The sequence below is a fragment of the Xanthomonas euroxanthea genome (assembly GCF_900476395.1).
Lineage (GTDB): Bacteria > Pseudomonadota > Gammaproteobacteria > Xanthomonadales > Xanthomonadaceae > Xanthomonas > Xanthomonas euroxanthea.
Window position 1 is genome coordinate 398,898 of sequence record NZ_UIHB01000002.1, and the last position, 114,230, is coordinate 513,127.

The 114,230-nt window shown below is 66.3% G+C and carries 102 protein-coding genes and 4 tRNA genes (2 of these 106 cut by a window edge); 73 read left to right on the forward strand and 33 right to left on the reverse strand.

All coding sequences use genetic code 11. The features are described from left to right. The 4 genes from CPBF1521_RS08875 to CPBF1521_RS08890 form a co-directional block, all read right to left on the reverse strand. On the reverse strand, positions 1–111 hold the 5' portion of the coding sequence (locus CPBF1521_RS08875) for a TorF family putative porin (RefSeq protein ID WP_104582957.1). It extends 612 nt beyond the left edge of the window; the window shows 111 of its 723 coding nt (coding positions 1–111); it begins with the start codon at positions 109–111; its stop codon lies beyond the left edge, outside the window. A gap of 451 nt (positions 112–562) precedes the next feature. Further along, positions 563–994, reverse strand: coding sequence for a c-type cytochrome (locus CPBF1521_RS08880; protein ID WP_115676756.1), 432 nt, complete (start codon positions 992–994; stop codon positions 563–565). Positions 995–1,027: 33 nt separating this feature from the next. Beyond that, positions 1,028–2,371, reverse strand: a complete 1,344-nt coding sequence (locus CPBF1521_RS08885) for a cytochrome C (RefSeq protein WP_115676757.1) — start codon at positions 2,369–2,371, stop codon at positions 1,028–1,030. Positions 2,372–2,454: 83 nt separating this feature from the next. Beyond that, positions 2,455–3,021 (reverse strand): cytochrome b, encoded by a 567-nt coding sequence (locus CPBF1521_RS08890; protein WP_181116179.1) that lies wholly within the window; start codon positions 3,019–3,021, stop codon positions 2,455–2,457. Between the two features lie 354 nt (positions 3,022–3,375). On the opposite strand from CPBF1521_RS08890, the gene CPBF1521_RS08895 reads away from it, so the two are divergent. The 15 genes from CPBF1521_RS08895 (at position 3,376) to CPBF1521_RS08965 (ending at position 17,233) form a co-directional block, all read left to right on the forward strand. Continuing rightward, positions 3,376–3,813 carry a sugar 3,4-ketoisomerase gene (locus tag CPBF1521_RS08895; RefSeq protein ID WP_104582862.1) on the forward strand — a complete coding sequence of 146 codons (438 nt, stop codon included), beginning with the start codon at positions 3,376–3,378 and terminating at the stop codon, positions 3,811–3,813. Continuing rightward, positions 3,810–4,481, forward strand: a complete 672-nt coding sequence (locus tag CPBF1521_RS08900; RefSeq protein ID WP_115676758.1) for an acetyltransferase — start codon at positions 3,810–3,812, stop codon at positions 4,479–4,481. Before CPBF1521_RS08895 ends, CPBF1521_RS08900 begins: the two co-directional genes overlap by 4 nt. A 2-nt stretch (positions 4,482–4,483) precedes the next feature. Further along, the gene (locus CPBF1521_RS08905) at positions 4,484–5,437 is read left to right on the forward strand and encodes a glycoside hydrolase family protein (protein WP_115676759.1); all 954 of its coding nucleotides are present in this window, start codon (positions 4,484–4,486) and stop codon (positions 5,435–5,437) included. Then, positions 5,424–6,356 carry a GNAT family N-acetyltransferase gene (locus CPBF1521_RS08910; RefSeq protein ID WP_115676760.1) on the forward strand — a complete coding sequence of 311 codons (933 nt, stop codon included), beginning with the start codon at positions 5,424–5,426 and terminating at the stop codon, positions 6,354–6,356. Before CPBF1521_RS08905 ends, CPBF1521_RS08910 begins: the two co-directional genes overlap by 14 nt. Further along, entirely contained in the window at positions 6,356–7,468 is a 1,113-nt protein-coding gene (locus CPBF1521_RS08915; protein ID WP_115676761.1) for a DegT/DnrJ/EryC1/StrS family aminotransferase, read from the forward strand. Before CPBF1521_RS08910 ends, CPBF1521_RS08915 begins: the two co-directional genes overlap by 1 nt. Further along, entirely contained in the window at positions 7,465–8,718 is a 1,254-nt protein-coding gene (locus CPBF1521_RS08920) for an O-antigen translocase (RefSeq protein WP_115676762.1), read from the forward strand. The genes CPBF1521_RS08915 and CPBF1521_RS08920 overlap by 4 nt, the downstream gene beginning before the upstream one ends. Continuing rightward, positions 8,715–9,665 (forward strand): glycosyltransferase, encoded by a 951-nt coding sequence (locus tag CPBF1521_RS08925; RefSeq protein WP_115676763.1) that lies wholly within the window; start codon positions 8,715–8,717, stop codon positions 9,663–9,665. Before CPBF1521_RS08920 ends, CPBF1521_RS08925 begins: the two co-directional genes overlap by 4 nt. Then, a complete protein-coding gene (locus tag CPBF1521_RS08930; RefSeq protein WP_115676764.1) occupies positions 9,662–10,795 on the forward strand; it encodes a hypothetical protein in 1,134 nt (377 codons plus the stop codon). The genes CPBF1521_RS08925 and CPBF1521_RS08930 overlap by 4 nt, the downstream gene beginning before the upstream one ends. Positions 10,796–10,838: 43 nt before the next feature. Beyond that, positions 10,839–11,690 carry a Wzz/FepE/Etk N-terminal domain-containing protein gene (locus CPBF1521_RS08935; protein WP_115677086.1) on the forward strand — a complete coding sequence of 284 codons (852 nt, stop codon included), beginning with the start codon at positions 10,839–10,841 and terminating at the stop codon, positions 11,688–11,690. Between the two features lie 158 nt (positions 11,691–11,848). After that, complete coding sequence (locus CPBF1521_RS08940) at positions 11,849–12,691, forward strand: class I SAM-dependent methyltransferase (RefSeq protein ID WP_115676765.1); 843 nt, start codon at positions 11,849–11,851, stop codon at positions 12,689–12,691. Between the two features lie 12 nt (positions 12,692–12,703). Further along, entirely contained in the window at positions 12,704–13,936 is a 1,233-nt protein-coding gene (locus CPBF1521_RS08945) for an amidohydrolase family protein (protein WP_181901177.1), read from the forward strand. Continuing rightward, positions 13,933–14,631, forward strand: a complete 699-nt coding sequence (locus tag CPBF1521_RS08950) for a class I SAM-dependent methyltransferase (RefSeq protein ID WP_115676767.1) — start codon at positions 13,933–13,935, stop codon at positions 14,629–14,631. The genes CPBF1521_RS08945 and CPBF1521_RS08950 overlap by 4 nt, the downstream gene beginning before the upstream one ends. A gap of 136 nt (positions 14,632–14,767) precedes the next feature. Then, the gene (locus CPBF1521_RS08955; protein ID WP_115677087.1) at positions 14,768–15,898 is read left to right on the forward strand and encodes a glycosyltransferase family 4 protein; all 1,131 of its coding nucleotides are present in this window, start codon (positions 14,768–14,770) and stop codon (positions 15,896–15,898) included. Continuing rightward, positions 15,895–17,007, forward strand: coding sequence for a glycosyltransferase family 4 protein (locus tag CPBF1521_RS08960; RefSeq protein ID WP_115676768.1), 1,113 nt, complete (start codon positions 15,895–15,897; stop codon positions 17,005–17,007). Before CPBF1521_RS08955 ends, CPBF1521_RS08960 begins: the two co-directional genes overlap by 4 nt. A gap of 10 nt (positions 17,008–17,017) precedes the next feature. After that, positions 17,018–17,233 carry a hypothetical protein gene (locus CPBF1521_RS08965; RefSeq protein WP_147295433.1) on the forward strand — a complete coding sequence of 72 codons (216 nt, stop codon included), beginning with the start codon at positions 17,018–17,020 and terminating at the stop codon, positions 17,231–17,233. Between the two features lie 107 nt (positions 17,234–17,340). Here the strand turns inward: CPBF1521_RS08965 and CPBF1521_RS08970 are convergent, their stop codons facing one another. Further along, on the reverse strand, positions 17,341–18,555 hold the full coding sequence (locus tag CPBF1521_RS08970; RefSeq protein WP_115676769.1) for a nucleotidyltransferase family protein: 1,215 nt from the start codon (positions 18,553–18,555) through the stop codon (positions 17,341–17,343). 57 nt (positions 18,556–18,612) lie between these two features. After that, positions 18,613–20,166: a B12-binding domain-containing radical SAM protein gene (locus tag CPBF1521_RS08975; protein ID WP_115676770.1), complete on the reverse strand. Its 1,554-nt coding sequence runs from the start codon at positions 20,164–20,166 to the stop codon at positions 18,613–18,615. Between the two features lie 156 nt (positions 20,167–20,322). Here CPBF1521_RS08975 and CPBF1521_RS08980 point away from each other — a divergent pair, with 156 nt between their 5' ends. Together CPBF1521_RS08980 and CPBF1521_RS08985 are read left to right on the forward strand one after the other, a co-directional pair. Then, positions 20,323–21,378: a phosphoenolpyruvate carboxykinase (ATP) gene (locus CPBF1521_RS08980; protein WP_115676771.1), complete on the forward strand. Its 1,056-nt coding sequence runs from the start codon at positions 20,323–20,325 to the stop codon at positions 21,376–21,378. 118 nt (positions 21,379–21,496) lie between these two features. Then, positions 21,497–23,194: an ABC transporter ATP-binding protein gene (locus CPBF1521_RS08985; RefSeq protein WP_115676772.1), complete on the forward strand. Its 1,698-nt coding sequence runs from the start codon at positions 21,497–21,499 to the stop codon at positions 23,192–23,194. 32 nt (positions 23,195–23,226) lie between these two features. Here CPBF1521_RS08985 and CPBF1521_RS08990 read toward each other — a convergent pair whose 3' ends face one another. Continuing rightward, on the reverse strand, positions 23,227–24,636 hold the full coding sequence (locus tag CPBF1521_RS08990; protein ID WP_181901178.1) for an MFS transporter: 1,410 nt from the start codon (positions 24,634–24,636) through the stop codon (positions 23,227–23,229). A gap of 360 nt (positions 24,637–24,996) precedes the next feature. Between CPBF1521_RS08990 and CPBF1521_RS08995 the strand changes: the two genes are divergently transcribed. Both CPBF1521_RS08995 and CPBF1521_RS09000 read left to right on the forward strand, forming a co-directional pair. Further along, positions 24,997–25,998 (forward strand): LLM class flavin-dependent oxidoreductase, encoded by a 1,002-nt coding sequence (locus tag CPBF1521_RS08995; RefSeq protein ID WP_104582876.1) that lies wholly within the window; start codon positions 24,997–24,999, stop codon positions 25,996–25,998. A gap of 60 nt (positions 25,999–26,058) precedes the next feature. Next, positions 26,059–26,559, forward strand: coding sequence for a pyridoxamine 5'-phosphate oxidase family protein (locus CPBF1521_RS09000; RefSeq protein WP_016902069.1), 501 nt, complete (start codon positions 26,059–26,061; stop codon positions 26,557–26,559). 34 nt (positions 26,560–26,593) lie between these two features. On the opposite strand, the gene CPBF1521_RS09005 is transcribed toward CPBF1521_RS09000, so the two are convergent. Both CPBF1521_RS09005 and CPBF1521_RS09010 read right to left on the reverse strand, forming a co-directional pair. Further along, positions 26,594–27,265, reverse strand: coding sequence for an exopolysaccharide biosynthesis protein (locus CPBF1521_RS09005; protein ID WP_181901179.1), 672 nt, complete (start codon positions 27,263–27,265; stop codon positions 26,594–26,596). After that, a complete protein-coding gene (locus tag CPBF1521_RS09010) occupies positions 27,249–28,589 on the reverse strand; it encodes a hemolysin family protein (RefSeq protein WP_104582877.1) in 1,341 nt (446 codons plus the stop codon). The genes CPBF1521_RS09005 and CPBF1521_RS09010 overlap by 17 nt, the downstream gene beginning before the upstream one ends. 274 nt (positions 28,590–28,863) lie before the next feature. Between CPBF1521_RS09010 and CPBF1521_RS09020 the strand changes: the two genes are divergently transcribed. The 3 genes from CPBF1521_RS09020 (at position 28,864) to CPBF1521_RS09030 (ending at position 31,510) form a co-directional block, all read left to right on the forward strand. Beyond that, on the forward strand, positions 28,864–29,490 hold the full coding sequence (locus CPBF1521_RS09020; protein WP_104532321.1) for a DUF47 domain-containing protein: 627 nt from the start codon (positions 28,864–28,866) through the stop codon (positions 29,488–29,490). Between the two features lie 9 nt (positions 29,491–29,499). Further along, positions 29,500–30,627, forward strand: coding sequence for an inorganic phosphate transporter (locus CPBF1521_RS09025; RefSeq protein ID WP_104582878.1), 1,128 nt, complete (start codon positions 29,500–29,502; stop codon positions 30,625–30,627). Positions 30,628–30,748: 121 nt separating this feature from the next. Beyond that, positions 30,749–31,510, forward strand: a complete 762-nt coding sequence (locus CPBF1521_RS09030; protein WP_115676773.1) for a YdcF family protein — start codon at positions 30,749–30,751, stop codon at positions 31,508–31,510. 272 nt (positions 31,511–31,782) lie between these two features. On the opposite strand, the gene CPBF1521_RS09035 is transcribed toward CPBF1521_RS09030, so the two are convergent. Both CPBF1521_RS09035 and parE read right to left on the reverse strand, forming a co-directional pair. Continuing rightward, on the reverse strand, positions 31,783–33,282 hold the full coding sequence (locus CPBF1521_RS09035) for a S10 family peptidase (protein ID WP_115677090.1): 1,500 nt from the start codon (positions 33,280–33,282) through the stop codon (positions 31,783–31,785). Between the two features lie 373 nt (positions 33,283–33,655). Then, the gene (gene parE, locus CPBF1521_RS09040) at positions 33,656–35,545 is read right to left on the reverse strand and encodes a DNA topoisomerase IV subunit B (RefSeq protein WP_104582880.1); all 1,890 of its coding nucleotides are present in this window, start codon (positions 35,543–35,545) and stop codon (positions 33,656–33,658) included. A gap of 162 nt (positions 35,546–35,707) precedes the next feature. Between parE and CPBF1521_RS09045 the strand changes: the two genes are divergently transcribed. From CPBF1521_RS09045 to truD, 8 genes are all read left to right on the forward strand, one after another. Then, the gene (locus CPBF1521_RS09045) at positions 35,708–35,956 is read left to right on the forward strand and encodes a hypothetical protein (RefSeq protein ID WP_164740888.1); all 249 of its coding nucleotides are present in this window, start codon (positions 35,708–35,710) and stop codon (positions 35,954–35,956) included. A 174-nt stretch (positions 35,957–36,130) separates the two neighbouring features. Next, positions 36,131–37,795, forward strand: a complete 1,665-nt coding sequence (locus CPBF1521_RS09050) for a CTP synthase (protein ID WP_104582881.1) — start codon at positions 36,131–36,133, stop codon at positions 37,793–37,795. Between the two features lie 204 nt (positions 37,796–37,999). Continuing rightward, entirely contained in the window at positions 38,000–38,833 is an 834-nt protein-coding gene (gene kdsA / locus CPBF1521_RS09055; RefSeq protein WP_104582882.1) for a 3-deoxy-8-phosphooctulonate synthase, read from the forward strand. 283 nt (positions 38,834–39,116) lie between these two features. Next, positions 39,117–40,409 carry a phosphopyruvate hydratase gene (eno, locus tag CPBF1521_RS09060; protein WP_104582883.1) on the forward strand — a complete coding sequence of 431 codons (1,293 nt, stop codon included), beginning with the start codon at positions 39,117–39,119 and terminating at the stop codon, positions 40,407–40,409. Between the two features lie 3 nt (positions 40,410–40,412). Continuing rightward, positions 40,413–40,769, forward strand: coding sequence for a cell division protein FtsB (ftsB, locus tag CPBF1521_RS09065; RefSeq protein ID WP_016904016.1), 357 nt, complete (start codon positions 40,413–40,415; stop codon positions 40,767–40,769). Then, positions 40,766–41,539: a 2-C-methyl-D-erythritol 4-phosphate cytidylyltransferase gene (gene ispD / locus CPBF1521_RS09070; protein ID WP_104582884.1), complete on the forward strand. Its 774-nt coding sequence runs from the start codon at positions 40,766–40,768 to the stop codon at positions 41,537–41,539. The genes ftsB and ispD overlap by 4 nt, the downstream gene beginning before the upstream one ends. Positions 41,540–41,685: 146 nt before the next feature. After that, on the forward strand, positions 41,686–42,177 hold the full coding sequence (ispF, locus tag CPBF1521_RS09075; RefSeq protein ID WP_104582885.1) for a 2-C-methyl-D-erythritol 2,4-cyclodiphosphate synthase: 492 nt from the start codon (positions 41,686–41,688) through the stop codon (positions 42,175–42,177). 254 nt (positions 42,178–42,431) lie between these two features. Then, on the forward strand, positions 42,432–43,541 hold the full coding sequence (gene truD / locus CPBF1521_RS09080) for a tRNA pseudouridine(13) synthase TruD (protein WP_115676774.1): 1,110 nt from the start codon (positions 42,432–42,434) through the stop codon (positions 43,539–43,541). A gap of 143 nt (positions 43,542–43,684) precedes the next feature. Here the strand turns inward: truD and CPBF1521_RS09085 are convergent, their stop codons facing one another. Then, a complete protein-coding gene (locus CPBF1521_RS09085; RefSeq protein ID WP_164739314.1) occupies positions 43,685–44,224 on the reverse strand; it encodes a Smr/MutS family protein in 540 nt (179 codons plus the stop codon). A gap of 99 nt (positions 44,225–44,323) precedes the next feature. Here CPBF1521_RS09085 and surE point away from each other — a divergent pair, with 99 nt between their 5' ends. From surE to CPBF1521_RS09105, 4 genes are read left to right on the forward strand one after another with little or no spacing between them, the layout of a single operon-like run. Next, on the forward strand, positions 44,324–45,103 hold the full coding sequence (gene surE, locus CPBF1521_RS09090; RefSeq protein ID WP_104582888.1) for a 5'/3'-nucleotidase SurE: 780 nt from the start codon (positions 44,324–44,326) through the stop codon (positions 45,101–45,103). After that, positions 45,100–45,777: a protein-L-isoaspartate(D-aspartate) O-methyltransferase gene (locus CPBF1521_RS09095; RefSeq protein ID WP_104582889.1), complete on the forward strand. Its 678-nt coding sequence runs from the start codon at positions 45,100–45,102 to the stop codon at positions 45,775–45,777. The genes surE and CPBF1521_RS09095 overlap by 4 nt, the downstream gene beginning before the upstream one ends. An 18-nt stretch (positions 45,778–45,795) precedes the next feature. Continuing rightward, the gene (locus CPBF1521_RS09100; protein WP_104648524.1) at positions 45,796–46,410 is read left to right on the forward strand and encodes a YqaA family protein; all 615 of its coding nucleotides are present in this window, start codon (positions 45,796–45,798) and stop codon (positions 46,408–46,410) included. Beyond that, positions 46,407–47,183 (forward strand): peptidoglycan DD-metalloendopeptidase family protein, encoded by a 777-nt coding sequence (locus CPBF1521_RS09105; RefSeq protein ID WP_180496951.1) that lies wholly within the window; start codon positions 46,407–46,409, stop codon positions 47,181–47,183. Before CPBF1521_RS09100 ends, CPBF1521_RS09105 begins: the two co-directional genes overlap by 4 nt. Before the next feature lie 168 nt (positions 47,184–47,351). Here CPBF1521_RS09105 and CPBF1521_RS09110 read toward each other — a convergent pair whose 3' ends face one another. Together CPBF1521_RS09110 and yhbY are read right to left on the reverse strand one after the other, a co-directional pair. Continuing rightward, a complete protein-coding gene (locus CPBF1521_RS09110) occupies positions 47,352–47,726 on the reverse strand; it encodes an Mth938-like domain-containing protein (RefSeq protein WP_104648525.1) in 375 nt (124 codons plus the stop codon). A 14-nt stretch (positions 47,727–47,740) separates the two neighbouring features. After that, the gene (gene yhbY, locus CPBF1521_RS09115; RefSeq protein WP_104582892.1) at positions 47,741–48,046 is read right to left on the reverse strand and encodes a ribosome assembly RNA-binding protein YhbY; all 306 of its coding nucleotides are present in this window, start codon (positions 48,044–48,046) and stop codon (positions 47,741–47,743) included. A 65-nt stretch (positions 48,047–48,111) separates the two neighbouring features. Here yhbY and rlmE point away from each other — a divergent pair, with 65 nt between their 5' ends. From rlmE to CPBF1521_RS09200, 16 genes are all read left to right on the forward strand, one after another. After that, complete coding sequence (rlmE, locus tag CPBF1521_RS09120) at positions 48,112–48,744, forward strand: 23S rRNA (uridine(2552)-2'-O)-methyltransferase RlmE (protein ID WP_104648526.1); 633 nt, start codon at positions 48,112–48,114, stop codon at positions 48,742–48,744. A gap of 60 nt (positions 48,745–48,804) precedes the next feature. Next, on the forward strand, positions 48,805–50,745 hold the full coding sequence (gene ftsH, locus CPBF1521_RS09125) for an ATP-dependent zinc metalloprotease FtsH (protein ID WP_164739312.1): 1,941 nt from the start codon (positions 48,805–48,807) through the stop codon (positions 50,743–50,745). A gap of 123 nt (positions 50,746–50,868) precedes the next feature. Next, positions 50,869–51,771 (forward strand): dihydropteroate synthase, encoded by a 903-nt coding sequence (gene folP, locus CPBF1521_RS09130; RefSeq protein WP_115677094.1) that lies wholly within the window; start codon positions 50,869–50,871, stop codon positions 51,769–51,771. After that, a complete protein-coding gene (gene miaA, locus CPBF1521_RS09135) occupies positions 51,771–52,754 on the forward strand; it encodes a tRNA (adenosine(37)-N6)-dimethylallyltransferase MiaA (protein WP_115677093.1) in 984 nt (327 codons plus the stop codon). Before folP ends, miaA begins: the two co-directional genes overlap by 1 nt. A gap of 77 nt (positions 52,755–52,831) precedes the next feature. Next, positions 52,832–53,110: an RNA chaperone Hfq gene (hfq, locus tag CPBF1521_RS09140; protein ID WP_005915027.1), complete on the forward strand. Its 279-nt coding sequence runs from the start codon at positions 52,832–52,834 to the stop codon at positions 53,108–53,110. An 11-nt stretch (positions 53,111–53,121) separates the two neighbouring features. Beyond that, the gene (gene hflX / locus CPBF1521_RS09145; protein ID WP_115676775.1) at positions 53,122–54,441 is read left to right on the forward strand and encodes a ribosome rescue GTPase HflX; all 1,320 of its coding nucleotides are present in this window, start codon (positions 53,122–53,124) and stop codon (positions 54,439–54,441) included. A 350-nt stretch (positions 54,442–54,791) separates the two neighbouring features. Next, positions 54,792–55,286 (forward strand): CinA family protein, encoded by a 495-nt coding sequence (locus tag CPBF1521_RS09150; RefSeq protein WP_164740302.1) that lies wholly within the window; start codon positions 54,792–54,794, stop codon positions 55,284–55,286. Between the two features lie 223 nt (positions 55,287–55,509). Beyond that, the gene (locus tag CPBF1521_RS21485; RefSeq protein WP_181901180.1) at positions 55,510–55,731 is read left to right on the forward strand and encodes a hypothetical protein; all 222 of its coding nucleotides are present in this window, start codon (positions 55,510–55,512) and stop codon (positions 55,729–55,731) included. A gap of 354 nt (positions 55,732–56,085) precedes the next feature. Continuing rightward, complete coding sequence (ubiB, locus tag CPBF1521_RS09160) at positions 56,086–57,762, forward strand: 2-polyprenylphenol 6-hydroxylase (protein ID WP_115677095.1); 1,677 nt, start codon at positions 56,086–56,088, stop codon at positions 57,760–57,762. A gap of 91 nt (positions 57,763–57,853) precedes the next feature. Continuing rightward, positions 57,854–58,498 carry a transcriptional repressor LexA gene (gene lexA / locus CPBF1521_RS09165; RefSeq protein ID WP_104596802.1) on the forward strand — a complete coding sequence of 215 codons (645 nt, stop codon included), beginning with the start codon at positions 57,854–57,856 and terminating at the stop codon, positions 58,496–58,498. 172 nt (positions 58,499–58,670) lie between these two features. Next, a complete protein-coding gene (gene recA / locus CPBF1521_RS09170) occupies positions 58,671–59,705 on the forward strand; it encodes a recombinase RecA (protein ID WP_016904265.1) in 1,035 nt (344 codons plus the stop codon). Between the two features lie 274 nt (positions 59,706–59,979). Continuing rightward, on the forward strand, positions 59,980–60,468 hold the full coding sequence (gene recX / locus CPBF1521_RS09180; RefSeq protein WP_104582899.1) for a recombination regulator RecX: 489 nt from the start codon (positions 59,980–59,982) through the stop codon (positions 60,466–60,468). A gap of 101 nt (positions 60,469–60,569) precedes the next feature. After that, positions 60,570–63,218 carry an alanine--tRNA ligase gene (gene alaS / locus CPBF1521_RS09185; RefSeq protein WP_115676777.1) on the forward strand — a complete coding sequence of 883 codons (2,649 nt, stop codon included), beginning with the start codon at positions 60,570–60,572 and terminating at the stop codon, positions 63,216–63,218. Between the two features lie 138 nt (positions 63,219–63,356). Continuing rightward, positions 63,357–63,569, forward strand: coding sequence for a carbon storage regulator CsrA (csrA, locus tag CPBF1521_RS09190; RefSeq protein ID WP_003481884.1), 213 nt, complete (start codon positions 63,357–63,359; stop codon positions 63,567–63,569). Between the two features lie 83 nt (positions 63,570–63,652). Further along, positions 63,653–63,745: transfer RNA gene (locus CPBF1521_RS09195), tRNA-Ser, on the forward strand. Positions 63,746–63,979: 234 nt separating this feature from the next. Then, the gene (locus CPBF1521_RS09200; RefSeq protein WP_235858442.1) at positions 63,980–65,944 is read left to right on the forward strand and encodes a methyl-accepting chemotaxis protein; all 1,965 of its coding nucleotides are present in this window, start codon (positions 63,980–63,982) and stop codon (positions 65,942–65,944) included. Positions 65,945–66,141: 197 nt separating this feature from the next. Here CPBF1521_RS09200 and CPBF1521_RS09205 read toward each other — a convergent pair whose 3' ends face one another. Next, a complete protein-coding gene (locus CPBF1521_RS09205; RefSeq protein WP_104582902.1) occupies positions 66,142–66,843 on the reverse strand; it encodes a pirin family protein in 702 nt (233 codons plus the stop codon). A 137-nt stretch (positions 66,844–66,980) separates the two neighbouring features. Between CPBF1521_RS09205 and CPBF1521_RS09210 the strand changes: the two genes are divergently transcribed. Both CPBF1521_RS09210 and CPBF1521_RS09215 read left to right on the forward strand, forming a co-directional pair. Next, the gene (locus CPBF1521_RS09210) at positions 66,981–67,925 is read left to right on the forward strand and encodes a LysR substrate-binding domain-containing protein (protein WP_115676779.1); all 945 of its coding nucleotides are present in this window, start codon (positions 66,981–66,983) and stop codon (positions 67,923–67,925) included. A 44-nt stretch (positions 67,926–67,969) separates the two neighbouring features. After that, entirely contained in the window at positions 67,970–68,959 is a 990-nt protein-coding gene (locus CPBF1521_RS09215) for a DedA family protein/thiosulfate sulfurtransferase GlpE (RefSeq protein WP_115676780.1), read from the forward strand. A gap of 146 nt (positions 68,960–69,105) precedes the next feature. Here CPBF1521_RS09215 and CPBF1521_RS09220 read toward each other — a convergent pair. From CPBF1521_RS09220 to CPBF1521_RS09265, 10 genes are all read right to left on the reverse strand, one after another. After that, positions 69,106–69,182 (reverse strand) — tRNA-Arg (locus CPBF1521_RS09220). Between the two features lie 107 nt (positions 69,183–69,289). Continuing rightward, positions 69,290–69,366: transfer RNA gene (locus CPBF1521_RS09225), tRNA-Arg, on the reverse strand. A gap of 40 nt (positions 69,367–69,406) precedes the next feature. After that, entirely contained in the window at positions 69,407–70,288 is an 882-nt protein-coding gene (locus tag CPBF1521_RS09230; protein ID WP_104582905.1) for an alpha/beta hydrolase family protein, read from the reverse strand. Then, entirely contained in the window at positions 70,285–71,094 is an 810-nt protein-coding gene (gene thiD / locus CPBF1521_RS09235) for a bifunctional hydroxymethylpyrimidine kinase/phosphomethylpyrimidine kinase (RefSeq protein WP_166767714.1), read from the reverse strand. The genes CPBF1521_RS09230 and thiD overlap by 4 nt, the downstream gene beginning before the upstream one ends. 37 nt (positions 71,095–71,131) lie before the next feature. Continuing rightward, positions 71,132–71,803: a YoaK family protein gene (locus CPBF1521_RS09240; RefSeq protein ID WP_104582907.1), complete on the reverse strand. Its 672-nt coding sequence runs from the start codon at positions 71,801–71,803 to the stop codon at positions 71,132–71,134. Positions 71,804–71,809: 6 nt separating this feature from the next. Continuing rightward, positions 71,810–72,292 (reverse strand): hypothetical protein, encoded by a 483-nt coding sequence (locus tag CPBF1521_RS09245; protein ID WP_104648538.1) that lies wholly within the window; start codon positions 72,290–72,292, stop codon positions 71,810–71,812. Next, entirely contained in the window at positions 72,292–73,689 is a 1,398-nt protein-coding gene (locus CPBF1521_RS09250) for a PhoH family protein (RefSeq protein ID WP_104582909.1), read from the reverse strand. Before CPBF1521_RS09250 ends, CPBF1521_RS09245 begins: the two co-directional genes overlap by 1 nt. An 82-nt stretch (positions 73,690–73,771) precedes the next feature. Further along, the gene (locus CPBF1521_RS09255; RefSeq protein WP_115676781.1) at positions 73,772–74,254 is read right to left on the reverse strand and encodes a peroxiredoxin; all 483 of its coding nucleotides are present in this window, start codon (positions 74,252–74,254) and stop codon (positions 73,772–73,774) included. Positions 74,255–74,291: 37 nt separating this feature from the next. Next, entirely contained in the window at positions 74,292–74,642 is a 351-nt protein-coding gene (locus tag CPBF1521_RS09260) for a ribonuclease E inhibitor RraB (RefSeq protein WP_104582911.1), read from the reverse strand. Between the two features lie 13 nt (positions 74,643–74,655). Beyond that, positions 74,656–75,282 carry a glycine cleavage system transcriptional repressor gene (locus CPBF1521_RS09265; protein ID WP_002813792.1) on the reverse strand — a complete coding sequence of 209 codons (627 nt, stop codon included), beginning with the start codon at positions 75,280–75,282 and terminating at the stop codon, positions 74,656–74,658. A 92-nt stretch (positions 75,283–75,374) separates the two neighbouring features. On the opposite strand from CPBF1521_RS09265, the gene dapA reads away from it, so the two are divergent. Both dapA and CPBF1521_RS09275 read left to right on the forward strand, forming a co-directional pair. Further along, positions 75,375–76,283 carry a 4-hydroxy-tetrahydrodipicolinate synthase gene (dapA, locus tag CPBF1521_RS09270; RefSeq protein ID WP_115676782.1) on the forward strand — a complete coding sequence of 303 codons (909 nt, stop codon included), beginning with the start codon at positions 75,375–75,377 and terminating at the stop codon, positions 76,281–76,283. Between the two features lie 16 nt (positions 76,284–76,299). After that, the gene (locus CPBF1521_RS09275; protein WP_104582913.1) at positions 76,300–76,818 is read left to right on the forward strand and encodes a hypothetical protein; all 519 of its coding nucleotides are present in this window, start codon (positions 76,300–76,302) and stop codon (positions 76,816–76,818) included. 121 nt (positions 76,819–76,939) lie between these two features. Here CPBF1521_RS09275 and fdxA read toward each other — a convergent pair whose 3' ends face one another. From fdxA to CPBF1521_RS09300, 5 genes are all read right to left on the reverse strand, one after another. Then, positions 76,940–77,263 carry a ferredoxin FdxA gene (gene fdxA / locus CPBF1521_RS09280; RefSeq protein ID WP_006453280.1) on the reverse strand — a complete coding sequence of 108 codons (324 nt, stop codon included), beginning with the start codon at positions 77,261–77,263 and terminating at the stop codon, positions 76,940–76,942. Between the two features lie 116 nt (positions 77,264–77,379). Then, the gene (locus CPBF1521_RS09285) at positions 77,380–78,258 is read right to left on the reverse strand and encodes a 2-dehydro-3-deoxygalactonokinase (RefSeq protein ID WP_115676783.1); all 879 of its coding nucleotides are present in this window, start codon (positions 78,256–78,258) and stop codon (positions 77,380–77,382) included. Beyond that, positions 78,255–79,166: an SMP-30/gluconolactonase/LRE family protein gene (locus tag CPBF1521_RS09290; RefSeq protein ID WP_115676784.1), complete on the reverse strand. Its 912-nt coding sequence runs from the start codon at positions 79,164–79,166 to the stop codon at positions 78,255–78,257. The genes CPBF1521_RS09285 and CPBF1521_RS09290 overlap by 4 nt, the downstream gene beginning before the upstream one ends. Next, positions 79,160–80,308, reverse strand: coding sequence for a galactonate dehydratase (gene dgoD / locus CPBF1521_RS09295; RefSeq protein WP_104582916.1), 1,149 nt, complete (start codon positions 80,306–80,308; stop codon positions 79,160–79,162). The genes CPBF1521_RS09290 and dgoD overlap by 7 nt, the downstream gene beginning before the upstream one ends. After that, complete coding sequence (locus CPBF1521_RS09300; RefSeq protein ID WP_115676785.1) at positions 80,305–80,937, reverse strand: 2-dehydro-3-deoxy-6-phosphogalactonate aldolase; 633 nt, start codon at positions 80,935–80,937, stop codon at positions 80,305–80,307. The genes dgoD and CPBF1521_RS09300 overlap by 4 nt, the downstream gene beginning before the upstream one ends. 373 nt (positions 80,938–81,310) lie before the next feature. On the opposite strand from CPBF1521_RS09300, the gene CPBF1521_RS09310 reads away from it, so the two are divergent. The 12 genes from CPBF1521_RS09310 to CPBF1521_RS09365 all read left to right on the forward strand — a co-directional run bounded on the left by CPBF1521_RS09310 (position 81,311) and on the right by CPBF1521_RS09365 (position 106,488). After that, complete coding sequence (locus CPBF1521_RS09310; protein WP_104582918.1) at positions 81,311–82,282, forward strand: LysR family transcriptional regulator; 972 nt, start codon at positions 81,311–81,313, stop codon at positions 82,280–82,282. Positions 82,283–82,544: 262 nt separating this feature from the next. Continuing rightward, entirely contained in the window at positions 82,545–85,475 is a 2,931-nt protein-coding gene (locus CPBF1521_RS09315) for a TonB-dependent receptor (protein ID WP_115676786.1), read from the forward strand. A 340-nt stretch (positions 85,476–85,815) separates the two neighbouring features. Next, complete coding sequence (locus tag CPBF1521_RS09320; protein WP_104648544.1) at positions 85,816–88,539, forward strand: TonB-dependent receptor; 2,724 nt, start codon at positions 85,816–85,818, stop codon at positions 88,537–88,539. A gap of 109 nt (positions 88,540–88,648) precedes the next feature. Continuing rightward, a complete protein-coding gene (locus CPBF1521_RS09325; protein ID WP_115676787.1) occupies positions 88,649–90,907 on the forward strand; it encodes a beta propeller repeat protein in 2,259 nt (752 codons plus the stop codon). Positions 90,908–91,013: 106 nt separating this feature from the next. Then, complete coding sequence (locus CPBF1521_RS09330) at positions 91,014–92,930, forward strand: sialate O-acetylesterase (RefSeq protein WP_115676788.1); 1,917 nt, start codon at positions 91,014–91,016, stop codon at positions 92,928–92,930. Positions 92,931–93,013: 83 nt separating this feature from the next. Next, entirely contained in the window at positions 93,014–94,684 is a 1,671-nt protein-coding gene (gene galD / locus CPBF1521_RS09335; protein WP_115677096.1) for a GH35 family beta-galactosidase GalD, read from the forward strand. Positions 94,685–94,806: 122 nt separating this feature from the next. After that, a complete protein-coding gene (locus CPBF1521_RS09340; RefSeq protein WP_115676789.1) occupies positions 94,807–97,710 on the forward strand; it encodes a TIM-barrel domain-containing protein in 2,904 nt (967 codons plus the stop codon). 91 nt (positions 97,711–97,801) lie between these two features. Further along, positions 97,802–100,174, forward strand: coding sequence for a glycoside hydrolase family 95 protein (locus tag CPBF1521_RS09345; RefSeq protein ID WP_181901181.1), 2,373 nt, complete (start codon positions 97,802–97,804; stop codon positions 100,172–100,174). Then, the gene (xylB, locus tag CPBF1521_RS09350) at positions 100,171–101,664 is read left to right on the forward strand and encodes a xylulokinase (RefSeq protein WP_115676791.1); all 1,494 of its coding nucleotides are present in this window, start codon (positions 100,171–100,173) and stop codon (positions 101,662–101,664) included. The genes CPBF1521_RS09345 and xylB overlap by 4 nt, the downstream gene beginning before the upstream one ends. 47 nt (positions 101,665–101,711) lie before the next feature. Then, positions 101,712–103,049, forward strand: a complete 1,338-nt coding sequence (xylA, locus tag CPBF1521_RS09355) for a xylose isomerase (RefSeq protein ID WP_115676792.1) — start codon at positions 101,712–101,714, stop codon at positions 103,047–103,049. Positions 103,050–103,136: 87 nt separating this feature from the next. Next, the gene (locus CPBF1521_RS09360) at positions 103,137–104,564 is read left to right on the forward strand and encodes a sugar porter family MFS transporter (protein WP_164740110.1); all 1,428 of its coding nucleotides are present in this window, start codon (positions 103,137–103,139) and stop codon (positions 104,562–104,564) included. 385 nt (positions 104,565–104,949) lie between these two features. Then, positions 104,950–106,488: an MASE1 domain-containing protein gene (locus tag CPBF1521_RS09365; RefSeq protein ID WP_115676794.1), complete on the forward strand. Its 1,539-nt coding sequence runs from the start codon at positions 104,950–104,952 to the stop codon at positions 106,486–106,488. Here CPBF1521_RS09365 and CPBF1521_RS09370 read toward each other — a convergent pair. Beyond that, positions 106,442–106,930 (reverse strand): hypothetical protein, encoded by a 489-nt coding sequence (locus CPBF1521_RS09370; RefSeq protein ID WP_235858425.1) that lies wholly within the window; start codon positions 106,928–106,930, stop codon positions 106,442–106,444. The two genes, CPBF1521_RS09365 and CPBF1521_RS09370, sit on opposite strands and share 47 nt — an antisense overlap. Before the next feature lie 188 nt (positions 106,931–107,118). Further along, on the reverse strand, positions 107,119–107,343 hold the full coding sequence (locus CPBF1521_RS09375; protein ID WP_115676795.1) for a hypothetical protein: 225 nt from the start codon (positions 107,341–107,343) through the stop codon (positions 107,119–107,121). A 218-nt stretch (positions 107,344–107,561) separates the two neighbouring features. On the opposite strand from CPBF1521_RS09375, the gene CPBF1521_RS09380 reads away from it, so the two are divergent. Further along, positions 107,562–108,719 (forward strand): N-acetylmuramoyl-L-alanine amidase, encoded by a 1,158-nt coding sequence (locus CPBF1521_RS09380; RefSeq protein WP_115676796.1) that lies wholly within the window; start codon positions 107,562–107,564, stop codon positions 108,717–108,719. A gap of 35 nt (positions 108,720–108,754) precedes the next feature. Further along, the gene (gene folE2 / locus CPBF1521_RS09385; RefSeq protein ID WP_115676797.1) at positions 108,755–109,678 is read left to right on the forward strand and encodes a GTP cyclohydrolase FolE2; all 924 of its coding nucleotides are present in this window, start codon (positions 108,755–108,757) and stop codon (positions 109,676–109,678) included. A 436-nt stretch (positions 109,679–110,114) separates the two neighbouring features. On the opposite strand, the gene CPBF1521_RS09390 is transcribed toward folE2, so the two are convergent. Then, positions 110,115–110,189: transfer RNA gene (locus CPBF1521_RS09390), tRNA-Glu, on the reverse strand. Positions 110,190–110,236: 47 nt separating this feature from the next. Between CPBF1521_RS09390 and pcnB the strand changes: the two genes are divergently transcribed. The 5 genes from pcnB to panD form a co-directional block, all read left to right on the forward strand. Next, a complete protein-coding gene (gene pcnB / locus CPBF1521_RS09395; RefSeq protein ID WP_104582933.1) occupies positions 110,237–111,604 on the forward strand; it encodes a polynucleotide adenylyltransferase PcnB in 1,368 nt (455 codons plus the stop codon). A 3-nt stretch (positions 111,605–111,607) separates the two neighbouring features. Then, positions 111,608–112,093 carry a 2-amino-4-hydroxy-6-hydroxymethyldihydropteridine diphosphokinase gene (gene folK / locus CPBF1521_RS09400; RefSeq protein WP_115676798.1) on the forward strand — a complete coding sequence of 162 codons (486 nt, stop codon included), beginning with the start codon at positions 111,608–111,610 and terminating at the stop codon, positions 112,091–112,093. 35 nt (positions 112,094–112,128) lie between these two features. Further along, positions 112,129–112,944: a 3-methyl-2-oxobutanoate hydroxymethyltransferase gene (gene panB / locus CPBF1521_RS09405; protein WP_115676799.1), complete on the forward strand. Its 816-nt coding sequence runs from the start codon at positions 112,129–112,131 to the stop codon at positions 112,942–112,944. Next, positions 112,941–113,783 carry a pantoate--beta-alanine ligase gene (gene panC, locus CPBF1521_RS09410; RefSeq protein ID WP_115676800.1) on the forward strand — a complete coding sequence of 281 codons (843 nt, stop codon included), beginning with the start codon at positions 112,941–112,943 and terminating at the stop codon, positions 113,781–113,783. Before panB ends, panC begins: the two co-directional genes overlap by 4 nt. Positions 113,784–113,960: 177 nt before the next feature. Next, positions 113,961–114,230 carry the 5' portion of an aspartate 1-decarboxylase gene (gene panD, locus CPBF1521_RS09415; RefSeq protein ID WP_115676801.1) on the forward strand. The gene runs 111 nt beyond the window's last position, so 270 of the gene's 381 nt are visible here — the first part of the coding sequence; its start codon is at positions 113,961–113,963; its stop codon lies off the right edge, out of view.

The window sequence follows — 114,230 nt, forward strand, 5'->3', positions numbered from 1 at the left end:
GGCGACCGCGCCGCCGAGGTTATCCGCCAGCGCGTTGCCGCACGGGCCCAGTACCAGCGCCAGCAACAGACTGCGGCGCAACGGCGCGCGGTGGCGCCGCCCGCAGCGCAGAGACGTGCAAGGCAGGCCTGGCGACAAAAACACGGCGGACAGCGTCGGGCGAGCACCGATCGCGCCCCACGGCTGCCCGCCGCAGGCGCAGCGGCGTCGCGGTCGTAAGGGGGCGTGCTGGGCGGGTGACACGGTGGGCAAGGGCGTAGGACGTCGGCACAGGGCGGGGCGGGATAGTCACCCATCACGCAGGACGAGACCGCCGCGGCTGCGACGGTTTCGTCCGTATACGCGAAGGGACCGGTTCAGGCAACGCGGCCCGGCACACATGTGCAGTGCTGGTCCGGGGGGCGGTGCTGGACGCGGACACTGCGGCCGGCCGGCTGTACGCTGCTTGAAGCGGGCATCCCTCTCCACCGGCGGCGCCGTCAGGCCAGTGCCGGGACCGCCCTGGGGCAGGCATCCCGCACCGGGGTGCCGGCGCGGCCGGTCCGTCGCCTGCCGGACGGTCTCAATGCAGGGTAGCGAGGTAGGCGATCAGCGCGTCCAATTCCTTTTCGTCCTCCAGCCCTTCGTACTTCATCTTGGTGCCCGGCAGTGCCTTCTTGGAGTCCTGCTTCAGGAATGCCTTCAGGCTGTTTGCATCCCAGACGCCTTTGTTCGGCATCAGGTCCGTCGAGCGGCCCTTGAGCACGGCCGAATAAGCTTTGAGGTCGGGCGAGTAGCCGCTGAAATCGGCCACGCTGCCGGGAGGGCGGTTGACGATGCCAAACAGGGACGGGCCCTTCTTGTTCTTGCCCTGGGTGGCGCTGTGGCATTCGGCACATTCGCTTGCGAACACGCTCTTGCCATCGGCGGCCCGCGCCGGGGCGGTCAGGGTGGCGCCGGCCAGCAGCAGGCCGGCCAGCGAAACGCACAACAGGGTCTTGGGAAATGAAGGCATGGGAGTCCGTACGGTTGCGTGCAACAGGGGAAATCAGAACGCCAGGTTCACCGACAGCGTGAAGCTGTCGAGGTCGCGCGGACTGGTGATCGGCGGTCCGCGGAACACGTTGGAGGTGCTGCCGTTGAACTTGTCGAAGCGGAACCAGCCAGCCGACACGCGCAGGTTGGCATTGGTGGTGTAGGTGCCTTCGCGCCCGAACGGGCTCCAGTACACCAGGATCAGATTGCTGGTGGTGTCGGGGATGCCGACCGGCGAATAACGCGCTGCATCGAACGAACCGGTGTTGATCATGTGCGCGGCCAGCACGCCGTAGGTCTGCTTGAACGCGTAGTTCATGCTGATGGTCTGGTCGCGCACGCTGCCACGGTCGAGCGCGGGCATGGTTGGATCGGACGGAATCAGCGGGCTGCCGTATCTGCGGCGCTCGTAGATGTTGACGTAGGCCAGCGACAGCACGTGTTCGCGGGTGCCGAGGAATTGATAGGTCAGGTCGTAGCCGAAATCGGTGAGGTCATCGCTGGGCCCGTTGCGCGGACGCTGGCGACGCGTGTTGAGCGCGGTCAGGCCCACCGAGAAGAATTGCCGCTTCATGTCCTTCATGTACGCAAGACGCGCATAACTGGTGTCGCTGAGCTTGCCCGGGTCGCCGTTGATCGGCCAGCCGAGCCGATCCTGCGCCGAGGGCGACAACGCGCTGTAGCTGCCCACTTCGCCGTACCAGTTCTTGTCGTACAGCCCGTACACGCTGGCACCGATGACGCGGTTGGACAGGGACGAGGAGCTGAGCATGGTGGACGCGCCGCCATTGGAGGCCGGCGTCAGGGTGGACGCATTCGGCAACACATGCACTGGGTCGGAAATGCCCGGATTGTTGTTGACGCTGACGCCGAGCATGGTGTCCTTGCCGGCCATCTGGAACGGTTTGCTGACAAAGCGCAGGTCCACATCGTCCAGGCGCGTATCGAAGGTGGCATTGCCGCTGTTGTTGGAGCGGATCTTGGAGTAGCCGCCGATGTTGTCGTTGACCCGGCCGGCCAGATACAGGTCCGCCTGGGTCAGCCGCGCGGTGCTGTCGCCGCGGCTGGGATTGTTGCGCGCCCAGGTCAGCTGGCCGGACACCGGGATCTTGGTGCCTTCGCCATTGGTATCGGTGAAGCCGCCAAGCTTGAAGCGCATGCCGTAAGGCGTGAGCGACGGGCCGTAGGAACCGATGTGGCAATCCGCGCAGGACGAGCCGGTCTGGCGCGCGAACGAGGGGATCGCCTGGGCGTGCGTGCTGGCCAGCAGCAGCAACGGGCCGGACACGCACAACAAGGACGTCAGGGAGGCGGGACGCGTGGCGGTGCGACGCGGAGCGGGCTGGGGAGCAGGCATGGAAAGTCCTTGTTCGACAGTGCGGGATGCAGCGGTGCGGGAACGGGCGAGGAAACGGGTCACAGAGGGCGGCATGCGGCGGCTCATGCGCGCTTGCCCGGCAGCACGCGACGCAGCAGGCCGTCGCGCAAGACCAGGTGATGCCAGAGCGCGGCGCCGATATGCAGCAGCACCAGCGCCAGCAGCGCCCAGGCGGCATTCAAGTGCCACATGCCCAGGGTGTCGCCGAGGTCGCCATCGGGTGCGACCAACGCGGGCAGCGGGATGCCGAAGAAATACACCGTCTTGCCGAAGGCACCGCTCAGTGCCCAGCCCAGCAACGGCAACGCGAGCATCAGCCCGTACATCGCCACATGCGTGGTACCAGCGGCCAGGCGCATCGGCAGCGAGGCGGGCGGGCCGGGTGGCAGCGTGCGCAGGCGCAACCGCAAACCGACCCGCAAGGCGAACAACACCAGTACCAACAGGCCGAAGTGGCGGTGACCTTCCAGCAGCCACTGGCGCAGTGCGCGGCCATCCAGTTCGGCGCGCAGCAGGATCAGCGTGGCCGCCATGGCCAGGCACAGCACGGTAAGCCAGTGCAGGACACGCATCGAGGTTGGCAGCGGCAGCACGCGCGCTGCTGCGGGCGCCTGTTCCGGCAGCGGCATGGGGCCTGCGCCGCTGGCGGACGCACTAGCGGGCGGCTGGGGGGATGGACTCATCTGATCTGTCTTCCGGTGGTGGTCGTTGGTTCCGGCAGTGCGCTGCCAGGCCTGGCTCCCCACGCCGGCCGAACGGCGGCCAGGTGAACGTGCACTGATATGTGCGGTGATGTCGGAGAAAGGTTGCGTTGCAGTCGGCATTTCGCTCGCATGCGCCGCACATCGATGTGCGGCGGCGTGCGCAACTGCGCTTGTGCGCACCTGGCTTCGCAGCGCCGTGACCGCGCGCAACCTTTCGCGCATCCCGGCGCACTCAGGCATGTCGCACTACGTGCAGTCAGCGGTTACGCCCTTCCGATCATGGCCATCGAACGCATCCAGTTGCATACCCACGGCGACGATCGCGGACTGCTCATTTCGTTGGAGCAGCAGCGCAATGTCCCGTTCGAGATACGTCGCGTGTATTACCTGTTCGGCACCCGCAACGGCGTCCATCGCGGACAGCATGCACACCGTCAGCTCAACCAGCTTGCGGTGGCCTTGCATGGCTCGGTGACGATCCTGCTGGACCAGGGCGATGGCCACGGCCAGCAGGAAGTGGTGCTGGACGATCCATCGCAGGGCCTGCTGCTCGGCCGCATGGTGTGGCGCGACCTGCATCGCTTCAGCCCCGACTGCGTGCTGATGGTGCTGGCCGACCAGTTCTACGATCCCGCCGACTACATTCTGGATTACGACCAGTTCCTCAGCGAGGCGCGCGCTGGCAGCGGCCTGGAAGCACGCAGGTTGGAAGCATGAGCGTGCACAAGCCACTGGTGATCATTGGCGCAGGCGAGTTTGCGCAGATCGCCTGCGAGTATTTTCAGCACGACAGCGACTACACCGTGGTGGCCTTCAGCGTGGAGCGCGACTTCCTGCTGCGGCCCACGCTGGCCGAGCTGCCGGTGGTGGCCTTTGAGGAGCTCGAACAGCGTTATCCGCCCGCGCAGTACGAGGTCTTCGTGGCCATCCCGGCCACGCGGCTCAACCGCCTGCGGACGCGCTTTTTTCAGGACATGCTGCGGCGCGGCTATCGCTGCGCCAGCTACGTCAGTTCGCGTGCGTTCGTCTGGCGCAATGCGCAGATCGGCGCCAACTGTTTCCTCTTCGAGGGCAATGTCATCCAGCCGTTCACCCGGATCGGCGACAACTGCATCCTGTGGAGCGGCAACCACATCGGTCACCGCACCGTGGTGCAGGACAATGTCTTCATCGCCTCGCACGCGGTGATTTCCGGCTATTGCGAGATCGGGCGCGGCAGCTTCATCGGTGTCAACGCCACGCTCAGCGACAAGGTGCGCATTGCCGCGGACAACATCATCGGTGCCGGCGCGCTGGTCACCCGGCATACCGAAACCGAGCGCGTCTACGTGGGCTCGCCGGCGCGCGCGGTGGCGGGCAGGTCCAGCTTCGACGTGGCGCTGTGAGCATGTTTGCCTGGACCAAGCGCGGCCTGGTCTTCGACGTTGCGCGCGACGGCGTGGGCGGCTGGATGCAGCACGCCGCGCTGACGCCGACGCCGCACCGGCTGTCTGCGCAGGTGCTGCGGGTCTATGCAGGCTTTCGCGATGCGCAGGGGGTGAGCCGGATCGGCTATGTGGACGTGCGCGCCGATGCGCCGACGCAGATCGTCGGCGTGAGCCGGCAGCCGGTTCTGGATATCGGCCGCGATGGCTGTTTCGACGACAACGGCATGATTCTGGGCGATGTCGTGGCCGGGCCGGATGGGCTGTACATGTTCTACGTCGGCTTTCAGCGTGTGGCCAAGGCCAAGTTCCTGGCCTTCACCGGGCTTGCGGTGTCCCGCGATGGCGGCGAGCGCTTTGAGCGCCGGCAGGACACCCCGTTGCTGGATCGCGCTCCCGGCCGCAGCACGATTGCCGCGGTGCATTCGGCACGTTTCGAGGATGGGCGGTGGCGGCTGTGGTACGCGGTGGGCGACGATTGGGAAACCATCGGCGGCCAGCCGTATCCGCGCTACCACATCCGCTATGCGGAGACCGAGGATCTGCGCCATCTCCCTGCCGAGGATGTGGTGTGCCTGCGCCCGCAGGGCGACGAATACCGCATCGGCCGTCCACGCGTGTATCGCCTGGGCGGGCGCTATCTGATGTATTTCACCCGCGGCGACACCCACGGTGGCTACTTCCCGGGTGTCGCGTTCAGTGGCGACGGCGTGCAGTGGCAGCGCGATGACAGTCAACTGGGGCTGCAGCTGTCCGAGCACGGCTGGGATGCGCACACGCTCTGTTATCCGGCCTTGATCCAGCAGCATGATCGGGTGTTGATGTTCTACAACGGCAATGCAATGGGGCAGGCCGGCTTCGGCCTGGCTGATGCCGTGTTGCCGTCGGAGCTGCAGGGGCGCCATGTTTTCGGTTAGGCCGTACCAGGCCAGTGATGCGCCTGCCTGGGATGCACTGGTGGCGTCCTCGCGCAATGGCAATGTCCTGCATCGACGCGGCTACATGGACTATCACGCCGACCGCTTCGTGGATGCGTCATTGCTGATCGAGCGCGGTGGCGAAGTGGTGGCGGTGTTGCCGGCGAACCTGGAAGGCGACTGCGTCAGTAGCCACGCCGGCCTGAGCTATGCGGGCCTGCTGTCGTCGCGGGCCTTGCGCGCGGGCGCCACCTTGCAGGTCTTCGAACAGATCGCCGCGCACTATCGCGCGCACGGAGTGCGCGAACTCGTGTACAAGCCGGTGCCGCATATCTTTCACGCGTATCCGGCCGAAGAGGACCTGTATGCCCTGCATCGCGTGGGCGCCCAGCTGTACCGGCGCGACCTGTCGTCGGCAATTGCATTGCGCGAGCCGTTTGCGTTCAGTGCCGAACGCCGACGGTCGCTGGTCAAGGCGGGCAAGGCCGGTGTGCAGATCCGGGTCGGCACCCGGCTCGATGAATTTCATGCCCTGCTGACCCAGGTATTGCAGCGCCATCAGGTGGCACCGACCCATCGGCTGGACGAGCTGCAATTGCTGCAACACCGGTTTCCGCAGCAGATCGTGCTGCACGAGGCGCGTGCCGACGGGGAGCTGTTGGCGGCAGCGCTGGTGCTGGATTTCGGTCGCAGCGTGCATACCCAGTATCTGGCGGTCTCCGCGCGCGGTCGCCAGCTGGATGCGCTGAGCCTGCTGCTGGCCGAACTGATCACCCAGGTGTATGCGCAGCGCCATTACTTCAGCTTCGGTAGTTCGACCGAACAGGCTGGCCGGGTGCTCAACGACGGTCTGGTCGAACAAAAGGAGCGCTTCGGCGCGCGTGCCGTGGTACAGGACTTCTATCGGTGGATGCTGTAATGGATGTGCCGTTCCTGGATTTGCGCGCGGTCAATGCGCGCTATGCCGATGCGCTGAAGCTTGCTGCGGCGCGGGTGATCGATGCCGGCTGGTATGTGCTTGGGCAGGAGCTGGCGGCATTCGAGGAAGAATTCGCCAGTTACTGCGGCGCGGCGCAGGCGGTGGGTGTGGGCAACGGGCTGGATGCGTTGTCGCTGATCCTGCGCGGCTATCGCGAGCTGGGCGTGTTGCGCGAGGGCGATGAAATCATCGTGCCCGCCAACACCTTCATCGCCACCTTCCTTGCAATCAGCCAGAACCACCTGGTGCTGGTGCCGGTGGAGCCGGACCCTGCGACCTTCAACATCGATCCGGCCAGCGTGGAGAAGGCGATCGGCCCGCGGACGCGCGCCATCATGGCGGTGCATCTGTACGGGCAGTTGGTGGATGTGGCGGCGCTACAGACGCTGGCGCATCGCTACGGGCTGCTGCTGATCGAGGATGCCGCGCAGGCGCATGGCGCCAGCGCGCAGGGGTGCCGTGCCGGTGCCTTCGGCGATGCGGCGGCCTTCAGTTTCTTCCCGACCAAGAACCTCGGAGCGCTCGGCGACGGTGGCGCGGTGGTGACCTCGGATGCGCGCCTGGCCGAGCGTATTCGCGCGCTGCGCAATTACGGTTCGCAGGTGAAATATCACCACCTCTGTCAGGGCGTGAATTCACGCCTGGACGAGATGCAGGCGGCGTTCCTGCGGGTCAAGCTGGGCTATCTGGATGATGAAATCGCCCGGCGCCGCGCGGTGGCGCAGCGCTACCTGCACGGCATCGACAACCCCTTGATCACGCTGCCCACGGTGGTGGCCGAAGCGCAGCACGTCTGGCATCTGTTCGTGGTGCGCAGCACCCAGCGCGATGCCTTGCAGGCGCATCTGCTGCGCGCGGGCATCCAGACCCAGATCCATTACCCGGTGCCGCCGCACCGGCAGCCGGCCTACACCACCTTGGGCGATGCCTGCCTGCCGGTGAGCGAGCGGCTGCACCGCGAGGTGCTGAGCCTGCCGATGGGGCCTGCGCTGGACGATGCCTCGGTTGCGCGTGTGATTGCCGCATGCCAGTCGTTTGGCACCGCTGCATGAATCTCGTGCGCAGCAGCGCCTACACCGGCGTTGCGACGCTGGCCAAGCTGCTGGCCGCGCTGGTGGTGGTGAAGCTGGTGGCGGTGCACGCCGGCCCGCAAGGGGTCGGCCGCCTGGGCCAGTTCCTCAATCTGATGTCGGTGCTGGCGGTGCTGGCAGGTGGCGGCATCAGCGCGGGCATCGTCAAGTACGTGGCCGAATATCGCGACGATGCCGCTGCGCTGACACGTCTGCTCAGCGCGGCGCTGTGGTACGCCTTCTGCGCAGCTTGCGTGATGGCGGTGCTGGCGTTGCTGTTCAGTGGCGCCATCGCCGAACGCCTGCTCGGCGATGCGGCGTACCGGCCGCTGATCTGCGTGGTGGCCGTGGCGCAGCTGGGCATCGCACTGGTCAACTACATCCTGGCGGTGATCAACGGCTTCATGGACGTGCGCCGCCTGGCGTTGGTGCAGGTCAGCGGCGCAGTGCTGAGCGTGGCACTGGTGGCATGGCTGTCCAGCCGGGCACAGTTGCAGGGCGCATTGCTGGCGCTGGTGCTGGGCCAGGTGCTGTGGTTGCTGGCCGGCGTGCCGGCGCTGTGGCGCAGCCGTTATTTTCGGCGCGACATGTTGCGCATGCGCTTCGATGCGCAGATGACGCGCAGGCTGGCGGCCTTCTCGGTGATGACGCTGACCGCCACGCTGGTGCCGCAACTGGTGGCCATCCTGGTGCGCGACCATCTGGCGCTGCAGTTCGGCTGGCAGCAGGTGGGTTACTGGCAGGCGGTGAGCCGGGTGTCGGATGCGTATCTGCTGTTCTTCACCACCGCCATCAACGTGTATTACCTGCCCAAGCTGGCATCGCTGCAGCAGCGCGCAGCGCTCGGGCGCGAGCTGCGGACCGCGTATCGCCATGTGATGCCGGCGGTGATCGTCACGGCGCTGGGCGTGTATGTGTGTCGCGATTGGGTGACCTGGCTGTTGTTCGACGCCCGGTTTGCCCAGGCCACGCCGCTGTATGCCCCGCAGTTGCTGGGCGATGTGATCAAGATCGCAGCCTTCGTGCTGTCGTACGTGATGCTGGCCAAGGCGATGACACGGCTGTTCGTGATCTCCGAATGCGTGTTTGCCGCCAGCTACCTGGCGCTGGTGCACCTGTTCACCGCCCAATGGGGGCTGATCGGTGCGATGTATGCCTTCGTCGCCAACTATGTGCTGTATCTGCTGTTCAACATCGTGGTGGTGCGTCGTTATCTGGTGCAGCCGGCATGAGCGATTCCACCCATCCCATCCGGCGTGCGCGCTGGCCGTTGGTGTCGGTGCTGATTCCGGCCTTCAACCACGAACGCTTCGTGCAACGCTGCCTGGACAGCGTGCTGGAAGACCCGTACCCGTGCAAGGAACTGGTCATCATCGACGATGGCTCCAGCGACGCGACCGGCGAGAAGATCGTGCAGTGGATCGCTTCCCACGGCCACCGGCTGCCGGTGCAGTTCGTCCAGCGCGCCAATCGTGGTGTGGCGGCCACGCTCAACGAGTTGGCGCTACGTGCGCGCGGCGAATATCTGCGGCTGGGCGCAAGCGACGATTATCTGCTGGCCGGCGGGCTGGACGCGCAGGTGCGCTACCTGCGTGCGCATCCGCAGAAGCTGGCCGTGATTGGCGATGCCTGCGTGGTCGATCAGCATGGGCAACTGCTGCACGCCAGCGCCATGCGCGACCTGCATCGTGTGGATGTCGATCTGTACCGCTCCGCGTCCGGCATCCGCCGCGCGGTGATCCAGCAGTGGGCGGTCGGCGGCGCAGTGGCGTTGCTGCGCCGCAGTGCCTTCGATGCGCGCGCCGGCTGGGACGAATCGTTGCGGATCGAAGACTGGGACTTTTTCCTGCGCCTGGCCGCACGTGATGCGCTGGGTTTTATCGACGTGCCAGTGTGTGCCTACCGCCTGCACGGCAGCAATCTCAGCAAGACCGCGGACGTGCACACGCGGATTGCCAACTTGAGCGAATCGCGTCAGGTGGCAGTGCGCTGTGCGGAGTTGTTCGACGCGCCCGAGCGCAGCTTGCTGCGCGCACAGGCGCACTACATCGCGGCCAAGGTGGCCTTCCTGCAGCGTCGGCCGCACAGGGTGATCGGGCACCTGCTCGCCTATGCCTGGTCGTCGCTGCCAGCCAGGTCGCGGCCCGGGCAGGCGCGCGGCGCAGCGAAGCCGGCATGAGCACGCTACTACGACGGCCGGCGACCTATCTGGCACTGCCGATGCTGCTCAGCTGCGCGCTGACGCTGCTGACCTACTGCTTACCCGGCGGTTATGCGGATGGCATCGCGCTGCTGGCCATCGCCGCCGCTGCGACCTGCGTGCTGGACGCCAGGCTGCGCATACAGTTGCCTGCGGTGGAGCGCTTTCGCGCCTACCGCTATGTCGGCACCCGCGACGCGTTCCTGGTGATGACGCTGGCGGCGGTGGTGACGGTGTTCTGCATCGTGGATGTGGCGCTGTTTCCGATTCCGCTGTTCAGCGATCCGTCCTCCTATGCCACCTTGAGCCCGTTGCGCGCGCATGTGCGGCACATCTCCAACATGTGCTGGATCCTGCCTCCGATCGCGCTGCTGTGCGTGCGTCATCGCGGGCTGCGCGCGGCGATGGTGGTGCTGGGATTCGTGTTCCCGATCGTGGTGATCGACCGCAACCGCATCTTTGCCGGGCTGTTTTCGTTCGTGCTGGTGATGCTGTTGCGCCGCGACCCGGCGCGCCGCCTGCCGTGGAAGACCATCGGCCTGCTGGTGCTGGCCGGCGGCGGGGTGTTTTCCATCCTCGGCGCACTGCGTTCCGGCTCGCTGGCCACGGTCGCCCTGCCGTTCAGTGCTGTGTATCGCGCCATGCCGCAGGGCGTGCAGTGGTTGCTGCTGTACATCAGCGCCGGGCCGTACAACTTCGGCGCGATCCTGGCCAAGGGGTATGTCAACGCCAGCTTCCTGGTCAATCAGCTGGTGCCGTTCAGTGGCTCGATCGCCACCGCCGGCACCGGCATCCCGCTGGATGCGCCCAACATCAATGTGGGGACCGAGTTCTTTCCATTCCTGATGGCCTGGGGCGCGCCCGGCGCGTTGCTGGCGCTGCTGGCGTTGTATGCCGGCCTGCTGTGGAGCGTGCGCTTGCTCGACAGCTCGCTATCGATCTTCCACGTGCTGATCTTCCTGCGCATCGCCTATGCCTGCCTGATGTCGCCGTTCGCGCCGCAGGCCTTCACCTGGACCAATTTCGGCTTCATCGCGCTGTGCCTGGTGCTGCATGCCGGCACGGTGCTGCTGCCCAACCGTAATGCCGCACCCACCGCTGCTGCGTAATGCGCGGCAGCTTCGTTTTCACATGTTCCAGAGCCGGTGCACCATGACTCAACACGACGACATCTATCTGATCGACCTGTGGCGCATCCTGCGTCGCGAATGGCGCTGGGCGCTGGCCGCGCTGGTGGTGGTGCTTGCACTGACCGTTGCCTTTACCCGCCTGGCCAGGCCGCAGTGGGAAGCCACCGCCTGGATCCAGGTCGGCGAGATCGGCCCCACGCCGGCCGGGCGCGATCCCAAGGTCGAACCGTTCCAGCGCGTGATCGATCGCATGAAGACGCGGCTGTTCCAGGACGCGGTGTTGCGCCAGGCCGGCGTGCCGCTGAAAAGCCGCGCGGCGCAGTTGTATCGCGGCAGCCTCAAGCCGGATCCGGACCCGTATGCCAACCTGATCGGGGTGACCATCCGGGCCGAATCGTCGGCGCAGGCGCGCAGCCTGGCGCTGGCGACGGTGAGCGCCTTGCAGGGCCTGCATGGTGATACCAACGCAGTGGCGCTCGCACTGGCGCGCACGCGCCTGCAGGGCCTGACCGACGATCTGCGCGTGGCCACCCGTAACCGCGATCAACTGCAGCAGCAGGTGCAGGCCGGGCAGGGCGCCGCTGCGGCGACCCCGGCCCAGGTCCTGGCAGGCATGCTGCTGACCGACAGCAACGCCACCGTGCGCGCATTGAAGAGCGAGCGCGACGATCTCATTGCCCGCCTGACTACGCGCTACACCTATCAGACCTCGCTGGCATGGCCGTTGTACGTACCCGAGCAGCAGGCGTTTCCGAATGCCGTCACCGCCTGGGCCGCCGGCCTGCTCGGCGGGGCGGGGCTGGCGGTGCTGGCCGCGGTGTTGCGCAATGCCTGGCGGCGGCGTACCGGCGTCGCGCCGCAGACTGACGGCTGAGCCGCTCCGCGGCGTGCCGCACGGTGGACATCGCTGCCCGACGCTGCAACCAAACCGTCGGCGCGCGGCACTCACCGGTCAATCAAGCGATGCCGCGTCGGCGGTGTCGCGCCTGGAGAGTGTGGTGAGAACAGCTGGATCGGGGTGGGAGGCTGCGCATGTCGGTGGCCAATGAGCATGCGGCGCGCGGTGGCACGGTGGCCCCGGAGCGCCTGCTGGAGACGCAACGCGCGTTCGACAGCGTGGCGCCGGACTACGACGGCCCACGCGGCAACAACGCGCTGATCCAGCGTATGCGCACCACGCTGTGGGACACGGTCGCGGCCGAGTTGCCGGTGGGCTCGCGGCTGGTGGACCTGGGGTGCGGCACCGGCCTGGATGCCGGCGAATTCGCACGTCGCGGTTACCGCGTGCTGGCCACCGACTGGTCGCCGGCAATGGTCGAGCGCACCCGCCAGCGCGCGGCCACGCAAGGACTGGAAGAGCGCCTGAGCGCCGCCCATGTCGGCATCCAGCAGCTGGACCAGCTGGAGGGCAGCTTCGACGGCATGTATTCCAACTTCGGCCCGCTCAATTGCGCGCCGGATCTCCCGGCCGTGGCGGCCGAATGCGCGCGCCTGCTGCGCGCCGATGGCTGCCTGGTGTTCTCGGTGATCGGGCGCATCTGCCCCTGGGAAATCGGCCATTACAGCGTGCGCGGGCGGTTCAGGCGCGCCGCGGTGCGGGCCGCGCGCGGGGTCACCGCCGTGGGCATGAACGGCCACACCATCTGGACCTGGTACCACCTGCCGCGCGAGTTCTACCGCGCCTTCGCCAAGCACTTCGTCCTGGACCGCTATCGCGCCTTGAGCCTGTTCCTGCCGCCGCCGTACCTGGTGGATTTCTGCCAACGGCATCCGCGCCTGTCCGCGCGTTTGGGCCGGTGCGACGACCGTCTGGGCGGGCTGCCGCTGCTGCGCGACATGGGCGACCACTTCCTGATCGTGCTGCGCAAGCGCTGAGTGGAGATGCCGATGTCCATGGCCGATGTCTGCCTGCAGGGCGCGCGCGCGATCACCCTGGCGGGCCCGTCGCGCGCGCCGTTGACCATCCGCGCAGGGCGCTTCGGCGGCACGCTCGGCACCGGCAGCCTGCGCCTGGACCTGCAGGGGCATGTGCTGGCGCCCGGCCTGATCAATGCGCACGAGCATCTGCAGGTCAACTGCGTGCCGCCGCTGCCGCAGGGCGCGGTGTTTTCCAACAGCTATGCGTGGATCGAGGCGTTCCAGGCGCATTTCCGGCATCCCGACGTGGCCGCTGCCCTGCGTGTGCCCAAGCCGGTGCGTCTGCGTCATGGTGGGTTGAAGAACCTGCTGGCCGGCGTCACCTGCGTGGCCCAGCACGACCCGTGGCACGCCACGCTGGACGAAACCGGCTTTCCGGTGGGGGTGTTGCGCGAGTTCGGCTGGAGCTATGCGCTGGGGTGGACCGGCTATGGCCCACCGGTGCAGGGCAGCTTTGCCGCGACCTCGCCCGCGCATCCCTGGATGATCCATCTGGCCGAAGGTACCGATGCGGTGGCGGCCGCCGAACTGGAGGAACTGGACCGGCTCGGTTGCCTGGCGCCCAACAGCGTGCTGATCCACGGCGTGGGCATGGGCGAACGCGACATCGAGCGGGTGATCGCACGTGGCGCGGCGGTGGTGTGGTGCCCATCGAGCAACCGTGCGCTGCTGGGCCGCACGCTCGACCCCTGGCGCCTGTGCATGGCGGGCCGGCTCGCGTTGGGCAACGATTCGCGCGTCAGCGGCGCGCGCGATCTGCTGGAAGAACTGCGCATCGCTGCCAGCAGCGGGTTGGCCGCGGATCTGCTGCTCGGCCTGGTCACCCATCAATCGGCACGCATCCTGCGCATGGCCACGCGTGGACGCCTGGCGCCGGGGGCGGCGGCGGACCTGGTGATCGTGCGCGACCGCGGTGGCGAGCCCGCGCTCAGCGTGGTGGGCTGCGCACGCGGCGATCTGCGTGCGGTGATACGCGATGGCGCCCCGCGCATCGCCGACCCGGATTTTGCCGACTGGTTCGACGCGGCCGGCATCCGCACCGTCCCGGTGCTGCTGGACGGACGCCCCAAGCTGCTCGACGCCACGCTGGCCGATCCGGCGGTCCTGGCACTGGAACCCGGCCTGCAGCGCGTGCCCCAGCCTGCACACCAACCTGCGCGCCAGCCCGGCGTGGCCATGGCCGCCAGCGGTGCGGTGTCGTGAGCGCAGTACCGATCCTCGAGCCGGCAGCGGCGTATGCGCTGTGGGCGCAGGCGTATCCGCCGCACGCGCACAACCCGGTGATGCTGGCCGAAGAGCGCGCCATGCTCGCGTTGATGCCGAACGTGTTGCAGGGCCAGCACGTGCTCGACGCCGGCTGCGGCAGCGGGCGCTACATGCTGCATGCCTTGCGGCGTGGCGCGCTGCAGGTGACCGGCGTGGATCTGTCGCCGCAGATGCTGCAGCGTGCGCGCGCCGAGCTGGCGCAGGACTGGCCATCGGCACGCATGCGCCTGCAGCAGGGCAGCCTGGAGCAGCTGCCGCTGGGCGACGCAGTGGCCGATCTCAGCGTCTGCGGTCTGGTGGTCGGCCATCTGCAGCAGCTATGGACGGCGCTGGAAGAACTGCACCGCGTCACCCGCGTCGGCGGCCTGGTGCTGTGCAGCGACGTGCACCCCATCGGCCATGCGCTGGGCTGGCAACGCGACTTCAAGGCCGACGGCCGGCAGTACGCGGTGCGGCATACGCAACATCTCTACAGCCATTGGCATGCGGCCTGCGTGGCACTGGGCATGGAGATCGAAGCGGTGGCCGAGCCGATGCTGGACCCGGCCGACATCGCGCCCGGCGCGCGCTTCGATCAGGCCGCGCTGCGGGTGCCGGTCGCGCTGGTGCTGCGGCTGCGGCGCATCGCGTGACCAACGTACTGGCCATGGTGGCGTGCGCATGCAGCATCTCGGTGGCAGGCGAGCGGTGCCGTTTGCGCGCGGTGCAGTGCGCGGCACGTGGCCTGGTCAGCATGGCAGGGCAAGCAATCCGGGCGCGGTCGGTGCCATGAGCCTGCAGGTGGCGCAGCTCAATCTGCTGCCGACTCCCGCCGGCCTGACTGCCGAGCAGGTGTTCGCGCAGTGGCCATCGCTGGCCGATATTGCCGAGGCCGTCGCCAGTGCCGGGGTGCGCGTATCGGTGGTCCAGGCCTCTGCACTGAACCTGCGGCGCACTCGCCAGGGCGTGGATTACCGCTTCGTCGAGCTCGGCGCGCGCGGCAGTGCGCAGCGCGCCGGTCTGCTTGCTGCGATGATGCGCGAGATCGGCGCCGATGTGGTCCACATCCACGGCCTGGAATTTGCCGGCGATGCACGCCGTCTCGCCCGCCTGCTGCCGCAGATGCCGATCCTGCTGCAGGATCACGCCAACCGCCCGCCGCACTGGTGGGCCCGCAGTGTGTGGCGCCTTCGCTACGCGGCTGCCGCCGGGATCGCGTTCACCGCGCAGGAGATGGCGCAGCCGTTCGTCCAGGCGCGCCTGTTCAAGGCGAAGACGCAGCTGTTTGCGGTTCCCGAATCGAGCAGCCGCTTTTCGCCGGGCGATCGCCTGCAGGCACGCGAGCAGACCTGTCTGCATGGCGACCCCTGCGTGTTGTGGGTCGGGCACCTGAGCGCGGCCAAGGATCCGTTGTGTGTGCTCGATGCCATCGCCATGGCCGCCCGCGTGTTGCCCGGGTTGCGGTTGTGGTGCGTGTTCGACCAGGCGCCGTTGCTGGAGCAGGTACGGCAGCGTCTGCGCGCCGATCCGCTGCTTGCACGCTGCGTGCAGCTGCTGGGCAGGGTGCCGCATGCCCGCGTGGAAACCCTGTTGCGTGCCTGCGACCTGTTCGTCTCCGCCAGCCACGCGGAGAGCTGCGGTTATGCCGCGGTGGAAGCCTATGCCTGCGGCACGTTGCCGCTACTGACCGATATCCCGTCCTTCCGTGCGCTCAGCGATGGCGGGGCGGTCGGCGCGTTGTGGCCGGTCGGCGATGCCTCGGCCCTGGCGGACCTGCTGCTGCGCGTCGTCCGGCAACGCCCCGATCGCGCACAGGTGCGCGCGCATTTCGATGCACGGCTGTCGTTTGCCGCCGTGGGGCAGCGCTGGAAGCGAGCGTACACCCAGCTGCTGGCCGCCGCGCCGAGGCGAACCGCATGAAACTGGCCCTGGTGGTTCCGGGCGGCGTGGACCGCAGCGGCGAGGTCCGCGTGATCCCGGTGTTCCTGACCCTGATCGAATGGCTGGCGCGCCAGCATCAGGTGCATGTGTTCGTGCTGCATCAGGAGCCGCTGCCCGGCACCTGGGCGTTGCGTGGTGCCACTGTGCACAACATCGGCGCGCGCCGCACCCGCACGCGTGCGATCGCCGCCATTGTCGACGAACATCGTCGTGCTCCGTTCGATGTGATCCAGGCCATCTTTTCCGGCTATTGCGGTCTGGTCGCCGTCGCCGCGGCAAAGCTGTTGCGGCGTCCAAGCGTGGTGCATATCGCCGGTGGTGAGCTGGTCGCGTTGCATGGCATCGGCTACGGTGGCCGGCGACGTTGGCGCGGGCGCCTGCGCGAAGCGGTGATCCTGCGCCTGGCCGACCGCGTCACCGCGGCCAGCGCGCCCATTCTCGCGTCGCTGCAGGCGCTCGGTATCCACGCGCAGCGGGTGCCGTTGGGCGTGGATCTGCGTGCCTGGCCGCCGGCCGCGCCACGTGCACGCACGGGCGGCATCGCCCGCTTGCTGCATGTGGCCAGCCTCAATCCGGTCAAGGACCAGACCACCTTGCTGCAGGCAATGGCAGCGCTCAAACGCGCCGAGGTCGCCTTTACCCTGGACATGGTCGGCGTCGATACGCTGGATGGCGCCATGCAACGCCTGGTGCAACAGCTGGGCCTGGGCGCGCAGGTGCGTTTTCTCGGTTTCAAGACCCAGCGCGAGCTGCGCCCGATCATGCAATCGGCCGACCTGCTGGTGCTGTCGTCCCTGCACGAAGCCGGACCGCTGGTGCTGCTGGAAGCGGCGGTCGCCGGTGTGCCCACCGTCGGCACCGCGGTCGGGCACCTGGTCGAATGGGCGCCGGTGTGCGCACTCGCGGTGCCGCCGGGCGACTGGGCCGGGCTGGCAGAAGCCGTCCGCCAGGTCTTGGCCGACGACGAGCTGCGCTTGCGCCTGGCCTGGGCAGCGCAATGCCGCGCGGTCCGCGAGGACGCGGCGTTGACCACGCGGCTGTTCGAGCAGCTGTATCGGCACCTGTGCGAGGCGCGGCTGCTGCGCTGACTGCGGCGCAATGACGCAGATCGCATCAGCCGCAAGGCAACGCGCGGTGCAGCAACGAGGCTGCCAAACAAAACGTGGGGACGTGATCGCAACGGTGATCGGCTGCACAAGCGCCAGCCTGCGCGAGCGCTATGCCGCGCTGGCCGATTCGGTCAACGAGTTGAAGGCCGAGGACGCCTGCTGCGGGCCTGCGATCGCCAACAAAGCTGCTGCGAGCAGCCGATAGCTGGGTGCAGGCAGCGCGCCCGGACTCGGACGCTGCGGCGGACACCTGCCGACTCCGGGCAGGCCGTGCCGACCTGATGCTGAGCGCAGCAGCGGTGTCCGCCGCGCTCAGGCCGGCTGCAGATAGCCGTCCAGCGCTGCACGCACCACATACAGCATGTCGGTGCGCGGCACCGGCCGGGTCAGGCGCGTCATCACCCGGCGCAGCTGGGTCTGCCGTACCCAGGGCTGGCCCTGGAGCCACAACTGGGTCTGCAGCATGTCCGCCCGTTCCTTGCGACTCTCGGCCGTCGGCACCACGCGATTGCGCAGGTACTGTCGCGCCTCGCCCAGCGAGCGTGACCATTCGATGCCGGGCAGGGCCGACAACCACAGGTTGGAGCACGAGGCACTGGTCAGGGTCTGGCGGGCCGCACGCATGCGCAGCACGCGCGGGCAACCGGCCTGCAGCCGCGCCATCACCGCCGGCGGCACCACGCTGCGGTAATAGCGTTGCAGCAGCAGCAGCGGCGGCAGCGCCCACCACGGCGCCACGGCCGGGTCGTCCCACAACTGGTCCCAGTCACGCGGCCCCATGCGCGTGGCCAGCAGTGCCAGGTCATGCAGATGCATCAGGCGGATGCTGCGGTGGCAGATGCCGCCGGCCGCATGCAGTAGCAGATGGCACATCAGCGCGCCGACCGACGGGTAGGGATTCAATCCCGGCTGCGGTCGCTCGGGCAGGATGCACGCGGTGATGTCCACGCTGCGCAGCGGCAGACGTTCCTGGATGCGGGTATGCAGCTCGAGATTGATCGGCGCATCGCGATGCTCGCCCAGTCCCGCCACCGCCTCGCCATGCAGCGGCTTGAACACCTGGTGCTTCCATTGTTCGAAGCAGGCCACGTAACCGAGTTCGCACAGCAGCGCCGCCGCCGCGGGCGCATCTTCCGGCGCCACCAGCAGATCGATGTCGGCCATTGGGCGATCGCCGGGCAGATAGACACCGAGCCGATGCAAGGCGGTGCCCTTGAGGCCGACCAGGGCGATGCCGGCCGCACGCGCTGCCGCGTCGATGCGGGCCAGCAACAGCGCGATGCGCCGATGACGGTCTTCGACATGGCTGCGTTGCTCGCGCAGGAACGCGGTCCAGTCGGCGTCCTGCCACAACGAGCGGCGTTGCAGCAGCGGCGACACGCCATGCGCTGCAGCCGCTGCCGCAGCCAGTTGCCATTGCAGCCGGTCCCACTGCGGCACCGCTGCGCCGGGCTGCGCCAACTCCCTGGCCAGCCGTTCGGTGGCCGTGCGCAGGCCGTGCTTGATGGTGCGAAGGGAAGGCTGCATGCGGCTGTGATCCGAAGGGCGAGGTAAGGGGGGGAAGCGAGGTCGGCGCCTTGCGCGCTAGCCGACCAGCACGCTGGCAAGCTGGCGCGGTTGGCGTTCGGCAGCGCCGGCAAGCGGCGCGGTGCGATGCTGCCGTTCGCTGGCGATCAAGGCGGACCAGCGCGCTTCCAGCGTCTGCGAGGCCTGCGCAAATGCATCGGCACCCAGCGTGGCGCGCGCCTGCTGCAGGTCGACCTGGGTATGCAGCAGGTCGCGCACGCTGCGGTAGAACTCCGAGTCGTAGGCGCCATGGAACATCATCGCCAGGTCGTCGCTGTCCTGCCAATGGGTCTTGCCGCCCAGCTGGTTCTTCACTTCCTCGTAGAACTTGGTGCCGGGCAGCGGGTAGGACACGCTGACGCCGATGATGTCCGGGTTGGCCTGCGTCACCAGTGCGCGCGTGGCCAGGATGTCTTCGAGTTCTTCGCCCAGGTAGCCGAGTTGAATGAAGAAGCCCACACGGATGCCGTGCGCGCCCAGGCGCTGGCGTGCGGCGATCACCTCGCCAACCTCGGTGCCCTTGGTCATCCTGTCCAGGATGCGCTGGCTGCCGCTTTCGGCACCCAGCCAGGCCTCGGCGCAGCCGGCGCGCGCAAGCGCAGCGGCCATGCGCTCGCTGGCCAGGTCGGCACGGGTCTGGATGGTGAACGGGATCGCGCCATCGGCCTCGCTCAGGCGCTGCGCAAAGGTTTCCACCCAATCGATATGGAAGCCGAAGATGTCATCGGCCATCCACAGGTGATCGGGCTGGAAGCTGCGCTTGAGATGAATCATTTCGGCAGCCACGTCGTCCGCAGCGCGGCGCGTGTAGTGATTGCCCCAGATCGGTTTGGCGCACCAGTTGCAGCGAAACGGGCAGCCCCGCGAAGCGGCCATGTTCAGGCTGAAATAGCCGTGCCGTTGCTGCCAGAAACGCCGATAGCGCGGCATGTCGACCAGGTCCCAGGCCGGCAGGCCGCTCAGGCGCGCGTCCGGTGGTTGCGCGCCGGGATGCGCGCGCGTGGCGGCAGGTTGCGCGGTGGCGAGACGTGCCACGCCGGCCAGCCAGGCGTCGCCGTCGATGTCCGGATCGGCTTCCAGCCGTTCCATCAGCGTAAGCAGCGGTGCGATCCCTTCGCCGACCAGCACCGCATGCGCGCCGGCGTCCAGGAACACGTCCGGGTTGTCGGACGCATCGGAGCCGGCGACCAGCACGCGGCTACCGGCGGCCCGTGCCTGCGCGATCATGCGGCAGGCGGCCTCGCGCATCCGGCTCAGGCACATCTTGGTGAGGAAGTTGAAGTTGTCTTCGTAGAACACCACCACATCCGGCTGCGCCTGGTGCAACGCGCCGTCATACTCCTGCACGTCCTCGGCCAGCATCGCGTCGAACAGGCTCAGGGCATGGCCACGTTCGCGCAGCAACGCCGCGACCTGCAGCGTCGCCAGCGGTGGATAGGGTTTGCCGCGCTCCCATTGCTTGGGGTCGTAACGCAGGAAATACGAATGACTGACCTGGATCTTTAGCATCTGCACAAGGCTCTCGTTCTGTCGCCAGGTGGACGCAGCGGTGGCGTGCGCAGACACCGGCATTCGGCTCGGCAGTAGGTGCGGATGCAGGCCGCTTTGGTTGTGCGGATGCGCGCCCGGTTGCCGGCTCGCGTCGGGTATGCGCGTCGATGCCGGCCAGGCAACCTTTCCGTTGCCGTTCGGCACATACCGGCTGATCGATGCAATGGATGGAACGGCATGCCGCAGTCGGCTGCGTTGGCGCAACTCCTGCCGGTGGGCGATGACGCACGCTCCGGCACGCCGGATGCGGCGGCAGTAGATCCCTTTGGTGAACATCGGCCGCGCCGGCACGGCGTGCGCCGGCAGATCCTCGGCGCGCTGTTTCACTTCGAAAGCGACAGCGAGGCGCTGCTGGCGCTGGTGGACCACGCCTACGCGGGCCTGCCCGCGCATCGCTTGCCGGGTGCGCCGGAGTTTCATGTCACGCTGGATCTGGTGGCGCGCGGGCACGCGCCACCCGGCGCAGAACCGCCACCGGTGCGCACCCATGCCAGCGGCGGCCTGCTGTGTGGCGTCATGGATGCCTGCAACTACCTGATGCTGTCGGTGCCCGCGCGCCGGGCCATGCTGGTGGTCTCCGACGACATGCTCGCCCACGCCTATCACGTGCGGTATGAGCTGATCGAATTTGCCGTGTTCCTGCTGGCCGCGCGCGGCATGGGCCTGGTGCCCCTGCATGGCGCATGCGTGGGCCGGCACGGACGCAGCGTGCTGTTGCTCGGTGCCAGCGGTGCCGGCAAATCGACCCTGGCGCTGCACAGCCTGTTGCATGGCCTGGACTTCATCGCCGAAGACGGCGTGTTCGTGGCGCCGGAGAGCCTGCTCACCACTGGCGTGGCCAACTTTCTGCACCTGCGCGCCGGCGCGCTGGGCCTGGTCAGTGCGCAGACCCGCGCCTGGATCAGCGCCTCGCCGACCATCCGGCGCCGCAGCGGCGTGGAAAAGTTCGAGATCGATATTCGCCACGGCCGCGCGCAGCTGGCGCGCGCGCCCCTGCCGTTGTCTGCGGTGGTGATGCTGTCGGCGACGCCGGCGAGCGATCCTGCGCAGTTGCTGCTGGCGATGCCGGCCGAACGCATCGCCGATTGCCTGGCAGGCGATCAGCCGTATGCGGCCGGTCAACCGGGCTGGCCGCGCTTTGTCGAGCAGGTGCAGCGCATCGGCATGTTTACGTTGCGCCGCGGTTTGCATCCGCAGGCCTCGCTGCACGCGCTGCTGCAGGTGTTGCGGTGAGCGCATGCGCGCGGCCGCCGCGCGGCGGCGTCTGCAGGGTCAACGCCATGCGGCATGCCGCATGCCGCAGTGCGCCCCACACGTGACTGAGATACGCGCCGCTGCAGAGCGCAGGCCCATGCGCGCGATGTGGCACGATTTCGTCGGCACGCTGGTGCCGGCGGACGTGCCGACCATCGCGCTCTACGTCGGCGTATCGCTGCTTGCCGCACTGGCCGGCAGCGTTGTCGCGGTCAGCCTGGTGCCGCTGGTGCAGCCCGGGCACGCCGTCCGCCTGGCCGGCTACGCGCTCGCCTTACCGCAGGCCCTGGCGATGCAGGTGGCGCTGTTCGTAGCCGTCAGCCTGGTGTTTGCCGCACTGCGTTGGCATGGCGCAGGGCTGGCCGCGCGGCTGACCAGCCGCTACGCCATCGGGCTGCGCCAGCGCGTACATGCCGCCTTGATCGATGCGCCGCTGCCTGCGCTGTCCGGCGCCAGCTCGGCGGAAATCGCCAATGTGCTGACCTACAACATCGAAATCGCCACCCAGGGGTTCAGTGCGGCATTGCAGCTGCTGGTGGCCGGCATGACCGCCCTGGTGAGCCTCTGCATCGCGGTCATGATCGCGCCTGCATTGCTGCTGGCGGCGCCGTTGCTGCTGGGGCTGGCGTGGCTGGGCCTGCGCATCTCCAGCAGCGACAAACAGGCGCGCATCAGCCGCGATTATGTGGCCGACATGACGCAGCTGTTCTGGTTGAGCGAAGACTTCCCGCGTCGCTTGCGGCATGTGCGCTCGTTCCAGCGCGAAGCGCTGGAAACGCGCCATTACGAACGCATTTCCGCACAGCTGGGGCAGGGCTATGCGCAGCAGCAGGCGCTGGTGGCAGGCAGCCGGCTGCTGCTCGAAGCCACCGCGGTGGCGGCAATCGCCGCCATCCTGGTGCTGGCCAACCTCTGGCAGGGCGCGGACCGCGCTGCGCTGATCACCGTCAGCCTGCTGCTCGGGCGCCTGCTGCCGTATCTGGTCAGCACCCGCCAGAGCGTGCAGCAACTGCGCTCGGCCTGGCCGGCGTTGCAGTTGTGGCGGCGCTATGCGGAGTTGGGCACGCCGCGCGCGCGCACGGCGGCCGCGCCGGCAGCACCGCTGCCGGCAGCCGTGCATCTGGAACACATCGGCCTGGCGCCGCCGTTGCCCAGGCTCGATCTCGCGCCGATGCTGCTGCTGCCCGGCGAACTGACCCTGGTGGTCGGGCCCTCCGGCGTCGGCAAGAGCAGCCTGATGGACGTGCTCTCAGGTCAGACTGCGCCGGCGCAGTTCACCGCGCACATGGGCGGGCGCCGGCTGGATTTCGCCGAGTATCGCGTCCTGGTACGGCATGGCGCCTACCTCGGCCAGGGGGTGCGGCCGTGGCAGCGCACGGTCCGCGCGTGCCTGGACTGGGCCTTGCCCGGCGCTCCCGATGCGCGCATGTGGGAGGTGCTGGGCGACGTCGGCCTGAGCGCGCGTCTGCGGCGTGACGGGCAAGGCCTGGACAGCCCGATCAACGGCCAGGACGGGCGGCTGTCCGGCGGCGAGTCGCAGCGCCTGCTGCTGGCCCAGGTGCTGTTGCGCCAGCCGGCCCTGGCGGTATTGGACGAGGCCACCAGCGCACTGGATGCAGAGGCCGAACAGCAGCTGTTGTGCATGTTGCGGCAACGCCTGCCGCAGACCGTGCTGGTGGTGGTCTCGCATCGCACCAGCCTGGCTGCGGTGGCCGATCGCACGGTGGCCCTGGGCGTTGCGCCTGCCGCGCAGCCCGCCGTCCACGGCGATGCGCTTGCAAGCTCAGGCGCGTAATGCCACCTGGCTGGGTTGGGTCGGCACCACGCTCAACCGGCAATCTCTTCCAGCGCACGGTTGCGCGTGCGGGGGCCGAACAGCGCGATCACGCTGGCCACGATCGACATGCTGACCACGATGAAGGCCAGTACGCCATGGCTGCCGACCTGGGCGAGCAGCCAGCCGATCAGCACGCTGCTTACCGCCGTGGAAAGGCGGCTGAAGGAATAGCAAAAGCCCACTGCCCGCGCGCGCAGCCCGGTGGGGAACAGCTCGGCCTGATAGCCGTGATAGGCAAAGCTCATCCAGGCGTTGCAGAACGCAATCATCGCCCCGCATACCACCATGCCGATCGCCTGATGCTGTTGCGAAAACAGCACGCCAAACAGCACCGCGCCCAGCGCCGATGCGGTGATCTGCCACTTGTTTTCCCAGCGTTGCGCAAAGCGCAACAACAGCAGCGGCGCCAGCGGGTAGGCCAGCGAAATGGCGAAGGAATAGCCCAGGCTCCTGGTCACGCCGGTGCCTTGCGCCGAGATCAGGGCCGGCAGCCAGTTGCCGAAGCCGAAAAAGCCGATCGCCTGAAAGATGTGGAACACCACCAGCATGCCGATGCGCCCGCGATGGGGCGCCCGCCATAGCGCCGCGGTCTGTACGCCGCCGGCCGGCGAGGGGACAGGCAACTGCGGTGCAGCCAGGGGTGCGCCCAGATCGCGCGCGCAGCGCGCTTCGAGCTGGCTCAGCACCGCATCGGCGTCGGCATGGCGTCCCTGCGCTGCCAGCCAGCGCGCCGATTCCGGCAAACGGCTGCGCAGCCACCAGATCGCCAGTGCGAATACCCCACTCAGCAACACCACCCAGCGCCATCCGCTCACCCCCAGCGGTGCATGCGGCACCAGCAGCCAGGCGGTCAGCGCCACTGCAGGCACCGCCAGAAACTGCACGAAGAATGCAAACGCGAACGCGGCGCTGCGCATATGCCGCGGCACCAGCTCGGACAGGTAGGTGTCGATGGTGACCAGCTCGATGCCCAGGCCGATCCCGACCACCAGGCGCAGCACGATGACGCCGGTGGCGGTGTCCTGCAGGCCCATTGCCACGGTCGCGGCGGTGTACCAGACCAGGGCGAAGGTGAACACCGGCCGGCGCCCGAAGCGGTCGGCGAACGGGCTCAACAGGGCAGCTCCGACAAACAGCCCCAGAAACGTCGCCGCCGCAAACGCAGCCTGGTCGGACATGCCGAATGCGCCATCGGCACCGCTGGCAAAGATGCCGTCGCGGATCAACCCGGGGCTGATGTAGGCGGTCTGGAACAGGTCGTACAACTCGAAAAAACCGCCCAGCGCGAGCAGGCCGACCAGCCGCCACAGCGTGGCGCTGGCCGGCAGCCGGTCGATCCGCGCGGCGATGTGCAGGGTGTCCGAAGCGGGGTCAAGCGGAGCGGTCGAAGCCATCGTCATGCAGGCGCTGCCAGTGCGGTGTCCATCATAGCCAGCAACGGTGTCACCCGACGCCCATGCTTCGTGGCCTGGCAACTGCATTCGCAGGCGAGCCAACGCGCGCAACACACCAACAGCCATCGCGCGTAGCCGTAAGCCCCTCCCTCCGGGGCGAATGCTTGCGCGCCGCTGCGCGCGTGCAGTGCAGTGCCGGTGCAACGAAGCGCGGGCCTGGGCACGGAGCGGGGAATGGCCAGTTGCAGATCCTCCCGTTGTTCGACCACTGGAATGCTGTAATCCCCCCAGCGCCACCTGGGCAGGTGGCAAAGCCGCCTGCCCAGCCCCATCTCTTGCACATCATTCATTCCCCGGAGTCATCCGATGACGCCCATTTCCGTGCTCGACCTGGCGCCGGTCTGCGAAGGCAGCGACACCACCCATGCCTTCGCCAACATGCTCGATCTGGCCCAGCACGCCGAGCGCTGGGGCTACCAGCGTTACTGGCTGGCCGAGCACCACAACATGCCGGGCATCGCCAGCGCCGCCACCGCGGTGCTGATCGGCCACGTGGCCGGCGGCACCAAGACCATCCGCGTCGGTGCCGGCGGCATCATGCTGCCCAACCATGCGCCGCTGCAGGTGGCCGAACAGTTCGGCACGCTGGCCTCGCTGTATCCGCAGCGCATCGACCTGGGCCTGGGCCGCGCGCCCGGCACCGACCAGCCGACCGCGCGCGCCCTGCGTCGCTATTTCGACAGCGCCGACCATTTTCCGCAGGACGTGGCCGAGCTGTTGCGCTACTTCGCGCCTGCCGTGCCGGGGCAACTGGTGCAGGCAGTGCCGGGCGCCGGGCTCGACGTGCCGGTATGGCTGCTGGGCTCCAGCCTGTTCAGTGCGCGGCTGGCCGCAGCGATGGGCCTGTCGTTCGCGTTTGCTTCGCACTTCGCGCCCGATGCGATGGACGAGGCGGTGGCGATTTACCGCCGCGAGTTCCGCCCGTCCGCGCAGTTGGCCAAGCCGCACGTGATGCTGGCCTTGAACGTGGTGGCCGCGGAGACCGAAGCGCAGGCACGCCGCCTGTTCACCACCCAGCAGCAGAGTTTCGTCAACCTGCGCCGCGGCAAGCCGGGCAAGATTCCCGCGCCGATCGACGACATCGACAGCTTCTGGCAGCCGCACGAACGTGCCGGCGTGGAGCGGGCGCTGGCCTGCACGGTGCTGGGCGATGCCGAGCAGATCGCGCGGGGCGTGGCCGAGTTCATCGAGCGCCATACGCCGGACGAGTTGCTGTTCACCGCCAACATCTACGACCATGCCGCGCGTCTGCGTTCGTTCGAAATCGCCGCCATGGCCTGCCGCGAGCTGGACGTGACTCCTGCGTGATTCACGTCGCTTTGCGCGGCAATCCGCTCAGATGCATGCACCTCCATTGGGAAGACCAGCATGCAATTTCAGGAACGCAGCGAGAGCATCAAGCAGTTGGCGGAATTGATCCGCGGCGTGGACATCGCGATGTTCACGACCGTGTCGGCCGACGGCAAACTGGTGAGCCGGCCGTTGGGCACGCAGGAAGTCGAATTCGATGGCGACCTGTGGTTCGCCACCGCCGCCGACAGCCCGAAGGTGGCCGAAATCGCTGCCGATCCGCGCGTCAACGTGGCCTATGCCTCGGCCTCGAAGAACAGCTACGTGTCGGTCGCCGGCACCGCGCGCGTGGTCGATGACCGCGCCAAGATCGAGCAGCTGTGGTCGCCGGCGATGAAGGTGTTTTTCCCCGGCGGCAAGGATGACCCCAATCTGCGCCTGATCCATGTGCGTGCCGAATCGGCCGAGTACTGGGACGGTCCGAGCGGGCTGCTGGGCAAGGCGCTGTACTTCGTGATGACGGCAGTCACCGACGACACCGGCAGCCTGTCTGACAACCGTGTGGTGGATCTGAAGTAACGGCGACGATCAGGTGGGCCGATCGTCTCGCGCATCAGCGCCAGGCGGCCGGCCACCAATCGCGCACCAGATCCAGCAGCTGGTCGGACGTGACCCCGAACACCGCCACCGAAATCAGCGCAGCGGCCCAGCCCACCAGCAACAGCGCACCGTCGCGCTCGAGCAGGGCCAGAGCGAACAGCAGCAGGATCAGCCCGAAGAGGTAGTTGGTGAACGGGATCGGCAACGTCAGCAGGACGCCGACCAGCACCAGCAGCACGCCGGTGAACATCTGCGCCGGAATCCGGTCCAGCATGCCGTGCAGGCGTGGCTTGAGCAGCCGGTCCAGGCGTTGCAGCGTCGGCGCAAGCCGCGCGACGAAACGCTGGCTGGTGCTGCGGCGCGGCCCGCGCTCGCCGATGAAACGCGGCACCCACGGCTTGCGCAGGCAGCACAGCATCTGCATCCCGATCAGCACCGTCAGCGGGCCGCTGATGCCGCCGGCCACGCCGGGAATGGGAATGAACGAGGGCAGGATCGCCAGGAACAGAAACACGCCGAACGCGCTCTGCTGCAGGTCGGCCAGGATCTCGCGTACCCGCAACACCTGCGCCGGATCGCCCTCGCTGAAGGCCGCCAGCAGGCTGCGGATGCCTTCGTTGCGATAGCGCATCTGCTCGCCGTCGGCCGCATCCGGCGGCGGCACGCCGTTATCCGACGATGTCATCGCTGCCCTCGTCGCCGACACGGCTCAGCAGCAGCTTGTCCACGCGCGCGCCATCCAGATCGACGATCTCGATGCGCCAGCCGGCCCAATCGAAGAATTCGCCCGCCTGCGGAATGCGCCCGAAGTAGTAGATGCACAGGCCGGCGAGCGTGTGATAGTCGCCTTCGTCGGCTTCCGGCAGTTCGGCGCCCAGCACTTCGCGCAGTTCCTCCACCGGCAGCGACCCGTCGATCAGCAGCGAGCCGTCGGCGCGCGTGACCACCAGCGCATCCTCGTCGGTGTTTTCCACCGCCTGCAGACGGCCGACCACCGCACCCATCAGGTCGCTGATGGTCACCAGTCCACGGATCTCGCCGTATTCGTCCACCACCAGCGCCATCGACTGCTGTTCTTCGCGGAAGATCTCCAGCAGCTTCATCGCATGTGTGGATTCGGACACGAACAAGGTATCGCGCAGCGCCTGGAAAAGATTCTCGCCGTGCCCACCCATGCGCGTGACCAGCGATTTGACTTCCAGCACGCCGGCAATGTCCTGGTCGCTGCCGCGATACACCGGGTAACGCGAAAACTCGTGCTCGCGCATCACCTGCAGATTGCGTTCCGGCTCGGCGTTGGCATCCAGCCAGGCGATGCGGTTGCGCGGGGTCATCAGGCTGTCGGCGGTGCGGTCGCCCAGCCGCATCACGCGATTCATCATGTCGCGCTCGTGCGCATCGATCACGCCGGCCTCGTGGCTTTCGGCCACCAGCATGCGGATCTCCTCTTCGGTCACCGATGCCGATTCGTCCTTGCCCATGCCGAGCATGCGCAGCACCAGCCGGGTCGAGCGCGCCAGCACCCACACGCCGGGAGCGGCGATTTTCGCCAGCCAGGCCATCGGCACCGCAACCACCCCGGCGATGTCCTCGGAGTTGCGCAGCGCCAGCCGCTTGGGCACCAGTTCGCCGAAGATCAGCGTCAGGAAGGTGATCAGCGCCACCGCCAGCGTGCTGCCGATCACCACCGAATACGGGCGCGGCTTGCCGACCAGCTCGAACGAGGCCGACAGTGCCGGGAACAGCCCCTGCAGCCAGCTGCTGATGGCCTCGCCGATCGCCTCGCCACCGAACACGCCGGTCAGGATGCCGATCAGGGTAATGCCGATCTGCACCGTGGACAGGAAGTTTTCCGGGCTTTCGGCCAGTGCCAGGGCACGCGCAGCGCGCTTGCTGGAGCCGGCCATCTGCTTCAGCCGGCTCTTGCGCGAGGTCATCAAGGACATTTCCGACATCGCGAAGAAGCCGTTCAACAGGATCAGCGCGATGACGATCAGAAACTCAACCACGGGCGTCTTCCCCGGTCAGTGAAGGGGAGGGCGGGCGAGCACTGGGTTGGCCGGCGCGCACAAGGGCGGGGCGGCAACGGGGGAATATAGGGTCGTCTTCCATAGGGTGCACCCGAGGGCGCGGGAGCATGTTAGCAAACCACAGGGTGGTTCGAGCCGGGAAATGCCGATGTGAAGGCCACTTGTGGCGCCGAGATACCCAGACAGGTCATGGAACGGTCATAATTCGCGCTTGGCGTCCGTCTCTCCCTCGACGGCAGGAAGTTCTCCACCCATGTTCTCGTTGCAGACCATCTTCGGTTCCGGCAAGCAGTTCTATGCGCTCCTGAACGAAGCGGCGCAGGCCGCCTACGACAGCACCAAGGCCTTGCACGCCATGATGCGCACGTCCGACCGCCAACCCGCGCTGGACGCCTTCAAGCTGGCCCGCCTGCGCGAACGCGCCGCCTCCGACAAGATCGGCCAGGCGCTGGTGGACAGCTTCATGACCCCGATCGAGCGCGAGGACATCGAGGCGCTGGGGTCGGCGCTGTACAAGATTCCCAAGCAGGTCGAGAAGTTCGCCGACCGGTACTCGCTGGCCACCAAGCACCTGGAGCACATCGACTTCGCCCCGCGCGCGGCGATGCTGGAACAGGCCGCCGCGGTGGTGGTGGAGATGGTGACCGACCTGCCGCACATGAACATCGATCGCATGACCGCGCTCAACGACAAGCTGCGCATGCTGGAAAACGAAGCCGACCGGCTGATGCTCGAGCTGTACCGCGACATCTATTCCGGCCGCCTGGACACGCTGCAGATGTTCCTGCTCAAGGAATTCTTCGAGATCCTGGAAAAGGCCATCGACCGTTGCCGCGAGGCCGGGGTGGTGGTGTACCAGATCGTATTGAAGAACAGCTGAGGTCGCCGCGTGCTTACCCTAGTCCTGGTGGTGATCCTGGCGGCGTTGGTGTTCGAGTTCATCAACGGCTTCCACGACACCGCCAACTCCATCGCCACCGTGGTCGCCACCAAGGTGCTGTCGCCGGGTTGGGCGGTGATGCTGGCCGCCGGCATGAACCTGATCGGCGCGCTCACCGGCACCGCGGTGGCGCTGACGATCGCCTCCGGCCTGCTCAACACCGAGGTGGTCGAGGTCACCCCGCAGGTGATCCTGTGCGCGCTGCTGGGCGGCATCATCTGGAACCTGATCACCTGGTGGAAGGGCCTGCCGTCGTCGTCCTCGCACGCCTTGATCGGCGGGCTTTGCGGCGCCGGCCTGGCGGCCGCGCACAACAACTGGAACGCGTTGATCTGGTCGGAAAACATCGGCAACTGGGCCAAGAACAAGGGCCTGCTGTGGAAGGTGTTCGTGCCGATGATCACCTCGCCGATCGCCGGCTTCCTGCTCGGTATCGTGGTGATGCTGCTGCTGTGGGCGATCATCGCCGGCATGGCCAGGCTGGGCGGGCCGATCGGGCGGCTGGCGCGTCCGCGCTGGGTCAATGCCTTCTTCGGCAAGGCGCAGATCGCCTCGGCCGCTTACATGGGCTATGCCCACGGCCATAACGACGCGCAGAAGACCATGGGCATCATCGCCATGACCCTGATCGGCGCGCAGTCGGCCGGTGCACTGGACGAGCTGCCGGGCTGGCTGTCGTTCCTGCATCCTGGCACCGGCTTGGCCGCGGGTGCCGGCATTCCGATGTGGATCGTGCTGACCTGTGCGGTGGTGATGGCCGCCGGCACCGCCTCGGGCGGCTGGAAGATCATCAAGACGCTCGGCCACAAGATGGTCAAGCTGCATCCCATCCACGGTTTTGCCGCAGAAACCAGCTCGGCCACCGTGCTGACCGTGGCCGCGCACTTCGGCATGCCGGTGTCCACCACGCACAGCATTTCCACCGCGATCATGGGTGTGGGCTTTGCCAAGAACCCGCGCTCGCTGCGGCTAGGCGTGATCGAGCGCATCGTCTGGGCCTGGATTCTGACCATCCCGGCCGCGGGCGGCGTGGCGTATGTGATCCTGCGCTGCTTCGAGTGGTTCGGCTGGACCTGAGTGATGTCGCGCGATGGTCACCTCGGTCGGCGAGCATGCGCGCCGACTGCAGGGCGTCCGGTTGCAGGGCATCCGGTTCGACCCTGATATCCCAACGCGTCCTGCCTGAGGAAACGCGCCGATGATGCTTGCGCTGGTGTGCGTGCTGTTCCTGCTGTCCTGGTTGATCGGCCGCCGGCGCTGGCTGCGCAGTGCGCGTGCGCTGGCGGCGGCCACGCTGGCCCTGCTGCTGCTGGTGGGCTGCGGCCCGTTGGCGAGCTGGATGCTGCACGGCTTGCAGCAGACCGGCGTCAACGACTTCAACGACTGGCGCGCGCGCAACATGATCGTGCTGCTGGGCGCAGGGACGGTGCGGCCGGATGGCCCCGACGCCACCGCCGAGTCCAACATGTTCGCCTATGGCCGCATCGTCGAATCGGCGCGGCTGTACCGGCAGTGCCGTGCGCACGGCGGCGACTGCAAGATCGAGATCAGTGGCGGCGATGCACGCGGGCTGGGCCTGTCCGAGGCGGTGGTGTACCGAAAGGTGCTGATCGGGCTCGGGATCGATCAGGCCGACCTGATCATGGAGCCGTCCAGCATGAACACCTGGCAGAACGCGCAGTTCAGCCAGCCACTGCTGCGCACGTACCGCCCCGACCGCGTCGTGCTGGTGTCCTCGGCCACGCATCTGCGGCGCGCCGAACTGTATTTCCGCCATTTCGGTATCGATGCCACGCCGGTACGATCGGACTGGCTGACCGCGTCCTGGGCGTGGTTGCCGCAGAGCTACAACTTCACCGTGGCCGATGTCGCCCTGCACGAGTATCTGGGCATTGCGCGTTATCGGGTCTACGAGTGGCTGGGGTGGAATGTGCGGGCTGTGGCGCCTGGGGCGTTGTGAATTGGGAATCGGGAGTGGGGAATCGGGATTCGGGAAATCGGGATTCGGAAATGGGGATTCGGGATTCGTAACAGCTGGTGCGCGTTTTGGTTTGTTCGGCTGATTTGAATCTTGACGGCAGCGAGTGGTGTTGAACGTTGACGCGGGCAAGTCACATGTGTGGCGGCCCGAAACCACTATTGGCTTTGCCGGTGGCTTGGCGACGGGTTAGTACGCACGCGCCGTCGGTGTGCTGCATCGCCAGCCGCGTGTGCGGCCGGCGATGGCTGTGCTCAGCGGGTTTCGTACAGCGCCTTGACGTCGTTGCGGAACGCGGCCTGGCTGTCGGGGCGGTTGTAGAACATGTGACCGCCGGGATACTCGCGCACCTGCACGCGCGTGGGGTCGCCCATCGCCGGCATCTGGTCCACGGTCAGCACCGATCCCATGAACGGGCAGGAGAGATCGTTCCAGCCATGTGCGATCAGTACACGTAGCTTGGGGTCGATCGCCACCGATTGACGCAGCTGCGTCACCGCGCCCTTGCGCAGTTCATCGCCCCATTCCCACGCCGTATTGACCTCGTAATTGATCGCCTGATAGCGGGCATCGACTTTCCAGCCGACGATCCGGGTGACGAAGTCCACCATCGCGGTGGTGGTCGGCGCGATGATGCTGTCCAGCAGCGGATCGTTGGCGCGCTGCTCCGGATCGTTGGGGAAGGGGTCGAACGCGGTGACGTTGGAGTCGTAGCGGCTGCCCAGCTCGCCCTTGTCGCGGAACACCTCGCGCAGGTATGCCTGGGTTTCCAGGCGTCCGCCGGAGCGGCGCACATAGGTCGCGTCCAGTCCGGTCATGCGGGTGACCTGTTGCAGCATCGCCTCGGTGGCCTGCGGGTCGGTGCGGCCCTTCATCAGCGCCACCGCATAGTCGCCGCGGGTGTAGTCGATCACCTGGCGCATCGCCGTGTCGCTGAGCTGGCCCTGGCGCTCCAGATGCGCGGCGGCGATCGAGGGCAGCGTCAGCATCCACGCCAGCGGCGAGACATCGCTGTTGTCGTCCAGGGTCGGGTTGAGGTACGGCGACACCAGCACCACGCCGTTCATGGCCACGCCGAGGCGGGTCTGCAGGTACTGGGTGATGCGCGGTCCGCGGAAGCCACCATAGCTTTCGCCGACCAGATACTTGCGCGTCTGCAGGCGGCGATTCTTCAGCAGCCAGTCGTAGATCACGCGCGAGAGATATTCCACGTCGGCCTGCGGGTTGTAGAACTGCTTCTTGGCCTCGTCGTCGCCGATGAGCGCGCGGCTGAAGCCGGTGCCGACCGGGTCGATGAATACCAGGTCGGTGAAGTCCAGCCAGGTGCCCGGATTGTCGCGCAAGGTCGCCGGTGCGGACGCGCTGTCGCCTTCGGCGCCGAAGCCGACCACCTTGGGCCCGATCGCGCCCATGTTCAGATAGACCGACGACGCGCCGGGCCCGCCATTCAATGCAAAGGTCACCGGGCGGTCCTTGCCATCGACCGTGTAGGCGGTGAACACCACTTCGCCGGTGGTCCTGCCCTGCGCGTCGCGCACCGGCAGCGTGCCGACGGTTGCGGTGTAACTCAGCGAGCGCCCGGCCACGCGCGTGCTTTGCCGCACGCTGGCATCGGCCGGCAGTGGCGCGGGTTTGGCCGCAGCCGTATCGGATTTGGTATCGGGTTTTGCATCGGTCTTGTCGGGCGCATCGGCCAGCGCCGTCCCGCTGAGCAGGACGCAGGCCAGCAGGCTGGCGCGGAGAAAAAAGGACATGAGCATCGGACGTTCGGCAGGGGAGCGACGATGCTAGGCCCCCGGTGGCGCCCGATGGATGTGCACAAAGGCACAGTGTCGCGTCGGCCGACGCCGCATGCCTGGCATGGCGCCGTCTGTGCCGCAGCAGGCAGCCGTCTGACCCAGAGGGTGAGGTTTGGGCAGTCCGCTGAAATCCGCGTCGACTCAAAAGAAAGCCGATCACACTTCCTTCTCCCCTCGGGAGAAGGTGCCCCGCAGGGGCGGATGAGGGTACGGGGCGCAGCCTCAGGCGGTTACTTACCCGGTGGCTTCGCACGTACCCTCACCCCAACCCCTCTCCCGACGGGAGAGGGGCTTGACCTTTAGGGCCTTAAAGCTTTTCCAGAGGTTCTTAAACTTCCAGCGACGCCAGATCGCCCTTGGTCTCCAGCCACTGCTTGCGATCGCCGGCGCGCTTCTTCGCCAGCAACATGTCCATCAGCGAGCGGGTCTGCTCGCCATCGTCGATGGTCAGCTGCACCAGGCGACGCGTATCCGGATGGATGGTCGATTCGCGCAGCTGCTGCGGGTTCATCTCGCCCAGGCCCTTGAAGCGGGTGACGCTGACCTGACCCTTGATCTTCTCGCGCGCGATCTTGTCCAGCAGTGTGGTCTTTTCCTCTTCGTCCAGCGCATAGAACACCTGCTTGCCCACGTCCACGCGGAACAACGGCGGCATCGCCACGAAGACATGGCCGGCGGCAACCAGCGCCGGGAAATGCTTGAGGAACAGCGCGGTCAGCAGGGTGGCGATATGCAGGCCGTCCGAGTCCGCATCGGCCAGGATCACCACCTTGCCGTAGCGCAGCCCGGTGATGTCGTCCTTGCCCGGATCGCAGCCGATTGCGATCGCCAGGTTATGCACTTCCTCGGAGGCCAGCACGCTGCCCGAAGCCACTTCCCAGGTGTTGAGGATCTTGCCGCGCAGCGGCAGGATCGCCTGGAAATCCTTGTCGCGCGCCTGCTTGGCCGAGCCGCCGGCCGAGTCGCCCTCGACCAGGAACAATTCGGTGCGCGACAGGTCCTGGCTGATGCAGTCGGCCAGCTTGCCGGGCAGGGCCGGGCCCTGAGTGACCTTCTTGCGGACGATCTGCTTTTCGGTCTTCAACCGCGCGCTGGCGCGGTCGATGGCGATCTGCGCGATCTTCTCGCCGATCTCCACGTTCTGGTTCAGGTACAGGCTGAAGGCATCGTGCGCGGCGCCTTCGATGAAGCCGGCGGCCTGGCGCGAGGACAGGCGCTCCTTGGTCTGCCCGGAGAACTGCGGGTCGGTCATCTTCAGGCTGAGCACGAAGGTGACCCGGTCCCACACGTCTTCCGGCGCCAGCTTGACCCCGCGCGGCAGCAGGTTGCGGAAGTCGCAGAACTCGCGCAGCGCATCGGTCAGGCCCGAACGCAGGCCGTTGACGTGGGTGCCGTGCTGCGCGGTCGGGATCAGGTTGACGTAGCTTTCCTGCACCAGCTCGCCTTCCGGCACCCAGGCCGCGGCCCAGTCGACGATCTCGGTGTCCTTCTTCAGGCTGCCCGCGAACAGGTCGGCCGGCAGCAGCTCATGGGCGGCCATCTCGCCCTTGAGGTAGTCGCGCAGGCCGTTCTCAAAGTACCAGCTGTCCTGCTCGCCGGTGGCCTCGTCGTGCAGCTTGACGGTCAGGCCGGGGCACAGCACCGCCTTGGCGCGCAGCAGGTGGCGCAACGCGCGCACGTTGAACTTGGGCGTGTCGAAGTACTTGGGATCGGCCCAGAAGCGCAGCCGCGTGCCGGTGTTCTTCTTGCCGACGGTGCCCACCACTTCCAGCTTGGACGCGGCGTGGCCGTCGCGGAACTCCATGCGGTGCTCGCTGCCTTCGCGCTTGATGAACAGCTCGACCTTGGTCGACAGCGCATTGACCACGCTCACGCCCACGCCATGCAGGCCGCCGGAGAAGGTGTAGTTGCGGTTGCTGAACTTGCCGCCGGCATGCAGCCGGGTCAGGATCAGCTCGACACCGGGAATCTTTTCTTCCGGATGCATGTCCACCGGCATACCGCGGCCGTCGTCGGACACCTCGCAGCTGCCATCCTTGTACAGGGTCACTTCGACCTGCCTGGCATGACCGGCCAGCGCCTCGTCGACCGAGTTGTCGATCACTTCCTGCGCCAGGTGGTTCGGGCGCGCAGTGTCGGTATACATGCCAGGGCGGCGTTTGACCGGGTCCAGGCCCGACAGCACTTCAATATCGGCGGCGTTATAACGGGTGTTCATGCATCTCGTTGGCACGTGAAACGACGCGCAAGTGTGGGGGCTGGGCCGATTTTTTGCACGCGACAGACGTTCAGTGCAGGGCGGGGTGCGGCTGGATACCCTGGCGTTGGATTCGGAACCAAACGTCCCCACCTGAGGATGTCACCGAAACCGGAGGACACCATGAAGTTCAAGCACATCCTGATGCTCACCCTCGGTGCTGCCGCAGTGGCCGCGCTTCCTGCCCTGGCCCAGGCGGCCCCGCAGCAGACCGGGCAGGGCGCCGGCGCCAGCGCGCAGAAGGCCGACGACGCCAAGGCCAAGACCGAAGCCGAGCGCAAGGCCGAGCGCCGCGCCGCCGCCGCGGCGCACAAGCCCAAGGCCGATGACGCCCCGCGCGAGGAAGAGGAAGAAGAAAAGCCGGCGCGCTGATGCCAGTGCGAGTCGGTGCCACGCCACACAGACGCCCCGGCCTTGGCCGGGGCGTCTGCATTTGGACACCAGGCGCGCGCTCTTTCGCCGCTGTGACGACATGATCGTCACGCAACCCTTGGGCATTCGCCCGTCACCCGCTAAACTATGGCTTTCCGGGAGGCTCCAAGCCCCATGACCCCCCTGATTTTTGTTACCGGCGGCGTAGTGTCCTCGCTAGGCAAGGGCATTGCCGCCGCTTCGCTTGCCTCCATTCTGGAAGCGCGTGGCCTGAAGGTCACGATGATGAAGCTGGACCCCTACATCAATGTGGACCCGGGCACGATGAGCCCGTTCCAGCATGGCGAGGTCTACGTCACCGACGACGGCGCCGAGACCGACCTGGACCTGGGTCACTACGAGCGCTACGTGCGCACGCGGCTGTCGCGCAAGAATTCGGTCACCACCGGCCGCATCTACGAGAACGTGATCCGCAAGGAGCGTCGTGGCGATTACCTGGGCGCCACCGTGCAGGTGATCCCGCATATCACCGACGAGATCCGCCGTTGCATCGACGAGGCCACCGCCGGCTTCGACGTGGCGCTGATCGAGATCGGCGGCACCGTCGGCGATATCGAGTCGCTGCCGTTCCTGGAGGCGATCCGCCAGGTGCGCACCGAGCGGGGCGCCGAAAAGGCCATGTTCATGCACCTCACGCTGGTGCCATACATCGCCGCCGCTGGCGAGCTGAAGACCAAGCCGACCCAGCACTCGGTCAAGGAACTGCGTTCGATCGGTATCCAGCCGGACGTGCTGCTGTGCCGCTCCGAGCAGGCGGTTCCGGATTCGGAGCGCCGCAAGATCGCGTTGTTCACCAACGTCTCCGAGCGCGCGGTGATCAGCTGCCCCGATATCGACGTGCTGTACGGCATGCCGCTGGAACTGCGTCGCCAGGGCCTGGACGAGTTGGTCATCGATCAGTTCAAGCTGCGCGACAAGGTGGCTGCGCCCGACCTGTCCGAATGGGCGGCGGTGGTGGATGCGGTCAAGCATCCGCTGGACGAGGTCACCATTGCCGTGGTCGGCAAGTACGTCGACCACCAGGACGCCTACAAGTCGGTGGCCGAAGCGCTGCGTCACGGCGGTCTGCGCCAGCGCACCAAGGTCAACCTGAAGTGGCTGGAAGCGCAGGACCTGGAAGGCAGCGACATGGCGGCGCTGCAGGATATCGACGGCATCCTGGTGCCGGGCGGCTTCGGCGACCGTGGCTTCGAAGGCAAGGTGCTGACCTCCAAATACGCGCGCGAGCACAAGGTGCCGTATTTCGGCATCTGCTACGGCATGCAGGCGGCGGTGGTGGACTATGCCCGCCACGTGGCCGACCTGGACGCAGCCAACAGTACCGAGAACGATCGCCAGTCGCCGCACCCGGTGATCGGCCTGATCACCGAATGGCGCACCGCCACCGGCGAAGTGGAAAAGCGCGACGAGAAATCCGACCTGGGCGGGACCATGCGCCTGGGTCTGCAGGAGCAGCGGCTCAAGCCGGGCACGCTGGCGCGCGAGGTGTACGGCAAGGACGTGGTCGCCGAACGCCATCGCCACCGCTACGAGTTCAACAACCGCTACCGCACCCAGCTGGAAGACGCCGGCCTGGTGATCTCCGGCAAGTCGATGGACGACACGCTGGTGGAGATGGTGGAGCTGCCGCGCGAAACGCACCCGTGGTTCCTGGCCTGCCAGGCGCATCCGGAATTCCTCTCCACCCCGCGCGACGGGCATCCGCTGTTCATCGGCTTCGTGCGCGCCGCGCGCGAGAAGAAGGCGGGCGGAAAACTGCTGAAGGAAGCGCGTGCGTGAGCCGCTTGTTCTCCCTGCGGGAGACGCGGGCGCGCCGTGCCGGATGAGTAGGCACCGCAACGCACCGGCAGATGGCAGCCATGGCGAACGCGTCGCCATGCGCCGCCCTGGGCAAGCCATCGGGCTTGACCAGCGCGTTGCAATCGCCCCCTCATCCCAACCCCTCTCCCGACGGGAGAGGGGCTCAATCAATAAGGTGACCTGATGAAACTCTGTGACTTCGACGTCGGCCTGGATCAGCCGTTGTTCCTGATTGCCGGCCCCTGCGTGATCGAGTCGATGCAGCTGCAGCTCGACGTGGCCGGCAAGCTCAAGGAGATCACCGGCAAGCTGGGGATCAACTTCATCTTCAAGTCGAGCTTCGACAAGGCCAACCGCACCTCCGGCACCAGCTTCCGCGGCCCGGGCCTGGAAGAAGGCCTGAAGGTGCTGGAAGCGGTGAAACAGCAGATCGGCGTGCCGGTGCTGACCGATGTGCACGAATACACCCCGATGAACGAGGTCGCCGCCGTCGTCGACGTGCTGCAGACCCCGGCCTTCCTGGTGCGCCAGACCGATTTCATCAAGAACGTCTGTGCCGCGGGCAAGCCGGTCAACATCAAGAAGGGCCAGTTCCTGTCGCCATGGGACATGAAGCCGGTGGTTGACAAGGCCAAATCGACCGGCAACGAACAGATCATGGTCTGCGAACGTGGTGCCTCGTTCGGCTACAACAATCTGGTCAGCGACATGCGCTCGCTGAGCGTGATGCGCGATACCGGCTGCCCGGTCGTGTTCGATGCCACCCATTCGGTGCAGCTGCCGGGCGGGCAGGGCAGCAGTTCCGGCGGCCAGCGCGAATTCGTGCCGGTGCTGGCGCGCGCCGCGGTGGCGGTGGGCATTTCCGGCCTGTTTGCCGAAACCCATCCGGACCCGTCCAAGGCCTTGTCGGACGGCCCCAACGCCTGGCCGCTGGACAAGATGGAAGCCCTGCTGGAGACACTGCTGGCGCTGGACACCATCACCAAGCGCCACGGCTTTCTCGAACAAGGCGTCTGAGCAGGCAATGCGGTGGCGCGCGCGGCCGCTGCTGCGTGGTCCGTTAGCGCCGCGGATGCGGATGTGGTGCCGGTGTTCGCACAGCGGTGCCGTGTGTGGCAGCTGCAGCTGACACCGCTGCACTGCGCAGTCCGTACTGCCGCCCACCTGCTGCTCCGGCGTCCTGACGTGTCGCCATCGCGGTGGCCGCATGCTCACGCCATTTGGCAAGCCGCAGTCCTGCGGCGATAATCCGGCAGCTTGTTTCCGGTGTCCTTCCCCCTTACTGGTAACCGATCGACCTATGACCACTATCGCCAAGATCCTCGCCCGCGAAATCCTCGACTCCCGCGGCAATCCCACGCTGGAGGCCGAAGTCACGCTGGACGACGGCTCGTTCGGCCGCGCCGCCGTGCCCTCGGGCGCCTCGACCGGCACCAAGGAAGCGGTGGAACTGCGCGATGGCGACAAGACCCGCTACCTGGGCAAGGGCGTGCTGCACGCGGTGCAGAACGTCAACGGCACCATCGCCGAGACGCTGAAGGGCTTCGATGCCGCCGACCAGCAGGGCCTGGACCGCCGCCTGATCGATCTGGACGGCACCGAGAACAAGGGCCGCCTGGGCGCGAATGCGCTGCTGGGTGTTTCGCTGGCCGCCGCGCATGCCGTGGCAGCCTCGCGCAAGCAGCCGTTGTGGCAGTACCTGTCCACCATCACCGAATCGGATGTGGCGCTGCCGGTGCCGATGATGAACATCATCAACGGCGGCGCGCATGCCGACAACAACGTCGACTTCCAGGAGTTCATGGTGCTGCCGGTCGGTTGCAGCTCGTTCTCCGAAGCGCTGCGTGCCGGTACCGAGATATTCCACGCGCTCAAGTCGGTGCTCAAGGGCCACGGCCTGAGCACGGCAGTCGGCGACGAAGGCGGCTTTGCGCCGGACTTCCGCAGCAATGTCGAAGCGCTGGACACCATTCTCGAGGCGATCGGCAAAGCCGGCTACACCGCGGGCGAAGACGTGCTGCTGGGCCTGGACGTGGCTTCCAGCGAGTTCTACGACAACGGCAAGTACAACCTGGTCGGCGAGAACAAGCGCCTGACCAGCGAGCAGTTCGTCGACTTCCTGGCCGACTGGGTCGCGCAGTATCCGATCATCAGCATCGAAGACGGCCTGGCCGAGGACGACTGGGCCGGCTGGAAGCTGCTCACCGACCGCGTCGGCAAGAAGGTGCAGCTGGTCGGCGACGACCTGTTCGTCACCAACCCGAAGATCTTCAAGCAGGGCATCGACTCGGGCACTGCCAACGCGATCCTGATCAAGGTCAACCAGATCGGCACGCTGACCGAGACGCTGGAGGCCATCGCGATGGCGCACGCGGCCAACTATGCCTCGATCGTCTCGCACCGTTCGGGCGAAACCGAAGACACCACCATCGCCGACATCGCCGTGGCCACCACCGCCACCCAGATCAAAACCGGCTCGCTGTGCCGCAGCGATCGCGTCGCCAAGTACAACCAGTTGCTGCGCATCGAGCAGGCGCTGGGCTCCGGCGCACGCTACGCCGGCCGCGACGCGTTCGTTTCGATCAAGCGATAAGCCGTGCGCAACTGGCGCTGGCTACTGCTGGTGCTGGCGGTGCTGCTGGCTTGGCTGCAGTACCGCTTCTGGTTCGGGCCTGGGAATTCCGGCGAAGTCATGATGCTGGAAGCCCAGGTCGCGCATCAGACACAGGACAACGAAGGTCTGCGCCAACGCAACCAGGCGTTGGCAGCAGAGGTGAAGGATTTGAAGGACGGCGAGGCGGCAATCGAGGAACGCGCGCGCAGCGAGCTGGGCATGATCAAGCCGGGCGAGACGTTCTATCGCGTGGTCGAGGATGCACCGCCGCTGCCGCCCGCGGTGGCCGCGCCGTCGGCCGCACCCGTCGAGCCCGACGCGCCGGCGGAACAGCCATGACCGGTTCGATCTGGGCGATCGTGCCGGCCGCCGGGCGCGGCACGCGCTTTGGCGGGCAGACCCCCAAACAATATCTGCCCGCCGCCGGGCAACCGCTGATGGCCTACACGCTGGCGGCGCTTGCCGCGCATCCGGTGGTGGCCGGCATCGTGGTGGCCATCGCGCCCGACGATGCGGATTGGCCGGGCTGGACGTCGGTGCAGGCCAAGCCGGTGCTGACCTGCGTCGGCGGCGGGACACGTGCGGCATCGGTGCTGGCCGGATTGCTGGCCTTGCCCGAGAGCGTGCGCGCCGATGACTTTGTGCTGGTGCACGACGCCGCGCGGCCCAATCTCGGCCTGGCCGACCTGGAGCGCCTGCTGGAAATCGGCCGCGGCGATCCGGTCGGCGCGATCCTGGCTGCACCGGTGCGCGACACCCTCAAGCGTGCCGGCGACGATGGCGGCATCGATGCCACCGAACCGCGCGAGCGGCTGTGGCGCGCGCTGACCCCGCAGCTGTTTCGTCGCCATCAATTGATCCGCGGCCTGACCGAAGCGTCGGCCGCCGGCGTGGACGTGACCGACGAGGCGATGGCGATGGAGCGGCTGGGATTGCGCCCGTTGCTGGTGGAAGGTGCCGAAGACAACTTCAAGGTGACCACGCCAACGGATCTGGCGCGCTTCGAATTCGAGCTCGCACGCCGCGGCGTGGCGGTGGATGCCGAATTGGTGGCCACACGCAACGATGCGGTGGTTGCCGATGCCAATCACGACGTCAACACGCGTTAGGGCGGCTGTCGAACGATTGCGAGGCCGGTTTGCGGAACCGACTGTGTAGGCCACTCGTACACTGCGGTCTGTTTACAGCGTCCATGCCGACCTAAACGACTGCTTGCTCCCTGTTGTTGGGCACTCTCACTCACCACGGATTTTCCATGTCTTTCAATTTTCGAATCGGTCAGGGCTACGACGTGCATGCGTTCGGCGCGGGCGACCACGTGATGCTGGGCGGCGTGCGCGTCGCGCACAGCCATGGCGTGCTTGCGCACAGCGATGGCGACGTGGTGCTGCATGCGCTGTGCGATGCAATGCTGGGTGCGCTGGCGCTGGGCGATATCGGGCAGCACTTTCCGCCATCCGATGCGCGCTGGAAGGATGCCGACAGCGCGCAGTTCCTGCAGCATTGCGATCATTTGCTGCGCGAGCGTGGCTGGCGTGTCGGCAATGCCGATGTCACCGTGATCTGCGAGCGTCCCAAGATCGGCCCGCATGCGCTGGCCATGCGCGAACGCATTGCCGGCCTGCTGGCGATCGAGCTCGATGCGGTCAGCGTCAAGGCCACCACCAGCGAAAAACTCGGTTTCACCGGCCGCAGCGAGGGCATTGCGGCGCAGGCGGCGGTATTGCTTGGCAAGATCGCCGCATAACCGCAGCCGGCAAGGCCGGTGCCCACCGCCGGCCGGGCACGGACGGTGCCAGGCGATGGTGCCAGGCACAGCGCTCATCACGCATGCCCTGCATGCACCGTCCACACGCATCTGACCACTGCCGGCCAGGTTTCTAGCCGTTCCACATCGCGGTTGCCCGCGCCGGGCTCATCTTGGCGTTGCAACGCGACATCACCGCGCCGAGGCATTCGGCACACAGCGCACGACCTGTCGGCGCGAAGGTAAATCACAGCATGAGCGACACCTCTGTTCTGCCACGTGCGCATGGCGCTGCGGTGCTTGGCGCGGCAATGCGCAGCACGCCCGACGATTTTCAGGTCGATGAGCTGCCGGCTTTCGAGCCCTCCGGTGAGGGCGAGCACCTGTTGCTCACCATCCGCAAGCGTGGGCAGAACACCGCCTATATCGCGAAGAAACTCGCGCACTGGGCCGGGATCGCCGAGATGGGCGTCAGCTACGCCGGCCTGAAGGACCGCCATGCGGTTACCACGCAGCGCTTCAGCGTGCATCTGCCCAAGCGCATCGCGCCGGAGCTCGCCACGCTCGATGACGACGAGATGCAGGTCATCGACAGCACCTGGCACAACCGCAAGCTGCAACGCGGCGCACTGCTGGGCAATCGTTTCGTGTTGACGTTGCGCCAGGTGGAAGGCGAACGCGCTGCGATCGAGCAGCGCCTGCAGGCGATCGCCGCGCGCGGTATCCCGAACTGGTTTGGCGAACAGCGTTTCGGTCGCGATGGCGGCAACGTGGCCTCCGCGCTGGCGATGTTCGGCTACCAGTCCAATGCCGACGGCACGTTGTCAGCGGCGCCGGCATCCAGGCGGCGGCTGCGCAACGATCAGCGCTCGATGCTGCTGTCGGCGGCGCGCTCGGCGTTGTTCAATCGAGTGCTCAGCGCACGCGTGGGGCAGGGCACCTGGGACACCGCACTGGAGGGCGAGGCGTGGATGCTGGACGGCTCGCGCAGCGTGTTCGGCCCCGAGCCGTTCAGCGAGGCACTGGCAGAGCGCCTGGCGCGCTTCGATATCCATCCCAGCGGGCCGTTGTGGGGTGCCGGCGAGCTGCGTTCGACCGGCCAGGCCGCGGCGGTGGAGCAGGGCGCCTTGTCCGATCCGCAATCCGACGCGCTGCGCCACGGCCTGGAAGCAGCGGGCCTGAAGCAGGAGCGCCGCGCACTGCGCCTGCATCCGCAACAGCTGGAGTTCCGCTGGCTGGATGCACACAGCCTGCAGCTCGAATTCGCACTGCCGCCCGGTTGCTACGCCACCGCGGTGCTGTGGGAGCTCGGCGAGGTCAGCGACGCCGGCCGTCTCAACACCGGCCCGCGCTCCGACGCCTAGGCCTGCCCGGTGGTCGTCAGCCGCCCGGCAAAACACGCCACCCCGTAGGAGCGGACCCGGCCGCGACGGGCTTTCCCGATAGCCCGTCCGTCGCACAAGCGCATGCCTGCAATCCAGGTCGGTAACCGGCCACCCAAGCGGCCCTAACGCCGCGCCAACAACACCAGTAACGCCCCCGTGCCACCCTGGGTGGCAGGCGCGGAATGAAACGCCAGCACGTCATTGCGTTGACGCAGCAGGCGATCCATCAGGTTCTTCAACACCGGCGCACCGTTGTCCGACTGCAGCCCCTTGCCGTGGATGATGCGCACGCAGCCATGGTCGTGCGCATGTGCCTCCAGCAGGAACTGCCGCAGCAGGGATTCGGCCTGCGTGGCGGTGGCGCCATGCAGATCCAGTTCGTCCTGGATCGAGAACTGCCCGCGCTTGAGCCGTTGAAACAATCGGGTGGGAAGATTCTCGCGTCGGTAGCTGGCGGTATCTCCGGCTTCCAGTGGCGCGCTGTCGCGCAGCAGGCGTGCGAATTCGGTGTGCGCTTCGGCGTCGTCGCGCTCGGCCATGCGCGCGCGCGGCTTGGGGCGCGGCTTGGCATTGGCCGGTGGGGCGACCTCGCGAATCGGCTTGACCGCGCCGATCGCTGCGCGGAACAGCGCGCCGTCGTCTTCGTCTTCTGGATGCGACATGGTCACAGCGTAACGTGCCCAACCTCAGGTGCAAGCGAAGATCAAGCGCGAAGGGCGCGGACGCATCCGGTATCATGGCCCGGTTTTCCGAGGAGTCCCATGCGCGTACTGGTTAGCAACGACGACGGTGTCGACGCCCCCGGCATCCAGATTTTGGCCGAGGCGCTGCGCCATGCCGGTCATGAAGTGATGGTGGTCGCGCCCGACCGCGACCGCTCCGGCGCCAGCAATTCGCTGACGCTGGATGTGCCGATCCGCACCCGCCGCATCGACGCGCAGACCTGCGCGGTGGCCGGCACGCCGACCGACTGCGTGCATCTGGCGCTGACCGGCATGCTCGATTACGAGCCGGATATCGTGGTCTCCGGCATCAACAACTCGGCCAATCTCGGCGATGACGTGATCTATTCGGGCACCGTGTCCGCCGCGATGGAAGGCCGCTTCCTCGGCCTGCCGGCGGTGGCGGTGTCGCTGGTGACGCACAACCATGAGGCGCACAACTACCAGAGCGCCGCACGCGCGGCGGTGGAGATCGTGGCGCGGCTGAAGGCCGACCCCTTGCCCGCCAACACCATCCTCAACGTCAACGTGCCGGATCTGGCCTGGTCGGATGTGCTCGGTTTCGAGGTCACCCGGCTCGGCAACCGCCATCGGTCCGAGCCCTGCGTGCCGCAGCGCGATCCGCGCGGCCGCACCGTGTACTGGATCGGCCCGGCCGGGCCGGAGCAGGATGCCGGCCCCGGCACCGACTTCCACGCGGTGCGCACCGGGCATATCTCGATCACCCCGATCCATGTCGACCTGACCCGCTATCAGGCGTTGGAGACGGTGGCTGGCTGGGTGGGCGGGTTGACCGCCGCGCTGGATACCCCAGCATGACGCCCAGGCTGCGCCTGCAACCGGAATCGGTCGGGATCGGCATGACCTCGCAACGCGTGCGCGACCGGCTGGTCGAGCGCCTGCGCGAGGCCGGCATCCAGGACGAAGCCACGCTCAACGCGATGCGCACGGTGCCGCGCCATCTGTTCATCGACGAAGCGCTGGCCTCGCGCGCCTACGAAGACACCGCCCTGCCGATCGGCCATGGCCAGACCATCTCGCAGCCCTGGGTGGTCGCGCGGATGACCGAGGCGGTGCTGCAGGTCGGCCCGACCAGGGTGCTCGAAGTCGGCACCGGCTCCGGCTACCAGGGCGCGATCCTGGCCGCGCTGGGGCTGGAGGTGTACACGGTTGAGCGCATCGGCGACCTGCTGCGGCAGGCGCGCAAGCGCTTCCGGCATCTGGGCATGAATGTGCGCAGCAAGCACGACGACGGCCGCATCGGTTGGCCCGAACACGGTCCCTACGATGCCATCGTGGTCACCGCCGCCGCCCCGGCACTGGTCGATGCGCTGGTCGATCAGCTGGCGGTCGGCGGACGGCTGGTCGCCCCGGTCGGTGGCGCCTCGTCGCAGTCGCTGGTGCAGCTCACGCGCGCTGCCGACGGCGCAATCGAACAGCAGGTTCTGGCGCCGGTCACGTTCGTCCCGCTGTTGTCGGGCATGCTGGATTGAATCCATGAGAGTTCCTCGATGAAGATCTTCGGGCCGTTGTACGACGTGGCCATTCGTTGGTCGCGCAATCGCCGCGCTCCGGCGCTGCTGACCGGCCTCAGTTTCGTGGAGGGCTTCATCTTCCCGGTGCCGCCGGAGGTGATGCTGGCGCCGATGTCGCTGGCCGAACCCAGGCGCGCGTTGTGGTTCGCCACCTTGAGCCTGCTCGGCTCGGTCTGCGGCGCGCTGGTCGGCTATCTGCTGGGCCATTTCGCCTTTGCCGCATTGTCGCCGCTGATCGAGTGGCTGGGCTGGAGCGCGAAGATCCAGGCGCAGATCGAAACCCTGCGCACGCTGGTCGCCGATTCGCCGTGGAAGGCCTTCTGGGCGCTGGTGCTGGTGGGCTTCACCCCGATTCCTCTGAAGATCTTTACCTGGGCCTCGGGCGTGGTCGGCGTGCCGATCCTGCCTTTCATCGCCAGCATGCTGGTGGGGCGGGGCAAGCGCGTGTACCTGGTGGCCGGCGCGATCCGGTTGGGTGGAGCGCGTGCCGAAGCCGCGTTGCATCGCTGGATCGAGCCGCTGGGCTGGGTGGCCATGGCCGTGCTGGCCGTGGGAGCAGGGTGGCTGGCGTGGAAGACAACCAACGGATGAGCAAGTTGCAGATGAATTCGGTATGTAAGACAGCAGTCCTGCTTGCAGTGGCCATCGGGCTGGCCGCCTGCAGCAGCGCCACGGTGGTGCGTTCGCCCGGAGCCGGCGGCGGTTCGGCGTCTGCACGTCCGTCCGCGGCGCCACGTCCGTCGGTGCCGCGCCCGGGCGCGACCGTCACTGTCCAGCGCGGCGACACGCTGTACGCCATCTCGCGCCGCACCAACATCACCGCGCCAGATCTGGCGGCCTGGAATGGCCTGTCCTCGCCGAACACCATCTATCCCGGCCAGACCCTCAAGCTCTACCCGCCCGGGGCCAGCAAGCCTGGCGGCAGCACCTCCACTGCCGGCACGGTGGTTCCACCGCGCCCGAGTGCCCCGGTCGCAGCGCCGGTCAGCAGCGGATTTCCGTGGCGCTGGCCGGCCGATGGCGTGGTGGTCGGCACCTTCGTCACCGGCGAAACCACCAAGCAGGGCGTGGACATCGCCGGCGCCAGCGGGCAGGCAGTGCGCGCTGCCGCCGATGGCGTGGTGGTGTACTCCGGCGCGGGCCTGGTCGGCTACGGCGAGCTGATCATCATCAAGCACAACGACCAGTGGCTGTCCGCCTACGGGCACAACCGCAAGCGCCTGCTCAACGAAGGCCAGAGCGTCAAGGCCGGCCAGCAGATCGCCGAGATGGGCCGCAGCGGCGCTGCCCGCGACATGCTGCACTTCGAGATCCGCTACAACGGCAAGCCGGTGGATCCGATGCTGTATCTGCCGAAGAAGTGAATCGGGAGTAGGGAATAGGGAATCGCAACAGCCTTGGCCGGGGACTTTATCGATAGGTCGCGTGCGACGCCTGGCATGAGCAGGGCGTCCAAGGCCTGGTCAAATTTCGCCTGATAGCGAAACTTCAGTCCAGCCTGCTTTCCCGACTCCCGATTCCCGATTCCCTAATCAGCCTTCGAGAATCATCGCCAGCGCCACCCGGCGGCCTTCGCTGGCCAGCACGTTGTAGGTGCGTGCGGCGGCCGCATTGGTCATCGCTTCCAGGCCGATGCCGCGGGTCAGACAGGCTGCCAGCACATCCGTCTTCGGAAACTGCTGCCGCTCGCCGGTGCCGAGCAGGATCACCGCCGGGGCAAGTGCCAGCACCGCGTCCATATGCGCGACCTGGAGTTGCGCCAGGCCGGGCACCGGCCAGCCTTCCACCAGCTCGTCGGGCATCAGGATGAAGCTGCGCTGCAGAATCTGGTCGTTCACCTTGGCATGGCGGCCATCGGCCGCGCGCAGCGCATAGGTGTAGTCGGGGTGTTCCTGGCTTAAAGGCATGGCGAACTCGTCTGTCAGCCGCGCGGCAGCACGATCTGACGCTTTTCCTTGCTGGGGCGGTACAGGATGGCGACATGGCCGATCCGCTGCACCAGCGCGCTGCCGGTGTGCTGGGTCAGTTCGGCGATCATGGCGTCACGGGCCTCGCGATCCTCCGATGTCACCTTCACCTTGATCAATTCGTGGCGCTCGAGCACTTCCTCGAGTTCGGCCAGAAATGCCGGCGTGACCCCTTTGCCCCCGGTCTGCAGCAGTGCCTTGAGATCGTGGGCCTGGCCGCGCAGGAAACGGTTCTGGGCGGAGGTGAGAACAATGGACATGCAGGATCAAAGGGAAGCAAAGGGTGTTCAGGGTATCATGGCGACCCGTTCAGACCCCTTTGCCGATGCCTTCCCGTAGTAAAAGCAGCCAGCGCTGGCTCAAGGAACACTTCGCCGATCCGTTCGTCAAGAAGGCGCAGGCCGAAGGCATGCGCTCGCGCGCGGCCTACAAGCTGGAAGAACTGCTCCAGCGCGACCGTCTGCTCAAGCCGGGCATGGTGGTGGTCGACCTGGGCGCGGCGCCGGGCGGCTGGTCGCAGCAGGTACGCAAGTCCATGGGCGACAGCGGCCGGGTGGTGGCGCTGGATATCCTGGAGATGCCGCCGCTGGCCGGGGTGGAGTTCCTTCACGGCGACTTCAGGGAGCAAACCGTCCTATCGGAATTCGAGGCGATGCTGGGCGATGTGCCGGTGGACCTTGTGCTGTCCGATATGGCCCCCAATAAGAGTGGCATGGACGCGGTCGACCAACCGCGGATGATGCACCTGGCGGAACTGGCGATGGAATTTGCCGATATCCACCTCAAACCGGGCGGGGCGTTCCTGATCAAGTTGTTCCAGGGCGTTGGGTCCGACGACTACATTCGTGAGCTTCGCCGCCGCTATGACAAGGTGACGATTCGCAAACCGGCGGCCTCGCGCAAGCGCTCCCCGGAAGTTTATGCGCTCGGTCAGGGCAAGCGTGCCCAGATCAAGTAAGCTGCCAATGACCACCGTGTTTCAAGAATTGAAGAGTAGAGGGCACCGGAGCCAATGAGGATGAACGACTTGACCAAGAATCTGCTGTTGTGGGTGGTCGTCGCGGTTGTGCTGATGGTCGTCTTCCAGAGCTTCTCGCCGCGGATGGCGGGCGGTGTCGGCCCCGACGCGATTACCTACACCCAGTTCCTGAAGGAAGTGGATGCCGGGCGCGTCAAATCGGTGGACTACACCGACGAGACCAATCTGGCGGTCAACGCGATCCGCTTCAAGCGCACCGACGGCAGCGAAGCCACCGTATACGGGCCGCGCGACGACAAGCTGGTCGACGTGCTGTACAGCAAGAACATCGAAATGACCCGCCAGAAGCCCTCCACCGGGCCGGGTTTCTGGTCGTTGGTGCTCAATTTCCTGCCGGTCATCCTGATCATCGGCTTCTGGCTGTTCATCATGCGCCAGATGCAGGGCGGTGGTGGCGGTGCCAAGGGCGCGATGAGCTTCGGCAAGTCGCGCGCCAAGCTACAGGGCGAGGACCAGGTCAAGATCACCTTTGCCGACGTCGCCGGTTGCGACGAGGCCAAGGAAGAAGTCAGCGAGCTGGTCGACTTCCTGCGCGACCCGACCAAGTTCACCAAGCTGGGCGGCAAGATTCCGCGCGGCGTGCTGATGGTCGGCCCGCCGGGTACCGGCAAGACGCTGCTCGCCAAGGCGATTGCCGGCGAGGCCAAGGTGCCGTTCTTCAGCATCTCCGGTTCCGACTTCGTCGAGATGTTCGTGGGCGTTGGCGCCAGCCGCGTGCGCGACATGTTCGAGCAAGCCAAGAAGCATGCGCCCTGCATCATCTTCATCGATGAGATCGATGCCGTTGGCCGTCATCGCGGCGCCGGTCTGGGCGGTGGACACGACGAGCGCGAGCAGACCCTGAACCAGTTGCTGGTCGAGATGGACGGTTTCGAGGGTGGCGAGGGCGTGATCGTGATCGCTGCGACCAACCGCCCCGACGTGCTGGATCCGGCGCTGCTGCGTCCGGGCCGTTTCGATCGCCAGGTCGTGGTCGGCCTGCCGGACGTCAAGGGGCGCGAGCAGATCCTGCGTGTGCACATGCGCAAGCTGCCGTTGGCCGACGACGTGGTGCCGATGGTCATCGCACGCGGTACGCCGGGCTTCTCGGGTGCCGACCTGGCCAACCTGTGTAACGAGGCGGCGTTGTTTGCCGCGCGCGGCAGCGAGAAGGAAGTCCGCATGGACCACTTCGACCGTGCCCGCGACAAGATCCTGATGGGGGCCGAGCGCCGCTCGATGGCCATGAGCGAAGACGAAAAGACGCTCACCGCCTACCACGAGGCAGGCCATGCCATCGTCGGCCGTCTGGTGCCCGAGCATGACCCGGTCTACAAGGTCACGATCATTCCGCGTGGTCGCGCCCTGGGCGTGACGATGTATTTGCCGGAAGGCGATCGTTACTCGATGAACCGCGTGGCGATCGAGTCGCAGCTGTGCTCGCTGTACGGCGGCCGCGTGGCCGAGGAGCTGATCTTCGGCGGTGACAAGGTCACCACCGGTGCGTCCAACGACATCGAGCGTGCGACCAAGATGGCGCGCAACATGGTCACCAAGTGGGGCCTGTCCGACGAGCTGGGCCCGGTGGCCTACGGTGAGGAGGAAGACGAGGTGTTCCTGGGTCGTTCGGTGACCCAGCACAAGAACGTCTCCGACGAGACCGCGCGCATGATCGACGAAGTGGTGCGTTCGATCCTGGACAAGGCCTACAGCAAGACCAAGGCCATCCTCACCGAGAACCTGGACAAGCTGCACGCGATGTCGCAGCTGCTATTGCAGTACGAGACCATCGACGTGCCGCAGATCGACGCCATCATGGAAGGCCGCGAGCCGCCACCGCCGGCCGGCTGGGGCAAGTCCGACAAGGACGGCGGCAACAACAACGACAAGGGCAGCCCGCGTCCGTTGGCGCCGATTGCCGGGCCAGCCGAGCAGCTGTAACGCCCGCATCGGTCAGCTGCAGAAGCATTCATCAAGGCCGGGAAGCGATTCCCGGCCTTGATGCGTTATACGGCCACATCGCCGACCACGCCCTACCGCAACCCCTCCAAGGAGACACCCCCGATGTTCGACACCGCCCTCAAGCTGGATTGCGCCGGTCGCGAACTGCGACTGGACGCGCCGCAGGTGATGGGGATCGTCAACGTCACCCCGGATTCGTTTTCCGATGGCGGCCAGCACGCCAGTTGCGAAGCCGGCATCGCGCATGGCCTGCGCCTGGTCGAGCAGGGCGCTGCGCTGCTGGATATCGGCGGCGAATCCACCCGTCCGGGGGCAACCCCGGTATCGCTGGACGAAGAGCTGCAGCGCGTGATCCCGGTGATCCAGGCATTGGCGCAGCACACCGGCGTGCCGATCAGTGTGGATACCTTCAAGCCGGAGGTGATGCGCGCAGCGGTCGCGGCCGGCGCCGGCATGATCAACGACGTGCACGCGCTGCGTTCGCCCGGCGCATTGGATGCCGCGGCCGAACTGCGGGTGCCGGTGGTGTTGATGCATGCACGCAGCGCACCCCATGCGATGCAGGACGCGCCGTATTACGACGACGTGGTGGCCGAGGTGCATCGCTTCCTGGCCGAACGCATCTTCGCGGCGGAAATGGCCGGTATCGACAAGCGCCGGTTGATCCTCGACCCGGGGTTCGGGTTCGACAAGACCACCACGCACAATCTCACCGTGCTGGCGCAGTTGCAGCGCCTGCAGGAGTTCGGCCTGCCGATCCTGGCCGGGCTGTCGCGCAAGCGCAGCATCGGTGAACTGACCGGGCGCCAGGTCGCCGCAGAACGCGTGTACGGCTCGGTCGCCGCGCACCTGATCGCTGCCCAGCATGGTGCGATGGTGCTGCGCGTGCACGATGTGGCCGCTACCGTGGATGCCCTGAAGGTGTGGAGCGCGATGGCGGCGATCCCGCTGCCACGCGTGAGCGCGCCTGCGGCACCGAGCATTCGCTGGCCGGACGAGGACTGATGCCGGCCGACCGACGTCCGCTGGCGATTGCATTGATGGGGCCGACCGCCAGCGGCAAGACCGCGCTGGCACTGGAGGCAGCGCAGCGCTGGAACGGCGAGATCGTCAGTGTCGATTCGGCGCTGGTGTATCGCGGCCTGGACATCGGCGCGGCCAAGCCGGATGCCGCGATGCGCGCGGCGGTGCCACACCATCTGATCGACCTGCGCGATCCCTGGCAGATCTATTCGGCGGCGGAATTTGCCAGCGATGCGCGGCAGGCGATCGGGCAGATCGTGGCGCGCGGCAAGCTGCCGATTCTGGCCGGCGGCACCGGGCTCTACTTCCGCGCCGTGCTGGAAGGGCTGTCGCAATTGCCCGAGGCCGATCCGGCGGTACGCTCGGCCATCGCAGCCGAAGCCGAACAGCTCGGTTGGGCCAGGCTGCATGCGCAGCTGGCGGACGTGGACCCGATCGCCGCTGCGCGCATCCATACCACCGATCCGCAGCGGATCCAGCGCGCCCTGGAGGTCTATCGCATCAGCGGCAAGCCGATCAGTTACTGGCAGGCGCTACCGCCGGGGCCACGTCTGCCGGTGCGGGTGCTGAAGGTCGTACTGGCACCGCGCGAGCGCGCAGTGCTGCATGCGCGCATCGAACGACGCCTGGACATGATGCTGGCACAGGATTTCCTGGCCGAAGTGGAACGTCTCCGAGCACTGCCGCAACTGCGCGCGGTCGCCGCGCCGCTGGATCTGCCAGCGGTGCGCGCGGTGGGGTATCGCCAGGCCTGGGAGTATCTGGATGGGGCCGGTAGCCTGGCTGAGTTCCGCGGCAGGGCGGTGCAGGCCACCCGCCAACTGGCCAAGCGGCAACTCACCTGGCTGCGTGGCGAGCTCGACGCACGCTGGTTCGACCCGGACACTGACCGGCATCGACTGGAACGCGCACTTGTCGGCTTCCTCGGTCAACGTCCCGATGTACCGCAGGCTTCAGGCGTGTAACATCCCGTTTCCGGGACCGGCTGGGGATGGCAGGTGTCGACCGGGACTATAAGAACAATAATGACGAGGAGTTTTCGATGGCTAAGGGGCAATCTTTACAGGATCCATTCCTCAACGCGCTGCGGCGCGAGCGGGTGCCGGTCTCTGTGTATCTGGTCAACGGCATCAAGCTGCAGGGCACGATCGAGTCGTTCGACCAGTTCGTGGTCCTGCTGCGCAATACCGTGAGTCAGATGGTCTACAAGCACGCCATCTCCACGGTCGTGCCGGCGCGCAACGTGCGCGTGGGACCGGGTGGTGGGTATGTGCAATCCAATGAAGGCAACCAGGCGGAAGATGACGACGTCGAGCAGTAATGGAGTAGTGCGTGTTTGATCGCTCACGCAAGGGTGAACACGCGTTGTTGATTCAGACCCACTCCGGTGGGCCTGCCGAAGAGGATGTGCTGGAGGAGTTCGCCGACCTTGCCAGGTCGGCGGGCGCCACGGTGGCGGCCACGCTCACCGCGCGCATCGACAAACCGAACCCGTCGACCTTGATCGGCAGCGGCAAGCTGGAAGAGATCAAGGCCGCCGCCGAGGCCACCGGCGCGGATCTGGTGTTGGTCAACCACACCTTGTCACCCGGCCAGGAGCGCAATCTGGAGCGCTACCTGGAGCGGCGCGTGATCGACCGCACCGGCCTGATCCTGGACATCTTCGCGCAACGGGCACGCAGCCACGAAGGCAAGCTGCAGGTGGAGCTGGCGCAGTTGCGGCACATGGCGACCCGCTTGGTGCGCGGCTGGACCCACCTGGAGCGTCAGCGCGGCGGTTCGATCGGTCTGCGCGGGCCTGGCGAAACCCAGCTGGAAACCGACCGCCGCCTGCTGCAGAAGCGGGTGGAGCAGTTGCAGCAGCGGCTGGAAAAGGTCGAGGTGCAGCGCACCCAGATGCGGCGTGCGCGCATGCGCAGCGAACTGCCGCGGATTGCGTTGGTTGGCTACACCAATGCCGGCAAATCCACCTTGTTCAATGCCCTGACCGGTGCGGAGGCCTACGTGGCCGACCAGTTGTTCGCCACGCTCGATCCCACCGTGCGTCGCATTGCGCTGCCGGGCGGCAGTGCGATCCTGGCCGATACGGTCGGCTTCGTGCGCGATCTGCCGCATCAACTGGTCGCTGCATTCCGTTCGACCTTGTCCGAGGCGCGCGACGCCGATCTGTTGTTGCATATCGTCGATGCGGCCGACCCGCTGCGCGAAGAACGCATCCAGCAGGTCGATGAGGTGTTGCATGCGGTGGGCGCGGGCGATTTGCCGCAGCTGCTGGTGTTCAACAAGATCGACAAGATCGAAGGCGCGCAGGTGCGTCACGATGCGCAGGACGGCATTCCCGACCAGGCGCGGCGTGAGCGCGTGTGGGTCTCTGCGCGTGATGGGCGCGGGCTGCCGGAACTGCAGCACGCCCTGGGGCAGCGACTGGATCTGCGCCATGTGACCGGGCAACTGCGGTTGCCACCGTCGGCAGGCCGCCTGCGCTCCAAGTTGCATCAACTGGAAGTGGTGCGCGGCGAGCAGTCCGACGAGGACGGCTGGTTGCTGGATGTGGACCTGCCGATGGTCGAGGCCGAGCGCCTGGCTGCCGGCGACGACGGTGCACCACTGCGCGCGATGCTGCCGGATCGTCGCGAAGACTGGGAGTCGTGATCGGCGCTGCACGGTCGGCGTGGCCGGCCGTGCAGCGTGACGCTGGCACGGCAGGCCAATGGCGTCGGAGCGGTGGGGTCGGACGGTGTGGCGATCGCGTCACGTCGGTCGTGGCGCTTTGGCAGATGGCGGCCAACACAGGTCTGCGCAGTCGCCAGGGCAGGACAACGCAGGTCATCGCAGCCGACAGCTTGGCGATCAGCTCGCCATCGCAGCCGATGCCTGCTGCGATGGGCTGCACACTGCCACTGAACCTGGGCCACGTCGTCGCTGGTGCCGAATGGACGCCGGCGCAGACAGGGGCGGCAAATTGGGCTAAAACGTCGGCTGCCCCTTCATTCGCCGTGCCCATGTCCATGTCCGCCGATTCCGAACTGCAGCAGCTGGCCGAACACCTCGGGCAACAGCTGCTTGCCGCGCGCGAGCGCCTGGTCACTGCCGAGAGCTGTACCGGCGGCTGGATCGCCAAGGCGGTCACGGATGTGGCGGGGTCTTCGCACTGGTTCGATTGCGGCATGGCCGCTTACAGCTATGAGGCCAAGCAGGCCTTGCTGGGAGTGCGCCCCCACACGCTGGAAGTGCATGGTGCGGTCAGTCGCGAAACGGTGATCGAAATGGTCTCGGGCGCGCTGGTCAATTCCGGTGCGAGCATTGCGGTGGCGGTGACCGGCATCGCCGGGCCGGGGGGCGGCAGTGAGGACAAGCCGGTCGGCACGGTATGGATCGGCTGGAAGCGGCGCGGCGGCTATGCCACTGCGCAGTTGTTCCACTTCGCTGGCGATCGCGATGCAGTGCGTCGCCAGACCGTGGTTGCCGCATTGCGGGGCTTGAGCGCGCTGCTCTAGGCCACGTCGCAGCAGCCACGCGCACGTACCTGCTGCGCGGGGTGTGGCTCTGGCCGCGGCGATTCTCTTCGACAGCGGGCGGTTGCGCATGTGATGCATGGTGGCAATGCAGCCTTGGCTGCGCCGGGTTCGCTGCGCGCTCTGATCTGCATCCACAGAAGGTGCAACCGGGCTATACGGTGCTCGATGCGTGGCTGGGCATCGGCGCCGACGACGAGCGCTGGTGTTGGTGCTGGTGTTGGTGCTGGTGCTGGAAGCGTGGGCAGAAGATATCGGCAACGCAACCTGTCGCCCGATCGTCATCGATGCGCCGCTACAGGCCGGGGCGTGGAATGCGTTTCCGGGCGCCCCCGCACGTACGGGCCGAGCTCGCGGTTGCCGCATCAGGCCCTGGTGCGGCCTTGCCAAGGCATCAGGATGCCTGCGCGAGCGCAACCTCGGCTAAGCCCGCAGCTGTCCATGGCGCGACAGGCACGTGCAGATCGGCTACAAACAAGGTCTCGCCTTCAACCTGCGTGCCGATGCTTCCGCTTTCTGCTCATGTGCTGTCGTTGTCCGCGCCGCATCCATCTGCTGGCGGTGTCCTGGCATTGCTGGATGACCGGTGCGCAGCCCTCTGGCGCCCGATGCGTGAGGCAGCCGGTGATTGCGTCGTCCTGTGCGCGAGCGATCGCGCAGCGATGGGTGTTGCGCGTGGCGGTGCGTGGTCAACCTTGGTTTCGAACGACGACAAGCGGCCGGCGATGCGGCGTGATGCGATGCCGCCTGTTGCCGCAGCGCAGTCGCAGGCGGTGTGCTGATGTGGGAGGCACTCGGCACCGTTCGTGATCTCGGGCGGCTGCAGGAAATCGCCGCGGTGCTGATCCGTTACGGATTCGGCGACGTGGTGCGGCGTATCGGCCTGGCCGACGTGCTCGAACGTGCCGGCAAGCTGCTGCACTGGCACAACGCCGAGGGGCGCCTGCGCCTGTCTGCGGCGATGCGGGTGCGGCGCGCGCTCGAGGAACTCGGGCCGACCTTCGTCAAGCTGGGGCAGGTGCTGGCCACGCGCGTGGACCTGCTGCCGCCGGAGTGGATCGAAGAACTGAGCGAGCTGCAGAACGCAGTGCCCGCGCTGCCGTTCGAACAGATCCGCCCGCAACTGGTCGCGGCCCTGGGCGCGGAGCCGGAAAGCGTGTTCGCACGCCTGGACGAACAGCCTTTGGCTGCGGCATCGCTGGCGCAGACGCATCGCGCCTGGCTGGCCGATGGCACACCGGTGGTGCTGAAGATCCGCCGCCCCGGCATTGGCGATGTCATCGATGCAGATCTGCGCCTGCTGGCACGCCTGGCGGAAATCGTGGAAACGCGCGCGCCCGATCTCAAGCGTTATCGCCCCGCCGAAGTGGTGCAGCAATTCACCGTCTCCTTGCGACGCGAGCTGGATTTCGCCGCCGAGTGTCGCAATGCCGAGCGCATCGCGGCCAACTTCGTCAACGACCCCGGGGTGGTGGTGCCGTCGGTCTACTGGCAGTGGACCTGCGAATCGCTCAACGTGCAGGAATTCATCGACGGCATTCCCGGGCGGGACATGCGCGCTGTGGACGCGGCCGGGCTGGACCGCAAGGCGCTCGCTCGCACCGGCGCCGGGATCGTGCTGAAAATGGTGCTGCAGGATGGCTGCTTCCACGCCGACCCTCATCCGGGCAACATCTTTTACCTGCGCGACGGGCGCATCGCCGTCATCGATTTCGGCATGGTCGGACGTGTTTCCGAGCAACGTCGTTTCCAGGTCGCGCAACTGCTGCATGGCATGGTCAGCTACGACGCCGAAGCGGTCATCGACGTGTTGCTGGAATGGGCCGGCACCAGTCTGGAGATCGATGAATCGCGGCTGCAGCAGGACATCGGTGCCTTCGTCGACGAGTACCGCGGCGTGCCGCTGAAAGAGCTGCGCATCGGCGCGATGCTGGGCGATGTCACCTCGATCCTGCGCGATCACGGGCTGACCCTGCCATCGGATCTGGCGCTGATGATCAAGGCGTTTCTCACCCTCGAGGGCATGGGCCGCCAGCTCGATCCGGATTTCGACATGGCCACCGAGGCGCGCCCGTATCTCGAACGCGTGGTGCTGCAGCGTTATGCGCCCAGCGCGATGCTGCGGCGCAGCCGTCGCACCGTGACCGGCGCAATCGATCTGATCGGCGACCTGCCACGCGATCTCAAACGGCTGCTGCAGGCCGCACGGCGCGGCAAGTTGCAACTGCAGGTGGAAACGCGGGCATTGCGCGAATTCGGCGAACAGGTCGATCGCGCGGCCAACCGGCTCACCATGGGCATCGTGACGGCCGCGCTGGTGATCGGCTCGTCGATCGTCATGAACAGTGTCGGCGGCAGTGCCAGCCGCTGGCTGCTTGCGTTGGGGGTCGGCGGCTTCATCGGCGCAGCCATCTGCGGTGTCTGGATCCTGTTTTCCATCTGGCGGAGTCGGCGCTAGACGCGGCGCCTGTACTGCCCGATTGCCGGCCTGCGCGTGAGGCACGACGCGGCGCTTGCGCAGGCGTTAGTTAGTAGTAATACTACTAACCATGGACCTGACCGATACCCAGCAAGCAATCCTGGCCTTGATCGCCGAGCGCATCGATGCCGATGGCGTACCGCCTTCGCAGACCGAGATCGCGCGCGCCTTCGGCTTCAAGGGTGTGCGCGGCGCGCAATACCATCTGGAGGCATTGGAGCAGGCCGGTGCGATCCGGCGTGTCCCCGGGCAGGCCCGCGGCATCCGCCTGGCCGGGCAGGGCGCCCAGTCACGCACTCCGCCTGCCGCAAACGAGCCGATGCGCGACGATGTACTGCGCCTGCCGGTGCTGGGACGTGTGGCGGCAGGTCTGCCGATCGGTGCGGATATCGGCTCGGACGACTTCGTGGTGCTGGACCGGGTGTTCTTCTCGCCGTCGCCGGACTACCTGCTCAAGGTGCAGGGCGACTCGATGCGCGACGAGGGAATCTTCAACGGCGACCTGATCGGGGTGCACCGCACCCGCGATGCGCGCTCGGGGCAGATCGTGGTGGCGCGGATCGATGAGGAGATCACGGTCAAATTGTTGAAGATCGGCAAGGACCGCATCCGCTTGCTGCCGCGTAACCCGGACTACGCGCCGATCGAAGTGCTGCCGGATCAGGATTTCGCGATCGAGGGCCTGTACTGCGGGCTGTTGAGGCCGAATCGTTGAGCACTGCGCCGATGGCTGCACTGGCGTTATCCCGAGCCGCTACCACAGGATTTCCCGCTGCCATCGCCATGGCCACCTTTCTAATCTGAGTGTGTCGCAGCCAGTCTCAGCCTGTGCGATACACCGCCGTTACATTAGCCCTACACCGAAATCACTGACAAGGATCACCCAGATGGATGAGAACAAGAAGCGCGCCCTTTCCGCCGCACTGAGCCAGATCGAAAAGCAATTCGGCAAGGGCTCGGTGATGCGCATGGGCGACCGTGTGATCGAGGCCGTCGAAGTCATTCCGACCGGCTCGCTGATGCTGGACATCGCACTGGGGATCGGCGGCCTGCCCAAGGGCCGTGTGGTCGAAATCTACGGTCCGGAATCGTCGGGCAAGACCACCCTGACCCTGCAGGCGATTGCCGAATGCCAGAAGAAGGGCGGTACCGCAGCCTTCATCGACGCCGAGCACGCGCTGGACCCGATTTATGCCGCCAAGCTGGGCGTCAACGTCGACGACCTGCTGCTGTCGCAACCGGATACCGGCGAGCAGGCGCTGGAAATCGCCGACATGCTGGTGCGTTCCGGTTCGGTGGACATCGTGGTGGTCGACTCGGTCGCCGCGCTGACCCCCAAGGCCGAAATCGAAGGCGAAATGGGTGACCAGCTGCCGGGTCTGCAGGCCCGCCTGATGAGCCAGGCGCTGCGCAAGCTGACCGGCAACATCAAGCGTTCCAACACCTTGGTGGTCTTCATCAACCAGTTGCGCCACAAGATCGGCGTGATGATGCCGGGCCAGAGCCCGGAAGTGACCACCGGCGGTAACGCGCTGAAGTTCTACGCTTCGGTCCGTCTGGATATCCGTCGTATCGGCGCGATCAAGAAGGGCGACGAGATCATCGGCAACCAGACCAAGATCAAGGTGGTCAAGAACAAGCTGGCGCCTCCGTTCAAGCAGGTCGTGACCGAAATCCTCTACGGCGAAGGCATCAGCCGCGAGGGTGAGCTGATCGACATGGGCGTGGAAGCCAAGCTGGTCGAGAAAGCCGGCGCCTGGTACAGCTATGGCGAAGAACGCATCGGGCAAGGCAAGGACAACGCACGCGGCTATCTTCGCGACAACCCGCAGGTTGCGGTGCGGCTGGAAGCCGAGCTGCGCGAGAAGTTCCAGCCGGCCGAAGCGCCGCGCGAAGCCGGTGACGACGTCGAGAAGGAATGACAGCAGCCCGTCAGAGCGAGCTGAGCCGTGATCAGGTCGGTGTCGGCGGCAAGCGCGAACCAGGATGTCCGAGTGGGCCATCCCCGGTTCCGCCCGCCGGCCGCGCCCGGCTGATGGCAGAACGGCCGAACTGATGGCTGCGGCAAGTTTTCTATCGCGGGGACGGCGGGGTCAGTGCCGTCGCTTCCCGCGGTAGATCTATCGAAGGCCAGGAGGGCAGGCGCCACGGATGGCGCATTGATGCTGTTTGAGTTTCGTACTCGGGACACCCACGATGGACGAGCAACCGCCCGCGCCAAAGCGGGGACGCCGGTTCAAGGAACAGACGCCGGTTCAACGCGCACTGGGGCTGCTGGTGCGGCGCGAGCATTCGCGCAAGGAATTGAACCGCAAGCTGCTGGCGCGCGGGATCGAGCCGGACGCCGCACAGGCGGCCGTAGAGCGCCTGGCGGATGAAGGATGGCAGGACGACACCCGTTTTGCGGCTTCGGTCGTGCGCAATCGCGCAGGCTCGGGCTACGGCCCGCTGCATATCCGTGCCGAGCTCGGAACCCATGGACTGGACAGCGACGCCATCAGTGCCGCAATGGCGACATTCGAGGGCGACTGGACCGAAAACGCGCGCGATCTGATCCGCCGTCGCTTTGGCGACCAGGGCCCCACCGATCTGCCGCAGCGGCGCAAGGCCGCCGATCTGCTGGCCCGGCGTGGTTTTGATGGCAACAGCATTCGTAGTGCCACGCGCTTCGACCTTGAGGACTGAGGGCGTCAGGCCTGCTACCCTTCGTGGTTTCAGGTTGTTCCGCTCATCTGCGCCCACATCTCATTGGGTGACCGGGACTGCCGCCCGCCCAATGCCAGCACATGAACGCACCCGCCAAATTCAGCACTTCCCAGATCCGCAGTGACTTCCTCGCGTTTTTCGAGGGGAAAGGCCACACCATCGTGCCATCCGCGCCATTGGTGCCGGGCAACGACCCGACCTTGCTGTTCACCAACTCCGGCATGGTCCAGTTCAAGGACGTCTTCCTCGGCGCGGAGAAGCGCAGCTACGTGCGCGCAGCCGACGTGCAGCGCTGCCTGCGTGCCGGCGGCAAGCACAACGATCTGGATTCGGTGGGCTACACCGCGCGGCATCACACCTTCTTCGAGATGCTGGGCAACTGGTCGTTCGGCGATTACTTCAAGAAGGACGCCATCAGCTGGGCCTGGGAGCTGCTGACCCAGGTCTGGAAGCTGCCGGCCGACCGGCTGCTGGTCACCGTCTACCACACCGACGAAGAAGCCTTCGCCTTGTGGCGCGACATGATCGGCATTCCCGAAAGTCGCATCGTGCGCATCGGCGACAACAAGGGCGCGCCGTATGCGTCGGACAACTTCTGGCAAATGGCCGATACCGGCCCGTGCGGCCCGTGCACCGAGATCTTCTTCGACCACGGCGACCACATCGCCGGTGGTCCGCCCGGTTCGCCGGACGAGGATGGCGATCGCTTCATCGAGATCTGGAACCTGGTCTTCATGCAGTTCGACCGCCAGCCCGACGGCACCCTGGTGCCGTTGCCGGCGCCGTGCGTGGACACCGGCATGGGCCTGGAGCGGCTGGCTGCGATCCTGCAGCACGTGCACACCAACTACGAGATCGATCTGTTCCAGGCCTTGATCGGCAAGGCCAGTGCGCTGACCGGGGTCGCCGATCTGGAGAACAAGTCGCTGCGGGTGATCGCCGATCACATCCGCGCCTGTTCGTTCCTGATCGTCGATGGTGTGCTGCCGTCCAACGAGGGCCGTGGTTATGTGCTGCGCCGGATCATCCGGCGTGCGCTGCGGCATGGCTGGATGCTGGGGGTGCGCCAGCCGTTCTTCAGCAAGATGGTGCCGACCCTGGTCGAGCTGATGGGCGAGGCCTATCCCGAACTGGTGGTCGCACGGGAGACCGTTACGCGGGCGCTGCTGGCCGAAGAGGAGCGCTTTGCCGAGACGCTGGACGCCGGCATGAAGATCTTCGACGAGGTCGCCGCGCGCTCGCAGGAAGTGATTCCCGGCGCCGATGCGTTCCGCCTCTTCGACACCTATGGATTTCCGGTCGATCTGACCTCCGACATCGCCCGCGAGCGTGGCTTGCGCGTGGACATGGAGGGCTTCGAGTTCGCCATGGAGCGTCAGCGCGAGACCGCGCGTGCCGCCGGCAAGTTCGGCGGTGGCGTCGCATTGCCGGCCGATCTGGTCGCCACCATGTCGCCGACGGTGTTTCTGGGCTATGAAGCCTATGACGCCGATGCGCTCAAGGTGGTGGCGTTGCTCAAGCAGGGCCGCCCGGTCGAGCGCGCGCAAGCCGGCGACGAGGTCATCGTATTCACCGACCGCACGCCGTTCTACGCCGAATCCGGTGGCCAGGTCGGCGACAGCGGCCAGCTGAGCGGTGGCGATGTCTCCATCGAGATCGTCGACACCCAGAAATTTGCCGGCCAGTTCCATGGCCATGTGGGGCGCATCACCGAGGGTACGCTGGCAGTGGGCGATGTGCTGGCGGGCGGCATCGACGTACAGCGTCGTGGCAAGACCATCCTCAACCACTCGGCCACGCATCTGCTGCATGCGGCCCTGCGCGAGGTGCTGGGCACGCATGTGCAGCAGAAGGGGTCGCTGGTTGCGCCGGACCGCTTGCGCTTCGACTTCTCGCACTTCCAGCCGATCACGCCCGAAGAGCTTGCTGTGATCGAACGCAAGGTCAACGCAGAGGTGCGCACCAACCACAGCGTCGAAGTGCACAACATGGCGATGCAGGAAGCGCTGGATTTCGGCGCGATGGCCTTGTTCGGTGAAAAGTACGGCGAGAACGTGCGCGTGCTGAAGATGGGCGGCTATTCCACCGAACTCTGCGGTGGCACGCACGTGACCCGTACCGGCGATATCGGCCTGTTCAAGATCACCTCCGAAGGCGGTGTGTCCTCGGGCGTGCGTCGCATCGAAGCGGTGACCGGGCAGGGCGCGTTGGATCATGTCGCCGATGAAGAGCGACGTCTGTTCGAGGCGGCCAGCCTGCTCGGCGGCAACGCTACCGAGGTGGTCGACAAGGTGCGCGCGCTCACCGAGCGTCAGAAGCGGCTTGAGCGTGAGCTGGAGTCGCTCAAGGCCAAGCTGGCCTCCGGTGCCACTGCGGACCTGGGTTCCAGTGCCGTCGACGTGGCAGGCGTCAAGGTGGTCGCCGTGCGTCTGGAGGGCTTCGATGCCAAGGCGCTGCGCGATGCGATGGATCGTCTCAAGCAGCAACTGGGCGATTCGGTCATCGTGCTGGCAGGTGCCGCCGGTGGCAAGGTTGCGCTCGTGGCCGGTGTGAATGGCAGCCCAACTGGCAAGGTGAAGGCGGGGGAACTCCTCGGCCATATCGCCAGTCAGATCGGGGGCAAGGGCGGCGGTCGTCCGGATCTCGCCCAGGGTGGTGGCGAGGATGGTCCCGCCCTTGCGACCGCGCTCGACGGCGTGCCCTCCTGGGTCAAGCAACACTTGGGCTGAACACTTGTGCTGGTATGCCTTGCTGGTTGGCAGGGTGTCCCGCTACCATTTCCGGTCTATTCCCTTTACCTAGGGCGGGCCTTATCAATCGGCCGCCGATGCTGGTGGGAAGCCCACCGGTTCCAGGAGATTTGCAAAATGTTGATCCTCACTCGCCGGGTAGGCGAAACCTTGATGATCGGCGACTCGGTCACTGTGACCGTACTCGGCGTCAAGGGTAATCAGGTGCGCATCGGCATCACCGCACCGAAAGATGTTGCTGTACACCGCGAAGAAATCTATCAGCGGATCCAGCGTGGGGATGAGCCGGTCGCTTCCGGTGCGCATCACGGCGACGATTCTTCGAATTGATCGTCATAAAGGGTTTACGTTAGCCCCTCTTACCCGGTATTCTTCGCGGCCTGCAACGGACACCGCGGCAGGACGCAAAAACTGGAGCGATGCCCGAGCGGCTGAAGGGGCTCCCCTGCTAAGGGAGTATAGGGTCAAAAGCTCTATCGAGGGTTCGAATCCCTCTCGCTCCGCCAGTGTTTTGAACGCCCGCAAATCCATGATTTGCGGGCGTTTTCATTTGTGTCGACGTGGTGGCGACGATTGCAGGCAGGCGCCGGCGCAACGCCGGCAGCCGCACCGGCGGCAGCGTCTGAATTGCCACAAACGTGCCGTAGGCAGCGATTCAAGTAACCCGGGCATGGGTCGCTAAGGCTGTGACACCTCTTTCGGATCTCAACCCGATGCGCCTACCGCCGCTACTTGGACGCCTGTTTTCTTCCCGGAGCCGTGGGCTGCAGCACAAGGCCGATGCCGTGGACCGGGTGATGGCGGTGATCGAGTTCGATCTGGATGGCCGCATCCTGCATGTGAACCAGAATTTCCTGTCACTGATGGGCTACCGGCTGGACGAAGTCGTCGGTCAGCATCACCGCATGTTCGTGACCCCTGCCGACCGCGACAGCGAAAGCTACCGGCAGTTCTGGCAGGCGCTGCGCCGCGGCGACTTCAACGCCGGGCGGTTCTGTCGCCTGGACAAGCATGGGCGCGAGGTATGGATCAACGCCTCCTACAACCCGCTGCTGGATCGTGCGGGCAAGGCCTATCGGGTGGTCAAGTACGCCACCGACATCACTGCGCAGGTGCGCCAGACCGCCGATTTCGAAGGCCGCATCGATGCGATCGACAAGGTCATGGCGGTCATCGAGTTTTCGCTGGACGGCACGGTGCTCGATGCCAACGAGAATTTCCTTGCGGCCATGGGCTACCGGCTCGATGAGATCCGCGGCAAGCATCACGGCATGTTCGTGGACGCGCAAACGCGCCAGTCGGCGGCCTATCGCGCGTTCTGGGACAAGCTCGGGCGCGGCGCGTTCGACGCGGGCCGCTACAAGCGCATCGGCAAGGACGGCCGGGAGGTGTGGATCCAGGCGTCCTACAACCCGGTGCTGGACGAGCACGGGCGGCCGTACAAGGTGGTCAAGTACGCCACCGACGTGACCCGTCAGGTAGTCGATTCGGCCGATGCCGATGGCCGCATCCAGGCCATCGACAAGGTCATGGGCGTGATCGAGTTCGATCTGGAAGGGCGTGTGCTGACCGCCAACGATAACTTCCTGGCCATTTTGGGGTACTCCGCCGAGGAGGCGATCGGCCAGCATCACCGCATCTTCGTGGACGCAAGCTACGGCGCCTCCGAAGACTACCGGCATTTCTGGACAAAGCTGGCGCGTGGCCAGTTCGATGCGGGCCGCTACCGTCGGCTGCACAAGGATGGCAGTTCGGTATGGATCCAGGCGTCCTACAACCCGATCCTGGACGTGTCCGGGCGGCCGTACAAGGTGGTCAAGTACGCCACCGATGTCACCGACCAGGTGCGCTCTGCCGAGCGCATGGGGCAGTTGATGCAGCAGACACTGAGCATCGCGCAGAACGTGCAGCGCGAGGCACACCATATCTCGGTCAGCAATCAGGAGCTGGTGAGCCGCTCGTCCACGCAGTCGGCAGCGGTGGCGCAGACCTCGACCACCATCGACCAACTGGCAGAGACCGTCCGCACCAATTCCGACAGCGCCAATTCGGCCCAGCGCATGGCCGAAGCATCGGCCGATGTTGCGCGACGCGGCGCCACCGTCATCGCCGACATGGTCAAGACCACGGCCGGCATCCGCTCGGCGACCGATCGTATCGGCCAGATCATCGAGGTGATCGACGGCATTGCGTTCCAGACCAATATCCTGGCCTTGAATGCCGCCGTGGAAGCGGCACGTGCTGGCGAGCAGGGCCGTGGATTTGCCGTGGTGGCGACCGAGGTGCGTAGCCTGGCGCAGCGCTGCAGCGTCTCGGCGAAGGAGATTCGTGGCTTGATCGACAATGCGACCGACCAGGTGGGCGACGGTTCGCGCCTGGCCGAGCAGGCCGGTGTGGTGATGCAGGACATGGTCGGCTCGGTGCTGCGCGTCACCGCGACCGTGGAGCAGATTGCCGCTGCCAGCCAGGAGCAGGCGCGGGACATTTCCACCGCCAATACCGCGCTGCAATCGATCGGTGTGCAGGCGCGCGACCAGGCGCAGATGGTCGACGACCTGGCGCGCTCGGCGCGTGTGCTGGAAGCCGATGCCGATGCGCTGTTTGCCTTGGTCAATGGCGATGGCGACGGTGATCGCGACACCGGGGCGGCGGCTGTGCGCAGCGAGGCCCCGATCAAGCCGCTCGCCAAGCCGCAGGCCGCGTGATCCCGCGCAGGGATGTGCTGATGCGCGGCCGCGTCGATGCATGGCGTCATGCATGGCAGCGGCATCGCCGGTGCCTTGCAGGCTGATCGTCTGAGCACAAAAAAGCCCGCCGGAAGCGGGCTTTGTGCTGTCGGCCAGTCTCCAGCGCGCAGCGTGCCGCATTGTCTGCAGCACGCTGCATGCCGGGCTGGTGCCGTTTACTGCGGCAGGTCGAACACCAGCACTTCCGCATCGCGTGCATCGGCCAGCACGATCTCCGGCTCGCCGGTGATCTGCAGCGCGTCGCCGGCCGACAGTGCCTGGCCATTGACGCTCAGGCTGCCGCGCGCCACCTGCACGTAGCCGATGCGGCCATCGGCCAGTGGCTGTTGCAGGCGCACCTGGCCATCGAGGATGGAGGCATACAGGCGTGCATCCTGGTGCAGGCGCAGCGAGCCGTGCTCGCCACCGGGCGAGGCGATCAGGCGCAGCTGGTTGCGCTTGCTGTCGGCATCGAAATGCTTCTCCTCGTAGCTGGGCTCGATGCCGTTGCGTTCGGGCATCACCCAGATCTGCAGGAAGTGCACCGGCTCGCTGGCCGAGTGGTTGAACTCGCTGTGGGTGACGCCGCTGCCGGCGCTCATGCGCTGCACGTCGCCGTAGTGCAGCACCGAGCCGGTGCCCATGCTGTCCTTGTGCTCCAGTGCGCCACCCAGGACGTAGGAGATGATCTCCATGTCGCGGTGGGCATGGGTGCCGAAGCCTTCGCCCGGGGTCACCTTGTCTTCATTGATCACCCGTAGCGGGCCGATGCCCATGTGGCGCGGGTCGTGGTAGCTGGCGAAGGAGAACGTATGGCGCGATGACAGCCAGCCATGTTCGGCGCGGCCACGGGTTTCGCTCTTGCGGACAGTCAACATGGTGCTTCTCCTTGAAAGGTTCGAGTGTCGCCGGGAAGGGGAAATCGGTGTCCCAGCGGCTTGATGCGTAGTCTGGGCCTGCGCATCGGCAACGAAAAGCGAGTAGATTTGGTAGCTACCATCGAAAAAATCGAACAATGAACATCAGCCTGGAAGCGCTGCAGATCCTGGACGCGATCGACCGCCGCGGTTCGTTCACGGCGGCGGCCAAGGTGATGTTCAAGGTGCCGTCGACGATTTCCTACACGGTCTCCAAGCTGGAGGACGACCTGGGCGTGCAGTTGTTCGAGCGGGTTGGACCGAAGGCCACGCCCACGCAGGCGGGGCGTGAGCTGCTGCGCGAAGGGCGGCAACTGCTGCGCGCCGCGCAGGAGCTGGAGGTGCGGGTGCGGCGGGTGGCGTCGGGCTGGGAGTCGGACTTTGCGATCGGGCTGGACGCGATCCTGCCGGTCGCCCTGCTGCAGGCGCAGATCCTGGACTTCTACACGGTGGCCGACAGCACGCGCCTGCGCGTGGTGAGCGAATCCTTGTCCGGCAGTTGGGAGGCGCTGCTGGATCGGCGCGTGGACCTGATCGTCGCGGCGGGCGAGGGCCCGAGCGGTGGTGGCTACGTCGCCGAGGCGATCGGGACGCTGCGCTTTGTGTTCGCGGTGGCCTCCACGCATCCGCTGTCCGGCGCCGGCACGCTGGGCGCGGCCGAACTGGCCGAACATCGTGCGATCGCGGTGGCCGATTCGGCACGGCGTCTGCTGCCACGCACGGTCGGCCTGCTGTCCGCGCGCGATGTGCTCACCGTGCCGGATATGCAGACCAAGCTGCAGCTGCAGCTGGCCGGCGCTGGCTACGGCTTTTTGCCCGAGCCATATGCGCGCGGCGCGCTGCAGGATGGCCTGCTGTGCGAGCTGCAGGTGGAAACCCGCAAACCCGACGAAACGTTCTACCTGGCCTGGCGTCCGGGCGAAGAGGGCGAGGCGCTGGGCTGGTGGCGGCGCGCATTGCGCAGCGATGGGCTGTTCGATGGCTGGTTGCAGTCGCTTGCCGAAACGTATCGTTCCGTCGCCGCCGGGCAGTCGCGCGCGTGAAGAAGGGCCGATAATGGGCCCTCGCCGTCGCGCAGGGGCGCCGCATGCAGGGCTTGATCGAACAGTACGGATTGGCGCTGGTCTTTGCCAACGTGCTGGCGTTGTCGCTGGGCCTGCCGGTGCCGGCGCTGCCGACCCTGGTGCTGGTCGGGGCCGGCTACGCGCTGCAGGGCGGGGAGGATGCCTGGCTGGCCGGACTGACGGCCTTGGCGGTGTCGGTGCTGGCAAGCCTGCTCGGCGACCTGGCCTGGTATCTGGCTGGCCGCCGTTTCGGTAATCGCACCTTGCAGTCGCTGTGCCGGCTGTCGCTGTCGCGCGATACCTGCATGAAAAAGACCGAGCGGTTCTTCTCGCGCTGGGGTGTGCGGGTGCTGGCGGTGGCTAAGTTCGTGCCCGGTCTGTCGATGGTCTCGGTGCCGATGGCCGGTGCGATGCGGGTGCGTCCGTCGGCGTTCCTGCGCTACGACGCCCTGGGTGCGTCGCTGTGGGCATTGGTCGGCCTGGGCCTGGGCGCGCTGTTCGCGCAGCAGGTGCAGGACGTGCTGGCGTTGCTGTCCGACCTGGGGTCCGGTGCGATCGTCGTCGTGGCCGTGTCGCTGGCCTGCTACGTCGGCTGGCGCTGGTGGCGCCGGCATGCCCTGCTGCGTTCGCTGGAGCATGCGCGGATCGCCGTGGAGGAGCTGGTGCCGCTGCTCGATGGCGACGAAGCACTGCGGCCGACGGTGCTGGATATCCGGGCGCCGGGCCACCGCGATCTGCAGCCGTACACGATTCCCGGCGCGGTGTTTGCCGACGAGCGTCAGCTGGCGCAGATCCTTGCCAGCGTGCCGCGCGATCGCAGCGTGGTGATCTATTGCGCGTGCCCGGACGAGGTGTCGGCGGCGTGGTTGGCCGCTCGGATGCGCGAGCGCGGATATCGCGACGTGCGGCCGCTGTTGGGTGGGCTGGATGCCTGGCGCGACGCCGGGCATCCGGTGACCTCGCTGCTGCCGGTGGTGGTGGCCGGGGCCGATGCGCTGGATGCGATGGCCTGATCGCCGTTATGCGGTGACATGCCGCGCGCATGCCGGCCTGTCGCGCTTCTTGCTTGGCGTTGGCTGCGTCGTAACGGCGCAGCCACGATTCGTCCTCGAACGGCAGGCAAAAAAAAGACCAGCAAGCTGGTCGTTTTCTTCAAGATTGGTGCGCCCGGAGAGATTCGAACTCCCGACCGCCTGGTTCGTAGCCAGGTACTCTATCCAACTGAGCTACGGGCGCATTATCTTGTTTTGACTTGCATTTCGACTTGCAGATCCATCGCAGTGCGATAAGACCTTTTAACTAAAAAGACAGCGTTTGAAGGCTGTCTCTCGTTGTTCTGAAGATGGTGCGCCCGGAGAGATTCGAACTCCCGACCGCCTGGTTCGTAGCCAGGTACTCTATCCAACTGAGCTACGGGCGCGTCGTCAGGAGCGGAATTATGCGGATGCCTGGAGTGCTCGTCAATCCCTTTGTGAAAGTCGATCGTCGCTGCCCGCATCGCCAAGCTGCCGCCGCAGCGCAGCGGCAACGGCAGCAGGCGTCTTCATCCACGCAAAATGATCGCTACGCGTGCCCAGTCGCGCATCGTCCAGGGCGATGCGCTCGGCAGGTGCCTGCGGCATTTTCTGCAGCAAGGCCTGCAAGGCGCCGGGCGGGCCGAAGCGGTCGCGTGCGAAGGTCACTGCGCTGATCGGCATGCGCAGTTGGCCCAGCGCCTGTTCGAGATTCCATGACGTGCCGGCCGCACGATAACGATTGCTGCGACCGACCTGCGCCCAATCGGCGATCAGGCTGCGCGCCTCGGTTCCGCCGAAACCGAGCGTTCGTCCATGCAGCACGCCCTGGGTACGTGCCAGCCATGGCAGCAGTCGGAAGATCAGCGGCAGGCCGTAGCGCATCGGCACCGGGAAATTGCGCCAGTACGGCGAGCCGCTGGCGACCAGCCACAGCTGCACAATCCGTGCAGGCTGCAACGCGGCATGGCAGCAGGCCAGTTGGCCGCCGAGGCTGTGACCGCCGAGCACGCACGGCAGCTGCGGGTCATGCAGGTCGAGCAGCGCCCGGCTGGCGGGAATATCGTCGGCAAGCAGCGTGCGATAGCCCCAGTCGTGCTGGCGCGAGGGGCGCAGGGTGCTGCTGCCATTGCCGCGCCATTCGTGCAGGTACACCGCAATGCCGGTGCCGGCCAGTGCATGTGCGAACGGCAGGTAGTGTCGCGCGGCGACTCCGAGTGCCGGCAGCCACAGCAGGCTGGCGATCGGCCGCGCCGGGGCGTGGCGCAGCACCTGCCAGGCATGTCCATCCACGGCGGTGACGGTGAGCGTGCTGGCGTGCACGCTCATGGGCTGGGCGCGGCACCGAAATGGTCCAGGACCAGCACCTCGCCGTGACCGGGGCTATGGCCGAGGCGGATGGCGCGCGCGACGTAGTCGATGGCCGCTTCGCAGGCATTGAGCAGGGACAGGCCCTGGCACACCTGCGCGGCAATGGCCGCCGACAAGCTGCAGCCGGTGCCGTGCGCATCGACCTGCAGGCGCGGATGCATGAACACGTCCTGGGTGACGCCGTCATCGAAGCGGTCGATCACGCGCGTGCCCTCGTGCAGGTGACCGCCCTTGAGCAGCACCGCGTTGGCGCCGAGGTCGAGCAGGGCGGCGGTGGCATGCTCGGCGGCATCGGCATCGTCGATGCGGCGGCCGGTCAGCAGCTCGGCTTCGGGCGTATTCGGCGTGATCAGCGTGGCCAGCGGCAGCAGGCGCGTGCGCAGGGCCTCCAGTGCGGCGTCTTCGAGCAGGCGGGCGCCGCTGGTGGACACCATCACCGGGTCGAGCACCACGAACGGCGGGCGATGTCTTTCAAGCAGATCGGCCACGCAATGGATGACCTCGGCGTTGGCGAGCATGCCGAGCTTGACTGCCTGAATTTCGAAGTCCGCAAAGCAGGCATCGATCTGCGCCTGCAGGAACGCGATCGGCGGGACATGCACGGCAGTGACGGCGCGGGTGTTCTGCGCGGTCAATGCGGCGATCGCCGACAAGCCGTGCACGCGGTGCGCGGCGAAGGTCTTGAGGTCGGCCTGGATGCCGGCGCCACCGCCGGAATCGGAGCCGGCGATGGTCAGGGCGGACAGCGTGCTGGACGTGGTCATGAGGGGATTTTGCACTGCCGCCTGGCGGAAGTGCGGATCATTGCGTACGCCAGCGACGCCATTGCAGGTAGGCAATGTAGCCGGCACCGGTCAATCCGGTGAGGCCGGCTGGCAGGTAGAGCGCGTCGTAGTGCCAGCGCTGGAACAGCCAGGTGCCAAGCACGCTGCCGGCGAGAAAGCCGCTGATGATCAACCCGCTCAGCGTGAGCCGGCGCACCTGCAGCGGGCGCCCGCGCAGCAGGTGCCCCAGGCCGATGCCCAGGTCGGTGAACATGCCGCTCAGGTGCGTGGTGCGCACCGCCGCGCCACTGAGGGTGGTGGCCATGGCGTTCTGCAGCCCGCAGGCACCTGCGGCGACCAGCGCGCCGCCGACGTGATGCAGCTTGAACAGCGGAATCGCGGCCAGCAACAGCAGCGCTTCGAGCAGCAGCGCCGCGCCGTAGCGCTGTCCGAGCCGCAAGACATCGTCCTGGATGATCAGGCCGCTGAGCATGGCGCCTGCGCAGAAGGCGATCAGGATGCCCCACAGGAAGCCGATCTCCGGTGCGCTGTCCTGCACCAGCGCCACGCCGAGCAGGCTGGTGGTGCCGGTGAGATGGCTGACCACCTGGTGTTCGGAACCCAGGTAGCCGACCACGTTGACCATGCCGGCCACACCCGACAACGCGACCGCGCCGATCCAGACCCAGCGCGGCAGCAACAGGCCCATCGCCGGTCAGGGCGTGCCGTTGATGGCGATCTGCGAAAACGCGCCGGTTTGCGGGTCGTACAACGCGCCCCAGAACGCACTGCCGCCATCGCACACCCGGATGGCGTCCCTGGCCGGTTTCACTGGCGGATCGTTCGGCAGCCTGAAGGCGTTGATGTAGATCAGCTGCTGGCCCTGGATCACCACGCCGACGTACTGGCGGTCGAAATCACGTGGCTCGGGGATGGTCGGGGTCAAGGCATCCTGCCTGGATTCGAGCTGCTCGATCTGCTGCTGGCTCGGTGTCCAGTAGCCGGTGATCTGGCCAGGATGACGCGCCGGGCTGTCGCGCGAGCAGGTGTCCAGCACCTGCTCGGCGACGCTCTGGCGGGTGATGACCCAGGATTGCCCGCTCTTGAGGTTGGTGGGCACGCTGGCCGGAGGCGGCGTGGTCGCGCAGCCGGCAAGTGCCAGGACGGTGAACGCCGCCGCGCCGCGCAGCAGGTGCATCACAGCACCTCCGAGGCGAAGTCGGCCAGGCGCGACCGCTCGCCACGACGCAGCGTGATATGCGCGCTGTGCGGCCAGGCCTTGAAGCGGTCCACCGCATAGGTCAGGCCCGAGGTGGTCTCGGTGAGGTAGGGCGTATCGATCTGTTCGACATTGCCCAGGCACACGATCTTGGTGCCGGGGCCGGCACGGGTGATCAGCGTCTTCATCTGCTTGGGCGTGAGGTTCTGCGCTTCGTCCAGAATCAGGTAGCGCGACAGGAAGGTGCGCCCGCGCATGAAGTTCATCGAGCGGATCTTGATGCGGCTGGCGAGCAGGTCGTTGGTGGCCGCGCGGCCCCACGAGCCGCCTTCCTGGTTGTGGGTGAGCACTTCCAGGTTGTCGGTCAGTGCGCCCATCCACGGGGTCATCTTTTCCTCTTCGGTGCCGGGCAGAAAGCCGATGTCTTCGCCGACGCTGACGGTGGCGCGGGTCATGATGATTTCGCGGTAACGCTGCTGATCCATCGTCTGCGCCAGGCCGGCGGCCAGGGCGAGCAAGGTCTTGCCGGTACCGGCGGTGCCGAGCAGGGTGACGAAATCGATCTCCGGGTCCATCAAGGCATTGAGCGCGAAGTTCTGCTCGCGGTTGCGCGCCACGATGCCCCACACCGCGTGCTGGCCGCTGCGGAAATCGTCGACCAGGCACAGCGTGGCCTTGCCGCCGCCGACCTTGGCCACGCGCAGTTCCACTTCGTCCTCGCCCGGCAGATACAGGTACTGGTTCGGATACCAGTCCTCGTCGTCGGCCAGCACGATCTCGTAATGGGTGCGGCCACGCTCGTTCCAGCTGCGCAGGTCCTGGTTGTGCTTTTCCCAGAAGTTTTCCGGCAGCTCGATGGCGCCGGTGAACAGCAGGCTGAAATCGTCCAGCGCGCGATCGTTCTGGTAGTCCTCGGCATTCAGGCCGCTGATGTAGGCCTTGATGCGCAGGTTGATGTCCTTGGACACCAGGATGACCGGTACATCCGGATTCTCCTCGCACAGCGCCAGCACCGATGCCAGGATCTTGTTGTCCGGAATCATCGCGCCGAAGGTGCGGCCCGGGTCGATCGGATGGATCTGGAAATACAGCCGGCCGATCGCGGCCTGGCCCTTGAGCTGGATGCCCTGCGGATGGCTGAGCAGGATGCCGGCCTGGATCTGCTCGGCGTTGGTGTTCTCCAGCAATTCGTCCAAAAAGCGGCTGACCTGGCGCGCATTCCGGCTGACTTCGGACGTGCCCTTCTTGGCGTTGTCCAGTTCCTCGATCACCTGCATCGGCAGGAACACATCGTGTTCCTCGAATTTGAACAGCGCGGTGGGATCGTGCATCAGCACGTTGGTGTCCAGCACGTAGATGCGCTTGCCTCGGGTCATTGGGTCTTCCAAGTGATGGAACAGGGGCGAGCCATCACGCCTGCGGGGCAGGGTGATGGAGGACACGGGAAACCAGGGGGCGTCACTGTCTGGCGTGCGCCTTCAACGCGGCCAGCACGGCGTCGGCGTGGCCGGCCACCTTGACCTTGCGCCAGGCCTGCACCACAACCCCTTCGGGCGACAGCAGGAAGGTGCTGCGCTCGATACCGAGCACCTGCTTGCCGTACATGTTCTTTTCCTTGATCACGTCGAAGGCGCGGCACAGGGCCTCGTCGCCATCGCTGACCAGCGGGAAGGCAAAGCCCTGCTTGGCGCAGAAATTGTCGTGCGACTTCACCGAGTCGCGCGACACGCCCAGCACGACCGCGCCGGCCTGCGTGAACTGCGGCAGCAGCGCATTGAAATCCAGGCCTTCGGTGGTGCAGCCGGGGGTGCTGTCCTTCGGGTAGAAGTAAAGCACCAGCCATTTGCCGGCATAGCCGCGCAAGGTGGTCTGAATGCCACCGGACAGCGACAGTGGCAGGTCCAGGCTTGCGGCGGGGAGGTCAAGTACAGCGTCGGTCATCGTTGCTCAGCCCAAAGTGGAGGGGCGTGCGGCGCGGTCATGCCGGGCCGACGTCCATCCCATCATAAGCAGCCACGTGGAAACGTTTGGCAAGCGCATCGAACTGCGCATTGCGCTGATTCAGCGACTCGATGGTGTGCTGTTCCAGCTTGTCCACATGCAGGAAGTAGGACTCCTCGTCGTCGCCATCGTCTTCGTCGCGTTCGCCGAGGAAGATGTCGATGACGCGATAGCCGTCCTGGGTCAGTTGCGCGGCGAGCTGTTGCAGCGGTTGCTGGGCCGGGTCGGCGAAGAAATATTCCCAGCGCAACGGCCCGTCGAGATTCCAGTCGGTCTCGGAGCGGATGTGCTCGAACATCTGTTTCAGTGCGGAAAGGGCAATGGCCATCGGGACGTCTGCCTCAGAACTTCATCGGGTCCATGATCGCGTCGAGATTGAGGTGATCACAGAATTCCAGGAAATCATCGCGCAGTGCGGCGATGTGCATGTTGGCCGGCACGCCGATCGTCACCTGCGCAGAGAACATCTCCGCGCCGGTCTGCATGGCGCGGTAGCGCGTGCTCTGCAGGTTCTCGATGGTGATGCCCTGGCGGTCGAAGAAATCGGCCAGCTGGAACAGGATGCCCGGCTTGTCGGCGGCGATGACTTCGACGATGTAGGGCAGCAGGTTGGACTGGGTCTGCTTGGGGCCGGTGCGGTACCACACCAGCTTCAGGCCCTCTTCGCGCTCGAGGCGGGTCAGCATGGCCTCCAGCTTGGCGACCGAGTCCCAGGAGCCGGTGGCCAGGGCGGTGACCGAGACATCGCGCCCCACCGTGGCCAGGCGGGCGTCCACGAGATTGCAGCCGCTATCGGCGATGCGGCGGGTGACGGGCAACAGGGGGGACTCCGGATGCGTCGTGTAGGCGTTGATCAGGAGGTGGTTTTCGGTCGGCGAGGGCCGGGGAGTCGAGTCGGTCAAAGGGGCTTCCGGCATTGCATCAGGCTGAATGGCCGCCCGGGCAGGCGCCCTGGCGGTGACCAGCATACTTGCCCGTGGTTTCGCGCCGCAAGTAACATGCAGGCGGCCACAACCCGCGTGCGCGCGGGCCTTTCCTGTCACGTAAGAGCAGCAGAATCTTGTCCCTTTCCGGCATCATCACCGCGCTGGCGACCCCTTTCGGTCCGGACGGCGCACTCGACCTGGATGCCTGGCGGCGGTTGCTGGAACAGCAACTGCACGGCGGCGTGCAGGGAATCGTCGTCGCCGGTTCCACCGGCGAGGCCGCCGCATTGAGCGACGAGGAGTACGACACCTTGTTGCGTGCCGCCGTTGCGCAGGTGGCCGGCCGCGTGCCGGTGCTGGCCGGCACCGGCCTGTCGGGCACCGCCAAGACCATCGCGCAGACGCGCCGCGCCGCTGCGCTGGGTGCGCAGTACGCGCTGGTGGTGACGCCGCCGTACGTGCGTCCGACCCAGGCCGGCCTGCAGGCGCATTTCCTGGCGGTTGCCGACAACGGCGGCTTGCCGGTGGTGCTGTACAACGTGCCCGGCCGCACCGGATGCGACCTGTTGCCGGAGACGGTTGCCACGCTGGTCGGGCATGCGAACATCGTCGGCATCAAGGAAGCGCGCAGCGAGCCGGAGCGCATGGCCGCGCTGGTGGCGCTGCGCAGCGAGTCCTTCGTGGTGCTCAGCGGTGATGACGGCAGCGCCGCACAGGCGATGCTGTCCGGTGCCGACGGGTTGGTTTCGGTGGCGTCCAACGCCTTGCCGTCGGCCTATCGGCGCCTGTGCGACCTGGCCCGCGACGGCCAGCGCGAGGCGGCCACCACGTGGGACGCACGCCTGAGCGAGTACCACAGTTTCTGCGGCATCGAATCCAATCCCATCCCGGTCAAGGCGCTGCTGCAGCGCGCCGGGATCGGGTACGGCCTGCGTTTGCCGTTACTGCCCCTTTCTGCGGCGCACCAGCCCGCCGCCGACCGCCTTGCCGCCGACGCTGTTGCGTTGGAAGCGCTTTCCAGCCGCGAAATGCTCGCGGCCTGACCCAGGAGATCTATCGATGCGTCATTCCGTTTCCCCCGTCCGCGTGCTCTCGCTCGCGTTGCTGGCGACCGCCACCGTCGCCGCCACGAGCGGTTGCAGCTGGTTCCACAAGGGCGCACGCGGTGACTACGCGCTGGCCCCGGAAGCCCGTCCGCTGGAAGTGCCGCCGGATCTGAACCTGCCCGATACCTCCGGCGCGATGAAGGTGCCGACGCTGGCTTCGACCGCGCAGCAGAACACTTCGGCGCCGCCGTCCGCCAGCGCCAACAGCGGCTTCACCGTGCCGGGCGAGCGCGACGAGGTGTTCGCCAAGGTCGGTGCGGCACTGGCCGACATTCCCGGCCTGACCATCGCCAGCAAGGCGCAGATGCTCGGTTCCTACGACGTGAGCTACGAAGGATCCAGCTTCCTGGTACGCGTGGTGAAGGTCGACGCCGGCAGCTACGTGTCGGCAGTGGATCCGCGCGGCATGCCGGCCACCGCGGCAGCGCCGGTGGCGGTGATCACCGCGTTGAAGGGCAAGCTGGGCGGCTGAGGCCGCTGCAGCCATCGCAGACAGCAGAACGGGCGCTTCGGCGCCCGTTTTGCGTTTCTGATGCGGTGTCGTCGCTGCGCTGCCGTGGCGTTGCTGCGGCTGGAGGCGGCCAGGCGCTATGTCAGCGCTGCAGCAGCGGCAGCTTGTTCGGCTTGCCGTCCCATTCGGCGGCATCGGGCAGCGGCTCCTGGCGCACGGTCAGCACCGGCCAGGCCTTGGCCAGCTCGGCGTTGAGCGCGACGAAGCCTTCCTGGCCTGCCGGGACGTCGTCTTCCGGGTAGATCGCGTTGGCCGGGCATTCCGGCTCGCACAGCGTGCAGTCGATGCACTCATCCGGGTCGATGACCAGGAAGTTCGGGCCGACATGGAAGCAATCCACCGGACAGACCTCGACACAGTCGGTGTATTTGCACTTGATGCAGTTTTCGGTGACAACAAAAGGCATGGCGGAATCCGGCGTTTAGCCTGTCAATTCTAAAGCAGTCCGGTGGCCGGTGTGGGGTTGGCGGGGATTTGTCCGCCCCGGCCGTGGCCGGCCGGTTGCGTGCTGGGCGTCTGCGCTCAGGCCAACCCGCGCTGCCTGGCCAGCGCGAACAATCCCGTGGCGGCCAGATCTTCCGGATGCCGCTGTGTCTGCACGCCCAGATGCGCCAGCGCCAGCGCATAGCGTTGTGCCAGGCCGGGGCTGCCGACCAGGTGCACGGTGGCGTGATCGCCGCGGTGCTCGCGCAGCTCGTGGCCGATCAGCAGGCCCGACAGATAGGACGGCAGCGCGGCGGCGGTGAGGCGGTCGAACAAACCCAGGGTGCGCGCGCCGAACAGGTGGTGGCTGAGCCCGCCGGGCTCGGCGCTGCGATCGACGCCTTGCGCGAATGCGTCGGTGTCCAGGTCCGCAGGATCGTCCTGCATCAGCTTGCCCAGGATGCTGTGCTGGCGCAGCACCGCATACAGCTCGCCGGTCATGACGGTGGCAAAACCGGTCAGCTGGCCGTGGTCGAGCTGTGCCCATTTGCTGTGGGTTCCGGGCAGGCAGGCGACGTGCGTGCCGTCGCCGAGCGCGGCGAGCAGGCCGACCAGCTGGGTTTCCTCGCCCCGCATGACATCGGGTACGCCGTGCTGCTGGCCGGTGCTCACGCCGGGCACGAACCACAGCGTGCGTCCTGGCAGCAGGTCGTCGTAGCTGCGCATCGCCTGCGCCAGCGCGGCGGTATCGGCCGGGCAGGGCAGATAGGCCTGTTCGACCCAGCCATTGCGGCTGCCGATCATGCCCGACAGCAGCAGCGGGCCGTCCCAGCCCTCGATCAGCGTGCTCAGCACCTCGCCGAAGCGGCCCTGGCAGGCCAGGATGCCGTCGCTGCCGCGGCGCTGCTCCAGCACCTGGCCGTCGGCAGCGAGCAGATAGCCGCGCAGGCTGCTGGTGCCCCAGTCGATGGCGATCATGCGCTGGCCACCCGACTCTCGGGCAGGCCGTTGATCGGCACGTCGCAGACGTACAGGCCGCCGGCTTCCGGGGTGCGGGCCAGTTCCTCGGCGCTGTGGTCCAGGCGCGAGCTGATCACGTGCAGGCGGTCCAGCGCGGCGCCGCCGAAGGCGCTGCAGGTGGGGTGCTTGACCGGCACTTGCACGATGCGCTCGATGCTGCCGTCGGGGCGGTAGCGCACCACGCGCCAGGCACGCCACTGCGCATTCCACAGATGGCCCTGGCTGTCGATGATGGAGCCGTCCGGCTCGGCATCGTCGCGGTCCAGCGTGGTGAACACGCGCACGTTGCTGGTCTGGGCGGTGTCGGCATCGTAATCGCAGCACAGGATCTGCGGGCGCAGCGAGTCGCAGTAGTACAGCGTGCGGCCGTCGGGGCTGAAGCAGATCGAGTTGGGGATCGACACGCCCGGCAGCGGCAACGCACGCAGGCCGTGGCGCAGCGAGAACTGGTACATCGCGCCGCGTGCGGCCTTGTGGTCGTGCTCGTCCATGGTGCCGAACACGAGGTTGCCGTTGCGGTCGGCGCGGCCATCATTGCTGCGCGTATGCGGGTTGTCGGCTTCGATATCGGCCAGGTGCTGGAGCGGCAGGCTGTCGCCGTCGGCATTGTCCGGGTCGGCGATGCAGATCGACTTGGCCAGCGCGATCAGCACGCGGCCGTCGTCCATCAATCCCAGGCAGCCGGGGCGGTCCGGCAACGTCCAGTACCGGGTGTGGGCGCTGTGCGGATGATGCCGCCACAGGCGCTTCTCGCTGATGTCCACCCAGTACAGCGCTTCACGCTGCTCGCACCACAGCACGCCTTCGCCATGCGTGCAGCGGCTGTCGACCGCCAGCACGGCGGTGTGTTCGGGCGTGCTCACCATTCGGCGATGCTGCCATCGCTGTGACGCCAGACCGGGTTGCGCCAGTCCGGCGGGTTTTCGTTTGCGCGCTTGAGCATGTCTTCGTCGATCTCCACACCGAGCCCGGGCTTGGGCAGGGCGGCGATACTGCCATCGACACACTGAAAATCGTCTTTATTGATGACGTAGTCGAGCAGGTCGGCACCTTCGTTGTAGTGGATGCCGATGCTCTGTTCCTGCAGCACCGCGTTGTGCGACACGAAGTCCACGTGCAGGCAGGCGGCCAGCGCGATCGGGCCGAGCGGGCAGTGCGGCGCGAAGCCGACATCGTAGGCCTCGGCCATCGCGGCGATCTTGACGCACTCGGTGATGCCGCCGGCATGCGACAGGTCCGGCTGCACCATGCCGATCCCGCCGGCGCACAGCACGTTCTTGAATTCGAAGCGCGAGAACATGCGCTCGCCGGCGGCCAGCGGAATCGAGGTGCTTGCGGCCAGGCGCGGGTAGTACTCGGCCTGTTCGGCCAGCACCGGTTCTTCGACGAACAGCGGCTTGAACGGTTCCAGCTCGCGCAGCAGCGCCTTGGCCATCGGCGCGCCGACGCGGCCGTGGAAGTCGATACCGAAGTCGATGGTGTTGCCGAAGGCCTCGCGGATCTCGGCGACCTTGACCACCGCCGCATCGACAGCGCGCGCGCTGTCGATCAGCTTCATTTCCTCGGTGCCGTTGAACTTGAAGGTGTCAAAGCCCAGCGCGCGGTAGTCGGTGATCTGCTGGATGATCGCACCAGGGCGGTCACCGCCGACCCAGCGGTAGGTCTTCATGCGATCGCGCACCAGCCCGCCCAGCAACTCGTACACCGGCACGCCCAACGCCTTGCCCTTGATGTCCCACAAGGCCTGGTCGATGCCGGCGATGGCGCTCATCAGGATGGCGCCGCCGCGGTAGAAACCGGCGCGGTACATGGTCTGCCACAGGTCATTGATGCGCGCCGGATCCTTGCCGATCACATAGCCGGCCAGTTCATGCACGGCAGCTTCCACCGAGCGCGCGCGGCCTTCGATGACCGGCTCTCCCCAGCCGGTGATGCCCTCGTCGGTCTCGACCTTGAGGAACAGCCAGCGCGGTGCGGCGTGGTAGGTGGTGAGGCGGGTGATCTTCATCCTTGCAGTTCCTGGTAGGCCTGCACGAAGGCGCGTGCATGCGTCTGGGTCGTTTCGAGCGATTGCGCGGGTTTGTACAGTTCGCCACCGATGCCGGCGCCGGCGGCGCCCTGGGCAAGGAAGCCGGCCAGGGTCTGCGGGCTGACGCCGCCGACCACGTAGACCGGAATGTGGGTGGGCAGCACCGAGCGCAGCGCGCGCACGTGCGCCGCGCCATAGGTGGCTGCCGGGAACAGCTTCAGGATCGTTGCGCCGGCATCGATGGCGTCGAACGCCTCGCTGGCGGTGGCGAAACCGGCCACCACGGTGAGCCCGCGCGACACCGCATGGCGGATCAGCGACGGGCGCGTATTCGGGGTGACGATGAAGCGCGCACCGATGCCGGCCAGGGTGTCGACATCGTCGTTGCGCAGCACGGTGCCGGCGCCGATCCAGGCGCGCTCGCCGTAGGTCTGCTGCGCGAGCGCAATGCTCTCGGCCCAGCGCGGCGAATTGAGCGGGATCTCGATCGCGTCGAAACCGGCGTCGATCAGTGCACCGACATGGTCGAGCGTTTCTTCCGGCGTGATGCCACGCAGGATGGCGATCAGTGGCAGGGCGAACAGGCTGGCGGTGGTGTCTGAGGTCATCGTGTTACTCGCGATAGAGCGGAAAACGGCCGTCGGCGACCGAAGGGCCGCCAACGTCGGGGGAGGGTGCAGTGCTGCACGGCGCTGCGCGGAGGATGGCAAGCAGCAACGACGCGGTGGCTGCGGCACTTGCGTGCGCACTCCAACGGCCTGCAATTGGCCGGCAAGTTGCCGTCATCGTCGTCCACCTCCGCAATCATGGCGTGCGTGTTGCCATCTCTTGGAAGATGGGTCACGTCTGTTCTGGCCGCGCCCGGGAGGTAGGGGCTCCTGCTGCGGCGTTCGATAGCCTCGCGCGCGGAGATATGTGCTGCAAATGAAATTTTCGGCATATTCTATTCCTCCTACGAATACACCTGCGTGGCGATACTCCATGGCAAATTCCAGCACTCCCTGGTTCAACGCTGCCCGCCTCAAGACGCGCCAGCTGCTGCTGCTGCTGCATCTGCACGAACAACGCTCGGTGCTGCGCGCGGCCGAGGCCGCCAGCATGACGCAACCGGCCGCCTCCAAGCTGCTGGCGGAAATGGAAGACATGCTGGGGGTGAAACTGTTCGAGCGACATGCCCGCGGGGTGGAGCCTACCTGGTACGGCCATGTGCTGATCCGGCGTGCGCGTGCGGCGATGTCGGAGATCGGCCGGGCGCAGGAGGAAATCGCCGCGTTGCGGGCCGGGCGCATGGGCCAGGCCTCGATCGGCACGGTGGTCAATCCGGGCACCAACCTGGTGCCGCAGGCGATCGCCGAGGTCAAGCGCGAGTTCCCCGACATCCTGGTGCGGGTGGAAATGGACTACAGCCGTCCGCTGGTGGCCAAGTTGCTGGACGGCCAGCTGGATATCGTGATCGGCCGCATCCTGGGGCCCGAGGGCGTGGGCGAGCTGGAATTCGAGCCGCTGGCCGACGAGCCGCATTCGGTGATCGCGCGGGCCGGCCATCCGCTGGCCAGCCGGGTCGGCCTGCAGCATGCGGACCTGGTACGCCATGGCTGGATCCTGCCGCCAGCCGACAGCGTGCTGCGCGCGCGGCTGGACTCGATGTTCATGGAACACGGCGTGCAGACGCCGACCAATGCGATCGAGACCTCGTCGCTGCCGGTGACCTCCACGCTGCTGCGCGGCACCGACATGCTGACCGCCTTGCCGGTGGAATCGGTGGCGCCGCTGATCCAGGCCAAGCTGCTGACCGTGCTGCCGATCGAGCTGGGTGTGCGCATGGAGTCGTTCGGCATCATCCGCCGGCGCGATTACATCCTGCCGCCGGGGGCCGAGCGCATCCTGCAGGCGCTGCGCACCACTGCACGGCGTTTGTATCCGGCCTTGCGCGGGCCGGAATCCACTGGATAAGCGGGCTCTTCCATTCGTATTCCAGAAGGGCATACCAGGCTGTGAATTTTTCATTGGCTGGCGCTAGACCACGCGCCTATATCTGTGAGCCAGATCGCACGCTGAAGCGCACGTGAAGTCGGGCAGGTGATCGGCGGCCAAGCCGCCATGCAGTGGGAGGTGGAGCCGGGCGGCAACGTCCGTGTCCTGCACGATCACGTGGCCCGTTGACGGTGCCGCGCTAACCAGTCTTCCGTCGTCTTGCGTCCTGGGAGGGATTCAGATGTACAAGTTTTCAAGCCATGCCTCGGCAGGGACGGGCGTGCACGCACGTCGTACCCCGCGTTTGCGTCATTCCGCCATGGCCGTCAGCATCGGGCTGTTGCTCGCCGCACCGGTGTACGCCCAACAGACGCAGTCGCCCCCGACTGCCCCCGCCGGCAACACTGCCGGCAGCGCGGTGGATCTGGATGCGGTGGAAGTGCGCGGTGTGCGCGCCAGCCTGATCAAGTCGCAGGTGATCAAGCGCGATGCCAGCCAGATCGTGGATTCGGTCAGTGCCGAGGACATCGGCGCCTTGCCCGACCGCAGCGTCACCGAGACCCTGCAGCGCGTCAGCGGTGTGACCATCGATCACTTTGCCGCGCGCAGCGACCCGGACCATTTCTCCGCCGAAGGCAGTGGCGTGATGATCCGCGGCCTGACCCAGGTGCGCGGCGAACTCAATGGCCGCGACATCTTCAGCGCCGCCAGCGGCCGCGGGCTGAGCTTCGAAGACGTGCCGGCCGAGTTGATGGCCGGGGTGGACGTGTACAAGAACCCCTCGGCGGAAATCATCGAAGGCGGCCTGGGCGGCACGGTCAATCTGCGCACGCGCATGCCGTTCGACAATCCCGGCCGGATCGTCGGTGGCAATGTCGATTACAACTACGGCGACATGAGCAAGAAGTACAAGCCGTCGGCCTCGTTCCTGTTCAGCGACCGCTGGAACACCGGCATCGGCGAAATGGGCTTCATGATCGACGTCGCGCACTCGGAGCTGGCCACGCGCTCGGACGGCATCCAGGTGGAGCCGTACGTGCGGCGCACCGACGAGGCCGTGCTGGCCGGCAGCGGACGCAGCGAGGTGTTCGTGCCGGGCGGGGTGAACTGGCGTCAGCTGGATTTCGAGCGCAAGCGCGACGGCATCGCGGCGGCGTTCCAGTGGAAGCCCAGCGATGCCACCGAGATCTATGCGCAGTTCCTGCGCTCGCGCTACGAAATGAACTGGCAGGAGCGCGCCGCGTTCTTCAACGACAGCAACAACAGCATCACGCCGGCGCCAGGCACGACCTTCGACTATGACGATCGCGGCGGCTTCCTGCGCGGCTCGCCGGTGTCCAGCTCGTGGCGCGGGGTGCTCACCGGCGACGGCGTGCGCTTCAACACTGACAACCGCTATTCCGAACAGCGCACCACCACCACCGACATGTCGGTGGGTTTCAGCCACTTCTTCAACGACAACCTGCAGATCAAGGGCGATATGCAGCTGGTGGAGTCGGAGAACGAACAGCTGGATTTCACCGTGTTCAGTGCGACCTATCTGCCGGGCCTGTCGTATGACGTGTCGGGCAGGTATCCCAGCGTGCAGATCGCCAACCCGGCCTTCCCCCAGGACCCGTCCAACTACTTCTGGGCGGCGGCGATGGACCACCTGGGCAAGAACCGCGGGCGTCAGCTGTCCACGCGCGTGGATCTGGAATACACCTTCGATGACAGCAGCTGGCTGCGCTTTGCGCGCTTCGGCATGCGCGCCACCGACCGCAACCAGATCAACAAGAATTCCGGCTACAACTGGGGCGTGATCTCCGACAACTGGGCCGCCATTCCGGGCACCAGCAACGGCCTGGCCAACATGTCCGAGTTCATGACCGACCAGTCGTCGTTGTTCACCTTCTCCGACTTCTTCCGTGGCAGCGTGAACGTGCCGACCACGCTGGTGGTGCCCAACAGCGGCCTGGTCAACAACTACGCCTCGGCCTCGCAGATGATCCAGCAGATCGTGGCGTTGCGCGGCTACGGCTGGGCGCCGGACACCTATCAGCCGCAGGACACCAACCGGCAGCACGAACGCACCCAGGCCGCCTACGCGGCGCTGTACTTCGGCAACGACGAGGCCTGGGGCGTGCCGGTGGATGGCAACGTCGGCATCCGCGTGGTGCAGACCAAGACCCAGGCCGAAGGCTTCGGCCAGTTCCAGAACCTGGCCGGGCTCAATGTCTCGCCGGAACTGCAGGCGCGCTATACCGGGCAATACTTCGAGAACAACTCGCAGGGCAGCTACACCAACGTACTGCCCAGCCTGAACCTGCGCCTGCGCTTCACCGACAGCCTGCAGTGGCGCTTTGCCGCCTCCAAGGCGATGGCGCGCCCGGACTACACCCAGTTGCAGCCGTATGTACTGCTCAACGTGGAAACCAACGACGCCGGCCAGGCGACCGATTTTGTCGGCACCGCCGGCAACCCGAACCTCAAGCCGATGGTGGCCAACCAGTTCGACACTGCGCTGGAGTGGTACTTCGACACCAGCGACATGCTGTACGCCACGCTGTTCTACAAGAAGGTCAAGGACTACTTCTCCACCCAGACCCGCAGCGAGATCTACGACAACCGCCCCTGGCTGGTGACACGCCCGTACAACATGGACGAGGGCACCATCCGCGGCGCGGAGCTGGGCTATACCCAGTTCTTCGACCAGTTGCCGGGCTGGCTGAGCGGGTTCGGCGTCAATGCCAACTTCACCTTCGTCGACAGCCAGGGCGGCGCCAACACCGCCACCGACCCGTACACCAATACCACCGTCACCGGGGTCGAGCTGCCGCTGGAAGGCCTGTCGCGGCGCAGCTACAACCTGGCCGGCATCTACGAGAAGGGGCCGTTGTCGCTGCGCCTGGCCTACAACTGGCGCTCGCGCTACCTGCTGACCACCAGCGATGCGTCCACCCGTCTGCCCACCTGGGCCGACGACTACGGCCAGCTCGATGGCTCGTTTTTCTACCGCTTCAACGCGCACCTGCAACTGGGCGTGCAGGCCAACAACCTGACCAACACGGTGACCAAGGTGCTGATGGGGCCGACCTCCTACGAAGGCGGTGAAGTGGATCCGCGTCTGTATACGCGCTCTTCCTTCGTCAACGACCGGCGCTACTCGCTGGTGCTGCGCATGAACTGGTAAGCGAAGGCCGTCACGGAACTGCTGTGTCCGGGCTCGCGGAGTTGAGCCCGCTTTTGCCGATCCGGCCCGCCGGGTCGGCAATGCCAGACCCGGCGGGTTTGTCGGGGTTGCTATAGTTTTTACGAATAGCTTTCCAGGAATATTTCATTGGTGTGGCACGACGGCGCCGCCCTATGCTCCGGCCGCAGCCGCTAGGTAAGCCTTGTCAGGATTACCACGCATCGCAACCGCCCGGCCTTCCGGTCGTGGGCGGATGCGGGCCAGCACCAACGACGGGCAGGGCGTTCGCGCACCGACCCGCTAAAAAATTAGAAGTACATGCGTCCTGGGAGGGAGCACCATGTCAGTGCAACATCGCCACATTCCGGCAGGCCGGACTGTGGGTCAGCGTTCGATCCGTGATTTCCGCCGCTCCGCGATGGCCCTCAGTGTGGCCACGCTGTTGAGCGCGCAGGCCTACGCGCAGGATGCGACCACCACTGCCGCTCCGGCTCAGGATTCCACCACCCAGCAGCTCGACACCGTGCAGGTCACCGGCACGCGCAGCAGCGTCACCAAGGCGCAGCTGGTCAAGCAGAACGCCGAGCAGATCGTCGATTCGATCGTTGCCGAAGACATCGGCAAGCTGCCCGACAACAACGTCGCCGAGGCGCTGCAGCGCATCTCCGGCATCCAGATCACGCGCAACTACGGCGAAGGCAGCTCGATCGCCATCCGCGGCCTGACCCAGGTGCGTACCGAACTCAATGGCCGTGATATCTTCACCGCCAACGATGGCCGTGGCCTGAGCTTCGAGGACGTGTCGGCCGAACTGCTCGGCGGCGTCAACGTCTACAAGAATCCCTCGGCCGACATGATCGAAGGTGGCCTGGGCGGCACCGTCGACCTGCGCACGCGCCTGCCGTTCGACTACGACGGCCGCAAGATCGCCGGCAGCGTCCAGTACAACTATTACGACCTGGCCGACGACGGCAAGCCGGCGTTCTCGGGCCTGTTCAGCGATCGCTGGCAGACCGGCATCGGCGAGATCGGCCTGCTGGTGAACTACTCGCAGCAGAAGAGCCCGTTCCGCCAGGACACCATCTCGATTGAGCCGTGGTACACCCAGACCGATCTGCCGGGCTATGAAGGCCAGGGCGTGTCGGTGCCGCATGGCGCCGGCATCAACACCACCGTCGGCGAGCGTGAGCGCAAGACCGGTGCGTTCGCGATGCAATGGCGTCCCAACGATGCGGTGGAGGTCTACACGCAGGTGCTGCGTTCGGAATACGACTTCAGCTGGCACGACTATTCGTTCTTCGCCCTGACCGGCGCCAACCCGATGCAGGGCCTGCCCGGCATCGAAGTCAACGACCGCAACGAATTCGTCAACGGCTCGTTCCAGAACGTGCCGACAGAGTCCAACACCAGCCTGACCGAGCGGCATTCGGTGACCACCGATTACTCGCTGGGCGCCAAGTGGACGGTCAACGAGAAGCTGACCCTGAGCACCGACTTCCAGTATGTCGATGCCACCACCACCGGCACGCGCTACATCCTGTCCACCGGTCAGTCCACCAGTCCGCAGTTCAACGTCGACTTCCGCGGCGACCTGCCGCGCCTGTCGGTGACCGATGCCAGCGGCGCGGAAGGCTACCTGGCCGACGTCAACAATTACGACGGCTGGCGCTATCACCTGGACAACAAGGACGACAACAAGGGCACCGAGTTCGCCTGGCGCGCCGACATGGATCTGGCCTTCGACAGCGACTTCGTGCGCAGCTTCAAGGCCGGTGTGCGCTACACCGACCGCGATGCCGAGACCAAGGGTAATATCTATCGCTTCATGTGCATCAACAACTGCGCGGGCGCGCCGTTCTCGCAGTTCCCCAGCGTTGGTGTCGTGACCAATCCGATCACCGATTTCTTCCGCGGTGAAAGTCATGCCTTCGGCCCGACCCTGACCGCCTCCGATGCGGCGGTGGCGAACTATCGGCAGACCCTGGCCACCTTCGGTGCCAGCCCTCTGGAGTTTTCGCCCAACAACATCAACGCGCAGACCGAGAAGACCTACGCGGCCTACGGCGTGTTGCGCTTCGGTGTGGACAGCGATTCGATTCCGTTCGACGGCAACATCGGCGTGCGCGTGGTGCGGACCGAGGTCGGCTCCACCGGCGTGCGTACCGGCACCGACGGCGAGGGCGGCGGCCTGATTCCGGTGGACGCGCAGCAGACCTATACCGACGTGCTGCCGAGCTTGAACCTGCGCTGGATGCTGAGCGATCAGCTGCAGTGGCGTTTTGCCGCCTCGCGTGGTATCTCGCGTCCCACCTTCGATCGCCTCAACCCGAACCTGAGCCTGAGCACCGGCACCTCCAACGGCGCCTCGACCTTCACCGGCAGGGCGGGCAACCCCGATCTGGAACCGGTCAAGGCCGATCAGTTCGACACGGCGCTGGAGTGGTATTTCGGCCAGGGTTCGATGATGTACGGCACCCTGTTCTACAAGAAGGTCGAAGGCTTCATCGCCGACAGCGTGTTCAACGAGGTCTACGATGGTCGCGTGTGGCAGATCACCCGTCCGGTCAATGGCGATGCCGGCAAGATCCGCGGTGCGGAACTGGGCTACACGCAGTTCTTCGACTTCCTGCCGGGCTGGCTGAGCGGCTTCGGCCTGCAGACCAACTACACCTATGTCGACAGCGAGGCACCGAGCCCCACCGCCACCGACACCAACGGCCAGGCGCTGACCGTGCCGCTGGAAGGCCTGTCCAAGAACAGCTACAACGCGATCCTCAGCTACGAAACCTCGCGCTTCCAGGGCCGTGTGGCCTACAACTGGCGCAGCGACTGGCTGGTGACTACCGCAGGCAACGGCACCGGCAATCTGCCGGTCTACAACAAGGGCTTCGGCCAGCTGGATGCCTCGCTGCGTTTCAACATCAATGATGTGTGGTCGATTTCGCTCGATGGCGTGAATCTGCTCGATACCCGGCGCGAAAGCTACCTGGGGACCGAGTCGCGCTACCGCGACTTCGTGATCAACGATCGTCGGTATGGCCTGACCTTGCGGGCCAGCCTGTAGAACGCGCCGTAGGAAGTGCGTCGCCGGTTCGGCGAGCTGTGCAGGCAGCCCGTCGGACCGGTGTTTTTCCTATCGACGGCGCGCCGTCGATCGCAAGGGAGCCGGAGGAATGATCGCTGTAATCGATCCGCCTACTGTGCGCCGCGTTACCGCAGCGATGCGGCCGGTCCGTGCGTGGCTGGCACTGCTGTTGCTGTTGCCATTTTCGATCCTGCCGCTGCAGGCTGCCGATCCGGCGGTGCAGGGGCCTTACCAGTGGCGCAGCGTAGCCATTGGCGGTGGCGGATTCGTCACCGGTGTGCTGTTCCATCCCGCCGAGCGCGATCTTGCGTATGCACGTACCGATGTCGGTGGTGCGTACCGCTGGGATGGGCGCGCGCAGCAGTGGGTGGCGCTGACCGATTGGCTGGGCGCCGACGACTGGAATCTGATGGGGATCGACGCGTTTGCGGTCGATCCTGCCGACCCGCAGGCGCTGTATCTGGCTGCCGGCACCTACATGCACGAACGTGCCGGCAATGCCGCGCTGCTGCGCTCGTTCGATCGTGGCCGCAGTTTCGAGCGTGCCGCGCTGCCGTTCAAACTCGGCGGCAATCAACTGGGCCGTTCCAATGGCGAACGCCTGGCGGTGGACCCGCATGACGGCCGTGTGCTGTTGCTGGGCTCACGCGATGCGGGCCTGTGGCGCAGCGACGATCGCGGCGCGCACTGGGCGCGGGTGGACGCATTTCCTGCCGAGGCCCTGGCAGGTGCAACCGCGCGCAATCATGTCGGACGCGAACAGGCAGTGGGCATTGCCTTTGTCGTCTTCGATGCCGCCAGTGGCCGCGCCGGTCGGCCGACCCCGCGCATCTATGTCGGCGTGTCCACCGCGCAGACCAGCCTGTATGTTTCCGACGACGCCGGTCGCAGCTGGACGGCAGTGGCCGGGCAACCCAGGGGCCTGCGTCCCAGCCATATGGCCGGTGGCAGCGATGGGCAGTGGTACCTGAGCTACGGCGACCAGCCCGGCCCGGATCTGATGGCCGGTGGCGCGCTGTGGAAGTACACCCCGGCACTGGCGCGTTGGAGCGAGATCAGCCCGATCGCGCAGCCGGCCAGCGGCGATGGCTTCGGCTGGGGCGCGGTGGCGGTGGATCCGCAACAGCCGCAGGTGCTGCTGGCCAGCACGTTCCGCCGTCGTAGCCCGCGCGATGAGCTGTTCCGCAGCGTCGATGGGGGGCGCAGCTGGACGCCGTTGCTGGCCGGCGCGCAGTTCGATCACGGCGATGCCCCGTGGACCGCGCACGCCACGCCGCACTGGATGGGCGCGCTGGCGATCGATCCGTTCGACAGCAACCACGCCTTGTTCGTCACCGGCTACGGCATCTGGGCCTCGCGCAATCTGCAGCAGGTCTCTGCGCAGCAGCCGTTGCAGTGGTGGTTCCAGGATCGCGGGCTGGAAGAGACCGTGCCGCTGGATCTGCTCAGCCCGATGGCCGGCGCGCATCTGCTCAGCGCACTCGGCGATATCGACGGTTTTCGGCACGACGAGCTGGAACGTGCACAGCTGCAGTACGCCGGCCCGCGCCTGACCAATGGCGAAAGCATCGACGCCGCCGGGCAGGCCGCGCAGTGGGTGGTGCGCAGCGGCACCGTGCGCGATCGCCGCAACAACGAGATTCGTGCGCTGTATTCGCGCGATGGCGGCGCGCAGTGGACGGCATTCGCCAGCGAGCCGCCGGCCGGGCAGGGCGCCGGCAACATCGCCATTGCCGCCGATGCCTCGCAGGTGGTGTGGGCGCCGGACGCCGGCGGCAACTGGCGCACAGCCGATTTCGGCAAGCACTGGCAGCGTGTACAGGGGCTGCCCGAGACCGCGGTGGCAGTGGCCGATCGCGTCGACGCGCAGCGCTGGTACGCGGTGGATACCGCCAGCGGGCGCCTGTTCGAGAGCCGCGATGGCGCAGCGAGCTTTCGCGACACCGGTGCCCAGGTCGGCAGCCCGGCGCGCGACGAGCGTGCGCGTCCGCAGCTGCGCCCGGATCCATGGCGAGCGGGGGTGGTGTATCTGGCCAGCCCCACGCTGGGCGTGATGCGCTGGCAGGGCGGGCGTTTGCAGACCTTGTCCAAACCGGACCAGGCGCGTTCGCTGGGCATCGGCAAGGCGTTGCACGCGGGCGCACCGCCGGCGCTGTATCTGGCCGGCCGCGTGGATGGGGTGGACGGCGTGTTCCGCTCCGACGACGAAGGCGCGCAGTGGTTGCGCATCAACGACGACGCGCACCGGTTCGGCAAGCCGTACAGCGTCACCGGCGATCCGCGCATCCCCGGGCGCGTGTACTTCGCCACCGGTGGGCGTGGCATCTTCTACGGCGATCCACGATGAGCGCTGCGTCGCTGCGCGCGTCATCGCGCTGTCTTACCGTGTACGGCGGCGTGCGCCGTCGCATCGCTGCGCGCCGATTGGTCGCGCCGTCCCTGGAGATCATTGCATGAGCGCTTCCCTTATCCGTCGTGGCTGCCTGTTGGTCCTGGTCCTGGCCAGCCCCGCCGCATTGGCACAACCGAGCTTGCCGTTGCTGTTTGCCGATGGCGCGGTACTGCAGCGCGATCAGGACATGCCGGTGTGGGGCTGGGCAACCCCGGGCGCTGCCATCACGGTGCGGTTCGACGGCAAGCAGGCCACTGCCAAGACCGACGCGCAGGGGCAGTGGAGGGTTCGCCTGCCCGCGCACAGCGCCGGTGGCCCGTACGTGCTGAGCGTGCACGGCGACGGCGGCCAATTGCAGGTGCGCGATGTGCTGGTCGGCGATGTGTGGCTGGCCAGCGGGCAATCCAACATGGAGTGGCCGTTGGCACAGGGCAGCGATGGCCCGCAGGCGGTGGCTGCGGCCAACGACCCGCAGTTGCGGCACTTCAAGGTGCCCAAGTCGTGGTCGCTGCAGCCGGAAGCGCGCCTGACCGGCGGCGACTGGAAGGCCGCCACGCCGGACAACGCCGGCGAGTTCACCGCAGTGGGGTATTTTTTCGCCAGGGAGCTGCGCGCCAGCACCGGCGTGCCGATCGGCATCGTCAACAGCACCTGGGGCGGCAGCGCGATCGAGGCGTGGATGGACGCGGCCTCGCTGGGCTTGAATGGCGAGAAGAACCAGGGCGCGATCGAGGCGATCAAGCAGCGCGATGCTGCCGCGCAGGCCGCCACCGGCAAGCGCATCGCGCGCTGGCCCAAGGTCGATGGCGACATGCCGCAGTGGCGCCAAGCGTCGTTCGACGACAGCGACTGGGACAGCATCCCGACCAGCCAGCAATGGGAATCCAGCGGCTATGACGGCATGGACGGCATCGCCTGGTATCGCACCACGGTCACCCTGAGCGCTGCCGAGGCCAAGGCCGGTATCGAACTGGGCGTGGGCCAGATCGACGACTCGGACATCACCTACGTCAATGGCCAGCAGGTCGGCACGACCGAAAAACAGTGGAACCTGCCGCGCGTCTACCAGGTGCCTGCCTCCGCCTTGCATGCAGGCGTCAACCACATCGCGGTGCGGGTGGAAGATCTCAGTGGTGGCGGCGGCATGCATGGCCCGGACGAGCAGCGCTTCGTGCAGACCAGCGCCGGTGCCAAGCGCGCGTTAGGCGGCTGGAAGTTCCGTCCCGCCGCCGTGCGTGTGTCGCTGGCCGACAACAAGAATCAGCTGCCCACGCTGCTGTACAACCAGATGATCCATCCGCTGCAGCCGTTCCCGGTCAAGGGCGTGATCTGGTACCAGGGCGAGACCAATGCCACCGACAACGGTGCGGTGAAATACCGCGAGCAGTTCGCCGCGATGATCCAGCAATGGCGCGCCGAGCGCGGCGCAAAAACGCTGCCGTTCCTGTGGGTGCAGCTGGCCAACTTCAAGGCCGGTGGCGACAGGGGCGAGCTGAGCCCTTGGGCGCTGTTGCGCGAGTCGCAGTCCAAGACGCTGGCGCTGCCGGCAACCGGGCAGGCGGTGATCATCGATATCGGCAACCCCACCGATATCCATCCCACCAACAAGCGCGATGTCGGCCATCGACTTGCGATTGCTGCACGTCATGTGGCGTACGGCGAAACGCTGGTGTACAGCGCGCCGGTGTTCAAGCAGGCGCGCTTTGCCCAGGGCCAGGCCGTGCTGCGCTTCGATCTGCAGGGCAGTGCCTTGCAGGTGCGAAATGGTGGCGATGTGCAGGGCTTCCGCGTCGCCGGTGCCGACAAACACTTCCATCCGGCCACCGCGCGCATCGACGGCGATCGGGTGATCGTGCGCAGCGACGCGGTGGCTGCACCGGTCGCGGTGCGTTACGGCTGGAGCGAAAACCCGGAAGACGCCAACCTGGTCAATCGCGAACACCTTCCTGTTTCCCCCTTCCGCACCGATACCTGGTGACACGGAGTCTTATGTCCATGCATTCCCCCGTTGCACGTGTGATTACTCCTTCGACTGCACGCCGCTGCCTGCGTCCGCTGCTGCTGTCCGCGCTGACGCTGGCCCTGGCTGCGTGCCAATCCGGCGAGCAGGACGACAAAGCCAAGCCGGCCGCAGTCGCACCGACTGCCGGTACCGCAGCGACCGCACCTGCAACGGCAGCGGCGCCGGCTGCGCAGACGCCGATGCCGCAGTTCGTCAGCAAGGACGGCAAGCACGCGTTGATGGTTGATGGGGCGCCGTTCCTGATCCTGGGCGCGCAGGTCAACAACTCCAGCAACTATCCCGGCGTGATGGACAAGGTGTGGCCGGCGATGCAGGTGCTGGGCCCCAACACCGTGCAGGTGCCGATCGCCTGGGAGCAGGTCGAGCCGGAAGAAGGCAAGTTCGATTTCTCCTTCGTCGATACGCTGCTCACGCAAGCGCGCGAGCACAAGGTGCGGCTGGTGCTGCTGTGGTTTGCGACCTGGAAGAACAACGGCCCGGCGTACGCGCCGCACTGGGTCAAGACCGACAACCAGCGCTTCCCGCGCGTGGTGACGCGCGAGGGCAAGGCGATCGGGTCGCTGTCGCCGCATGCGCAGGCCACCCTGGATGCCGACCGCAAGGCCTTCGTGGCCTTCATGCAGCATCTGAAGCAGGTCGATCCGCAGCACACCGTGATCATGATCCAGCCCGAGAACGAGCCGGGTACCTACGGCAGCGTGCGCGACTTCTCGCCGATGGCGCAGAAGCTGTTCGACGGCCCGGTGCCGGACGCACTGCTCAAGCGCCTGAACAAGCAGCCGGGCAGCTGGGCACAGGTGTTCGGTGCCGATGCGGACGAGATCTTCCATGCCTGGTCGATCGGTCGCTACATCGACCAGGTGGCCGAGGCCGGCAAGGCCGAATACCCGTTGCCGATGTACGTCAATGCCGCGCTGCGCGGCCCGTTCAATCCCGGCCAGCCCGGCCAGTACGCCAGCGGCGGCCCCACCGACAACGTGCTGGACGTGTGGAAGGCGGCCGGCCCGCATATCGATCTGCTGGCGCCGGATATCTACATGCCCGAGTACCGCACCTACACCACGGTGCTGGAACGCTACGCCCGCCCGGACAATGCGCTGTTCGTTGCCGAAACCGGCAACCGCCCCGAGTACGCACGCTACCTGTTCCCGACGCTGGGCCACGACGGCATCGGCTGGTCGGCGTTCGGCATGGACTACACGCGGTACTCCAACTATCCGCTGGGCGCCAAGCACGTCAATGAAGAAACCCTGGCGCCGTTCGCGCTGGGTTTCGAGCTGGTCAAGCGCGGCATGCGCCCGTTCGCCAAGGCCGCCTCCGAAGGCAAGCTGCACGGCACCGCCGAAGAGCCCGGCCAGGCGGTGCAGGAGCTGAAGCTCAACGACCGCTGGAGCGCCACCATCACCTACGGCGTGCCGCAGTTCTGGTTCAAGGGCGAGCCGCCGGGCAACCCCGAGCCGATCGGTGCGGCGTTGATCGCCGAGCTGGGTCCGGACGAATTCCTGGTCACCGGCTATCACGTGCGCGTGACCCTGCATCCGGCCAGCGAGGCGACCGCCAACATGCTCTACGACCGCGTCGAGGAAGGCGTCTACGAAGGCAGCGACTGGAAGTTCGAGCGCAACTGGAACGGCGACCAGACCGATTACGGAGTCAACTTTTCCAGCGCGCCGCAGCTGCTGAAGATCAAGCTGGCCACCTACAAATAAGCCTGGTCGACCACGTGCTGCACAGCCCGACCGCTGCGCAGCAGGCGGTTCGCCAAGTTGAATCCACTGAACCATGCGCTGCCGCCCCCGCGGCACCGTTTCGTAATTCCAAGGGAGTGAACATGCAAACCATCAACCGTTCCGCCGGCCATGCGCCTGCCACCCGACGTACACCGCTTGCCCAGTGCCTGGCGTTGTCGCTGGCCCTGCTGGCCAATGCCGCGCACGCGCAGGAAGTGCGCAAGGCCGCCGACGGCGTCACCGTGGTGCCGAGCGCCAAGGGCGCTGCGCCGGTGCGCCTGCAGGTGGTCGACGCCGGCATCATCCGCGTCAGCGCGGACCCGGATGGCGACTTCGCCCGCAGCCCCAGCCTGATGCGCGTGCCGGTGCAAGGCGATGGCAGCTTCCAGGTGGCCGAGCAGGGCGACAACGTGCAGCTGAAGACCGGCAAGGTCACCGCCACCGTCTCCACCGTCGATGGCCACGTCAGCTTTGCCGATGCCAATGGCAGGCCGGTGTTGTCGGAAGTGGCCGGCGGGCGCAGCTTTGCCCCGCTGAAGGTGGAAGGCAAGCAGTACCTGACCGTGCGTCAGCGTTTCCAGTCGCCCGACGACGAAGCGCTGTACGGCTTCGGCCAGCACCAGCAGGGCTGGATGAACCAGAAGGGCCGCAACGTCGAGCTGCAGCAGAACAACATCGACATGGCGGTGCCCTACCTGGTGTCCAGCCGCAACTACGGCCTGCTGTGGGACAACAACTCGATCAGTCGCCTGGGCGACCCGCGTGGCCTGCAGCCGCTGCCCAAGACGCTGAAGTTGTACGACGCCAAGGGCAAGGCCGGTGCGCTGACCGCGCGTTATGCGATCGATGGCAAGCAGATCGTCGAACGTCGCGAGAGCGAGGTGAACTACCAGTACCTCAGCGACTTGACCAAGTATCCGAAGAAGGCGATCACCAAGGACAAGAACAGCCGCATGCAGGTCACCTGGGAGGGGCAGATCGAAGCACTCACCGGTGGCGAGCACACCTTCTCGCTGTATTCGAGCGAGTACGCCAAGCTGTACGTGGACGGCAAGCTGATCGTCGATCGCTGGCGCCAGAACTGGAACCCGTGGAATCACGAGTTCAAACTGGCGCTGGAGCCGGGCACGCGCCACACCGTCAAGGTCGAGTGGGACCTGATCGACCCCAGCTACATCGCGCTGCTGCATCGCGACCCGCTGCCGGCAGCCGAAGCGAAGGACCTGTCGCTGTGGTCCGAAGCCGGCCAGATGATCGACTACTACTTCGTCTCTGCCGACTCGTACGACCAGGCCGTGGCCGGCTATCGCGAACTCACCGGCAAGTCGGTGATGCTGCCCAAGTGGGCGTATGGCTTCTGGCAGAGCCGCGAGCGTTACAAGAGCCAGGACGAACTGGTCGGTGCGGTGGCCGAATACCGCAAGCGCAAGCTGTCGCTGGACAACATCGTGCTCGACTGGTCGTACTGGCCCGAGAATGCCTGGGGCTCGCACGATTTCGACCCGCAGCACTTCCCCGATCCGGACGGCATGGTCAAGGCCGTGCATGACATGCATGCGCAGATCATGATTTCGATCTGGCCCAAGTTCTATCCCACCACCGCCAACTACAAGGAACTGGACGCTGCCGGTTTCATGTACAAGCGCAATGTCGAAGTCGGTGAGCTGGACTGGATCGGCAAGGGCTACAAGAACTCGTTCTACGATCCGTATTCGGAAAAGGCGCAGGCGATCTACTGGCGCCAGGTCAACGAGAAGCTCAACAGCAAGGGCTTCGATGCCTGGTGGATGGACGCCGACGAACCGGACGTGCATTCCAACCTGGACATCGGCGAGCGCAAGGCACGTACCACGCCCAACGCACTGGGCTCGTCCACCGAATACTTCAATTCCTATCCGCTGCCGCACACTCATGGCGTGTACGTGGGCGACCGCGCGGCCGACGACAAGCGCGTGTTCATCCTCTCGCGCAAGGGCTATGCCGGCACCCAGCGCAATGCAGTGGCGGTGTGGAGCGGCGACATCGTCTCGCGTTGGGACGACATGCGCGACCAGATCTCCGGGGGCGTCAACATGGCGCTGTCGGGCCTGCCCAACTGGACCTTCGACATCGGCGGTTTTGCGGTGGAGAAGCGCTACGAGAACCAGGACCCGGCGCATCTGCCGGAATGGCGTGAGCTCAACACGCGCTGGTTCCAGTTCGGCGCATTCGTGCCGATCTTCCGCTCGCATGGTCAGTTCCCGTACCGCGAGATCTGGAACATCGCCCCGGAAGGCACGCCGTTCTACGAGAGCATGGCGTACTACAACCGCCTGCGTTACGCGTTGCTGCCGTACATCTACAGCCTGGCCGGCGATACCTACCAGCGCGATGGCGTGATCATGCGCGGCATGATGATGGACTTCCCCAACGACGCGAAGGCGCGCGACATCAACGACCAGTACCTGTTCGGCCCGGCGTTCCTGGTCGCACCGGTCACCCGCTTCGGCGCCACCTCGCGGCAGGTGTATCTGCCGGCCGGCAGCAGCTGGCTGGATTTCGCCACCGGCAAGCGCTACGAGGGCGGCCAGAGCATCGAAGCCGCTGCGCCGATCGAACGCATGCCGCTGTTCGTGCGCGCAGGCTCCATCGTGCCGACCGGCCCGGTGCAGGAATACGTGGATCAGAAGCCGGATGCGCCGCTCACCGTGGTGGTCTACACCGGCGCCGATGGCCAGTTCTCGCTGTATGAGGACGACGGCAAGGGCTACGGCTACGAAAAGGGCGAGTTCAGCCGCATCCCGTTGGTCTGGAACCAGGCCAAGGGCGAGCTGAGCATCGGCAAGCGCGAGGGCAGCTGGACCGGCATGCAGGCCAAGCGCACCATCAACGTGCGCTTCGTCGATGGCCCGCGCGACGACGCCGGTGCGCTCGAGCCCAAGACCGATACCAGCATCCAGTACGACGGCAAGCCGGTCAGCGTGTTGCAGCGCAAGATTGCGTCCGGCAAAGCGCGTCGTCGATGATCGCAGGCTGTCTTCAGTCGATGAGCAAGCAGATGCCGGAACGCCGCAAGGCAGTCGCGGGCGGTTCCGGTGAGGCAGCACGGTGGTGGCCGTGCTGACCCGTCGTGAACTGTGCAAGGCAACCGGGGCCGCGATTGCGGTCCTGGGCGCTGCGCCGGTTGCCGTGCAGGCTGCCGCATCGTCCAGACACGCCGCGTTGCCGGCCGCGGCGCCCGCCGATGCCTTGCAGCTGTGGTACCGCGAACCGGCCAACGAGTGGGTGCAGGCGCTGCCGGTCGGCAATGGCCGGCTGGGCGCGATGGTGTGGGGCGGCATTGCCCACGAGCGCCTGCAACTCAACGAGGACACGCTGTACGCAGGCGGCCCGTACGACGCCACCAGCCCCGACGCGCTGGCGGCCCTGCCACAGGTGCGCGCGCTGGTGTTTGCCGGGCGCTATGCCGAGGCCGAAACACTGGCCGACGCCAAGCTGCTCTCGCGTCCGCTCAAGCAGATGCCGTATCAACCGCTGGGCGATCTGCTGCTGGATTTCGATCGCGCCGACGGCATCAGCGAGTATCGCCGTCAGCTCGATCTGGATACCGGCGTGGCCACCACCACGTTTCGCTCCGGCGGTGCTGTGCACACGCGCGAGGTGTTCGTGTCGGCGCAGTCGCAATGCATCGTGGTGCGCCTGTCCTGCGATCGGCCCCGCGCGATTTCCCTGCGCGTGGGCATCGACAGCCCGCAGACCGGCGAGGTCACGGTGGAGCAGGGCGGGCTGTTGTTCAGCGGTCGCAACGGCAGTTTCGCCGGCATCGAGGGCAAGCTGCGTTTTGCCTTGCGCGTGCTGCCGCAGGTCAGCGGCGGCACGCTCAGTGGCCTGCGCGACCGTCTGCGCATCGAAGCGGCCGATGAAGTGGTGCTGCTGCTCACCGCCGCCACCAGCTACCAACGCTACGACGCTGTCGATGGCGACCCGCTCGCCTTGACCGCCGCAAGCATGCAGAGGGCGGGCAAACTGGATTACGCCGCATTGCTGCGTGCGCATCTGGCCGATCACCAGCGGCTGTTCCGGCGCGTGGCGATCGACCTGGGCAGCAGCGACGCAGCCAAGCTGCCCACCGACGAACGCGTGCAGCGTTTTGCACAGGGCAACGATCCGGCGCTGGCCGCGCTGTATCACCAGTTCGGCCGTTACTTGCTGATCTGCAGCTCGCGGCCCGGCACCCAGCCGGCCAATCTGCAGGGCATCTGGAACGACCTGATGCAGCCGCCGTGGGAAAGCAAGTACACCATCAACATCAACACCGAGATGAACTACTGGCCCAGCGAGGCCAATGCGCTGCACGAGTGCGTCGAACCGCTGGAAGCCATGCTGTTCGATCTGGCCAAGACCGGCGCGCACACTGCACGCGCGATGTACGACGCACCGGGTTGGGTGGTGCACAACAACACCGATCTGTGGCGCCAGGCCGGGCCGATCGATGGCGCCAAGTGGAGCCTGTGGCCGATGGGCGGCGTCTGGCTGCTGCAACAGCTATGGGATCGCTGGGATTACGGCCGCGACCGCGCCTATCTGGGCAGGATCTATCCCCTGTTCAAGGGCGCGGCGGAGTTCTTCGTCGCCACGCTGGTCAAGGATCCGCAGACCGGCGCGATGGTGACCAACCCCTCGATGTCGCCGGAAAACCAGCATCCGTTCAACGCCGCGCTGTGTGCCGGCCCCACGATGGATGCGCAGCTGCTGCGCGATCTGTTCGCCCAATGCATCGCGATGAGCAAGCTGCTCAAGGTCGACGCTGCCTTTGCGCAACGCCTGGGTGAATTGCGCGAGCAATTGCCGCCCAACCGCATCGGCAAGGCAGGGCAGCTGCAGGAGTGGCAGCAGGACTGGGACATGCAGGCCCCGGAGATCCGTCACCGCCACGTCTCGCATCTGTACGCGCTGCATCCATCCAGCCAGATCAATCTGCGCGATACGCCCGAGCTTGCCGCCGCCGCAAGGCGCACGCTGGAAACCCGTGGCGACAACACCACCGGCTGGGGCATCGGCTGGCGGCTGAACCTGTGGGCGCGGCTGGCCGATGGCGAGCATGCCTACCGCATCCTGCAACTGCTGATCTCGCCCGAACGCACCTACCCGAATCTGTTCGACGCGCATCCGCCGTTCCAGATCGACGGCAACTTCGGCGGCACCGCCGGCATCACCGAAATGCTGCTGCAAAGCTGGGGCGGCAGCGTGTTCCTGCTGCCCGCCCTGCCCAAGGCCTGGCCGCGCGGCAGTGTGCGGGGCTTGCGCGTGCGCGGCGGCGCCAGCGTGGACCTGCACTGGGACGGCGGTCGCCTGCAGCAGGCCCGCGTGCACAGCGATCGTGGCGGGCGCTATCAACTGTCTTACGCAGGGCAGACCCTGGACCTGGAACTGGGCGCCGGTCGCACCCAGCAGGTGGGCCTCAACAACAACCGATTGGTGATGCAATGAGCTTGTACGTAGGACTGGATGTGGGCACGCAGAGCGTCAAGCTGGTCGCCTACGATCCGCAGGAGCGCGCCGTGGTCGCCACGATCGCCGCGCCGATGGAGCTGATCAGCCGCGACGATGGCACCCGCGAGCAGCAGGCGCAGTGGTGGATCGACGGCATCGTGCATTGCTTCGCCCAGCTCGATGGCGAGCAGCGTGCACGGGTGCGCGGTATTTCGGTCTCCGGCCAGCAGCACGGCTTCGTGCCGGTGGCCGCCGATGGCAGCGTCACCGCGCCGGTCAAGCTGTGGTGCGACACCAGCACCGCGCTGGAATGCGACGAAATCATGGACGCGGTGGGTGGTGCGGCAGGCAGCGTGGCCACCGCCGGCAACCCGATCATGGCCGGCTACACCGCCTCCAAATTGCCGTGGACGCGCAAGCATCGTCCCGAGGCGTATGCGGCGATGACCACGGTGATGCTGCCGCACGACTACGTGAACTTCTGGCTCACCGGCGAGCGCTTTGCCGAAGTCGGCGATGCCTCCGGCACCGGCTGGCTGGACGTGCGCACACGGCAGTGGTCCGAACGGATGCTCGGCGCGGTGGACGCACAGCGCGACCTGCGCGAGGCATTGCCGCCGCTGGTGGAGACCGGCGCGGTCTATGCCTTGTCCGACGCAGCCGCCGACGCATTGAACCTGCCGGCCGGCGTGCGTGTCACCACCGGCGGCGGCGACAACATGATGGCCGCGATCGGCACTGGCAACGTGGTGCCCGGTCGCCTGACCATGAGCCTGGGCACCTCGGGCACCTTGTTCGCCTACGCCGATCACCCGGTGGTGGACGACGAGGCACGCTGGGCCGCGTTCTGTTCGTCCAGCGGCGGCTGGCTGCCGCTGATCTGCACCATGAACTGCACCGTCGCCACCGAGGCGGTGATGCGCATGTTCTCGATCACCCGCGAGCAGACCGAGGCCTTGATCGCCAGCACCACGCCGGGCGCCGATGGCCTGGTGCTGCTGCCGTTCTTCAACGGCGAGCGCACGCCCAATTTGCCGGACGCCCGCGGCTGCCTGTTCGGCATGGACCTGCACAACACCACCGCCGCGCATTTCTATCGCGCCGCGATGGAAGGGGCGACCTACAGCCTGCGCAACGGCTTCGATGCCTTTGTCGCGGCGGGTCTGCAGTTCGACACCATCCTGCTCACCGGCGGCGGAAGCAAGAGCGCGCAATGGCGGCAGATGGTGGCCGATGTCTTCAATCTGAAGGTCGTGGTGCCGACCCAGCCCGAAGGTGCTGCCTTCGGTGCCGCATTGCAGGCCCTATGGGCCTGCGATCGCGACGACGGCGGTGCGGACGCATTGTCGGATGTGGTGCTGGAGCATCTGCAGATCGACCAGGACCTGTCGGCGCGCCCGGATCCGCAACGCGTGGCCCAGTACCAGCAGCACTACCAGATCTTCCTCAAGCACCTGCAGGTGGTCAGCCCGCTCTACGCCGGCTGATCGACCCGCTTTCTACAACTCCCCCAGCAGCAAGGACATTCCACCCCATGAGCAACACCGTCTACATCGGCGCCAAAGAATATTTCCCCGGTATCGGCAAGATCGGCTTCGAAGGCCGCGACTCGGACAACCCGCTGGCCTTCAAGGTCTACGACGCCAACAAGCAGATCGGCGACAAGACCATGGCCGAGCACCTGCGCTTTGCCGTGGCCTACTGGCACAGCTTCTGCGGCAATGGCGCCGATCCGTTCGGCCCGGGCACGCGCGCGTATCCGTGGGATATCGGCAACACCGCATTGGACCGTGCCGAAGCCAAGGCCGATGCCGCGTTCGAATTCGTCACCAAGCTCGGCGTGCCGTATTACTGCTTCCACGACATCGACCTGTCGCCCGATGCCGACGACATCGGTGAGTACGAGCGCAACCTCAAACACATGGTCGGCATCGCCAAGCAGCGCCAGGCCGACACCGGCGTCAAGCTGTTGTGGGGCACCGCCAACCTGTTCTCGCACCCGCGCTACATGAACGGCGCATCGACCAACCCGGACTTCAATGTGGTGGCGCGTGCGGCGGTGCAGGTCAAGGCCGCGATCGATGCCACCGTCGAGCTGGGTGGCGAAAACTACGTGTTCTGGGGTGGCCGCGAGGGCTATGCCTGCCTGCACAACACCCAGATGAAGCGCGAGCAGGACAACATGGCGCGCTTTTTGACCCTGGCACGCGACTACGGCCGTGCGATCGGCTTCCAAGGCAACTTCCTGATCGAGCCCAAGCCGATGGAGCCGATGAAGCACCAGTACGACTTCGACAGCGCCACGGTGATCGGCTTCCTGCGCCAGCACGGCTTGGACCAGGATTTCAAGCTCAATATCGAAGCCAACCACGCCACGCTGTCGGGCCACAGCTTCGAGCACGACCTGCAGGTGGCAGCCGATGCCGGCCTGCTCGGCAGCATCGATGCCAACCGCGGCAACCCGCAGAACGGCTGGGATACCGACCAGTTCCCGACCGACCTGTACGACACCGTCGGCGCGATGCTGGTGGTGCTGCGCCAGGGCGGGCTGGCACCGGGCGGGCTGAATTTCGATGCCAAGGTGCGCCGCGAGTCGTCCGATCCGCAGGACCTGTTCCTGGCACACATCGGCGGCATGGACGCGTTCGCCCGCGGGCTGGAAGTGGCCAATGCGCTGCTGACGTCCTCGCCGCTGGAGCAGTGGCGCGCCGAGCGTTACGCCAGCTTCGACAGCGGCGCGGGTGCGGAGTTTGCCAACGGCAGCAGCACGCTGGTGGATCTGGCCCAGTACGCGGCCGGCAACGCGCCCAAGCAACTCAGCGGCCGCCAGGAAGCCTACGAGAACCTGATCAACCAGTATCTGACGCGTTGATGTCCCGTGGCCGGCGGCGCAGTGCGCGTCGCCGGCCGATGTCGGCCGCCCCCGTGGCCGCTCCTTTGCATGCTTCCAGGTGAACCCATGTCCAGTGTCTCCATAGACGGCGCCCCCGATGCCGGCGAGAACACCCGTTTCATCGTCCTGATCAGTTGCGTAGCCACGATCGGCGGTTTTTTGTTCGGTTTCGATAGCGGCGTGATCAACGGCACTGTCGATGGCCTGAAGCAGACGTTCAATTCCAGCGCCGCCGAGACCGGGTTCGAAGTCGCCTCGATGCTGCTGGGCTGCGCCATCGGCGCCTTCTTTGCCGGCCGTCTGGCCGACCGCTGGGGCCGCCGCGCGGTCCTGATCATTTCTGCGGCACTGTTCCTGCTCTCGGCCATTGGCGCCGGTGCCTCGCACAGTTCCGGCTTCTTCATCTTCGCCCGCGTGATGGGCGGCTTCGCGGTGGGCGCTGCCAGCGTCATCTCGCCGGCCTACATCGCCGAGGTCGCCTCCGCGCGCTATCGCGGCCGGCTCGCCACGATGCAGCAGATCGCCATCATCAGCGGGCTGTTCTGTGCGTTCCTGAGCAATTACCTGCTCGCCAACGCCGCCGGCGCCTCCACCGAACCGCTATGGGCCGGGCAGGCCGCCTGGCGCTGGATGTTCTGGATGCAGGCGGTCCCCTCGCTGCTGTTCCTGTTGCTGCTGCTGGTCATCCCGGAGAGCCCGCGCTACCTGGTGGTCAAGGGCCGCCGCGATCAGGCGCTGGTGGTCTTGAAGCGCCTGTACGGCAACGCCGCCGCGCAGACCAAGCTGGCCGAGATCTCGGCCTCGATGTCGGCCGACCAGCACAAGCCCAAATTCTCCGACCTCATCAACAAGGCCACCGGCAGGATCCGCCCGATCGTCTGGATCGGCGTGGGCCTGGCGGTGTTCCAGCAACTGGTCGGCATCAACGTGGTGTTCTATTACGGCGCCGTGCTGTGGCAGGCGGTGGGCTTCTCCGAACAGGACGCGCTGCTGATCAACGTGCTCTCCGGCGGCCTGAGCATCGGCGCCTGCCTGGTCACGGTGATGCTGGTCGACAAGATCGGCCGCAAGCCGCTGCTGTGGATCGGCTCGGCCGGCATGGCGGTCTCGCTGGCCCTGGTGACCTATGCCTTCGCCACCGCCTCGCTGGATCCCAACGGCAAGCTCGCCATGTCCGATGCCATGGGCATGCTCGCGCTGGTGGCCGCCAACGTCTACGTGGTGTTCTTCAATGCCTCGTGGGGCCCGGTGATGTGGGTGATGCTGGGCGAGATGTTCCCCAACCAGATCCGTGGCTCGGGCCTGGCCATTGCCGGCGCCGCGCAGTGGACCTCCAACTTCGCCATCACCGTCAGCTTCCCGATCCTGCTCGGCAGCATCGGCCTGGCCGGCGCCTACGGCATCTACACCGTCGCCGCGTTCATCTCGGTGTTCTTCGTGCTCAAGTACGTCTACGAGACCAAGGGCAAGGAGCTGGAGCAGATGGAGGGCTGATCTCTCCCGTTATGCTGATATCGGCATGGATGACGAACAAGGCCGCGCACTGCGCGGCCTTGTTCGTTGACGGTCTCGCCTGGCATCTTGCCGATGTCTCGCATGCCTGCATCGCTGCAGGCGCCTCAATCGCGCCGGCTGTCATCGTTGGGCTGGATGCGGTGCATGCGCCTCCTCGCGACTGCTCGCAGCTCTGGCCTCTGCTGTGTCAGGCGACCCGATTCCCGCGTGGCCCAACGCACCAGCAAAGTGCAATGCGCGTCGTCAACGGCGATAACCGCCTTGAAGGGCACCGGCTCTTTTTGCAAATTGTGCGCCACCGCTATACTCCACCAGGCAGTTTCCCTCCAGACTAGGGCGAATCGTGGAACCAAGGAGTGGTGGTATGGCAGTAGCTAAAGAGCTTGTCAGGGGCATGCTGATCAGCGTGTGCTACTGCTTGGTGTTTCTGATGCTTTGGCGTTTTTCCCTTGATCAGTGGTACCTGCCAGTTGGTTTGCGGGTCGTTACCTTGCTCTATCGACCCTATCGGGAGTGGCCGTTTCTGTTGGCAGGGGACGCTGCAGCGATGTTGTTCCTGCGGATTCCTTTGGGCGAGCTTCAGGGGTTCAGCCCGCTCTGGTCGTATTTGAGCCCCCTATTGCACGCGCCCTTGATTGCCTGTGCGATTGGACTGCTGCGTTACCGCGCTCCTTACATCGTCAAGCGGGAGCAGTGGCTTGTCCCCGCTGCTCTCGCGCTAGCGCTTTGGAATGCGTTATGCAGCCTGTTATTGAATGGGTTGCTCGGTGGGCCGCCGATCTACCCTGTTATCGACTTGCTGTTGCGATATGGAGCGGGCAGCTATCTCGGCGTGCTCACCCTGTTGTTGCCGGTAATGTTGTGGGACAATTGGAATCAGAGTCCTGTGCGTTCCAGTTTTCCGCGGGATGTTGGCGTCGCTGTGGTTGTTGTCCTCGGCTTCTTCTTCACTCTTAGTGTCTTGAATGATCCATCGATTCGAAACGTTTTGATGGTCGCGATGCTCGTGCCGATGGTGGTGCTGACTTTCAGGCATGGGTGGAGAGGGAATGCCCTAGGGGCGCTGTTGGCAAGTTTTGCGCTTGAGTTCTCAATGCCTAAGGTGTATCAGCTCGGGTTCTTTGATCAGGCTGTTTTCAATATCCAACTGCTTTATGCGTTTGTGACGACGATTCTGTTTGTCTTTAACGCCCGTCTACGTGAGCCTGTCCGCGACGGTATATCGAATCAGTCGAAGGATGATATTTACACTTTGGGTCGCGCAAGCTACGCCAGCGCCGAGCGCTTGTTGCGCAATCGCGTGCTTGAATACTCCGACATCAATGTGCAGATCAATCGGATGCGCAAAGATGTGGTGGCCGATTTGAGAGCAAAAGGGCAGCACTCGGTTGCGATGGAGATGACACGAGTGGGTGTTATCGAATCGCAGCTGTTGCAGCAATATGTGGCTGCATTGTATCCGTTGGAAATAGAGACGCATGGGTTGTATCAAGCGCTATGTTCGCCGGCGCTTGAGCGCTTCTGTGCTTCTAAGTTCCAGTATGTGTTTCGTGGCGACTGCAGGAGTCTGTCTTTGGAGCTACAGTTGAGCGCCTATCGCAGTGTGCTCAATTGCGTCGAGATTCTGCCTCCGGCTGGCAGGCATTTCATCCAGGTGCGTGCATGGATAGCGAGGGAGACCCGTGGTGTTGCAGTACGTGTTATTGCTGATTCCGCATCGGTTGACACGGTGCGGCGCGACTCGAATGACGTAGAAGCAGAACTGAAAGCAAGATTGAAAGCGCATGGCGGCATGTTTCATCGCCGCCATGCATTGGTTCTGACATTCCTGGTCGCTGAAGCCAATCCCGTACTGGTCAGGGAGACACGATCCACTGATCCCCAGTTGCTCCGCGCCGTGTGAGCACTGTGAAGTTTCTTGTCTTATAGACAAGTTGGGCTTGACTGCGCTGGGCCGCATCGTCTGCAGTCAGCTCGCTCAGGCTTGGAGCTGAGGAGATTTTATTTTTCTTGGGCAATACAACGCGATCCACATCCTTGCCCATTGGTAGGGTCCATAGAGCGTCATCCACGCGGGCGACGACAGCGTGGACCACGCCGGTGACATCGTTGATTTGCAAATATGTCACGCCATCACGATGAAACTCGTAGATGGCAAGCGAGGAGTCCATAGCGAGGTTGGCTGCCTTGGGATTGCTATCGCCAAGCCCGACGGCGGGCGCGCCGATGCCGCCACTGGGGCAGCAATCAGCCATCGCTGCGCTCGATGCGAAGAGTCCGACGATTAAACAAAAAGCCAAAGGCCAGGTTTTTGCGTTCTTCATGATTTTGCCTTCCCCCTGCATGGGGCAACTCCGCCTGCGATTCAGGCGCTTATACGTTACGTGTTGAATGGCAGATTTTGTTGATTGTTTGTCGCAGAAAATCGCTGTGGCATACCGTCCGCCGATCAGCGAGGACAGTCAACCGCATCCGCCGTTACCTGGACCTATCCGGTCAGGTGTGATGTGCAGCGCTGGAGCGCGCGCGTTATTTAGCGGCTCGGCTTGAGTTCGCCATCAGCACGCTCAAACCATCCAATCATCCGCTGGAGATGAGGCTTGCCCCAACGACGCAAAAATTGCTGAGTGTGGTGGTCGCCGAGGTCGTGCAGGCTCGCGAGACGTCGGGCGATGAAGGAGGCGGTCAGTGGCTGGCCGCAGTCGACCTCGATGCAGTGGCGCCAGGCGGTATAGCTGTCGGGGATGACGGGGGACATTGTGGCTCTTCGGCAAGAGTGAACGTGAGGGTGTAGGCGGGACACAACAGGCTTGCTTTTGCGCGATAAATGTTACTTTATAACACTTCGTTCCGTCGTTCGTCCGGTTACATCGTGTCGCGCTCCTTACCTCAGAGTGTTGTTTGCCTGGTCACCATGCCAAACCTTCCATACTCGAATCGGCTCGGTGGCCGCGTCGATCCTCCGGAACCGGCCCGATGAGGCGGCGGCAGGTGTTGCGCACCGTCGGCGCAGCCTTGGTGCTGTCGCCGGGCCTTGCCCATGCGCAGTCGCTCCCGGAGCTGCGCAGCTGCAACCTGCAGCGCCAGGGTAGGGAACTGCAGCTTCGACTTGCATTGAGTACGCAGGTCGCCTACCGCAGCTTCAGCCTGTCCAATCCAGCGCGCTTGGTCATCGACTTGCCGGGCGTTTCGACACAGCCACCGCAGGTCGATCCATTGCCTGACGGTCTCGCAGTCGTTGCCATCCGTAGCGGCCCGCATGGCGATGGGCTGCGCGTGGTGCTCGATCTGTCGCAGCCGCTGACCGCCACGGCGCGGTGGGAGGGCAGTGTGCTGCTACTGGATCTGGCTGTTGCCGGCACTGTGTCGTTGTCCGCAGCCGATCCGGCCGAGCCGGCCGTCGCGGCGGCTGTGCCCACGCGCTCGCACCTGCATCCCTACGTGATCGCCATCGATGCCGGCCACGGAGGCAAGGATCCCGGCGCGGTCAGTGCCGATGCGCGCTACGAGAAGCATGTGGCCATGGCGGTCGCGGGGCGGCTGCACCAGCGTCTGGCAGCCGACCCGCGTTACCGGCCGGCCATGATCCGCAGTGACGATCGCTTCGTGCCGCTGCACGAACGGGTGTTGATCGCCCATCGCCGCAATGCCGATCTGTTCGTGTCCATCCATGCCGATGCTGCGCCCAGCAGCCAGGCGCGCGGTGCCTCGGTGTTTGCCTTGTCGCAGAACGGCGCTAGCTCTGCATTGGCGCGCTGGATCGCCGACAGCGAAAACGCCGCCGACCAGATGGGCGACAGCGCGCGCCGTTTGCGGGTGCCCAGCAACCCGGTGTTGTCGCAGGTGCTGGCCGACCTGTCGCTGAGCGGCACCATCGCCAGCAGCGTGGCGTTCGGCAAGTTGATGCTCGGGCGGCTGCAGCAGGTGACGCGCCTGCATCAGGATCAGGTCGGGCAGGCCGGCTTTGCCGTGTTGAAGTCGCCGGATATTCCGTCGTTGCTGGTGGAAACCGGCTTCATGAGCAATCGCGACGATTGCCGGCGGCTGTGTGGCGATACGCATCAGGACGAACTGGCGCAAACGCTGCACGCCGGTATCGACGATTACTTCCAGATGTTCCCCGGTCGCGCCTGAGGCGCGATTCCCCCATCTCCTTCAACGAGCTTTCGATGTCCACCACGCTTCCAGATGTTGCCGTTACCGAACCGTCCACAGCGAGTGCGCCGCTGCGCTGGGTCGGCATGCAGGACATCGCCGTGCCGGTGCGCCTGGACGATGCCGAGCCCGGCGGCAGCGTGGCCGCGCGTGCCGGCGTGCAGGTGGATCTGCCGCGCCCGGAACTCAAGGGCATCCATATGTCGCGCTTGTATCGCTTGCTGGATCGGCATCTGGAGCAGCCGGTGTCGCCGGCGATGGTGTCGCAGCTGCTGCAGGCGCTGATCGACAGTCATGTCGATTGCGGCAGCCGGGCGGCGCGGCTGACGCTGAGCTTTGAGCTGATGGTGCGGGTGCCGGCGCTGCGCAGCGAAGGACTGAGCGGCTGGCGCGCCTATCCGGTGCGCATCGATGCCCAGACCAGTGCAGGCCGCACCCGGATCCAGTTGCAGGTCGAGGTGCTGTACGCCTCCACCTGTCCCTGTTCGGCGGCCTTGTCGCGCCAGTTGCTGAGCGGTGTGTTCTTGCAGCAACACGCAGGGCGCGATGCGTTGCCGGTCGAAGAGGTGGCGCAGTGGCTGCAACAGCACGGTTCGTACGCCACGCCGCACAGCCAGCGCAGCGTGGCGCAAATACGCGTGGAGCTGGGCGCGAGCTTGCCGCGTTTCGGTATCCGCGCGCTGGTCGGCCTGTGCGAGCAGGCGTTGGCGACGCCGGTACAGGCGGCGGTACGGCGTGTCGACGAGCAGGCGTTCGCCCGCTTGAATGGCGCCAACCTGATGTATGTCGAAGATACCACGCGGCGGTTGCGCAAGGTGCTGGCCGAGCACCATGCCGTTTTCCATGTGGCGGTGTGCCACCTGGAAAGTCTGCATGCCCACGACGCCGTCGCCGAAACCGACAGTGATGCCGGCATTTTTCATCCATTGGCCGAGTGAGGCGTTGCCATGCACTGCAAACATCCACGTCGATCTGCAATCGCTGCGCGCAAGTACGAGGGCGATCGCACGTGGCGCCGATGCGGACGCATTGTCGCGCAGGTCCATGTCCTGATCGGGCCGTACGTGATGTTTGTCGCGGGGTGATCGGCATCGGCCAGGCCGATGCGCCGCCCTCGCGTGGCAGCACATGCAGCCGCAGGCGTGGAGCGGGCGGCCGACTGCGCGGCTTGGTGCAGGGGTGTCTGGCCCGCAACCGGCCTCAGCCAGTCGGCGCACCGGTACATCGGATCGACGCAGTCGCCATTGGCGACATGTTCGCCCGGTAGGGAACGGGATCATCACGCGCTGCCCCGGCCAGCGGCAGTCACTGATGCCCAACAACGCAAAAGCCCCGCAATGCGGGGCCTTGGCGTGTTCTGCAGCCAGACGACGGTGGTGCTCCCTAGGGGACTCGAACCCCTGTTTTAGCCTTGAGAGGGCCACGTCCTAACCATTAGACGAAGGGAGCGTTTGGTGCGTCTTGTGCAGCGCGCTAGTATAGTGCGCTCAAACCCGTTGGGCAATCCTGCAACACAAGACGGAAGCGCCATCATCGAATCCTCAGTTACATCTCCGTTCACGCTGCGCGTCATCCCACGCGATCAGCACACCATCTCGCGCAAGGACATCAGCCCCAACGCGTTGCGCGTGCTGTACCGCCTGCGCGAATCGGGCTTTGGTGCCTACCTGGTCGGCGGCGCGGTCCGCGACCTGCTGGTCGGCGGCCATCCCAAGGATTTCGACGTGGCCACCAGTGCCACGCCGGAAGAAGTCAAAGCGCTGTTCCGCAACTGTCGCCTGATCGGCCGCCGCTTTCGCCTGGCGCATGTGGTGTTCGGTCGCGAGATCATCGAAGTGGCCACGTTCCGCGCCAACATCGACGATGGCAGCGGCGACCGCGAACTGGATAACGGCCGCCTGGTGCGCGACAACGTCTACGGCACCATCGAAGACGATGCGATCCGTCGCGACTTCACCTGCAACGCCCTGTACTACGCGATCGAGGATTTCTCGGTACGCGATTACTGCGGCGGCTTCGAAGACGTGCAGGCGCGCCTGATGAAGCTGATCGGCGACCCGGAGCTGCGCTACCAGGAAGATCCGGTGCGCATGCTGCGCGCGGTGCGTCTGGCGGCCAAGTTGAACTTCGACATCGAAGCCGGCACCGCAGAACCCATTCCGCGCCTGGCCGGTCTGTTGTCCGAAGCGGCGCCAGCGCGCTTGTTCGAAGAGATTCTCAAGCTGTTCCTGTCCGGGCACGGCGTAGCCAGTTTCGAAGGCCTGGAGCGTTACGGCCTGCTCGGTGCGCTGTTCCCTGAAAGTGCGGCGGCCCTGAAATCCAACCGCAGCGGCGCACTGCGCGCCATGGTGCTGGAAGGCCTGCGCAACACCGATGCGCGCGTGGCCAACGACGAACCGGTGTCGCCGGCGTTCCTGTTCGCCCTGCTGCTCTGGCCGGCGTTCTGCCGCACCTTGATGGGCCTGCAGGCGCAAGGCGTGCAACCGGAGGACGCGCAGCGTCGCGCCGCCGACCGGGTCACCCTGCATCAGCTCGAACGCGTGGCGCTGCCGCGGCGTTTCTCGCTGCCGATGCAGGAAATCTGGCTGCTGCAGACGCGCTTCTCCTCGCGTCAGCGCAAGCGCGTGTTCCGCACCTTGTCGCATCCGCGTTTCCGCGCCGCGTTCGATTTCCTGGTGTTGCGCCAGTTCGCCTCGGCCGACCATGCCGCCGATGTCGAATTCTGGCGCGAGGCACAGAAGTCCTCCGGCCAGGAACTGGTCGATGCGATCGAAACCGCGCAGGCCGATCACGCCGGCGAGGAGGATGCACCGCGCAAGCGCCGCCGTCGCCGCCGTCGCACCGGCGCGCCCGCAGGCGAATAGGGCGTGCAGACCGCCTTTGTCGGCCTGGGCGCCAACCTGGGCCCGGCCGAGGCCAGCGTGCGCGCGGCCATCGCCGCGCTGGGCGAGCTGCCGCAGACCACGCTGGTTGCCGCCTCGCGCCTGTACCGCACGCCGGCCTGGGGCCGCGAAGACCAGCCCGATTTCATCAATGCCGTGGCACAGCTGCGCACTGCGCTGGCGCCACTGCCGCTGCTGGAGGCCCTGCTCGGCATCGAGCAGACCTTCGGTCGGCAGCGCGTGGATGGCGAGCGCTGGGGCCCGCGCACGCTGGACCTGGATCTGCTGCTGTACGCCGACCAGGTGATCGACCTGCCGCGTTTGCAGGTACCGCACCCGCATCTGCAGGCGCGCGCCTTTGCGCTGTTGCCGCTGTCCGAGCTTGCCCCGGACGCGATCATTCCGGGCCATGGAACAGTGCGACACGCGCTGCAGGCCATCGATGCCTGTGGGCTGGAGCCGATTGGGTAGATAATGGCCGGCTTATCACCCCACGTAATGACTTCATGAGCAGCCATACCGACAGCAAGCCCTGGACCGTGCCCGCCTTGGCGCAGGCCAAGCGCGAGGGTCGAAAACTGGTCATGTTGACCGCCTACGACGCCGGTTTCGCGCGGACCTTCGATGCCAACGGCGTCGACCTGATCCTGGTCGGCGATTCGCTGGGCATGGTGGTGCAGGGGCACGATTCCACCTTGCCGGTGACCACTGCCGACATGGTCTACCACACCGCCGCAGTGGCGCGGGTGCTGGAGCAGGCACTGCTGGTGGCCGATCTGTCGTTCCAGGCCGATGCCACGCCGGAGCGCGCGCTGGACGCTGCCACCCGGCTGCTGCAGGCCGGTGCGGAGATGGTCAAGATCGAGGGCGCCGGGCACAAGCTCGAGGTGATCCGCTATCTGGTCGAGCGCGAGATCCCGGTGTGCTCGCACCTGGGGCTGACCCCGCAATCGGTGCTGCGGTTTGGCGGTTACTCGGTGCAGGGGCGTGGCGAAGCCGGCGAGCAGTTGCGCCGCGATGCGCAGGCCGTGGTCGATGCCGGCGCCAGCCTGGTCGTGCTGGAATGCGTACCCACGCCGATCGCCGCACAGATCAGCGCCGAGCTGCAGGTGCCCACCATCGGCATCGGCGCCGGCCCCGGCTGCGATGGCCAGGTGCTGGTGATGCACGACATGCTGGGCCTGGACAGCGGCCACCGCCGTCCCAAGTTCGTCAAAGATTTCCTCGCCGAAGGCGGCTCGGTGGCGGGCGCGGTGCGCGCTTACGCGCAGGCCGTGCGCGACGGCAGCTTTCCCGATGCAGCGCACGCGTACGCCGCATGATCCAGACCCTGACCGATCTTTCCACCCTGCGCGCGCTGGTCACCGGCTGGAAGCGTGAGGGCTTGCGGGTGGCGCTGGTGCCGACCATGGGCAACCTGCACGCCGGCCACTATTCGCTGGTGATGCTGGCGCGCCAGTACGCCGACCGCGTGGTGTCGAGCGTGTTCGTCAACCCGACCCAGTTCGGCCCCAACGAAGATTTCGCGCGTTACCCGCGCACGCCGGAGGCCGACCTGCGCGGCCTGGAAGACGCCGGCTGCGATGCACTGTGGTTGCCTGACGTGGACACCATGTATCCGCTCGGCACCGCACTGGCCACGCCGATCCACGCGCCGGGCGTCAGCGACGTGCTCGAAGGGGTGTGCCGTCCCGGGCATTTCGATGGCGTGTGCACGGTGGTGGCGCGGCTGTTCAACCAGGTGCAGCCGGACGTGGCCGCCTTCGGCAAGAAGGACTATCAGCAGCTGGCGGTGATCCGCCAGATGGTGGCCGACCTGGCGTTTCCGATCGAGATCCTGGGCGGCAGCATCGTGCGCGAGGCCGATGGCCTGGCGATGAGCTCGCGCAACCAGTATCTGACGGCCGACGAGCGCCCGCGTTCGACGCAGATCCGCAAGGTATTGCTGCAGATGCGCGACAGCTACGCCGCCGGCACCCCGCGTGCGCAGGTCGAACAGGCCGCCACCCAGGCGCTGGAACAGGCCGGTTTCCGCGTCGATTACGCGGTGGTGCGGCTGCCTGATCTGAGCGAGCCGGGCGATGGCCATGCCGGCGCGCGCGTGGCCTTGATCGCCGCCCGCCTGGGCGCCACGCGGCTGATCGACAACCTGGAATTCTGAGCGGTCCCCATGCCGCTGCAAGCGCCGGGTCGGGCCATGACCGGCGATGCCTGCGAACCGGCGCACGGGCACGTTTGTCCAGCGCCGGCCTGAAGCACTCACCACCGGTTGTAGGGCAGGTCGGTGGACAGCGGCGCTTTCCGCTAAAATGCCGGCTTTCCTTTGCCGTTGCCCGTCATGCACCTGTCCCTGCTGAAAGCCAAGATCCACCGCGCCACCGTCACCCATTCCGAGCTCAATTACGAGGGCTCGATCGCCATCGACGGCCTGCTGCTGGAAGCCACCGGCATCCGTGAGTTCGAGCAGGTGCATATCTGGGACGTCACCAACGGTGCGCGTTTCAGCACCTATGCCATTCGTGCCGAGGAAGGCAGCGGCATCATCTCGCTCAACGGCGGCGCCGCGCGTCACGTGCAGGTGGGCGATCTGATCATTGTGGCCGCCTTC

Coding starts and splice junctions, on each gene's coding strand:
- CPBF1521_RS08880 (WP_115676756.1), bottom strand. CDS start 994: ATGCCTTCATTTCCCAAGACCCTGTTGTGCGTTTCGCTGGCCGGCCTG.
- CPBF1521_RS08885 (WP_115676757.1), bottom strand. CDS start 2,371: ATGCCTGCTCCCCAGCCCGCTCCGCGTCGCACCGCCACGCGTCCCGCC.
- CPBF1521_RS08890 (WP_181116179.1), bottom strand. CDS start 3,021: ATGCCGCTGCCGGAACAGGCGCCCGCAGCAGCGCGCGTGCTGCCGCTG.
- CPBF1521_RS08895 (WP_104582862.1), top strand. CDS start 3,376: ATGGCCATCGAACGCATCCAGTTGCATACCCACGGCGACGATCGCGGA.
- CPBF1521_RS08900 (WP_115676758.1), top strand. CDS start 3,810: ATGAGCGTGCACAAGCCACTGGTGATCATTGGCGCAGGCGAGTTTGCG.
- CPBF1521_RS08905 (WP_115676759.1), top strand. CDS start 4,484: ATGTTTGCCTGGACCAAGCGCGGCCTGGTCTTCGACGTTGCGCGCGAC.
- CPBF1521_RS08910 (WP_115676760.1), top strand. CDS start 5,424: ATGTTTTCGGTTAGGCCGTACCAGGCCAGTGATGCGCCTGCCTGGGAT.
- CPBF1521_RS08915 (WP_115676761.1), top strand. CDS start 6,356: ATGGATGTGCCGTTCCTGGATTTGCGCGCGGTCAATGCGCGCTATGCC.
- CPBF1521_RS08920 (WP_115676762.1), top strand. CDS start 7,465: ATGAATCTCGTGCGCAGCAGCGCCTACACCGGCGTTGCGACGCTGGCC.
- CPBF1521_RS08925 (WP_115676763.1), top strand. CDS start 8,715: ATGAGCGATTCCACCCATCCCATCCGGCGTGCGCGCTGGCCGTTGGTG.
- CPBF1521_RS08930 (WP_115676764.1), top strand. CDS start 9,662: ATGAGCACGCTACTACGACGGCCGGCGACCTATCTGGCACTGCCGATG.
- CPBF1521_RS08935 (WP_115677086.1), top strand. CDS start 10,839: ATGACTCAACACGACGACATCTATCTGATCGACCTGTGGCGCATCCTG.
- CPBF1521_RS08940 (WP_115676765.1), top strand. CDS start 11,849: ATGTCGGTGGCCAATGAGCATGCGGCGCGCGGTGGCACGGTGGCCCCG.
- CPBF1521_RS08945 (WP_181901177.1), top strand. CDS start 12,704: ATGTCCATGGCCGATGTCTGCCTGCAGGGCGCGCGCGCGATCACCCTG.
- CPBF1521_RS08955 (WP_115677087.1), top strand. CDS start 14,768: ATGAGCCTGCAGGTGGCGCAGCTCAATCTGCTGCCGACTCCCGCCGGC.
- CPBF1521_RS08960 (WP_115676768.1), top strand. CDS start 15,895: ATGAAACTGGCCCTGGTGGTTCCGGGCGGCGTGGACCGCAGCGGCGAG.
- CPBF1521_RS08965 (WP_147295433.1), top strand. CDS start 17,018: ATGACGCAGATCGCATCAGCCGCAAGGCAACGCGCGGTGCAGCAACGA.
- CPBF1521_RS08970 (WP_115676769.1), bottom strand. CDS start 18,555: ATGCAGCCTTCCCTTCGCACCATCAAGCACGGCCTGCGCACGGCCACC.
- CPBF1521_RS08975 (WP_115676770.1), bottom strand. CDS start 20,166: ATGCCGGTGTCTGCGCACGCCACCGCTGCGTCCACCTGGCGACAGAAC.
- CPBF1521_RS08980 (WP_115676771.1), top strand. CDS start 20,323: ATGCCGCAGTCGGCTGCGTTGGCGCAACTCCTGCCGGTGGGCGATGAC.
- CPBF1521_RS08985 (WP_115676772.1), top strand. CDS start 21,497: ATGCGCGCGATGTGGCACGATTTCGTCGGCACGCTGGTGCCGGCGGAC.
- CPBF1521_RS08990 (WP_181901178.1), bottom strand. CDS start 24,636: ATGACGATGGCTTCGACCGCTCCGCTTGACCCCGCTTCGGACACCCTG.
- CPBF1521_RS08995 (WP_104582876.1), top strand. CDS start 24,997: ATGACGCCCATTTCCGTGCTCGACCTGGCGCCGGTCTGCGAAGGCAGC.
- CPBF1521_RS09000 (WP_016902069.1), top strand. CDS start 26,059: ATGCAATTTCAGGAACGCAGCGAGAGCATCAAGCAGTTGGCGGAATTG.
- CPBF1521_RS09005 (WP_181901179.1), bottom strand. CDS start 27,265: ATGACATCGTCGGATAACGGCGTGCCGCCGCCGGATGCGGCCGACGGC.
- CPBF1521_RS09020 (WP_104532321.1), top strand. CDS start 28,864: ATGTTCTCGTTGCAGACCATCTTCGGTTCCGGCAAGCAGTTCTATGCG.
- CPBF1521_RS09030 (WP_115676773.1), top strand. CDS start 30,749: ATGATGCTTGCGCTGGTGTGCGTGCTGTTCCTGCTGTCCTGGTTGATC.
- CPBF1521_RS09035 (WP_115677090.1), bottom strand. CDS start 33,282: ATGTCCTTTTTTCTCCGCGCCAGCCTGCTGGCCTGCGTCCTGCTCAGC.
- parE (WP_104582880.1), bottom strand. CDS start 35,545: ATGAACACCCGTTATAACGCCGCCGATATTGAAGTGCTGTCGGGCCTG.
- CPBF1521_RS09045 (WP_164740888.1), top strand. CDS start 35,708: ATGAAGTTCAAGCACATCCTGATGCTCACCCTCGGTGCTGCCGCAGTG.
- CPBF1521_RS09050 (WP_104582881.1), top strand. CDS start 36,131: ATGACCCCCCTGATTTTTGTTACCGGCGGCGTAGTGTCCTCGCTAGGC.
- kdsA (WP_104582882.1), top strand. CDS start 38,000: ATGAAACTCTGTGACTTCGACGTCGGCCTGGATCAGCCGTTGTTCCTG.
- eno (WP_104582883.1), top strand. CDS start 39,117: ATGACCACTATCGCCAAGATCCTCGCCCGCGAAATCCTCGACTCCCGC.
- ispD (WP_104582884.1), top strand. CDS start 40,766: ATGACCGGTTCGATCTGGGCGATCGTGCCGGCCGCCGGGCGCGGCACG.
- ispF (WP_104582885.1), top strand. CDS start 41,686: ATGTCTTTCAATTTTCGAATCGGTCAGGGCTACGACGTGCATGCGTTC.
- truD (WP_115676774.1), top strand. CDS start 42,432: ATGAGCGACACCTCTGTTCTGCCACGTGCGCATGGCGCTGCGGTGCTT.
- CPBF1521_RS09085 (WP_164739314.1), bottom strand. CDS start 44,224: ATGTCGCATCCAGAAGACGAAGACGACGGCGCGCTGTTCCGCGCAGCG.
- surE (WP_104582888.1), top strand. CDS start 44,324: ATGCGCGTACTGGTTAGCAACGACGACGGTGTCGACGCCCCCGGCATC.
- CPBF1521_RS09095 (WP_104582889.1), top strand. CDS start 45,100: ATGACGCCCAGGCTGCGCCTGCAACCGGAATCGGTCGGGATCGGCATG.
- CPBF1521_RS09100 (WP_104648524.1), top strand. CDS start 45,796: ATGAAGATCTTCGGGCCGTTGTACGACGTGGCCATTCGTTGGTCGCGC.
- CPBF1521_RS09105 (WP_180496951.1), top strand. CDS start 46,407: ATGAGCAAGTTGCAGATGAATTCGGTATGTAAGACAGCAGTCCTGCTT.
- CPBF1521_RS09110 (WP_104648525.1), bottom strand. CDS start 47,726: ATGCCTTTAAGCCAGGAACACCCCGACTACACCTATGCGCTGCGCGCG.
- yhbY (WP_104582892.1), bottom strand. CDS start 48,046: ATGTCCATTGTTCTCACCTCCGCCCAGAACCGTTTCCTGCGCGGCCAG.
- rlmE (WP_104648526.1), top strand. CDS start 48,112: ATGCCTTCCCGTAGTAAAAGCAGCCAGCGCTGGCTCAAGGAACACTTC.
- ftsH (WP_164739312.1), top strand. CDS start 48,805: ATGAACGACTTGACCAAGAATCTGCTGTTGTGGGTGGTCGTCGCGGTT.
- folP (WP_115677094.1), top strand. CDS start 50,869: ATGTTCGACACCGCCCTCAAGCTGGATTGCGCCGGTCGCGAACTGCGA.
- miaA (WP_115677093.1), top strand. CDS start 51,771: ATGCCGGCCGACCGACGTCCGCTGGCGATTGCATTGATGGGGCCGACC.
- hfq (WP_005915027.1), top strand. CDS start 52,832: ATGGCTAAGGGGCAATCTTTACAGGATCCATTCCTCAACGCGCTGCGG.
- CPBF1521_RS09150 (WP_164740302.1), top strand. CDS start 54,792: ATGTCCATGTCCGCCGATTCCGAACTGCAGCAGCTGGCCGAACACCTC.
- ubiB (WP_115677095.1), top strand. CDS start 56,086: ATGTGGGAGGCACTCGGCACCGTTCGTGATCTCGGGCGGCTGCAGGAA.
- lexA (WP_104596802.1), top strand. CDS start 57,854: ATGGACCTGACCGATACCCAGCAAGCAATCCTGGCCTTGATCGCCGAG.
- recA (WP_016904265.1), top strand. CDS start 58,671: ATGGATGAGAACAAGAAGCGCGCCCTTTCCGCCGCACTGAGCCAGATC.
- recX (WP_104582899.1), top strand. CDS start 59,980: ATGGACGAGCAACCGCCCGCGCCAAAGCGGGGACGCCGGTTCAAGGAA.
- alaS (WP_115676777.1), top strand. CDS start 60,570: ATGAACGCACCCGCCAAATTCAGCACTTCCCAGATCCGCAGTGACTTC.
- csrA (WP_003481884.1), top strand. CDS start 63,357: ATGTTGATCCTCACTCGCCGGGTAGGCGAAACCTTGATGATCGGCGAC.
- CPBF1521_RS09205 (WP_104582902.1), bottom strand. CDS start 66,843: ATGTTGACTGTCCGCAAGAGCGAAACCCGTGGCCGCGCCGAACATGGC.
- CPBF1521_RS09210 (WP_115676779.1), top strand. CDS start 66,981: ATGAACATCAGCCTGGAAGCGCTGCAGATCCTGGACGCGATCGACCGC.
- CPBF1521_RS09215 (WP_115676780.1), top strand. CDS start 67,970: ATGCAGGGCTTGATCGAACAGTACGGATTGGCGCTGGTCTTTGCCAAC.
- CPBF1521_RS09230 (WP_104582905.1), bottom strand. CDS start 70,288: ATGAGCGTGCACGCCAGCACGCTCACCGTCACCGCCGTGGATGGACAT.
- thiD (WP_166767714.1), bottom strand. CDS start 71,094: ATGACCACGTCCAGCACGCTGTCCGCCCTGACCATCGCCGGCTCCGAT.
- CPBF1521_RS09240 (WP_104582907.1), bottom strand. CDS start 71,803: ATGGGCCTGTTGCTGCCGCGCTGGGTCTGGATCGGCGCGGTCGCGTTG.
- CPBF1521_RS09245 (WP_104648538.1), bottom strand. CDS start 72,292: ATGCACCTGCTGCGCGGCGCGGCGGCGTTCACCGTCCTGGCACTTGCC.
- CPBF1521_RS09250 (WP_104582909.1), bottom strand. CDS start 73,689: ATGACCCGAGGCAAGCGCATCTACGTGCTGGACACCAACGTGCTGATG.
- CPBF1521_RS09255 (WP_115676781.1), bottom strand. CDS start 74,254: ATGACCGACGCTGTACTTGACCTCCCCGCCGCAAGCCTGGACCTGCCA.
- CPBF1521_RS09260 (WP_104582911.1), bottom strand. CDS start 74,642: ATGGCCATTGCCCTTTCCGCACTGAAACAGATGTTCGAGCACATCCGC.
- CPBF1521_RS09265 (WP_002813792.1), bottom strand. CDS start 75,282: ATGCTGGTCACCGCCAGGGCGCCTGCCCGGGCGGCCATTCAGCCTGAT.
- CPBF1521_RS09275 (WP_104582913.1), top strand. CDS start 76,300: ATGCGTCATTCCGTTTCCCCCGTCCGCGTGCTCTCGCTCGCGTTGCTG.
- fdxA (WP_006453280.1), bottom strand. CDS start 77,263: ATGCCTTTTGTTGTCACCGAAAACTGCATCAAGTGCAAATACACCGAC.
- CPBF1521_RS09285 (WP_115676783.1), bottom strand. CDS start 78,258: ATGATCGCCATCGACTGGGGCACCAGCAGCCTGCGCGGCTATCTGCTC.
- CPBF1521_RS09290 (WP_115676784.1), bottom strand. CDS start 79,166: ATGGTGAGCACGCCCGAACACACCGCCGTGCTGGCGGTCGACAGCCGC.
- dgoD (WP_104582916.1), bottom strand. CDS start 80,308: ATGAAGATCACCCGCCTCACCACCTACCACGCCGCACCGCGCTGGCTG.
- CPBF1521_RS09300 (WP_115676785.1), bottom strand. CDS start 80,937: ATGACCTCAGACACCACCGCCAGCCTGTTCGCCCTGCCACTGATCGCC.
- CPBF1521_RS09310 (WP_104582918.1), top strand. CDS start 81,311: ATGGCAAATTCCAGCACTCCCTGGTTCAACGCTGCCCGCCTCAAGACG.
- CPBF1521_RS09315 (WP_115676786.1), top strand. CDS start 82,545: ATGTACAAGTTTTCAAGCCATGCCTCGGCAGGGACGGGCGTGCACGCA.
- CPBF1521_RS09320 (WP_104648544.1), top strand. CDS start 85,816: ATGTCAGTGCAACATCGCCACATTCCGGCAGGCCGGACTGTGGGTCAG.
- CPBF1521_RS09325 (WP_115676787.1), top strand. CDS start 88,649: ATGATCGCTGTAATCGATCCGCCTACTGTGCGCCGCGTTACCGCAGCG.
- CPBF1521_RS09330 (WP_115676788.1), top strand. CDS start 91,014: ATGAGCGCTTCCCTTATCCGTCGTGGCTGCCTGTTGGTCCTGGTCCTG.
- CPBF1521_RS09340 (WP_115676789.1), top strand. CDS start 94,807: ATGCAAACCATCAACCGTTCCGCCGGCCATGCGCCTGCCACCCGACGT.
- xylB (WP_115676791.1), top strand. CDS start 100,171: ATGAGCTTGTACGTAGGACTGGATGTGGGCACGCAGAGCGTCAAGCTG.
- xylA (WP_115676792.1), top strand. CDS start 101,712: ATGAGCAACACCGTCTACATCGGCGCCAAAGAATATTTCCCCGGTATC.
- CPBF1521_RS09360 (WP_164740110.1), top strand. CDS start 103,137: ATGTCCAGTGTCTCCATAGACGGCGCCCCCGATGCCGGCGAGAACACC.
- CPBF1521_RS09365 (WP_115676794.1), top strand. CDS start 104,950: ATGGCAGTAGCTAAAGAGCTTGTCAGGGGCATGCTGATCAGCGTGTGC.
- CPBF1521_RS09370 (WP_235858425.1), bottom strand. CDS start 106,930: ATGCAGGGGGAAGGCAAAATCATGAAGAACGCAAAAACCTGGCCTTTG.
- CPBF1521_RS09375 (WP_115676795.1), bottom strand. CDS start 107,343: ATGTCCCCCGTCATCCCCGACAGCTATACCGCCTGGCGCCACTGCATC.
- CPBF1521_RS09380 (WP_115676796.1), top strand. CDS start 107,562: ATGAGGCGGCGGCAGGTGTTGCGCACCGTCGGCGCAGCCTTGGTGCTG.
- folE2 (WP_115676797.1), top strand. CDS start 108,755: ATGTCCACCACGCTTCCAGATGTTGCCGTTACCGAACCGTCCACAGCG.
- panB (WP_115676799.1), top strand. CDS start 112,129: ATGAGCAGCCATACCGACAGCAAGCCCTGGACCGTGCCCGCCTTGGCG.
- panC (WP_115676800.1), top strand. CDS start 112,941: ATGATCCAGACCCTGACCGATCTTTCCACCCTGCGCGCGCTGGTCACC.